The sequence below is a fragment of the Enterococcus sp. DIV2379 genome (assembly GCF_050542965.1).
Taxonomy (GTDB): Bacteria; Bacillota; Bacilli; order Lactobacillales; family Enterococcaceae; genus Enterococcus_D; species Enterococcus_D entomosocium.
The window spans coordinates 3182131-3270000 of record NZ_CP172938.1; the positions used below are offsets into that span (position 1 = coordinate 3182131).

General features: G+C 45.1%; 81 protein-coding genes, 19 tRNA genes, 1 other RNA gene, 1 riboswitch and 1 other annotated feature (1 of these 103 only partly in view). Of the genes, 19 read left to right on the forward strand and 82 right to left on the reverse strand.

Translation table 11 applies throughout. The features are described from left to right. Positions 1-951, reverse strand: the 5' portion of a protein-coding gene (locus IGI92_RS14560) for a ribose-phosphate diphosphokinase (RefSeq protein ID WP_005233536.1). The gene continues 15 nt to the left of window position 1, outside the view; the window shows 951 of its 966 coding nt (coding positions 1-951); it begins with the start codon at positions 949-951; the stop codon falls past the left edge of the window. Between the two features lie 71 nt (positions 952-1022). Continuing rightward, a complete protein-coding gene (locus IGI92_RS14565) occupies positions 1023-1562 on the reverse strand; it encodes a C39 family peptidase (RefSeq protein WP_005233534.1) in 540 nt (179 codons plus the stop codon). Positions 1563-1702: 140 nt separating this feature from the next. Between IGI92_RS14565 and IGI92_RS14570 the strand changes: the two genes are divergently transcribed. Further along, a complete protein-coding gene (locus IGI92_RS14570; RefSeq protein WP_074536170.1) occupies positions 1703-3595 on the forward strand; it encodes a M13 family metallopeptidase in 1893 nt (630 codons plus the stop codon). 50 nt (positions 3596-3645) lie between these two features. Here the strand turns inward: IGI92_RS14570 and IGI92_RS14575 are convergent, their stop codons facing one another. Genes IGI92_RS14575 through IGI92_RS14585 form a run of 3 tightly spaced genes read right to left on the reverse strand, consistent with a single transcriptional unit; the run spans position 3646 to position 5248 of the window. Next, on the reverse strand, positions 3646-3945 hold the full coding sequence (locus tag IGI92_RS14575; protein ID WP_008379310.1) for a hypothetical protein: 300 nt from the start codon (positions 3943-3945) through the stop codon (positions 3646-3648). Continuing rightward, positions 3946-4509 (reverse strand): cysteine hydrolase family protein, encoded by a 564-nt coding sequence (locus IGI92_RS14580; protein WP_008379309.1) that lies wholly within the window; start codon positions 4507-4509, stop codon positions 3946-3948. 43 nt (positions 4510-4552) lie between these two features. Then, positions 4553-5248 (reverse strand): 5'-methylthioadenosine/adenosylhomocysteine nucleosidase, encoded by a 696-nt coding sequence (locus IGI92_RS14585; protein ID WP_005227823.1) that lies wholly within the window; start codon positions 5246-5248, stop codon positions 4553-4555. A 152-nt stretch (positions 5249-5400) separates the two neighbouring features. Between IGI92_RS14585 and IGI92_RS14590 the strand changes: the two genes are divergently transcribed. Next, positions 5401-6003 (forward strand): class I SAM-dependent methyltransferase, encoded by a 603-nt coding sequence (locus IGI92_RS14590; protein WP_008379308.1) that lies wholly within the window; start codon positions 5401-5403, stop codon positions 6001-6003. A 57-nt stretch (positions 6004-6060) separates the two neighbouring features. Here the strand turns inward: IGI92_RS14590 and macP are convergent, their stop codons facing one another. Together macP and IGI92_RS14600 are read right to left on the reverse strand one after the other, a co-directional pair. Then, positions 6061-6357 (reverse strand): cell wall synthase accessory phosphoprotein MacP, encoded by a 297-nt coding sequence (gene macP, locus IGI92_RS14595; RefSeq protein WP_005233519.1) that lies wholly within the window; start codon positions 6355-6357, stop codon positions 6061-6063. Then, positions 6350-6928 (reverse strand): NUDIX hydrolase, encoded by a 579-nt coding sequence (locus IGI92_RS14600; protein ID WP_008379307.1) that lies wholly within the window; start codon positions 6926-6928, stop codon positions 6350-6352. Before IGI92_RS14600 ends, macP begins: the two co-directional genes overlap by 8 nt. Positions 6929-7146: 218 nt before the next feature. Here IGI92_RS14600 and IGI92_RS14605 point away from each other — a divergent pair, with 218 nt between their 5' ends. Continuing rightward, complete coding sequence (locus IGI92_RS14605; RefSeq protein ID WP_008379306.1) at positions 7147-7788, forward strand: 5-bromo-4-chloroindolyl phosphate hydrolysis family protein; 642 nt, start codon at positions 7147-7149, stop codon at positions 7786-7788. Between the two features lie 96 nt (positions 7789-7884). Beyond that, on the forward strand, positions 7885-9078 hold the full coding sequence (locus IGI92_RS14610; RefSeq protein ID WP_005233515.1) for a toxic anion resistance protein: 1194 nt from the start codon (positions 7885-7887) through the stop codon (positions 9076-9078). An 84-nt stretch (positions 9079-9162) separates the two neighbouring features. On the opposite strand, the gene IGI92_RS14615 is transcribed toward IGI92_RS14610, so the two are convergent. From IGI92_RS14615 to IGI92_RS14735, 25 genes are all read right to left on the reverse strand, one after another. Next, a complete protein-coding gene (locus IGI92_RS14615) occupies positions 9163-10494 on the reverse strand; it encodes a sensor histidine kinase (protein WP_301388123.1) in 1332 nt (443 codons plus the stop codon). Beyond that, entirely contained in the window at positions 10488-11174 is a 687-nt protein-coding gene (locus IGI92_RS14620; RefSeq protein WP_140966112.1) for a response regulator transcription factor, read from the reverse strand. Before IGI92_RS14620 ends, IGI92_RS14615 begins: the two co-directional genes overlap by 7 nt. Before the next feature lie 73 nt (positions 11175-11247). Then, positions 11248-11406, reverse strand: a complete 159-nt coding sequence (locus IGI92_RS14625) for a hypothetical protein (RefSeq protein ID WP_301388126.1) — start codon at positions 11404-11406, stop codon at positions 11248-11250. Positions 11407-11447: 41 nt separating this feature from the next. Continuing rightward, entirely contained in the window at positions 11448-12761 is a 1314-nt protein-coding gene (locus IGI92_RS14630) for a PASTA domain-containing protein (RefSeq protein ID WP_194188295.1), read from the reverse strand. Then, positions 12754-13428 (reverse strand): ABC transporter ATP-binding protein, encoded by a 675-nt coding sequence (locus tag IGI92_RS14635; RefSeq protein ID WP_008379303.1) that lies wholly within the window; start codon positions 13426-13428, stop codon positions 12754-12756. The genes IGI92_RS14630 and IGI92_RS14635 overlap by 8 nt, the downstream gene beginning before the upstream one ends. A gap of 12 nt (positions 13429-13440) precedes the next feature. After that, on the reverse strand, positions 13441-14895 hold the full coding sequence (locus IGI92_RS14640) for an ABC transporter permease (protein WP_060792591.1): 1455 nt from the start codon (positions 14893-14895) through the stop codon (positions 13441-13443). Between the two features lie 272 nt (positions 14896-15167). Further along, on the reverse strand, positions 15168-16553 hold the full coding sequence (locus IGI92_RS14645; protein WP_213354811.1) for an APC family permease: 1386 nt from the start codon (positions 16551-16553) through the stop codon (positions 15168-15170). A 23-nt stretch (positions 16554-16576) separates the two neighbouring features. After that, a complete protein-coding gene (locus IGI92_RS14650; RefSeq protein WP_008379298.1) occupies positions 16577-17443 on the reverse strand; it encodes a GRP family sugar transporter in 867 nt (288 codons plus the stop codon). A gap of 115 nt (positions 17444-17558) precedes the next feature. Beyond that, the gene (gene sapS / locus IGI92_RS14655; RefSeq protein ID WP_008379296.1) at positions 17559-18596 is read right to left on the reverse strand and encodes a two-component system sensor histidine kinase SapS; all 1038 of its coding nucleotides are present in this window, start codon (positions 18594-18596) and stop codon (positions 17559-17561) included. Next, entirely contained in the window at positions 18593-19267 is a 675-nt protein-coding gene (gene sapR / locus IGI92_RS14660) for a two-component system response regulator SapR (RefSeq protein ID WP_005227794.1), read from the reverse strand. Before sapR ends, sapS begins: the two co-directional genes overlap by 4 nt. A 159-nt stretch (positions 19268-19426) precedes the next feature. Further along, on the reverse strand, positions 19427-19630 hold the full coding sequence (locus IGI92_RS14665) for a hypothetical protein (RefSeq protein ID WP_005227790.1): 204 nt from the start codon (positions 19628-19630) through the stop codon (positions 19427-19429). A 19-nt stretch (positions 19631-19649) separates the two neighbouring features. Next, positions 19650-21155, reverse strand: a complete 1506-nt coding sequence (locus tag IGI92_RS14670; protein WP_301388138.1) for a phosphomannomutase/phosphoglucomutase — start codon at positions 21153-21155, stop codon at positions 19650-19652. A 103-nt stretch (positions 21156-21258) separates the two neighbouring features. Further along, complete coding sequence (locus IGI92_RS14675) at positions 21259-21753, reverse strand: methylated-DNA--[protein]-cysteine S-methyltransferase (protein ID WP_400449959.1); 495 nt, start codon at positions 21751-21753, stop codon at positions 21259-21261. A gap of 201 nt (positions 21754-21954) precedes the next feature. Beyond that, positions 21955-23877 carry an ABC transporter ATP-binding protein gene (locus IGI92_RS14680; RefSeq protein WP_306425334.1) on the reverse strand — a complete coding sequence of 641 codons (1923 nt, stop codon included), beginning with the start codon at positions 23875-23877 and terminating at the stop codon, positions 21955-21957. After that, positions 23816-25555 carry an ABC transporter ATP-binding protein gene (locus tag IGI92_RS14685; protein WP_034878268.1) on the reverse strand — a complete coding sequence of 580 codons (1740 nt, stop codon included), beginning with the start codon at positions 25553-25555 and terminating at the stop codon, positions 23816-23818. Before IGI92_RS14685 ends, IGI92_RS14680 begins: the two co-directional genes overlap by 62 nt. A gap of 186 nt (positions 25556-25741) precedes the next feature. Beyond that, positions 25742-27289 (reverse strand): PASTA domain-containing protein, encoded by a 1548-nt coding sequence (locus tag IGI92_RS14690; protein WP_301388143.1) that lies wholly within the window; start codon positions 27287-27289, stop codon positions 25742-25744. After that, entirely contained in the window at positions 27282-27956 is a 675-nt protein-coding gene (locus tag IGI92_RS14695) for an ABC transporter ATP-binding protein (RefSeq protein WP_005227776.1), read from the reverse strand. Before IGI92_RS14695 ends, IGI92_RS14690 begins: the two co-directional genes overlap by 8 nt. A 12-nt stretch (positions 27957-27968) precedes the next feature. Continuing rightward, positions 27969-29519 (reverse strand): ABC transporter permease, encoded by a 1551-nt coding sequence (locus IGI92_RS14700; RefSeq protein ID WP_005233475.1) that lies wholly within the window; start codon positions 29517-29519, stop codon positions 27969-27971. A gap of 313 nt (positions 29520-29832) precedes the next feature. Then, on the reverse strand, positions 29833-30279 hold the full coding sequence (dtd, locus tag IGI92_RS14705; protein ID WP_005233473.1) for a D-aminoacyl-tRNA deacylase: 447 nt from the start codon (positions 30277-30279) through the stop codon (positions 29833-29835). Positions 30280-30285: 6 nt separating this feature from the next. After that, positions 30286-32496, reverse strand: coding sequence for a RelA/SpoT family protein (locus tag IGI92_RS14710; RefSeq protein WP_200126774.1), 2211 nt, complete (start codon positions 32494-32496; stop codon positions 30286-30288). A 187-nt stretch (positions 32497-32683) separates the two neighbouring features. Beyond that, entirely contained in the window at positions 32684-33349 is a 666-nt protein-coding gene (locus tag IGI92_RS14715; RefSeq protein WP_005233460.1) for a hypothetical protein, read from the reverse strand. A gap of 4 nt (positions 33350-33353) precedes the next feature. Next, positions 33354-34109: a 16S rRNA (uracil(1498)-N(3))-methyltransferase gene (locus IGI92_RS14720; protein ID WP_005233458.1), complete on the reverse strand. Its 756-nt coding sequence runs from the start codon at positions 34107-34109 to the stop codon at positions 33354-33356. A 1-nt stretch (position 34110) separates the two neighbouring features. Then, positions 34111-35058 carry a 50S ribosomal protein L11 methyltransferase gene (prmA, locus tag IGI92_RS14725; RefSeq protein WP_005233456.1) on the reverse strand — a complete coding sequence of 316 codons (948 nt, stop codon included), beginning with the start codon at positions 35056-35058 and terminating at the stop codon, positions 34111-34113. An 11-nt stretch (positions 35059-35069) separates the two neighbouring features. Continuing rightward, positions 35070-35558: a DUF3013 family protein gene (locus IGI92_RS14730; RefSeq protein ID WP_034872159.1), complete on the reverse strand. Its 489-nt coding sequence runs from the start codon at positions 35556-35558 to the stop codon at positions 35070-35072. Continuing rightward, positions 35494-36192, reverse strand: coding sequence for a DNA-3-methyladenine glycosylase (locus IGI92_RS14735; RefSeq protein ID WP_061053359.1), 699 nt, complete (start codon positions 36190-36192; stop codon positions 35494-35496). Before IGI92_RS14735 ends, IGI92_RS14730 begins: the two co-directional genes overlap by 65 nt. A gap of 216 nt (positions 36193-36408) precedes the next feature. On the opposite strand from IGI92_RS14735, the gene IGI92_RS14740 reads away from it, so the two are divergent. The 4 genes from IGI92_RS14740 to IGI92_RS14755 all read left to right on the forward strand — a co-directional run bounded on the left by IGI92_RS14740 (position 36409) and on the right by IGI92_RS14755 (position 38969). Continuing rightward, on the forward strand, positions 36409-37686 hold the full coding sequence (locus tag IGI92_RS14740; RefSeq protein ID WP_008382049.1) for a replication-associated recombination protein A: 1278 nt from the start codon (positions 36409-36411) through the stop codon (positions 37684-37686). Between the two features lie 85 nt (positions 37687-37771). After that, a non-coding RNA gene (gene ssrS / locus IGI92_RS14745) (6S RNA) lies at positions 37772-37966 on the forward strand. Between the two features lie 168 nt (positions 37967-38134). Beyond that, positions 38135-38425, forward strand: a complete 291-nt coding sequence (locus tag IGI92_RS14750) for a hypothetical protein (protein WP_306425335.1) — start codon at positions 38135-38137, stop codon at positions 38423-38425. A gap of 64 nt (positions 38426-38489) precedes the next feature. After that, a complete protein-coding gene (locus IGI92_RS14755) occupies positions 38490-38969 on the forward strand; it encodes a universal stress protein (RefSeq protein ID WP_005233432.1) in 480 nt (159 codons plus the stop codon). Between the two features lie 284 nt (positions 38970-39253). Here IGI92_RS14755 and IGI92_RS14760 read toward each other — a convergent pair whose 3' ends face one another. Together IGI92_RS14760 and IGI92_RS14765 are read right to left on the reverse strand one after the other, a co-directional pair. Continuing rightward, positions 39254-40834 (reverse strand): ABC transporter, encoded by a 1581-nt coding sequence (locus tag IGI92_RS14760; protein ID WP_430607293.1) that lies wholly within the window; start codon positions 40832-40834, stop codon positions 39254-39256. After that, positions 40835-41590 carry an ABC transporter ATP-binding protein gene (locus tag IGI92_RS14765; RefSeq protein WP_301388154.1) on the reverse strand — a complete coding sequence of 252 codons (756 nt, stop codon included), beginning with the start codon at positions 41588-41590 and terminating at the stop codon, positions 40835-40837. Between the two features lie 270 nt (positions 41591-41860). On the opposite strand from IGI92_RS14765, the gene IGI92_RS14770 reads away from it, so the two are divergent. Together IGI92_RS14770 and abc-f are read left to right on the forward strand one after the other, a co-directional pair. Continuing rightward, on the forward strand, positions 41861-43861 hold the full coding sequence (locus IGI92_RS14770; RefSeq protein ID WP_008382045.1) for a KUP/HAK/KT family potassium transporter: 2001 nt from the start codon (positions 41861-41863) through the stop codon (positions 43859-43861). A gap of 313 nt (positions 43862-44174) precedes the next feature. Next, a complete protein-coding gene (gene abc-f, locus IGI92_RS14775; RefSeq protein WP_301388156.1) occupies positions 44175-45758 on the forward strand; it encodes a ribosomal protection-like ABC-F family protein in 1584 nt (527 codons plus the stop codon). A 95-nt stretch (positions 45759-45853) separates the two neighbouring features. On the opposite strand, the gene IGI92_RS14780 is transcribed toward abc-f, so the two are convergent. From IGI92_RS14780 to IGI92_RS14850, 15 genes are all read right to left on the reverse strand, one after another. Beyond that, entirely contained in the window at positions 45854-47314 is a 1461-nt protein-coding gene (locus IGI92_RS14780; protein ID WP_005227746.1) for a peptide MFS transporter, read from the reverse strand. Positions 47315-47671: 357 nt separating this feature from the next. Next, on the reverse strand, positions 47672-48856 hold the full coding sequence (locus IGI92_RS14785; protein WP_005233419.1) for an acetate/propionate family kinase: 1185 nt from the start codon (positions 48854-48856) through the stop codon (positions 47672-47674). 24 nt (positions 48857-48880) lie between these two features. Next, positions 48881-49885 (reverse strand): class I SAM-dependent methyltransferase, encoded by a 1005-nt coding sequence (locus tag IGI92_RS14790; protein WP_005233418.1) that lies wholly within the window; start codon positions 49883-49885, stop codon positions 48881-48883. 167 nt (positions 49886-50052) lie between these two features. Beyond that, positions 50053-50424, reverse strand: coding sequence for a competence type IV pilus minor pilin ComGG (gene comGG / locus IGI92_RS14795; RefSeq protein WP_008382038.1), 372 nt, complete (start codon positions 50422-50424; stop codon positions 50053-50055). Next, a complete protein-coding gene (comGF, locus tag IGI92_RS14800; protein WP_005233416.1) occupies positions 50387-50812 on the reverse strand; it encodes a competence type IV pilus minor pilin ComGF in 426 nt (141 codons plus the stop codon). Before comGF ends, comGG begins: the two co-directional genes overlap by 38 nt. After that, on the reverse strand, positions 50802-51116 hold the full coding sequence (locus tag IGI92_RS14805; protein ID WP_005233415.1) for a hypothetical protein: 315 nt from the start codon (positions 51114-51116) through the stop codon (positions 50802-50804). The genes comGF and IGI92_RS14805 overlap by 11 nt, the downstream gene beginning before the upstream one ends. Further along, positions 51097-51561, reverse strand: coding sequence for a competence type IV pilus minor pilin ComGD (gene comGD / locus IGI92_RS14810; protein ID WP_005233414.1), 465 nt, complete (start codon positions 51559-51561; stop codon positions 51097-51099). Before comGD ends, IGI92_RS14805 begins: the two co-directional genes overlap by 20 nt. Further along, positions 51545-51850 carry a competence type IV pilus major pilin ComGC gene (gene comGC / locus IGI92_RS14815; protein ID WP_005233413.1) on the reverse strand — a complete coding sequence of 102 codons (306 nt, stop codon included), beginning with the start codon at positions 51848-51850 and terminating at the stop codon, positions 51545-51547. Before comGC ends, comGD begins: the two co-directional genes overlap by 17 nt. Next, positions 51847-52875, reverse strand: coding sequence for a competence type IV pilus assembly protein ComGB (comGB, locus tag IGI92_RS14820; RefSeq protein WP_016612983.1), 1029 nt, complete (start codon positions 52873-52875; stop codon positions 51847-51849). The genes comGC and comGB overlap by 4 nt, the downstream gene beginning before the upstream one ends. After that, complete coding sequence (gene comGA / locus IGI92_RS14825) at positions 52829-53791, reverse strand: competence type IV pilus ATPase ComGA (protein ID WP_061053364.1); 963 nt, start codon at positions 53789-53791, stop codon at positions 52829-52831. The genes comGB and comGA overlap by 47 nt, the downstream gene beginning before the upstream one ends. A gap of 88 nt (positions 53792-53879) precedes the next feature. Then, positions 53880-54536, reverse strand: coding sequence for a tRNA (guanosine(46)-N7)-methyltransferase TrmB (gene trmB, locus IGI92_RS14830; RefSeq protein WP_301388159.1), 657 nt, complete (start codon positions 54534-54536; stop codon positions 53880-53882). 57 nt (positions 54537-54593) lie between these two features. Further along, positions 54594-55373 (reverse strand): phosphotransferase family protein, encoded by a 780-nt coding sequence (locus IGI92_RS14835; protein ID WP_430607296.1) that lies wholly within the window; start codon positions 55371-55373, stop codon positions 54594-54596. A 104-nt stretch (positions 55374-55477) separates the two neighbouring features. After that, positions 55478-56689 carry an ABC transporter permease gene (locus IGI92_RS14840; RefSeq protein ID WP_061053365.1) on the reverse strand — a complete coding sequence of 404 codons (1212 nt, stop codon included), beginning with the start codon at positions 56687-56689 and terminating at the stop codon, positions 55478-55480. Beyond that, the gene (locus IGI92_RS14845; protein ID WP_005233406.1) at positions 56686-57420 is read right to left on the reverse strand and encodes an ABC transporter ATP-binding protein; all 735 of its coding nucleotides are present in this window, start codon (positions 57418-57420) and stop codon (positions 56686-56688) included. Before IGI92_RS14845 ends, IGI92_RS14840 begins: the two co-directional genes overlap by 4 nt. A gap of 84 nt (positions 57421-57504) precedes the next feature. Further along, positions 57505-57984 (reverse strand): hypothetical protein, encoded by a 480-nt coding sequence (locus IGI92_RS14850; RefSeq protein WP_005233404.1) that lies wholly within the window; start codon positions 57982-57984, stop codon positions 57505-57507. Between the two features lie 211 nt (positions 57985-58195). Here IGI92_RS14850 and IGI92_RS14855 point away from each other — a divergent pair, with 211 nt between their 5' ends. The 3 genes from IGI92_RS14855 to IGI92_RS14865 all read left to right on the forward strand — a co-directional run bounded on the left by IGI92_RS14855 (position 58196) and on the right by IGI92_RS14865 (position 60146). Next, the gene (locus IGI92_RS14855) at positions 58196-58621 is read left to right on the forward strand and encodes an HIT family protein (RefSeq protein ID WP_016620009.1); all 426 of its coding nucleotides are present in this window, start codon (positions 58196-58198) and stop codon (positions 58619-58621) included. Beyond that, positions 58622-58996 (forward strand): YtxH domain-containing protein, encoded by a 375-nt coding sequence (locus IGI92_RS14860; RefSeq protein WP_005227717.1) that lies wholly within the window; start codon positions 58622-58624, stop codon positions 58994-58996. It begins immediately after the preceding gene. Positions 58997-59111: 115 nt separating this feature from the next. Beyond that, positions 59112-60146 carry a peptidylprolyl isomerase gene (locus tag IGI92_RS14865; RefSeq protein ID WP_430607299.1) on the forward strand — a complete coding sequence of 345 codons (1035 nt, stop codon included), beginning with the start codon at positions 59112-59114 and terminating at the stop codon, positions 60144-60146. 169 nt (positions 60147-60315) lie between these two features. Here IGI92_RS14865 and IGI92_RS14870 read toward each other — a convergent pair whose 3' ends face one another. From IGI92_RS14870 to IGI92_RS14890, 5 genes are all read right to left on the reverse strand, one after another. Next, positions 60316-61260 (reverse strand): 3'-5' exoribonuclease YhaM family protein, encoded by a 945-nt coding sequence (locus tag IGI92_RS14870; RefSeq protein ID WP_034872173.1) that lies wholly within the window; start codon positions 61258-61260, stop codon positions 60316-60318. A gap of 16 nt (positions 61261-61276) precedes the next feature. Next, positions 61277-63952, reverse strand: a complete 2676-nt coding sequence (locus tag IGI92_RS14875) for an AAA family ATPase (RefSeq protein WP_042890488.1) — start codon at positions 63950-63952, stop codon at positions 61277-61279. Beyond that, on the reverse strand, positions 63949-65139 hold the full coding sequence (locus tag IGI92_RS14880) for a metallophosphoesterase family protein (RefSeq protein WP_301388160.1): 1191 nt from the start codon (positions 65137-65139) through the stop codon (positions 63949-63951). Before IGI92_RS14880 ends, IGI92_RS14875 begins: the two co-directional genes overlap by 4 nt. Before the next feature lie 193 nt (positions 65140-65332). Continuing rightward, complete coding sequence (locus IGI92_RS14885) at positions 65333-65674, reverse strand: YlbF family regulator (protein ID WP_005227708.1); 342 nt, start codon at positions 65672-65674, stop codon at positions 65333-65335. Between the two features lie 70 nt (positions 65675-65744). Continuing rightward, the gene (locus IGI92_RS14890; protein ID WP_008382020.1) at positions 65745-67907 is read right to left on the reverse strand and encodes a PBP1A family penicillin-binding protein; all 2163 of its coding nucleotides are present in this window, start codon (positions 67905-67907) and stop codon (positions 65745-65747) included. A gap of 191 nt (positions 67908-68098) precedes the next feature. Here IGI92_RS14890 and IGI92_RS14895 point away from each other — a divergent pair, with 191 nt between their 5' ends. After that, complete coding sequence (locus IGI92_RS14895) at positions 68099-68953, forward strand: RluA family pseudouridine synthase (protein WP_086332726.1); 855 nt, start codon at positions 68099-68101, stop codon at positions 68951-68953. A gap of 96 nt (positions 68954-69049) precedes the next feature. Here the strand turns inward: IGI92_RS14895 and IGI92_RS14900 are convergent, their stop codons facing one another. The 3 genes from IGI92_RS14900 to IGI92_RS14910 all read right to left on the reverse strand — a co-directional run bounded on the left by IGI92_RS14900 (position 69050) and on the right by IGI92_RS14910 (position 72703). Beyond that, entirely contained in the window at positions 69050-70126 is a 1077-nt protein-coding gene (locus tag IGI92_RS14900) for a M23 family metallopeptidase (RefSeq protein WP_144331053.1), read from the reverse strand. 141 nt (positions 70127-70267) lie between these two features. Then, positions 70268-70987, reverse strand: coding sequence for a pseudouridine synthase (locus IGI92_RS14905; protein ID WP_301388161.1), 720 nt, complete (start codon positions 70985-70987; stop codon positions 70268-70270). Positions 70988-71056: 69 nt separating this feature from the next. Beyond that, positions 71057-72703 (reverse strand): putative polysaccharide biosynthesis protein, encoded by a 1647-nt coding sequence (locus IGI92_RS14910; protein WP_008382016.1) that lies wholly within the window; start codon positions 72701-72703, stop codon positions 71057-71059. Between the two features lie 199 nt (positions 72704-72902). On the opposite strand from IGI92_RS14910, the gene murE reads away from it, so the two are divergent. After that, entirely contained in the window at positions 72903-74423 is a 1521-nt protein-coding gene (gene murE, locus IGI92_RS14915; protein ID WP_301388164.1) for a UDP-N-acetylmuramyl-tripeptide synthetase, read from the forward strand. Between the two features lie 71 nt (positions 74424-74494). Here the strand turns inward: murE and IGI92_RS14920 are convergent, their stop codons facing one another. Next, positions 74495-74794 (reverse strand): DUF5960 family protein, encoded by a 300-nt coding sequence (locus IGI92_RS14920; RefSeq protein WP_008382014.1) that lies wholly within the window; start codon positions 74792-74794, stop codon positions 74495-74497. 220 nt (positions 74795-75014) lie between these two features. On the opposite strand from IGI92_RS14920, the gene IGI92_RS14925 reads away from it, so the two are divergent. After that, positions 75015-75245 carry a hypothetical protein gene (locus IGI92_RS14925; protein WP_005233376.1) on the forward strand — a complete coding sequence of 77 codons (231 nt, stop codon included), beginning with the start codon at positions 75015-75017 and terminating at the stop codon, positions 75243-75245. 106 nt (positions 75246-75351) lie between these two features. Here IGI92_RS14925 and leuS read toward each other — a convergent pair whose 3' ends face one another. Both leuS and IGI92_RS14935 read right to left on the reverse strand, forming a co-directional pair. Continuing rightward, on the reverse strand, positions 75352-77766 hold the full coding sequence (gene leuS / locus IGI92_RS14930; protein ID WP_016620000.1) for a leucine--tRNA ligase: 2415 nt from the start codon (positions 77764-77766) through the stop codon (positions 75352-75354). Positions 77767-77852: 86 nt separating this feature from the next. Beyond that, positions 77853-78072: a binding site (T-box leader), on the reverse strand. 42 nt (positions 78073-78114) lie between these two features. Then, complete coding sequence (locus IGI92_RS14935; protein WP_086372400.1) at positions 78115-79815, reverse strand: muramidase family protein; 1701 nt, start codon at positions 79813-79815, stop codon at positions 78115-78117. A gap of 291 nt (positions 79816-80106) precedes the next feature. Between IGI92_RS14935 and IGI92_RS14940 the strand changes: the two genes are divergently transcribed. Genes IGI92_RS14940 through IGI92_RS14950 form a run of 3 tightly spaced genes read left to right on the forward strand, consistent with a single transcriptional unit; the run spans position 80107 to position 82308 of the window. Further along, the gene (locus IGI92_RS14940) at positions 80107-80757 is read left to right on the forward strand and encodes a phosphatase PAP2 family protein (RefSeq protein WP_016619999.1); all 651 of its coding nucleotides are present in this window, start codon (positions 80107-80109) and stop codon (positions 80755-80757) included. 14 nt (positions 80758-80771) lie between these two features. After that, entirely contained in the window at positions 80772-81755 is a 984-nt protein-coding gene (locus IGI92_RS14945; protein ID WP_005233367.1) for a TIGR01212 family radical SAM protein, read from the forward strand. Continuing rightward, positions 81730-82308, forward strand: a complete 579-nt coding sequence (locus IGI92_RS14950; RefSeq protein WP_185953789.1) for a tRNA (mnm(5)s(2)U34)-methyltransferase — start codon at positions 81730-81732, stop codon at positions 82306-82308. The genes IGI92_RS14945 and IGI92_RS14950 overlap by 26 nt, the downstream gene beginning before the upstream one ends. A gap of 24 nt (positions 82309-82332) precedes the next feature. Here the strand turns inward: IGI92_RS14950 and IGI92_RS14955 are convergent, their stop codons facing one another. The 22 genes from IGI92_RS14955 to IGI92_RS15060 form a co-directional block, all read right to left on the reverse strand. Next, on the reverse strand, positions 82333-83112 hold the full coding sequence (locus tag IGI92_RS14955; RefSeq protein ID WP_005227672.1) for an alpha/beta hydrolase: 780 nt from the start codon (positions 83110-83112) through the stop codon (positions 82333-82335). 22 nt (positions 83113-83134) lie between these two features. Beyond that, complete coding sequence (locus tag IGI92_RS14960; RefSeq protein WP_005233363.1) at positions 83135-84592, reverse strand: MDR family MFS transporter; 1458 nt, start codon at positions 84590-84592, stop codon at positions 83135-83137. A 66-nt stretch (positions 84593-84658) separates the two neighbouring features. Next, positions 84659-85843 (reverse strand): methionine adenosyltransferase, encoded by a 1185-nt coding sequence (gene metK / locus IGI92_RS14965; RefSeq protein ID WP_008382004.1) that lies wholly within the window; start codon positions 85841-85843, stop codon positions 84659-84661. Continuing rightward, positions 85841-85922: riboswitch (SMK box riboswitch) on the reverse strand. Its footprint overlaps the gene before it by 3 nt. A 91-nt stretch (positions 85923-86013) precedes the next feature. Then, positions 86014-86085: transfer RNA gene (locus IGI92_RS14970), tRNA-Glu, on the reverse strand. A gap of 15 nt (positions 86086-86100) precedes the next feature. Beyond that, positions 86101-86174, reverse strand: a tRNA-Ile gene (locus IGI92_RS14975). Between the two features lie 16 nt (positions 86175-86190). Continuing rightward, positions 86191-86261 (reverse strand) — tRNA-Gly (locus IGI92_RS14980). A gap of 7 nt (positions 86262-86268) precedes the next feature. Then, a tRNA-Phe gene (locus IGI92_RS14985) sits at positions 86269-86341 on the reverse strand. An 8-nt stretch (positions 86342-86349) separates the two neighbouring features. Beyond that, positions 86350-86423: transfer RNA gene (locus IGI92_RS14990), tRNA-Asp, on the reverse strand. 39 nt (positions 86424-86462) lie between these two features. Then, a tRNA-Met gene (locus tag IGI92_RS14995) sits at positions 86463-86536 on the reverse strand. A gap of 66 nt (positions 86537-86602) precedes the next feature. Then, positions 86603-86692 (reverse strand) — tRNA-Ser (locus tag IGI92_RS15000). 12 nt (positions 86693-86704) lie between these two features. Continuing rightward, positions 86705-86776 (reverse strand) — tRNA-Glu (locus IGI92_RS15005). Positions 86777-86786: 10 nt separating this feature from the next. Further along, positions 86787-86874: transfer RNA gene (locus IGI92_RS15010), tRNA-Ser, on the reverse strand. 21 nt (positions 86875-86895) lie between these two features. Then, positions 86896-86969 (reverse strand) — tRNA-Ile (locus tag IGI92_RS15015). Positions 86970-86986: 17 nt separating this feature from the next. Beyond that, positions 86987-87057 (reverse strand) — tRNA-Gly (locus IGI92_RS15020). Position 87058: 1 nt separating this feature from the next. Further along, a tRNA-Asp gene (locus tag IGI92_RS15025) sits at positions 87059-87135 on the reverse strand. A 38-nt stretch (positions 87136-87173) separates the two neighbouring features. Next, a tRNA-Met gene (locus IGI92_RS15030) sits at positions 87174-87247 on the reverse strand. A gap of 66 nt (positions 87248-87313) precedes the next feature. After that, positions 87314-87403: transfer RNA gene (locus tag IGI92_RS15035), tRNA-Ser, on the reverse strand. A 26-nt stretch (positions 87404-87429) separates the two neighbouring features. Next, a tRNA-Ile gene (locus IGI92_RS15040) sits at positions 87430-87503 on the reverse strand. Positions 87504-87517: 14 nt separating this feature from the next. Next, a tRNA-Met gene (locus IGI92_RS15045) sits at positions 87518-87591 on the reverse strand. Between the two features lie 28 nt (positions 87592-87619). Next, positions 87620-87692: transfer RNA gene (locus IGI92_RS15050), tRNA-Ala, on the reverse strand. A gap of 13 nt (positions 87693-87705) precedes the next feature. Beyond that, positions 87706-87779 (reverse strand) — tRNA-Pro (locus IGI92_RS15055). Between the two features lie 9 nt (positions 87780-87788). Beyond that, positions 87789-87862 (reverse strand) — tRNA-Arg (locus IGI92_RS15060). Between the last annotated feature and the right edge of the window lie 8 nt (positions 87863-87870).

Consider the following 87870-nt stretch of genomic DNA (forward strand, 5'->3'; position numbering starts at 1 on the left):
GCTTTCCAGGCGGAACAATGGACTCATTGGTGTATTTTCGTGAATGCGGCGAACGGCTTCCCCCATCAATTCAGCACAAGAAATGTAGTGCAGTTTTTCTGGATGGCGTTCTTCGCTGGTCCAACAAGAATCGGTGACACAAATCCTTTCAATCGCTGATTGATCCAAAATTTCTTTAGCTGGCGGCGAAAGTAAGGCGTGAGACACACAAGCATACACTTCGCTGGCACCAGCTTCCTTCAACAAGTCTGCCGCTTTTGCCAATGTATGGCCGGTATTTAAAATGTCATCAACTAAAATACATTTTTTCCCAACGACATCACCAATCACATAGCCGCCATCGGCTTCATCTTGATCGACGATCGCGATCGCTGTATCTAAGTATTCTGCCAAACTACGGGTCCGTTGGACACCGCTGTTTTTTGGTGAAACAACGACATAGTCGTCACCAGTCATTTTTTGTTCGCGATAATAATGAGCAAACAATGGGATCGTAAAGAGATTATCCACTGGGATGTCGAAAAACCCTTGAACTTGGACGGCATGCAGATCAAGCGTCAAGATCCGAGAAGCCCCTGCTTCCACCAGCATATTGGCAATCAATTTTGCAGTAATCGGCTCATGCGGGTTGGCGGTTCGGTCTTGCCGCGCATATGCGTAATAAGGCAAAACGACATTGATGGTCTTCGCACTAGCCCGTTTCATCGCATCGATCATGATCAGCAACTCTAAATAATGATCATTGACGGGTTCATTCGTCGATTGAATGATATAAATATGGTCGCCCCGCACACTTTCTTCAATATTGATGGCAATCTCTCCATCACTAAACTGTGTCACTTTTGACTTCCCTAGTTCTGTACCGAAAACTTTCGCAATGTTTTCTGCTAATGGTAAATTTCCATTTAAACTAAAAATTTTCAACGAACTATCTTTATAACTTTCGCCCATGATTGCCTCCAATGAATGTGGTTGTTTTCTTCTATTCTAGCACAAAGTGACTGTTTTTTTAACCGTCTCGTTCAAGGAAGTGTGACGGTACCGTTTACCCAACTGGCGGGAATTACTTTTTTGTAGTTGCCCCAGTTGTCATGAACTTTAAAATAGCGTTCTCCGCTGGCGGTTTCGGCGTAGGCGTAAGCCACGACCCAATGATTGCCATATGTGCTGCCTAAAGGCTTCAAAATACCGATGATCACCGGTTTGCCTTCGTCGATTCGTTTGCACGCTCGATGCCAACCGCCAACAACGGTCGCACGTCCGCGGTAAGGCAATTGGAATTGATCGAAAAACCGAGTCAAACCATGACTGACTTGCCAAGCGATCGTCGGCAACCCATGAGGCTGAATCAGCACACGCAGCATTTCCGTCACTACTGTCAGATCCCGCTGTTTTTTTCGGCGAAACGCTTTCGGGATGATCGTTTCATCGATGTAATCTTGATAGTAGGCCAAAAAGACGGCTGCCGCATAGGTGCCGCATAAATACCCTGAAGGAGTGACCCACTGCTTATACGGACGAAACCGCTCTTCGGCGATCCCTTTCCACTCTACTTGTTCCATCTCGTTCACCTGCCTTTTTTCTTATTATACCTTAGATTCTCCTCCTACTTGGATCAAAACCCTTTTTCGTCTAGAAAACTTTTCTTTGCGTCCTTACAGATTTTGTTTCATAATAGTAGAAAGCGAGAGGAGCGAAAGACATGACAACCTTGTTAAAAGATGATTTTTATGACTATGTAAATGGCGAGTGGCTGGAGACCGCTGTTATTCCAGCAGATAAACCCGCTACGGGTGGATTCCAAGATCTCGTTGACGGAATCGATTCCTTAATGATCGCAGAATTTGAAAATATGGCACACGATCCCCATGCTACGCCAAAAGGCCGCATGAAGGATGCTGTGGCTTTTTACCGCTTAGCCAGCGATTTTGCCCAACGAGAGGCAGCTGGCGCTACTGAAGCAAATGCACTATTAGCAAAAATCGAAGCGTTGCGTTCTTATGAGGAATTGAATCAGCAACTGGCAAGTTTCGTTTTAGAGGGCATTGCCTTGCCTTTCCAACTGGATGTCGATGCAGACATGAAAAATGCGCAAATGAATACTTTGTCGGTCTATCCGCCTGCTACTATTTTGCCGGATAAAACCTATTACACAGAAAATCCCCAAGCAGGCGAAATGCTGCAAGTCTACTTTGAGATGGCCGTCAACGTTTTAGTTGCTTACGGAAAAGACCAAGCAGAAGCGGAATCGATGGTAGAGCAAGCGATCGCATTTGATAAATTGATCGCCCCTCATGTCCGCAGTGCGGAAGAAAGTGCGGATTATAGTAAAAACTACAATCCTCGCTCCTTGGAGGAATTTGCAAAGCAAGCTAGCAAGATCGATTTTACACAACTCTTGACAGCCCTTTTACCAGGTACACCAGAAGAGCTGATCGTAACGGAACCCGCTTACTTTGAAGCCTTTGACATTATTGTTTCTGATAGCCATTTTGAACTCTTGAAAGGCTGGATGATCGTCAACCAAAGCTTGCGCTATACTAGCTATCTGAGTGAAGAATTGCGTCAGTTAGGCGGAACCTACAGTCGCTACTTATCAGGGATCGATGAAGCGGCTCCCCAACAAAAAGCGGCTTATTACTTAACGATGGGTCATTTTAGTCAAGTGATCGGTGATTATTATGGACGCAAGTACTTTGGGGAAATGGCGAAAAAAGACGTCAAACACATGGTGGAAACAATGATTGCTGTCTACCAAGATCGTTTGCGCAACAACACGTGGTTAAGTGAAGAAACCCGCCAAAAAGCGATTATCAAATTGAATCGTTTAGGCATCCATGTCGGGTACCCTGATCAAGTTCCTGCTATTTATGATCAATTGCATACCGATGAAGAGAAAAGTCTGTTGGCAAATGCCCTTCATTTCAATCGTTTGTTCCGAGAAGATACCTTCAAAAAATGGCAGCAGCCCGTGGATCGCGAGGAATGGGAAATGTCCGCCGCTACCGTGAATGCCTACTATCACCCATTTAAGAACGTGATCGTTTTCCCAGCCGCAATCTTACAAGCGCCCTTTTATAGTTTGGAACAATCCACCAGCGCAAATTATGGGGGGATCGGCGCGGTCATTGCTCATGAGATCTCCCACGCCTTTGACAACAACGGGGCAAAATTTGATGAATATGGTAATTTAAACAATTGGTGGACAGAAGAAGATTTGGCACACTTTGAACGCTTAGCTCAAGCGATGATCGACGAGTTTGATGGCCTGCCATTTGCCGGCGGTACCGTCAACGGAACATTGACTGTTTCTGAAAACATCGCCGATGCAGGCGGACTAAGCTGTGCGCTAGAAGCAGCGCAAAAAGAAAGCGATGTTTCTTTAACAGACTTCTTCACCAATTGGGCGAAGATTTGGCGTACAAAAGCCAAAGAACAATACCAACAGCTCTTACTGGCGATCGATGTCCACGGACCAGCGAAACTACGGGCCAATATCCAAGTCCAAAACATCGATGAATTCTATACCACCTTTGATATCAAACCTGGTGACCCTATGTATCGTGCACCAGAAGATCGTGTGCAGATTTGGTAAACAAAAGCGCAAGCAGATTTTTCTGCTTGCGCTTTTTCTTCGCCAATTGTTTATTTCTGTAAAGCTTTTTTCATCATACTAATCACAGAATCGAATTGAGAATGCTCATTGACGACTTGATCGGCTTTTTGTCGATTGGGGCGGTCTTTTAGAAAGTCGAAGATTTGGTTTTCATTCTGGATTCCTAGTTTAGCCATAAACTCATCCAAGTTCTGAAAATCTGTATACTTTTGTAAGAAGTCATTGTTCAACAACGCCTTCACATCAAGATTCCCTTTTTGATACGCTTGATAAAGGCTAGTCAGTTCACTGAAACTGAAATTTGCTTTTAATTGATCCATCCATCCCATTTATGCTTCCTCCTTCGCAGAAATGATTTTCGCACCAAGGGTATTTTCAAAATGGCGTAGTGCCCATTCATGTCCGACCGCGTCAAAGCTGGCAACGGTATCTGCATCGATCACCAGTTGGTAGCCTAAATTATAGGCATCCACTGCTGTATGCAAGACACAGATGTCGGTACAAACGCCGGTCAGGTACAATTCCGTGATCCCTCTTTCCCGGAGTCGGATGTCCAAGTCGGTACCACTAAACGCTGAGTAATGGCGCTTGTCGATCCAATAGACATTTGGCGCTTCCTGATAGGTTTCATAAAGCGGGGCTAAACGACCATAAAGATGTCGCCCCGCACTGCCCGCAAGATTGTGGGGTGGGAACAAGCGGTTTTCAGGATGATAGTTGTCTGTTTCCTCATGACGATCAATGGCAAAAACGACATACTCACCGGCTTCGATAAAGGCTTGCGTCCGAGCCACTAAGGCAGCTTCAATCGCTTGCCCAGCAGCACCCGTCGTCAATCGTCCCTCATCTGCAACAAAATCAAACGTATAATCAATGGATAGTAATGCTCTCATGCTTCCTTCCTCCTCTTACGGATCGGCTCTCCTGTTTTTTAAGTTACTTTAATGTTTCAACGAATGCCAAGACCATTTCAGCGGAACGCTTGCCAGCTTCTAAGATAAACTCATCAAAAGAGACGGTTGCTGCGTGGTCGGCGGTGTCGCTAATCGCGCGCACGATTAAGAAAGGAATATTGAATTGCTGCGCAGTCTGTGCGATCGCGGCTCCTTCCATCTCACAAGCCAAGGCATCTGGAAAATGTCCTAAAATCTCCTGTACTTTTTGCGGGTCATGAATGAAGCTGTCGCCTGTAACGATCAGTCCCTTTTTCACGGTATGATGGGTCGCTTCTGCGGCTTTTGTCATCTCACTGATCAAATAGCGGCTGGCTTCATAATACAAAGGCATCCCACCAGGCAACTGGCCATATTCATAACCAAAGCCCGTCACATCGACATCAAAATAGGCCACTTTATCTGAGATCACTAAATCCCCTACTTGTAAACCGGCACCGATCCCACCAGCTGATCCAGTATTGATCACCATATTGACCCCGTATTGTTGGATCAGTAAACTAGTGGTGATCGATGCCAGAACTTTACCAATACCTGAACGAACGACGATCACTTCATGATTGCCGATACTTCCTGAAATAAATAGTGCGCCGCCGCGTTCCCAAGAAAGCGGTGAAATCAACTGTTCCCGCAACGCCTTGATTTCTTCCTCCATTGCACCAATAATACCAATTTTCATGTGTTTGCCTCCTGCTTCTCGTTTATTTTTCATCCTTTAAAATGAAAAACAACAGAAATTCCCACGTATCTACTGACGTGTTTTTTCTCCTTTCATGATAAACTAGTTTTGACGAAACGAACAGTTTTTTGTCATTATCAAAGGAGGCACTTATGTCTGAAATTTTCAACGCCATGGCAGCAAAATACGATACCCCTGAACGGATCGCGTTAGCACAATTAGTCACCCAAACCCTTGAACCTTATTTTAAAGACAACCAGCACCAAACTCTGATCGATATCGGCGGCGGTACCGGCCTAGTAAGTCTGCCCTTAGCAGCTTATGTCCAGCACTTAGCCATCTGGGATACTGCCCCTGGCATGATCGAGGTTTCTGAAAAAAAAATCAACCAACTGCAGCTGGCCAATGCTTCTGCAACTGTCCACGATCTGCTGCAAGAATCCTTACAAGCAAAAGCAGACGCTGTGCTGCTATCCCTCGTCTTGCTGCATATTCCTGACACAGCCGCTATGATGGAAAAACTATACGCCTTGCTGCAGCCGGGAGGAACCCTTTATCTAGTGGATTTCCTTAAAAATCCCGCCGTGTCTCACCCGCTGGTTCATAATGGGTTTGACCCTGCCGCATTGACTCAACTGACAGAGGCGATTGGGTTTACCGACACTTCCTTTACCGTTTTTCATGAAGCGGATCATTTGTTCATGAATCAGCCAGCGGCCATGTTTTTAGCTATTTTGAAAAAGCCGACCGAATAACAAAAAAGCCGCACTTGCAGAAGATGCAGGGGCGGCTTTTTCTTAGTACTAGATGAATCACAACAAAAAGATCGCCAAACCGACGACGACTAACAATAAAGTGACGATCACAATGGCTTTCATTAAAAAACGGTTCAGATCCCGAGATTTCTGGTTCTCACCGGCACGGGTCTTCGTGATTTCTTTGTTTTTCTTGCGCACTTTTCGGTAGTGGTTATCAATTTGTTTTTCTTTTTGTTTCCATTCTTTCTTGCTTTGCTTTTCTACGATTTGCTGATTACGTTCAGACGCCGCTTGTTCTTCTTCGCGTCGGCGTCGAAGTTCACTGCGGGTGATCAATGGTTCTTTAGGCAAGTCCGTTCCTCCGTTTCAATTCCAGCAACTCCCAAAATTGGATCGCAAACACGGTCTTCGCATCACAGATCGTTCCATCAGCGATAGCGGCTTGTGCTTGCTCTAAGCTCAATTCATAGACTTCCAGCACTTCGTCTTCGTCTTGCGGTAAGGGATTTGCCACTTTTTCCAGCTCTTTCGCATAATAGACGTGCAAGATTTCATTCGCAAAGCCTGGTGAAAGGTACATAGAAGAAACATGCTCTAGCGTTTTTGCGCGATAGCCAGTCTCTTCTTCCAATTCCCGGGCGCCAGTCAAATCTGGACGTGCGCCTTCTCCTGGATCGATTTTGCCTGCTGGTATCTCTAAAATCACTCGCTCTAATGGCTTTCTGAATTGGCGAACGAACAGCATTTTGTTCTCACTCGTCAAGGCGATCACGGCCACCCCACCTGGGTGGAAGACTAGTTCGCGTTTACTGGTTCCACCATTGGGCAAGGAGACATCATCAACCACCACATCAATGATTTTGCCATGGAAAATTTCATTCCGTTGGATCGTTTTTTCTTCAAAATCTTTAAATTCTAACATCTATCGACACCTAACTTTCCTCATACGTCTTATCTATCAAACACTTTAGCATAATTTAGAAAAAATATCTTCTTAAGAAATAGCAAGAAAGCTTATGAATTTACTAAAAATCGGAAAATCCACCCCAAGTCTGATATTTTTCTTTTAGTGAACATGCTAAAATAAAGATGTCGAATAACCCAATCTACTTGTCCAAGAGATTTTTAGGAGGAGGAAAAATGAAAAAAAACATCTGGCTGATCGTTGGTGCGATCGTCCTCATCAGTATTATTTTTAACGTAGTAGGCGATTCATTTGCGAGCCTATTATTAATCGTCGGTGCGATTTTAGTCTACGTCGGTATCAGAGGACGTAAAGTTCCGGCAGCGGATCCACAAGTTTTGCCTTCTTTAACGAGAGAACGAGAAGCCCATTACTTGAAAAGCGGAATGACTGCTCGTGAGATCGAATTGTTCCGTGAAACGATGAATCAGACGAAACACCAAATCGATAAATACCAAAAAAATATCACTAGCAATAACAAGTTAAAAGCCATTGACTTGCGTCACGATGCCTTGCGTGCCTCAAAAGCTCTTTTCAAAGAACTCGTAAAAGAACCAACTAAACTGCCTTTGGCAAGTCATTTCCTTTATACCCACTTGCCCAATATGGTCGATTTGACCGATAAGTTCATTGAAATCAATAGCCATGAGATCAAAAGTCGTGAGACCTATGATAAAATCGAAGAAAGCACACAAATTATCGAGCAAATGGCTTCCTTGATCGCCAAAGACTACTCCCAATTTGTAGCAGACGATCTTGATGACATGGATATTGAGTTATCCATTGCCAAACAAAGCATAAAACGAGATAATGAATAGGGATAGATTCTGATTGGCAACAAAAAAAGAATCTAAAAAAAATCTAGCCCAGGCTAGATTTTTTTCGAAAGCAGACAATTATTAGGAGGAGTTATTATGAGTGACACACCAAATCAAGTAAAACCCGTAACGGATACGCTTGACGATTTATTGAACAACCCATTTTCAACCCCTGTCGACACTTTGACCACTACTCAACAAGCGGAGATCAGTCAGCTGAAAGAACAGCAAACAGCACCGCGTTTGATTGACAAATTACCGCCAGAGCGTCAAGCACAGGCCCAAGAATTAGCCAGCAAGATCGATGCAACTGACCAGCAAGCAGTCATCACCTATGGTGCAGCTGCCCAAACCAAACTTGGGGAGTTTTCCCAATCTATGTTGAACCATGTCCAAGCAGCTGATATCGGCCCTGTGGGCGACTCATTGACTGAGTTGATGTATCGCTTGCAAGAAGCTAATCCAGATGAACTGCGTGCAGGTGAAGGCAACTTATTCAAGCGGATGTTTGGTAAAGTAAAACAATCCATTTTTGAAATCACCGCTAAATACCAAAAAATCGGTGCCCAAATCGACAAGATCGCCGTCAAATTGGATAAAGAAAAAGACGGTTTGCTAAAAGACAACCTGATGTTGGAACAGTTGTATCAAAAGAACAAAGATTACTTCGATGCATTGAACATCTACATTGCCGCTGGCGAGTTGAAGATGCAAGAATTGCAAACCAAAATCATTCCTGAAGCTATGAAAAAAGCAGAAGAAACGAATGATCAAATGGACGTACAGATCGCCAACGATTACACGCAATTCCTAGATCGTTTAGACAAACGGACTCATGACTTGCGCTTGGCACGTCAAATCACGATCCAACAGGCACCGCAAATTCGCCTGATCCAAAACACGAACCAAGCGCTAGCAGAAAAAATCCAAGCTTCTGTCAATACAGCGATCCCACTATGGAAAAACCAAGTGGTCATTGCCTTGACTTTATTGCGTCAAAAAGATGCAGTTACGGCACAGCGCCAAGTTTCTGAGACCACCAATGATCTATTGAAGAAAAACTCAGAAATGTTGAAAGTTTCTGCTATTGAAACAGCGAAAGAAAACGAGCGCGGCATCGTCGACATCGAAACATTGCAAAAAACACAAAACGACCTTGTGGAAACGATCCAAGAAACATTACGGATCCAAAAAGAAGGAAAAGAAAAACGTCGTGCTGCCGAAGTGGAATTAGGTCATCTAGAAGAAGACTTGAAAGACCGCTTATTGGATTTAACTAGCAACAAGTAAATTTCACCTATCAAAAGAGGACTTCCATTCCCGGAGTCCTCTTTTTTTGAAAAAATTGATTTAAGTGAAGGCAGCAATCAAATCTCAATGAAATGAAACTTCAAAGTGATTGACGCCGTCTTGATCCACCGTCAAACTGATTTGCGCCTCCAGCATTTCTGTGATGGCTTTGGCGATGGCTAAACCTAACCCATAGCCACCGTCTTGATGGTTGCGAGAAGGATCCCCGCGGTAGAAGCGGTCAAAGACATAGGGAATTTTTTCTTCGGGGATCAGACAACCACTGTTGGAGACTTGCAATACTGTCTTTCGTTGCCGTTCGATTAGGGCCACTTTGACTGTTTCTCCAGCGGGCGTGTATTTCAAGGCATTGTCTACCAATATCATGGTCAATTGCCGCAAGGCTTGCTCATTGCTTTCAAGGTGCACCTGTTTAGCGATCTGTTCCTGATAGTGGATCCCTTTTTCCAGCGCAATCGCCTCCATGCTTTGATAAACACTTTGCACGACTTGAACTGCGTCGATCAAAGAACGCACCATTTCTTGTTCGGCACTTTCGAATTTGGTCAACAGCAATAAGCTATTCACTAGCTCATCCATCCGTTCGGAACCTAACTGAATGTTTTTCAGCCATTTCATCTGGCTTTCCAAGGTTTCTTCTGGACTGCCAGCTAATACCTCAGCATTGACTTGAATGATCGCCAGTGGTGTTTTCAACTCATGGGAAGCGTTAGAAACAAACTCTTTTTGTTTGCGCCAAGCCAGTTCCACCGGTCGCAAGGCTCGATTGGCCACATAAAAACTAGCGATATAAATACTGGCTAAAGCTAAAACGCCGATGAGCAAAAGCGTGTTTCTTAGATTTCTCAGACTGGTCTTATAATCGGTGACATCAAAAAACATTACTTGGTAATACGGCTCATAGCTATTGATACTGGTAGAGTACATTCCCATTGACTCATTATTGATGGAATAATGGCTGAAAGAAGCTACCAAAAAGAGGGAATAGCGCCAATAACGATCATTCAACTTCACCTCGTTTGGTACTGCTCCTTGCTTCGTTGCTGTATCGACCAAAGCGGCATACAGTTCGCTCTCATCGACACCCTCATCATCACTTTGGATCTCAACGTCGACTTGATCGCTGACAACTAAGCCAATTTCTCTGACGTCACTCGTACTATTGATGACAGTCAAAATCATTGGATATTCTGGGTCTGCCAGTGATTGACGCACTTCTTCCTCATCTAACGGTGCTGCAGCTAGGAGATTTGATTCTTGCGAGACGAGCGATTGGATCTCGTTTTCAATTTGGGTGGCATTCAAAATATAGATAAAGGTAAAGGCACCTAAGACAATGATCGAGATCAGTGCCATATTGAACCACAGCATTTTATTTCGCAATTTTTTTAACATGGCGGCTCCTTGCTCTGCAAAATGTACCCCGCATTACGGATCGTGCGAATGCCGATATCTGCTTCAAGCAGTGCCAATTTTTTCCGCAGCAAAGACACATAGATTTCAACGCGGTTTTCTTCCACATCGGGATCAAAGCCCCAAATTTTATTGATGATGGTTTCTTTTGATAAGATCACTTTGGGTCTAGATAAGAACAGTTCCATCAGTTTCATTTCTTTGGGTGACAACACCACTTGATTGCTAGGCGTGGCTAACTGCAGCTCATTACGATCTAAGCCCACGTTGCCAAAGGCTAACTGGTCTTCTTGATAATCCAAATCTTTTCTTCTGCCTAGCGAACGAATCCGTGCCAGCAACTCTTTCATTTGAAAGGGTTTCGTCAAGTAATCATCTGCCCCTGCATCCAAGCCGAGTACTTTGTCATCGACTTCGCTTTTGGCCGTCAACATAATGATCGGCGTGCGAATATTTTGCTTGCGTAACGTCTTTAGCAATGTGATTCCATCGATTTTGGGCAGCATGATATCCAAAACGAGAATGTCATATACACCACTCGCTGCATAATCTAATCCGGTTTCGCCGTCAAAGGCCAAATCGACGGAATAATGTTGTTTCTTCAATAAGCTGGCAACAGCTTCTGCGATCGATGGCTCATCTTCTACGAATAAAATCCGCATTGGTCAGTCCCCCTTTTGCACTCATCATTTCTTTTTCAGTCACTTTTCAGTAAGCACAATCATTCCTATAGACTCATTCCAATTGTTCTCCAATAAAACGTTCTGTTGAAACGATCCGCATGTGTACACTTGTTTGATGAATCCACATGTGTAGCAACAATGCTACCATACCGCTTAGTAAAAACACAAACAGCTTTTTCCTAAGGTCTTGAAAATTCTCTTGATGACGCATGGGTTTCCTCCTTCTTGCAGGTCATCGATAAATCCGCTCGACTATTCTGGATCAGTAACCGCTGGGGCTGTCTGATTGCCTAAGCTGATATCGAAGGTAATCGTATCTTCTAACGGTAAAAACTGATTGAACTTGCTCATCCCCACGATTGTCCCGTAGGGTTCTGCTGAATTGACATAACGGACTTGATAGCTGATGTTCGCCCCTTTTGAACGGAATTCATCAAAGAAGAGTTTTTGCAGATCCCCTTCAAGGATCTCGCTTCGACGGTAATCTTTGATATAAGGTTGACCTGCCGAATAGACGACTTCAATGCCTTGGTCATCTTTGCTGGTTAAGACGGTCCCGGCGGTCTCACTTTGCGAGATCAATTGTCCATAGGGCAGACTCTGAGTAAACTGCATCCGCATCCGCACAGTGACACCCTCAACAGCGGCCTGGGCATCATCTGGTAAAATCGTTGAAAAGTCTGGTACGGTGACCCCTTTCCCTAGGGAAATCGTTACTTGAAACGCATCCCGTTTCGCGATTTTTTCTTTTGGTGCCACGCTTTGTTCAATGACTTTGCCTTCTTCCACAGTATCCGAAGCCTGTTCTTTGACTTCAAGCTCCAGCTCATGGGCTTTCCCCCATGTTTCTACCTCTGCACGGGTTTTATCACTAAAGTCTGGTACTTCAATATCTTTTTCAAAGGTTTCTTCGCCTTTGGAATAAAAGACTCGTCCGACATCTCGACGATGATAGTTCTCTCGTGAGACTTCTTTATTGGTAAATTCTACTCGAATCGGTGCTTTTTCCTCGATCTCATCGTGGTATTCATCGACGATCGTCAAATTGCTTGCTTGATTTTTTTCGATCCACTCTGCTGCCTCGTCCCTCGTCATTTCCATAAAGTCTGGCAATGCCAATTTCTCTTCTGGATCAGGTCCTTGGCTCACGGTTAGATGCAGAGTGCTTCTTTTTCTGACTCGACTTCTGGCAGCTTCTGCTTGGGCGATCACTTGATTGGCTGGGGCTTCATCATAGGCTGGTGTGACATCAACCGCAAGATCATGTTCCGCTGCCCATTCTCTGACCTCTGAGATCTCTTTGTCCACAAAGTTATCCAACCGGACATACGCCAATTGGAAAAATAAAAAGCCGCTGAGTATAAAGAGTCCAAGCAAGGCAGCTAACCCTAGCAGTCGTTTTTTTCGCCGCTTCTTTTTGAAGGAGGGATCATGTTCGATCCCCTCTTCTAAAGAAGCTGAACCTTTTTCTTTTCGGGAAGCACGGGAAGAAGGTACTTCGGCTGCTGCTGATTCCTTGTCTGGCTGTTTCGGTTCTTCTTCAAACTTCGATAAAAAATCACTCATAGGCCGTCAACGCACCTTTTTTTAAGTAAAAAGTCTGATCTGACTGCTTGGCGATCTCGGTCGAATGGGTCACTACGATGATGCACTTGTTGTGGATCGCCGCTAGTTCTTTAAAAATATCCACGATTTCTTGTTCCATGCCTTCATCCAAATTCCCGGTAGGTTCATCGGCTAAAATGATATCAACGTTGGTCGCTAAAGCACGAGCGATGGCGACCCGCTGCTGTTCCCCACCGGAAAGCTGATTGACGAAACGATCGGCTTTCGTGGAATTGATGCCGATATAGTCCAGCAAACGATACGCAATTTGATCGTGCTGATCCGGGAGTTTGTTGTCTGAAATCGCCATCGAAACAAGGACGTTTTCTAAAGCCGTCAAATAAGGGATCAAGTTGTAACTTTGAAAAATCAGACTGATTTTGTTGCGGCGATATTCTTCATAACCGATCGTTTTGATATTTTTTTCTTCAAAAAACACTTCCCCATCGGTTGGCTGATCCAATGCACTGATCAAGGAAAGAAAAGTGGTCTTTCCTGAGCCTGATTTTCCTAAGATCGTGTAAAATTTGCCTTTTTCAAAGGAGATATTGGTTTTATCTAAAATTTTCCGGCGATTCTCGCCATCTTGGTAGTAATACGTCATGTCTTTTGTTTCTAAAATTGCCATGTTCATCGCTCCTTACAGCATGATTTTTTTCGGATTCAACCGTAAAATGTACAACAGCGGCACCACTGCCGAAAGCAAGATCGTCACGATCCCAGTCGCTAAAAAGGCGATCACATAAGATAAGGTATATTGAACGCGAAACGCCTCGTTGATCGTCGCTTGGTCGATTTTCGGTGCCCCCACAAAGAATTGTTCCATCCCTGCCTGGTTTGCCTCTAGCATACTGCTGGCTAACAAAGATTCAGAAACCATCTTGCCCAGCATATTCCCTGTAACCAAGGAGATCAGCATTGCACTGACACCAATCAACAGGAGTTCGATCACAATCTGTGCAAACACGTATTTCCGGCGTTCCCCTAACGAAAGGTAGATGCCTAACTCATATTTACGATCACGGGTAAACAACACAATGATCAAGGAGATAATAATCAAGGAAGCAATCACCGCAATCACTACGACATACGAGGAAATTTGTGATAAGCGATTCATACTGGTTCCCACACGGTCATACTCATCCGTAGAAGCATTGACCTTATAGCCATTTGGCAAGAGTGGTGTCACCTCTTGTTTGAATTGTTCTGCATCTTCTGGTTGATTCAAAATAAATTGCGGGGTAAAGAAATCCTCGTCAGATCCGGGGTCTGTAGCTGGAAACGCCGCTTGTCGCCCCGCACGTTCCTCTTCAACAATCGTTTTCACAGCATCATTTGGCATATAGATCCGATTGAAGGGACGATCATCAAAAGCAAACGAGCTGACTCCCCCCTCTTGTCCTTGTTCATTCGCTTTTTCTAAGCTGGTATTTTTAAAGATCCCGACGATTTCGATAGGATAATCATTGCCTTTTTGTTTCTCTGGATCTCCACCAGATGAATAATCGATAAACTGTCCATCTAATACCATGGTGTCACCAACGGTCAAGCCGTTTTCCTGAGCCACCTCTTCAGAAATCAACCCTACACGTTTTCCGGTACGCTGTTCCTCTTCTGTAAAGAAGCGTCCCTGTGTTAAATTCACCGTATCTTCTTCAAAATCCAACGGTTGTAAGAGATTGGTTCCTGTTAAATAGACCCAAGAATCCATACCTCCAGAAACCATGATATTCTCGTTTTCAACTTCTGGTCTAAAACTATAGGGTTTGAATTTATCAACAGCAATCATTGCTTCTCGCAAATAGTCATACTGTTTGACTTCCGAGCGCTCGCCAATTTGTTTGATCAGCTCCTCCGGCAGCGGCTGAATCTCCTCCATACTTGTGCCGCCCTCACTATTTGCCATCAAGGCTTCATAGTCGATATCGATCGTTGCGAGGGAACCTAATTGGTTTTTGATCTGCTTTTCGACATTTTGAGTCGACTGATTGACCGCAATTGCGCCAGCGATTACATTTCCTAAAATTAGAATAACAGCAAACAATATTGCAGATTTTCCTCGCTTTCTCGTCACACTCAGCCATGCCCGTTTCATATAATTCAATTGCCAACATCCTCTCTTTTTTCTCTAACAAAAGCATACTGGATGAACCTTTAGCGAATCTGTCATTTGGAAAATTTCTCAAAAAAAGCAGATTCATAGAGGACTTTTGATCAAGAAAGACTGTCGTTGCAATGATCAGCACCAGAAATGACTACTATTTGAATAACAAAAAAAGCCTCCTAAAACGCTGCTTATAGGAAGCTCGGCTATATTTACATAAAAAAAGACAAAAACCGCATCCGGGTCTTTGCCTTTTCACAATCCTATTCGTCAATTTTCTCATTTAATTCGCTATTACGATAGCCATATACAAAATAGATCGCGATTCCGATCACTAAAGAGATCCCAAAAACGATCCAGGTCGCCGTTTTTAGACGGGTCATCAAGAAGAGACAGCTGGCAACGGACAACAAAGGCAATAAAGGTACCAGAGGTACTTTAAATTCACCTTTAGCAGGTGGCCCCATCATCTTCCTCAGCTTGATGATCCCTAAGGACATTAAGATCATATACGACAATGCCGCAATGTTGGTCAATTCTGCCAAGATATTCAACGGGAAAGCTGCCGCAAAGAAGAAAGCAAAAACACCAGCGATGTAGGTCGCTTTCTTTGGTGTTTTATGCTTAGGATCGATGGCTTGCATGGCTTTTGGCAATAACCCATCTTTACTGATGGCATATAACAGACGCGCCAAGGAGTACATCATAGCGATCGTCACTGTTAATAAGGTCAAGATCGCCCCTACGGAAATGATTGATCCGACCACTCCATGACCGACATAACGCATCGCAAAAGCCACCGGATCATTGACTCCTAATTCAGCAAACGGCACGATTCCCGTCATGATCAGTGTGACAATGATATAAAGGACTGTTGCGATCGCAATGGAACCAATGATCCCCCGAGGGACATTTTTCTTTGCATCTTCAACTTCTTCCGCCGCCATTGCGACGGCATCAAAGCCAAGAAAAGCAAAGAAGACTAACGCTGCACCATTAAAGACGCCTGAAAAACCAAAGGGCATAAAGGGCTGCCAGTTGTCTGGTTCCACGAAAAAGGCACCAAAGACGATAAACAAGAGGATCACGCCGAATTTCACCCATACCATGGCATTATTCAAACGCAACGCTTTTTTCGCTTCTTGGCTGACCCACAAGGTTACGAAAATAATGACTAAACCAGCAATCAGATCAATGTAGGTCCCCTTGCTTGGATCATAACCGCCCGTCAAAGCGGTTGGTAAATGGATATCCGCACTGGCCAAGAAGCCTTGCACATAGCCTGACCAGCCAGATGCCACCGAAGAAACGGCCAATAAGAACTCGCAAATCAAAAACCAGCCTGCCAGCCACGCGGTAAATTCACCAAAAACGACATACAGATACGAATAGGCGCCCCCTAAAACAGGGATCCGAGAAGCAAATTCCGCAAAAGAAAGCCCTGATAACACAACAACGATACCAGCTACAACAAAGGAAAGAATCAATGCCGGTCCGGCATACTCAGCAGAAGCAGTCCCTGTAACAACAAAGATACCTGTGCCAATAATGGCGCCGATCCCCAACATAATCAAATCTTTTAACTTCAACTCTTTTTTTAAATTCGTCACACTTTCCCGTTGTATGACTTTTTTTCGAAATAAATCCATAACTCCTCCTCAAAAATATACGTTTATGTTGCTTTCATATACCCCAGCAAAACACCGCCGATAATCACCAGCAGACAACCAATCACCACATACCGCAGTTCTTTTTTGGTTTTCTTTTCGCCGAGAATAAAAATCCCGCCTAGCGTTGAAATGATGATTCCCATCTGCGACAATGAGAAGCCCACCGCTAGTCCGACTTGCTGAACCGTGATCAGCATGCAGACATTGCCGATGCCCCATAACAATCCTGACAAGGTATTTTTCCCTACAAAACGGTCGACCTTCGTCTTTCTTAAAGCAAATAGGCTGGCACCGATCAGCATCCCGACACTTTGTGGCAAAATGATCGCCAATGGGTCCAATCCTGCCCAAGTAATCAAAATCGTATAGGCGCCGTACCCAATCGTGGATGAGATCAATGCCCGAAATCCTTTAGGAAAATCAAGCATCTTGCTGCCGGCTTCTACCGGACTTTCACCATCTTGGCGAGCGGTCAGATAAGCCCCTATCACCAATAAGATCAATGCGCTAACACCTAATGCATAATCGCGGGTCTGTGTCCATTCTGCAAAAAACAATGCACCGGCGACCGTATTTAAAATTAGCTGCATCCCGGTTGAGAGCGGTAATCCAACAGACACACCTAAATATTTCATGCCATGGAATTGACCGTTTTGACCGACGGACCAAAAGAGACCAGACAAAAGACCGATCAAAATCACCTTTCCATCAATCACTGGCATCGTCACAAAATATACGACCAGAGAAAAGAAAAAGGCACCAATCGTCATTCCTAGCGTTTGCTGGTTCGCATCCCCGCCAAGTTTGGCACTTACTAAACCAATGCTGCCCCACGCAAACATTGGTACTAATGCAACGAGTATCTCCATTTCATTCATCCTTACCATTCAATTTTAAGCACAGGCTTTAGTGTATCAGTGAAAACGTTCTAGGGACAAGTGGTTTTTGTCAAAAAACACAAAAAGATACTCGAAAAAAAGCAGATTAGCGTTTTTCCTCATAATAACTCAACAAGGGAAAGAACAGCGTCATGGTGGTTCCTTTTCCAACTGTCGACGAAGCCGTTAGCTCGATGCCTAATTCCTTCGCTAAACTTTTCGCTAAAAAGAGCCCTAATCCCGTCGAGTGGGTGTCCGTTTGGCGCCCATTTTCGCCCGTAAAGCCTTTATCAAAGATGCGACGCATGTCTTCTTTAGGAATGCCGATCCCACTATCTTGCAAGTGGAGATAGGTTCCTTGGGCATCTTTTTCGATCCGAATTATCAGCTGCCCATTTTGTGGTGTGTACTTAACGGCATTGCTGACCAATTGTCGAAAGATAAAGCCGAGCCATTTTTCATCGGTCAACACTTGCTGATCCTCACCTTCAACGGCATAGTGCAGGTTCTTTTGGATAAAATAATTTGCCTGACTGCGTAAAACCGGCTGGATGACGGCTTTCAATGAAATTTCTTGGACCAGATAATCTTTTGAAAAGCTGTCCAAACGGGCGACGTACAAGACTTGCTCGACATATTCGTTCATGCGGTTCAATTCATTTTCTAGTAAGATGAATTTTTCATCTGGAATATCAAATTCGATCGAATGCAAAAGCAATCGTGATGCGGCTAAAGGTACTTTGATTTCATGGACCCACGAATCGATGTATTCCTTTTGTTCTTCTTGATTGCTGACGACTTGCTGCATCAATTCTTGGTGCTCTCGGATCAACTGATTGATGTAAGATTCGATCCGTTCTTCTTCCGCCGAGCGTGCTCCTTGCAAGTAGTTTTGCAGCAAGCTGTCTCCGGGCTTGGGGGTGATTTTTTGCCAAAAACGCCGCTTAGATAAGTAGCTGATTGCCAAAAAGAACACCATCAAGACACTTTGCATCAAAAAGAGATAGCCGACTGTACCCCAATCCATCGGGGAATGAGGAGTCAGCCAAAAAACTAAGACCGTCAACACGAAAAAGACCAGCCAGCCAATAAACAGCAGCCAACGATCTTTCAAAAAACTGCGCAAAACCCGCCACTTTGTCATGGTACGATATACCCTTGACCAACCTTGGTTTCAATGTAGCCATTCATCCCCGCTTGTTCGATTTTTCGTCGCAAACGATTGATATTGACCGTCAAGGTATTGTCATCTACAAAACGCTCGTCATCCCATAAGGCCCGCAAGAGTTTTTCACGACTTAAAATCTTGCCGTGATTTTTCATCAAAATATACAGCAGGCGGTATTCGTTTTTGCTAAGATCGATGCTTTCGCCATTGATATACATGCTGCTGTTGTCGATATTGAGGGTCAAACCGTTATGCACTAACGTCTCGCTGCTGCTTTCTACATAGTTGTAGGAACGGCGCAATAAGGCATTGATTTTTGCAATCAGAACGTCGATCTCAAAAGGTTTTGTCACAAAATCGTCCGCCCCCATATTCATGGCCATGATCATATCCATATTGGTATTGCGACTGGAAATAAAAATGATTGGTACTTTGGAAGCTTCGCGGATTTTTTGACACCAATAGTAGCCATCAAAAACCGGCAAATTAATATCCAGTAAAATCAGTTGGGGCTCTTGTTCTTCAAAGTCAGTCAACACTTGATGGAAATCCGTCGTGCCAAAGGTCTCAAACTGCCATTTTTCTAGTTCTTCGATAATCAGTTGGCGAATCACCGCTTCATCTTCTACTACCATTATTTTTGCCATATCCGTGAATTCCCTCACTTTGCGTAATTTTCTCCTCTTTACTTTATCAAATATCAAAAACGAATGCGAACATTAATCGCCGTTTTTAGCAAACCCTAAAAAACCTCTTCACTGTCCTGAGGAATCAGTGAAGAGGCAAACAAAAAACGGACGACTAGGTTACTCGATGATCTCAACAGTCTCAATTAGTAGTTTTCCGATAAACAATAAAATCCCATCGAAAAAAAGCACACTCATGTTGACACCTAATAGCATTGATAACCGTTCAACGACATCGATTTTTGGTCGTTTGTTCAAATAACGAAACAAGAAAAAATTCACACCATACGTCACTGCCATGATCAGCAGCATCAAGATCACCATTTTAGTTCCCTGCTTTTCTTCAAATTTTTGGTTGCTGTGCTAAAAACTGTGTCAGTTTACTTTGATCGATGGCTTCATACTGCGATAGGAAGCGACCGATTGCTTGAACGACTGCCGGTAGATGACCCGCTTCATCATTTTCGATCTGCAGCACCAGCAGTGGTTCGTGCAAGCTCATTCGCAGCAAGAACCAGCCTTGGCCATAGGGCGCTGTCAAGTTGATGCGAATGCCTTCCTCATTTTCTGGATCGATCTGCCAGCCTGGCAGCAAATGATCGGCTAAATCCGCGATCACTTGGCGACCATAGTCTTGATAGTCGGCTTTTTGGATCGCAAAGCGCAATTCTTGGGTCTCGGCGGGTTGTTGCAACGCCGCGATCAGCTCATCCAGTGTCGTGCCTTGCTGTTGCAATTGTGGCAGCATCATCAAGAGCTTGGCGATCACGTACGCCCCGTCATCTAAAAAGAAATTTTCTTTAAACGCGGCATGCCCGCTGGTTTCGATGGCTAACTGTGTGTCCAGTCCTGCTTCATTCAATTCAATCGCTTTGTTGATCACATTGCGGTAGCCAGAAATATAGCGTACTTGCTGCCCTCCCAGTGCTTCGATAAAGGTTTTTAAATGATTAGAGGTTGGTGAATTAGTGACGATACGCGTGCCAGGGTGTTCCGCTAAGATGATCTTGCTTAATACAGCAATCATATTGTTGCGGTTCAAGGGCTCACCGCTTTTGGTCACGACAGCCGAGCGGTCGACATCGGTATCGAAAATAATGCCTAGATCGGCTTGTTCTCGTAAGACGGCTTCACGAATACTTGCCATCGCCTCTTTATTGTCTGGATTAGGGATATGATTGGGAAAATGCCCATCCGGTTCTAAAAATTGCGAGCCATTCGTATCTGCCCCTAGCGGCAGCAACACTTTTTCAGCAAAAAAGCCGCCGGCACCATTGCCTGCATCAACAATGATCTTTAATCCAGCCAAAGGTTTTTCCTCATTGGTTCCCATCCCTTGGCGAATTTTTTGCAGTAGATCTTGGGCATAAGGCGTCAGCAGGTCTTTTTGCTGATAGCTTCCTTTTTCCGCTGCCTCATGAACGGTAGTGTGGGTCAAAATATAGTGGATATCCATTTTTTCGGCACCGCCTTGGCGGCTGAAAATTTTTATTCCATTAAAGTAATAAGGCAAATGACTCGCTGTCAGCATCACACCAGCATCACAGTCGAAATCCGCAAACTGTGTGCTCATAAACATGGCTGGTGTCGTTGCCAAGCCACAATCGATCACTGCCACGCCTTCTTGCTGCAGCTGTGCCATCAACACTTCTTGCAGTGCTTCGCCACTCAAGCGACTGTCACGACCGACTGCCACGCGAAAAGGTCCGCTGCCCTTTGTTTCCAACCAGTTGCACAAGCCCGAAGCAACTTGCCGAACCGCTTGCTCCGTCAGCGTCACCTGTTCTTTTTCTGTTGCGATCGCAATCCCTCGAATATCAGAACCATTTTGCAAATCAACGATGTTCATTTCCTCCACCCCTTCTTGTAACCGGAATCAATTTTATTATACCAGAGAAAAAAGGAAATGAAATTGCTTTTTAGTATTTTTTACTATAAATAGTTTACTTTCCTTATTCTTTAAACGGAATCCCTTCCAGTTGCAGTAGTCGGCGTTTGGTTGCTAACCCGCCCCGATACCCCGTCAAGCGGCCGTTTTTTCCTAACACCCGATGACAAGGAACCACGATCATCATTGGGTTACGCCCCACTGCGTTGGCGACAGCTCGGACAGCGGTCGGACGTTGAATGCGCAGCGCCAAGTCACTGTACGTAGTGGTTTCACCATAAGGAATTTGGGTCAGTGCTTGCCAAACGGTTTGTTGAAACGGTGTCCCTACAAAATCAAACGCAAAAGTAAACGTCACTGGTTCCCCTGCAAAATAAGCTTGCAGCTGCGTTTCAATTACTGGATTAAGGTCAGCTATACTACTGATTTCAGCCAATGGAAAGAATTTGAGTAATTCATGATGATCCTGCTGCCGACCAAAATACACTAGCCCTTTTTCCGATTGGACCACCTCATACCATTCTTCGTCTAAAACGATCTTTGCCAATGCTAGTTTCATATTTTCACCTCATGGAATCCATTTTCCGCAGCACAACTGCTTACGTGCTGCCGCCGTTCTACGGCTGTCTCAGTGACAGTATACCATTTTTTCGAGCTGCGCAAAAAAACCGACTGGCTTACTGCCAATCGGTCGTTGCAAACAAGGGGAAAATAGGCAGATCGCCAGTCGCTGCAGCTTCAAGCCGTAGCAATGGCAGAATCAATCCAATTCGATTTTCCCAGTATATAGCTGATAATAGGTGCCTTTTTCTTCCAACAGCGTTTCATGGGTCCCCCGCTCAATGATACGGCCATGATCCATCACCATGATGGCATCGGAGTTTTGGATTGTAGACAATCGATGGGCGATCACAAACACGGTCCGTCCAGACATCAAACGATCCATCCCTGATTGGACGATACGCTCTGTACGGGTATCGATGCTTGAGGTGGCTTCGTCTAAGATCATCACTGGCGGATCAGCGATCGCTGCGCGAGCAATTGCCAACAGCTGCCGTTGACCTTGGGAAAGCCCTTCGCCATCGCCCGTGATCACGGTGTCGTATTTTTCTGGCAAATGGTTGATAAACATGTCGGCATTGGCTAGTTTCGCTGCTGCCAGCACTTCTTCATCACTAGCATCCAGTTTTCCGAAGCGAATATTCTCGCGAATCGTTCCAGTAAACAAATGGGTGTCTTGCAAAACGATTCCTAATGAGCGACGGAGGGATTCCAGATGGATTTTTTCAATATTGATACCATCATAGCGAATCTTCCCGTCTTGGATGTTGTAGAACCGATTGATCAGATTGGTAATCGTTGTCTTACCAGCACCTGTTGCACCAACAAAGGCAACTTTTTGCCCAGGCTCTGCATACAGATTGATCTCATGTAAGACCAGTTGATTATCGACATAGCCGAAATCAACATCTTCAAACCGCACGTCTCCCGTCACTTCCGTATAGGTAATGGTTCCATCCTCGTGGGGATGTTTCCACGCCCACGTGCCTGTTCGTTCTTTGGTTTCAACTAGTTGACCTTGCGACCATTTGGCATTGACCAGTGTGACGTAGCCATGATCGATTTCTGGCGTTTCATCTAATAGGTTGAAAATTCGCTCAGCACCGGCTAATGCCATGATCACAAAGTTGATTTGTTGTGATACTTGGCTGATAGGGCCATTCAATGAACGGCTCAGTTGCAAGAAAGAAGCGATCATCCCGACCGTCAGTCCAGAAACACCATTGATGGCAAACAGGCCACCAATGATGGCGATCAAGACATATTGGACATTTAGTAAGTTCATCATGATCGGCATCAAGGTATTGGCATTGACATTGGCTTTAGTGGCACTTTCTTGCAGTTGATCATTTAAGGCATCAAATTCTTCCATGACGATTTTTTCATGATTGAAGATTTTGACGACTTTTTGTCCGTGCATCATTTCTTCGATATACCCGTTGACAGCGCCTAAATCTCGTTGCTGTGCGCCAAAGAAGCGGCCGCTGCGGCGAGAAATGATGCGGATCACATTCAGCATCAAAATAACCGACAGCATCACGAACAGAGTCAATGGAACACTGATGGAGAACATGGCGATAAAGACAGAACAAAAGGTTACCGCCGCCATCATCAAGTTTGGAATACTTTGGGAGATCATTTGACGCAACGTGTCCGTATCGTTGGTAAAGTGACTCATGATGTCGCCATCTGAGCGGGCATCAAAGTAGCCGACTGGTAGAGACTGCATATGTGTAAACATTTGGTCACGGATTTTTTTCTGCGTGCCCTCACTGATCTTGACCATCATAAAGTTATAGATCAGTGCGGCCAAGATTCCAATCAGGTAGATGATCGCCATTTGGACGATCGCCCGAAACAAGCCGCCAAAATCAGGATTGGCTTGCCCTAAAAGCGGTGTGATATGATCGTCGATCACGACTTGTAAAAACAACGAACCACGAACGTTGGCAAAAGCACTTAACAAGATCATAACAACGACGAATAGGAGTTGTCCTTTGTAGTCGCCAAACATCGTTCGCAATAAACGTTTTAATGTGCGCTTGGGATTTGCTGCTTGTCTATTCTTCACCTTCACCAAATCCTTTCTGCTGCGAATGGTACACTTCTTGATAGATGGCATTGTTTGCCAACAATTCTTCGTGGGTACCGATGCCATTGATTTTGCCATCATCCATTACGATGATCCGGTCGGCGTCTTCGATCGAATTGATCCGTTGGGAAATAATGATCGTCGTCGTTCCCGGAATTTCTCGTTTCAAGCCTTCGCGGATACTGCGATCGGTTTTGGTGTCGACGGCACTAGTAGAATCATCGAGAATCAAGATTTTCGGTTTCTTTAATAAGGCGCGAGCAATCGTCAACCGTTGTTTTTGCCCACCGGAAACATTGTTCCCTCCTTGTGAGATCTGCGTTTCATATTTATCAGGAAACTCTTGAATGAAGGGATCGGCTTGTGCAATCGTCGCCACGCGCTGGATCTCTTCATCCGACGCCTCTTCATTGCCCCAACGTAAATTGTCGTTGATGGTGCCGCTAAAGAGTACATTGTTTTGCAAGACCATACTTACTTGGTCCCGCAATGCTTCTAAATCATAGTCGCGAACATCATGACCGCCGACGATGACACGCCCTTCAATCACATCATATAAGCGCGGGATCAGCTGGACGAGGGTGGATTTCCCGCTCCCGGTTCCACCAATGATCCCAATGACTTCACCGGATTCGATGCGTAGATTCGCATCGGTCAGCGCCAACTTGTTTTTGTCATTGGCGTAACTAAAGCCGACATTTTCAAAAATGATGGAGCCGTCTTTGATTTCTTTGACTGGCTCGGCGGGATTTTTCAAGTCACTTTCTTCATCTAATACTTCCACGACCCGTTCTGCCGACGTTCGTGCGATCAAAATCTGCACGAAAGCCATCGACATCATCATCAAGCTCATCAAAATCTGCATCGTGTAGTTGAACATGCTGACTAATTCACCAGTCGTCAGGCTACTTTGTTCCACGATCAACTGGGCACCAAACCATGACAAGAGCAACATACATGTATAGACTGCAAATTGCATCAATGGCATGTTAAAAGAGACGATTCGTTGCGCAAGAGTGAAATTCCGATAAACATCGGTGGACACTTCGCCAAACAGTTCTTCTTGTTGTTCTTCCCGGACATACGATTTCACGACGCGAACCCCTTGTAGATTCTCTTGCACCACATTATTCAAGCGGTCATAAATGCGGAATACTTTTAGAAATAGCGGGTGGGCAAAACGAATCACTAAGGCAAGGCCAATCGCTAAGATCGGTAAAACAACTAAGTAGATCGTCATAAGTTCTGGGCTGATGGTGCTAACCATTGCAAGTGAGAAAATCAGAACTAACGGACTGCGGACCAGAATACGAATAATCATTTGATACGCATTTTGGACGTTGGTCACGTCAGTGGTCAAGCGGGTGATCAAACTGGAGGAAGAAAAGCGGTCAATGTTTGAAAAGGAAAAATCTTGGATTCGGCGAAACAGATTGTGCCGCAGGTTGCGGGCAAAACCAGCCGAAGCGATCGCTGCCGTTCGTCCGCCAAGCGTTCCTAAAAGTAATGCGATCAAGGAACATAAAAAAAGCAAGCCGCCATCTCTTAGAATCACACCGGCGTCTCCTTTTTCGATCCCTTGGTCGATCATCATGGCCATGATCAGGGGCATAATGACATCTAAGGCAACCTCTCCTGCTACATACACAGGGGTCAGCAAGCTGTCCTTCTTATAGCTGCCAACATTCGCGAGTAATTTTTTTATCATTTGTTTCGTCCCTTCTATAGATGGCACTGCGGAGCCATTTTTTCTCGTTACCATCAAGTTTACTTTATCGATCCAGCGATTTCAAGCGGCTCGCTCGTGTTTTTTTTACAATTAGTAAGTAAAAACACCCTTCCAAGGAAGGGTGCTTACCTTTTGATGCTGTGTGAAAAAGTGTCGGTTGCGAGATTATTCGGCAGCAGATGAACTAGCGGTACTGACCGGTTCATCCGCCTCCCCGCCATCCTCTGCCGGCAGTGTTTGGGTACTGCCTTGCAGATTGCCGCGGCTGATACCGATGGTGATCCACGTTTCTAGGGGAATGAACTCGCCGTAGCGGCTCATTTCAACGACGGTTCCTTTTGGTTCCGCCGAATCGACATAGTAGATTTCGTAATAGACATTGGCGCCTTTTGATTTGTATTCATCAAAGAATAGTTTTGGCAAGTCGCCTTCCGTTGCTTGGAAACGGATGTCTTTCAAATACGGTCTACCTAATGAGTAGACGACTTTGACAGTTGGCAAAGTATCGCTTTCGCTGTACTCTTTGCCCGCTTCCTCCGACTGACTCAAGAAACAACCATACGCCACTTGATCGGAATAGACCGTGCTGACTTGCAGCGGGATTTTTGATTCTAGTCCTTGGGCTTCTTCGATCGTGTATTGTGAAAAATCTGGAACGGTCAAAGCTTGGCCTTTTGAGACCTTCACCACAAATTCTTCTTTTTTCGCAAGTTTGCTGCCTTTGACTGGTTCTTGTGAAACGACCAGATCCAGGGCGACACTGTCAGAAAAGACGGTTTCTTCTTTGTATTTCAAGTCATTCTTTTTCGCCCATTCAGAAGCTTCACTTTTGGCTTTGCCTGTAAAATCAGGTACTTCAATATTTTTTTCAAAGACTTCTTTGCCCTTTGAATAGTAGACACTCAAACGGTCTTTGCGTTTGTATTCGGCTAAATCAAGCTCTTTGTTGGCCGCCTCTTGTTTGATAAAAGCTTCTGCTGCTACATTGTCGTCAAATTGTTCGATCAAAGAGAGGTTTTCGGCTTTATTGCTAGCGATCCAATCTTTTGCTTCGGTCACTTGCATCGCTGAAAAATCCGGTAGCTCTAAGCGTTCTTCAGGATCAGGCCCGAGACTCGCCGTCAGTGTCAGTGTGGCACCCTTCTTGATTTTTTTCTCAGGGTCGACACTTTGGTCGATTACTTGGTTGACGTCTTTGTCAAAGTCATATTCTTGCTCCACTTTGATAGCGACGCCTTCTTCCATGCCCCACGTCCGCGCTTCTGACAGATCTTGGGCAGTGAAATCCGGCACCTTCACATGGGTCATCTGATAATAGACGATCCCGATCACGGCAACCGCCAAGGCGGTCAGTAAAGCAATCAGCAAGATTTTTTTCTGCTGACGCTTTTTGTAGGTCGGATCAAATTCCGTTTCTTCTTTACCAAAACGGCTGACTGGTTCCTTTGAGGCTACCTTCTCAGTCCCAGAACTCGCCGCTTTTGCTTCAGTCGTCTGTGTTTGTTGACGGGCTGCCGAGCGACTCATCGGCTCACTAGCTGTCGGCTCTTCTGATTGGTGAACCGTCGTTGGCTCCGCTGGTTTGCTCGCTTGCTCCGCGCCTCTTGCATTTTGATCTCCGACAGGTTCGCTAGTTTTTTTCTCGCTATTGCCAGCGGATTTCTTTTTGCCATCATAGTTGTCCGGGCTAAAATTTGATAAAAAATCACTCATGTTTACTCAACACACCTTTACGTAAATACAAGACTTCATCCGCTTGTTGAGCGATCTCGTTAGCGTGGGTCACGACGATCACACATTTGTTGTGGACGTGTGCCAGCTCCTTAAAGATATCGATGATCTCTTGTTCCATTTCTTCATCCAAATTCCCGGTTGGTTCGTCCGCTAAAATGATATCGACATTGGTGGCTAACGCCCGGGCGATCGCTACCCGCTGTTGTTCTCCACCAGATAATTGATTGACGAGCCGATCGGCTTTTTCTTTGGTGATGCCTATATAATCCAGTAAATTGTATGCCACTTCTCGCTGATTGTCTGGCAGCTGATTTTTCGTGATCGCCATCGGCACTAAGACATTTTCAACTGCACTTAAATAGGGAATCAGATTATAGCTTTGGAAAATGATACTGATGTCGTCGCGGCGATAATTTTCATGCCCAATTTTTTCGATATCGGTGCCTTCATAAAGTACTTGACCGCTTTTCGGACTATCCAACGCACTGATCAAGGATAAAAACGTCGTTTTTCCCGAACCAGATTGCCCTAAGATGGCATAGAAAGTCCCTTTTTCAAAAGAAACAGAGGTCTCTTTCAGTATATAGCGGCGCTGATCGCCGTCTTGGTAATAGTAATCGACTGCTTTGGTTTCTAATAAAGTCATCGTTGGTTCCTCCTACATCATGATTTTCTTTGGATTCAAGCGTAAAATATACAATAGCGGTAAAATAGCTGAGAACAAGACGGTTCCTAAACCTAACAGCAGATACGTAATGATGTAGCCTGCTGAGAAGGACACTTGATAGGCATTCTTGATATCCATGTAATCAATATCAGCTGCCATCAAACCGCCAGAATAAACACCGCCCATATCATTTTGATTGCTCATCCAATCGTTTTGCATCAAGGTATTTGAAACGGCACCACCTAATAAGTTCCCGGTCACTAAGGACAATAGCAGTGCGGCTAAACTAACCAGCAAGACTTCAATCACGATCTGTCCAATGACTTTCCCACGGCTTTCCCCTAAGGAGAGATAGATGCCCAATTCTTGTTTCCGATCTCGTAAGAAAAGCAAGACCACTAAGGAAATAATAAAGATGGTTGCGATCGACGCAATGATCACGATGTAATTTGCGATCACCCCTAACCGAGTAAAGCCACCGGCGATCTGCTCGTATTGATCCGTATTAGCAATGACACGATAATATTGGGGCAATAAGGCACCGGCTTCTTGTTTAAAGGCTTCGACGTCATCCGTTGAATTTAGGACAAAGATCGGTTGATAATAGGCGTCTGACTCTTCTTCGATCACTTCTTGACCCCAAAGTTTTTCAGACTGCAATTTGTTAAAATCTTGCACTAAATTATTGCTAGCATAAAAGGTATTGATTTGTTCCATCACTTGCCATACCTGATCACTATTTTGTGAATCACTTTGATCTGATGAACTACTTTGATTGCTTTGATCCTTTTTAATTACAGAAAAGATCCCTGCAATGGTCACGGGATAATCAAAGGTCGCGACACGATTGCCACTCTCAGCCGTTTCGTCCGTCGCATCCTCACTATCATCACTTACTCCCTCGCTTGAACCACCTTCCATCATGACTTCTGCTCGTGTATCCCATACCAATTGATCACCGACACTCAGGTTATTCAATTCTGCGATCTCTTTACTGATCAATACCGCGTTCGTCAACTCACTGACATCTTTTTCTGTCAATCCCTCGCCTTCCTCCAAGCGAATCAAGCCTTCTTGCATGTCTAATGGCTCAACCAAATTTCCGCCCTTCAAAGAGAAATAGTTGCCACCCATGCCGACCGAGCCATCCTCCGGCGTATAGGCTTTCAATTTTGTTGTTTCTAACCACGCTTGATTTTGGTAATCAAAATATTTCACATAGCTTAATTGACCGATTTGCTCATAAAGATCCAGCGCTGGTGGTTTCGGATAAAAATCTTCTTGAGACCGCTCTTCGTCCGAAGCATCCGCATGGTCTTTTTCAAAACCTTCCCAATCCATTTCCACCGTAGCTACGTTCCCCATTTTGCGTTTCGTCTCTCGCTCCACGTTGGCAGTGGATTGTTGAATTGCTACAGCACCAGCGATCACATTGCCTAAAATAAATAGAACTAAAAATAAAATAAATGATTTCCCTTTTCTTCTGGTGATACTCTTTAATGCACGCTGCCAAAAGTTCATTGTTATTTCCTCCAGTGACATTATTTTTTAACAATTATTCCATACTTCTCCCTCAAGAACAATCGCAATAAAGGATCGTTTTTCGAATTTAAAATATTAAAAAACGGGTGAAAAAGATATTTCCATTTAATAACCCTTATAAAAGAACAAGAAAAAGATGTTAAATAACAAATAAAAGAATGGAATTTTTGCTAACAGTTTTGTAAGATTTCCCGATTTCAACTTAGATTTCACTTGGATTCCATCAAAAATGCTTAGCGCTTTCGAGAGTATAAAAAAAACGAAGGAATTCTCCCACTCTTTTCCAGCGAGAAAATCCTTCGTTTTGTATTCCCTATTTTTCTTTCGTATCGATCACGATCGTCACCGGGCCATCATTGACCAAGGCGACTTGCATATCTGCGCCAAATTTTCCAGTAGCAACAGTGATGCCTTCGGCTTGTAAACCTTCATTAAAGGCTTCGTAAAGCGGGATCGCAATACTTGGCGGTGCCGCTTGAATGAAACTAGGGCGATTGCCTTTCTTGGTCTCCCCATAAAGGGTGAACTGTGAAATACTCAAGACGGCGCCGTTTATGCTTTCCAGTGACCGATTCATTTTGCCCTCTTCGTCTTCAAAAACCCGCAGATTTTTGATTTTTCTTACGAGATAAGCCACATCGTCGCCTGTATCCTCATGGGTGATCCCCAACAAAACCATGAACCCTTGTTGGATCGCACCGACGATATTGTCCTCAATCGACACGCTTGCTTGACTGACTCGCTGGATCACTGCCCGCATTCTTTCTCACCCCTTCGTACGTCTGACGCTGTAAACATCTGGAATCTGCTTGATTTTATCAACGATCGATTTCAAATGAGTCAAATTCTGAATCGCCACCGTGATACGGATCGTTGCCATTTTGTCTTTATTGGTTTTGGCTTCGACACTTACCAAACGCTTGGTGACAGTGTTGACTGTCTGTAAGACATCGTTGAGCAACCCAGAACGATCATAGCCGTAGATCTCAAGATCGGCATCGTATTCTTTGTTGATGTCGGTGGCATCTTCCCACTCAACGTCAATCAAACGGTTCGCGGCGTCTTTGTTTTGAACATTGGGACAATCGCTGCGGTGGATCGAGATTCCTCGACCTTTGGTAATGTAGCCGACGATCGAATCCCCAGGAACCGGATTGCAGCAGCGGGAGATGCGGATCAACAAGTTATCGACCCCTTCAATGACAATGCCGCCTTCGTGACGAACCTTCATTTTTTCTGGTTCTTTTTTCGCCGGTTGATTGATCATCTCTTGGACTTGCTGCTTTTGCTTCTCGATTTGTTTCTCGCGCCGTTCTTCTTCGGTCAAACGGTTGGCTAAGGTCGTGGGACTGACTTCCCCATAGCCGACAGAGGCAAATAGATCATCTTCTGTTTGGTAGTTGAACCGTTCGCAAGCTTCCGCCATTTTGCTTTTCGTCAAGAATTCTTTTGGCACAAAGCCCATATCTTGTAAAGTACGAACCACTGCCTCATGCCCTTTGATGATATTTTCATCACGATCTTGGGCTTTAAAGAATCGTTTGATTTTGTTCTTCGCTTTGCTGGTAGCCACTAGTTTGACCCAGTCGCGGCTTGGCCCAAAGGAATTCGGTGATGTCAGAATCTCAATAATGTCGCCATTTTTCAGCTTATAGTCTAATTGGACCATTTTGCCGTTGACCTTGGCACCAGTAGTTTTGTTGCCGATGTCGGTATGGATGCTATAGGCAAAATCCAGTGGACTGGAGCCTTGAGGCAACTCCGTCACATCACCTTTTGGCGTAAATACATAGACTTTGTCGCTGAAAATATCGCCTTTGACACCTTCCATAAATTCAGAAGCATCATAGCTTTCATCTTGTAGTTCCAAGATTTCGCGGAACCAGCCAACTTGTTGGGTCATCTTGTCGGCTTTGACTTTTTCCGTCTTACCTTCTTTATAGGCCCAGTGCGCAGCAACCCCAAATTCAGCGATCTCATGCATTTCATGGGTCCGAATTTGGATCTCGACAGGATTGCCTTTGGGACCAATGACCGTCGTATGCAGCGATTGGTACATGTTGGCTTTTGGCATAGCGATATAGTCCTTGAACCGCCCAGGCATTGGTTTCCATTTTGTATGGATCGTTCCCAAAACCGCATAACAATCTTTGATGGAGTCAACGATCACTCGGATCGCCAACAAATCATAAATTTCATTGAACTGTTTCTTTTGGTCTTTCATTTTGCGATAGATCGAGTAAATATGCTTTGGTCGACCATAGATCTCAGCATAGATATCTAGTTCCTCCGTAGCGATCCGAATCTCTTCCACGGTTTCGGAAACGTAGGATTCCCGTTCTTCTCGTTTGGTCTGCATCAAATGCACGATTCGGTAATATTGCTGTGGATTCAAGTAACGCAAAGAAATATCTTCTAGTTCCCATTTGATTCGGCTGATCCCTAAACGATGAGCTAATGGGGCATAGATTTCCATCGTTTCTTGGGCGATGCGGCGTTGTTTGTCTTCCCGCAGATGTTTCAACGTACGCATATTATGTAAACGGTCAGCCAGTTTGACCATGATGACCCGTAAATCTTGCGCCATGGCGATCAACATTTTTCGATGATTTTCTGCTAATTGTTCTTCATGAGATTTGTACTTGATCTTACCCAGCTTGGTCACGCCATCCACTAGCATCGCTACATCGGCACCGAATTCTTCTTTCAGATCGGCTAACGTCACATCGGTATCTTCGACGACATCATGCAAAAAACCAGTTGCAACGGTATGAGGGTCCATCTGCAATTCTGCCAAGATCCCCGCAACTTGGATTGGATGAATAATGTAAGGCTCGCCGGATTTACGGAATTGTTCTTTGTGGGCTTCTGTCGCGTAGTCTAATGCTTTTTGGACAAAGGCAACGTGTTCTTCACTCATATAATGAGCGACCAATTTGATGACATTGGGCCCGGTCAATATAACTTCTTTTGCCATTCATTCCGCCTCCTGCTCTTCTTTTTTGTGCTATCAAAAAGGCAGACAGAAGTCGCTGTTAACGTTTCGTCACGCACCCAAAGCCTTGCGGACAAACGTTCTAAGCATGGGACTCCTGTCTAACCTGCAGTTCTTATTTAGTAGTATTATTATACAAATTTTTCAGCTATTTTTCAATCGCTGTTGTTCAAAGCACATCGGGTGCCGGCTTGTCCTTAAGCAATTCTTCAAAAACATGATACGAGAGCCCGATTTTCTCGGCGCCGGCAGCCTGTAGTGATTGCATAGCTTGTTCATCTATTGTGTCAGGATTGATCTGGATCGACAGTTGACTGCCACCATCTAAGGAAAACAAGCTCACGTCGTGCAATGCTTCTGCTAGTGGTTGTTTTTGTCCTAACACGATCTTTGGCCATGCTTCTTCTTTCAAGCGTTGTGCCACTTGGATCTTCGTCAATTCATTCATGATCTCGGTTTGCACAGCTAAGCGGATCTCCCCTCCTGTCAAGGTCAAGGAGCGAATCGTTTCGGTCAATTCCGCAAAGCCACGATCATTTTCCATGAAGGAAGAAGCCGGTAGCCAGACTTCCAAAAAATCGGCACCTTCCATAAACGCCCGACCGATTTCAAACGCTACCTTTGCCAGTGTTCCTTGGGCAAGGGGGTAATCGATCACTGCGCCGATTTGTAAGGAAGAGCCTTGTGCCAAGATTTTCGCCCGCCGAATGGCACTAGGCAAAACGACGACTTCCTTTAAAGCCGTTTTATATTGATTGATAAAATCCTTCAAGACCCAGTCGGTCAGATCGGCCGTCAACAAACGGACACTGATTGCTTCTTGGTTCTTATTCATCAACTCACATCCTCTTTAATTCCGTTAGCACACTGACAGCACTTAAAAAATAAAACGGCGCTGTTTCTGTTCGTAAAATCCGAGGGCCTAACCCGCATAATTTAGCGTTGTTTTCCTGGGCTCCTTCGATTTCGGAGGGGGCCAGACCGCCTTCTGGGCCAAAGATCGCTAAAACTTTGCTACCAACGGGCAATTCGGTGATCACTTGCAGCAGCATCGCTGCTTCTCCTTGCTTGGCTGATTCTTCATAAGCCACTAGGACCGCATCGTACTGACTGAGGCTTTGCCAAAATGCTTTGGCGTTATCCAGCAGTGTGATGGCTGGTGCGATCTGCCGTTGGGATTGCTCCGCCGCTTCTTGGGCGATTTTTTGCAGCCGCTGCTGCTTTTTCTGTAACTTCTTTTGATCCCATTTCACGACCGAAGTTTGCGCAGGAAAACCGATAAATGCTGCCGCCCCAAGTTCCGTGCCTTTTTGAACGATCAAGTCCAGCTTGTCGCCTTTCGGGTAGCCGCTAGCGATCGTGACCTGCAGCGGCAATTCCTTGTCCTGCTGTTCTTTTTCGACTTCCTCTAAGTAAACCGTTTCTTCATCGGCCTCTTTGATCTTGGCGATGATCGCCAAATGATCCTCAAAAACTAAACCGACTTTCGTGCCGGGAGTCATGCGCATCACTCGGATCATATGGTGGAAGGGTTCTCCCGAAACGGCAAACACCGCTTTTGCTTCATAAGGCTCCTGTAAAAAATATCGCTGCATCTTACTCTACCTCTGGTTTTTTAAAGGCGATCGCATACCAGTCTTTTTGATTGAACAATTGATCGATCTCAAAGCCTTGTGCGATCATGGCATCGATCACTAATTGTTTTTTCGTCTCAATGATCCCAGAAACGATCAAGGTGCCCTCTTGCTTCAATAAACGCCATGCATCAGGGATCATCAATAAAATGATATCCGCTAAAATATTGGCAACGATAAGATCAGCAGGGACCGTCACCCCTTGCAAAAGGTCATTGGCTTGCACGGTCACATCGTGAGCAATGGGGTTCATCGCCATATTTTCTTGGGCGGACCTCACAGCGACTTCATCTAGATCATAAGCAAACACGTCTTTGGCACCTAAATATTTGCTGGCGATACTTAACACCCCTGAGCCCGTCCCGACATCTAAGACGGTTTCACCGCCCCGCAAGTAGACTTCTAGGGCTTGTAATGTCAAGCGTGTCGTAGGATGCGTGCCGGTCCCAAAAGCCATTCCCGGATCAAGGGTGATGATCTTTTCATCTTCTTGCAGCGGTTGATAGTTTTCCCAGCTCGGCACGATCGTCAGATAGCGGGAGATACGGACTGGATGGTAATATTTTTTCCAGGCCGTTGCCCATGCTTCTTCCACGACCTCGCTCGTTGTGATGGTGTTTTTGCCGATTGCCAAACCATACTCCGGCAGACGGTCGATGGCTGCTTTGATAGTCGGCAGCACTTCTGGCAAAAAAATCGTCTCTGGGAAATAGGCACTGACTTGCGCACCTTCTTCTAAGGTCGTATAGGTTTCTTTATCCAAAATTTCGCCATACGCATCGCTTTTAAAATTTTCGACATCTAAAACGTCCTCGATCGCTACCCCACTTGCTCCGTGTTCCATTAAAATATTGGCGACTGCTTCCACTGCTTCGCTAGCTGTCGCTACGGTTACTTCATTCCATTTCATGTTCGTTCTCCTTAGTAACTAGGGTACGGGATCATGGTTTCCCCAGCCCCGGCTTGATAGTTCGTCATTTTCTCCACAAATGCTTCTTCGTTGAATCGCAATTCAAAGATCGCTTCTTCACTGTCATCGTTCAAGAAATCAAGCAGATCGCTTTGGCCTTCTTCTAAGATTTCTTGAATGTAATCAACCAATCCGTCTAACAACGCTTTTTGGATCCCTTTTTTTCCTGCATAAGGAATCGTCGCTAAATAATCTTCTTCATCAAACGTTGATTTTTGTGGATCATACAACAAAATCCCATCTTCAAATTCAATGATCGCTTCCTCTGATGCCACACCTTGCGCATCGTCGATTTGGACTTGTTGAGGATTTTCGGCAAACAAGCGCAACACCAATTCGATGGTATGATTTTTGGCATCCCAATCGATCGCCACATCATAATCGGAGATTTTTTTCGTTAATCGCTGATCTAAGTAAGTCAATATCGTTTCTTTCGCCATCACTATTCCTTCTTTCTAGCCAGCCATGATCTTGCTGAACAGCGGCTTTTCGTATATTTGTTAAATAAGGATTACCAGCTACCGCAAATCGAAGCGGCATCTGAGTCCACTCCCCTTTGTTCGGGATACCAATTCGAGGCAATGCCAAAATTTCTTTTGGGGTACGTCGGCGCTCAGGAACCAAATGCAGCGGACTCGTAAAAACCGATTCTCCGTAAAGCTCAGCTGGGATCTGTAGTGCCTGTACTAGTTTCCCGGGGCCATTGGCTACATCCGGTCCCGTTTTTTGTCGCTGTTGTTCCATCAAGTCAATCCCATCCACCGGTTCTAGCCCGCGAATCATGATTCCTTGTGGGATGCCTTTTGGTTGCGTAATAAAGTTGACGATTCGATGCGTATGCATCGTATATAAATAAATCGTGCCGGGTTCCTGATACATCGCCCGAACCCTAGGTGTGTTTCGCATGCCCACACTATGAGCCGCCAGATCATCGGGACCTAGATATGCTTCACAATCCACGATATACCCACCTAATTTTCCGTTTGGGGTCTCATGTTCCAAATACATCCCTAATAAGGCACGCGCGATGGTCGTTGTCGGCTGTGTCGCAAATAGTGCCATTAATTCATCCATTCTCATCACCCTCTTTATTCTACACAATTCTCGGTCAACTTACTATCTTTGACTACAGAGTTGCGGTGATCTCAACGATTTCTTTTCAACGAACCTGTTTTTTGCTGACTGAGTGGAAAATACGCGCCCTTTTGTTTTCGTAAGGACGCAAATCAGCTTGTTTATGAGAATGTACGTTCTTATGTTATACTTACAGGAAAAGGAGAGGATCGTTTTATGCAGCAGCCACTTGCTTATCGAATGCGGCCACGGAACTTAGATGAAGTCGTCGGACAGCAGCATTTGGTTGGCCCGGGGAAAATCATTCGCCGAATGGTCGAAGCCAAAATGCTTTCTTCGATGATTCTATACGGACCGCCGGGAACCGGAAAAACCAGCATTGCCAGTGCGATCGCCGGCTCGACACGCTATGCGTTTCGCATGCTGAACGCCGCCACAGATACAAAAAAAGACCTGCAAATCGTGGCAGAGGAAGCCAAAATGAGCGGTACTGTCATTTTATTGCTTGATGAAGTCCATCGACTAGACAAGACAAAACAAGACTTTTTACTGCCCCATTTAGAAAGCGGCAAGATTATTATGATCGGTGCCACGACGGAAAATCCCTACATTACGATCAATCCAGCGATTCGCAGTCGGACACAGATTTTTGAAGTCAAACCGCTCCAAGAAGAAGATATTTTGACCGCCATTGATCAAGCTTTAGCAGATGAAACTCGCGGACTTGGATCAGAAACCATCGTATTGACCGATGATGCCCGCTTGCATCTTTCGCGAGCGACCAACGGTGATTTACGAAGCGCCCTCAATGGCTTAGAACTCGCTGCCCGTTCCACACCAAAAGGACCAGACGGCATTATTCATTTGACCTTAGCGATCATCGAAGAGTGCGTACAGCGCAAAGCATTGACCCATGATAAAGATGGGGATGCCCACTATGATGTGATCTCTGCTTTTCAAAAATCGATTCGCGGCAGCGATGTGGATGGTGCGCTGCATTACTTAGGTCGTTTAGTAGAGGCAGGCGATTTGGCGATCATTTGTCGGCGCTTGATGGTCATCGGTTATGAAGACATCGGTTTAGCTAACCCAGCAGCCGCTGCTCGAACCGTCAATGCTGTGTTAGCCGCTGAACGTTTGGGCTTGCCGGAAGCTCGGATCCCTTTGGCCGATACGGTGGTCGATCTATGTTTGTCACCAAAATCCAACTCGGCCTACATGGCATTGGATGCAGCGATCGCAGATATTCGTAGCGGTAAAGCTGGCGATGTCCCGGATCATTTACGAGACAGTCATTACAAAGGCGCCGAAAGCTTGAATCGAGGAGTTGGCTATCAATACCCACATAATTTTGATGATGCATGGGTCGATCAGCAATATTTACCTGATAAGCTAAAAGGTACCCACTATTATCAACCGAAAGCCACCGGTAAATATGAGCAAGCGTTGGGCCAACGGTACCAACAATTGCAGCAACGAAAGAAAAAAAACTAGGTGCTTAGAAAAAATAGTGACTTTTTGGTATCGTTTTCAAACAACTTTATTGCACCTTCGTCATTCCTATGCTACTATAAGGGTGGGAATTCTGTGATGTACGAGTTGTCCCTTTTGTGTGTTGACCGAACATTTTTATTGATATCTTGGGATCCGTCTTGTGTCAATGCTGGTAACATGCCTTTTCCTTTGGTAGTTCGAAGCTTAGACCGTGGAACCCACCTGCTAGAATTTGCGGGATCAATACTATGGGAAAAAGAACGGCATCAACGGATATTACCCATTCTTTTTAGAATGTGCCATCTGTTTTTAACAGATGGCTTTTTTGCGTTTTCTAGCCGTTAGAAACCGTGCAACGTCCTCCATCTGATATCAAAGTAAGGGTGGCTTTTGCTATTCTTTCTAGGGTTCGCTATACTAAATCTATCAACTTAGAATAGGATGGCGTATGTTTATGATTCTTCTATTATTTACGATCGTGGCACTCGTATTATTCGGCACCAGTTATTTGCTTTATGCCAAACAAGCGATTTTTTTCACTTTGATCCCTACTACTGAGGCGAATAAAGTCTTCTTAAAAACCTATAGCCTCATTCATTTCCTTTTAGGCGTAGTGGCATTGGTTGTGGGCTTTGTCGATAGAGAGCTGATTGCCTTGTTTTATTTGGCGTTGTTGCTGCTCTCTTCCGCTTCATTCAGCATCTTGCTGGCACAAAAAATGAAAAAAAAGGAAAATTAGGTTTTCTTTTTCCAGAAAAAAGCATTACAATAAAAGTAGAAGATAACAGATGGGAGTGTTTCTTATGTTACAACAATATCAACGAATCATGGTAGCCGTCGATGGGTCTAGCGAGTCAGAATTAGCCTTCAAAAAAGCCGTGAATGTGGCACAGCGGAATGATTCTGAATTAGTTTTAGCACATGTGATCGACACTCGGGCCTTTCAAACCGTTTCTTCTTTTGACGGCATGCTTGCTGAGCAAGCAACCGAAATGGCCAAACAAACTTTGAAAGACTATGAGGATTATGCCCGCAAACACCAAGTAACTGCAGTCAAAACAGTGATTGAATACGGCTCGCCAAAACCAATCATTGCCAAACAATTGCCCGAAGATCACAACATCGATTTGATTATGATCGGTGCCACTGGTTTAAATGCCGTGGAACGAATCTTTATCGGTTCCGTGTCTGAGTATGTCATTCGCCATGCTGGCTGTGATGTGTTAGTTGTGCGGACAGACCTAGAAAACAAAGTCCCAGCAAAAGACCACACGAAAGCTTAATAGTGAGACGACCTGCCGCTGCTTGGCAGGTTTTTTTGTGCAAAAAAAACCGTGACAAAAGCAAAAGAGTTAACGAGCACTTAGGTCTCATTGGTCTTTTTGCCTTTGGTCACAGCTCTTTGACAAGTCGGTTATCCAAACTTGTACAGCAAAAAATGAAAGCAAAGTAATAGGTACTCCTATCTAACCATGTTTCCTTTTGATTGTAAATAGTTTTTCTGAATTTTCTGAATAAATAGTTAATTTACCCATCCTTAAATAAAAAAAGCAAAGCGTCGCTTCCCTTAGGAAAAACGACGCCAAAATCTATGGTGATCATGGGTTATCCAAAGGACGTTGGTCAAGAGGATCACAAAGAAAACCGGACCATTCAATAACCAAAAATCAACCGAAGTCGCAGCAAAGCCATAAAGGATGATAACAATGACGGAAAGAAATAGCGTTGCGACTGTTCCAATGGCTAACCCAAGACTCCCCGCCCCTCTCGTAAACAATTGACTGATATTGGTCCAATCCAAAAGCAGCAATCGATAATCCCGAGCAAAATATTTCAAGCACAAAAGAAAACTGCTCCAAAGTGCTCCTACTAGGAAAGAGATAGCCAAAATCAGCGGCATTTTGAATAAAAGCACTGCTGCCAGCACGATGACTGCCGTTAAGCTCAGCTGCAAAACGACGCCAAAGCGGAATTTTTCCCGCAAGTAGCGCTTCATCGATAGCGGCAAGGAGCGGACAAACAAGAAATTCTCCTGATCCAATGAAATCAAATTACTGATAAAAGAAGTCGGGTTGACCATCAGTGCCGCCAAGGCGATCCCCGCCACGAAAACAACACCGATAAACCGCTCATCCAATTCACTTAACTGAATCGCTCCTGTAAACACAAAAGACACTAAGAAAATGATGGGCATCAGCAACGAAGAAGAAAAGACTTGCATGATCAAATTCGGATCACGGATCAACTGCGAATTGTAATTAAACAACAGCTGGCCCAAGCCTTGATTGGGCTTATGTTTCCGACGAACACTCCCTTGGTTAGGCGCCGCGGCTGCCACTTGCTCATAAAACTTCGGTAAGATCAATCGATAGAGGGCAAAAAGCAGCACGCCTGCTGTGGCGATGATCCCTAGCAAGCTAAGCAAACCGGTCGTTTGAAACGGTGCCACCATCACATAATAAAAAGGCAATAAAAAGCTGATCGCTCCCCGGTCTACCACGTCTGTCTCATAAGTATTCACCTGATTCATCATTAAGACCCCGATCACAACAACCAGCATCGTCACGCCTAGCAATAAACTAGTGACCAATTTTTTATGCTTCAAGAAAAACTTGGTGCGGGTCAGGCTGAAGACGATCAAGCTGCAAATGCTGAAGATCAAGACTAAAAACAAGCCGAACAGCAAGAACGCCCATAAGATCGTCAGCAAGAAAAAGACGTTTGCCCGAATCCCTGTCAGGAGAAATAAGACCAACAAAGGAAAAATAAACGGCGCAACGGTAAGAAATACCACCACGATCTTTGCCAGAAAAATTTCACTCTGTCGAAAGGGCAGCGGCAAATACGCTGGCAGATCTTGACTTTCGAAGAAGACATTGTAAATGGACGAAATCCCTTGGGAAAAGCCTAAGATTCCGAACAAAGCGACATAATAGGTAAAAAAGCCCGGCATCTGACTAAAATCCAATGTGATCATCGTCAAGCCATAGATTAGGAGAAACACTACCCCAGAAAGCGCATATTGAAACAACAGATAACTGGTCAAGGTCGAACCAGCCTTGCCTTTTTTGCGGGCTTTGTCTGTTAGTTGGGGATTGGCATACCGCAAATTAACGGAAGTCAGCGTCAGAAATTGTTGTTTTCGCATCTACGCTTCCTCCGCTTCTGCAAGAATCGCTTCTTCTTGACTTCTCCCAGTCATTTGCAGATAGATTGTTTCCAAAGAAAGCGACGGATGCTGTGCCAGCAAATCTGCCACTGAGCCATTGTACAGCAGCTCACCTTTTTTCAAAATCGCCAATTGATCGCACAACTGCTGGGCGGTGTCCAAGACGTGGGTGGAAAAAATCACGGTCTTACCCTTGGCAGCGTGCTGTTTCATCATTTCTTTTAAATCATACGCCGCTTGAGGATCTAAGCCTTGCAATGGTTCATCCAAGATCCAAATGTCCGGATCGGGAATCAATGCCCCAATCAGCAGCGTTTTTTGCCTCATTCCATGGGAAAAGCTGGCGATGGTCTCTTCTTCATGAGACAGCATATCAAACAAGCGCCCTAATTTTTGCAAACGCTCGGCCTTTTCCGCTGCTGGCACCTCATACGCTGCGGCAATCAAGTCCCAATACTCCCCTGCTGTTAGCTGTAAAAACAAATCTGGCGTGTCCGGCACATAGGCAATTTGTTTTTTTATCGCTTCCCGATGTTCCGCGAGGGATTGACCGTCAAAAAAGATTTCCCCACTCGTCGGTTGCAAAATACTCACTAAGCTTTTGATTGTTGTCGACTTCCCTGCCCCGTTGTGTCCCAGAAAGCCAAAGATCTCCCCTTGACGAATCGTCAGGGAAAGATCAGACAATGCTTTTTTGGGTCCATACTGTTTCGTCAGATTCTTGATCTCAATCATTTTCCTGCCTCCTTATTCCATACCTATTGTTATCTTACGCTGAAAAGCAGTAAAAGAAAAATGTTTATTGCCATTTTTATCAAATCAATTGACAGGAGCTGCAAAAACAAAGATAATAAGAGCACTTTAGGGGAGTAGCACATGGATCGTTCCATGATCTTAGATCAACAGCAAGCGGGAATCCGCTGGTTTAAGATGTTTCTTGCAAGACCTAAGTGGCAAGGGGCCGCTTAGGTCTTTTTGCAGTTTAAAATGGAGGGAAAACAGTCAATGAGTTCAAGTAAAATGAAAAAAGTGACCGCCGGCGGACTTTTAGTCGCCATGGGGGTGGTCTACGGTGATATCGGTACGAGCCCACTTTACGTAATGAAAGCCCTGGTGGAGGATAATGGCGGACTCCGCACCTTAACGCCCGATTTTATCTTAGGCAGCGTCTCGCTCGTCTTTTGGACGCTGACCTTGTTAACGACGATCAAGTACGTCTTGATCGCATTAAACGCGGATAACCATGGAGAAGGCGGGATTTTTTCCCTTTATACCTTAGTTCGTAAAAACAGCCGCTACTTGATTATTCCAGCGATCATCGGGGGCGCAGCCCTGCTAGCAGATGGGGTATTGACGCCTGCCGTGACCGTGACCACTGCCATCGAAGGATTACGGGGAATTCCAGCCTTTTTTGATCGCTTCGGCAATGACCAATCGATCATCGTCGGCATAACCTTAGCAATCTTATTGGTCCTCTTTGCCCTGCAGCGCTTTGGGACTGAGTTTGTCGGCAAAGCCTTCGGACCGATCATGCTAGGCTGGTTCACCTTCTTGGGCATCGTCGGTGTGATGAACTTTGCCGGTGACCTTTCGGTGATTCGGGCCCTTGATCCCCGGTATGCGATCAATCTGCTCTTTAGTCCCGATAACAGCGCTGGTCTCTTTATTCTCGGCAATATCTTTTTGGCGACTACTGGTGCGGAAGCCCTCTACTCGGACTTAGGTCATGTGGGTAAGAAAAACATTTATGCTAGCTGGCCCTATATCAAAATCTGCTTGATGCTGAATTACTTTGGTCAAGCGGCGTGGCTGCTGCAAGTCTATCAAAACCCGACTTATCAAGAAATCGAAAACTTGAATCCATTTTTCCAAGCGTTGCCGCAAGGGTGGACAGTCTTTGGTGTCAGCTTCGCCACACTCGCTGCCATCATTGCTTCGCAAGCTCTGCTGTCTGGCTCCTTTACCTTGGTTTCTGAAGCCATCAAGTTGAAACTATTGCCGCGGATGCAAATCATCTATCCGGGGGCGTCTATCGGGCAAATGTATATTCCTGCCTTGAACACCTTGCTGTGGATCGCCTGTTCCGGCGTAGTCTTATTCTTCCAGACCTCTACTCGGATGGAAGCCGCTTATGGGTTGGCCATTACGGTAACGATGTTGATGACCACTATTTTGCTGTATTTCTACTTGCACCAAAACAAGAAGACCCGTTTCTTGGCACCGTTCATCACGCTCTTTTTTGCAGCGATCGAAGGCATTTTCTTTATCTCTAGTGCGACGAAATTTTTCCATGGCGGTTACGTTGCCATCTTGTTAGCCAGCGTGATCATCGGCGTGATGCTGATTTGGGAATGGGGCAATCGTATTCAAGAAAATGCTGCCGAAGAAGTTGCACTTTCTACCTATATCCCTCAATTGAAACAGTTGCGGGAAGATGATTCTTTGCCGTTATCTCAGACGAACGTCGTCTTCATGGTTCCTAAACTGCAAGACGATCAGATCGGTCAGCAGTTCATCTATTCCATTTTAGACAAACGGCCGAAGCGTGCCAAAGTGTATTGGTTCGTCAATGTGGAAGTCACCGATGAACCTTATACGAAAAAATATGAAGTTTCGATGGCAGATACCGATTTTATCGTTAAACTAAAGCTTTATCTCGGCTTTCGGGTGCCGCAAGAAGTCAATCTCTACATTCGCCAAATCATTCAAGAATTGATGAAAGATGGTCGCTTGCCGCTGCAGCCGCAACGCTATTCCTTAACGCCTGGACGCAATGTGGGTGATTTCCAATTCGTGATGATCGAAGAAGAGCTGTCGAATGCAACTGCATTAAGCAAATGGCAGAAGCAAGTCATGCAGACGAAGCTTTTTATCAAACGCCATACTATTTCACCTGAACGCTGGTTCGGCTTAGAATACAGCGATGTGGTTCATGAGACCGTTCCTTTGGTCATCGGTCAGATGAAAGAAAGCTCTCTGACAGAATTACGCATCGAGGAACGCTAAGAAACCGCCAGTCCTGGTTGAACTTTCTGATACTTTCAGGTACACTGAAAAGACAAAGACACAAAGGAGGGAAAACGACCATGATGCGCATGACTAAAATAACAAGTAATGAAAATTACCAACGATACCATATCGCATTTAGCCATGCAATTGGTTTTACAGTTGCTGTTGACGGGACGAGTCTGTCCAAAACAGTTAAATTTACGTAAAATCAATGGCCATCTCAAGGTATTTTTCTCAAAAAAATCTGAGTTTAAATAACACTGGCCATGGATATCCATGGCCTTTTTGAGTGGTCTCAAGGAGAGAGATCATGATCATACAAGCAATTGCTATTAAAAAAACCATCGGCGGGAATCCGTTATTTGAGGAGTTATCCTGCCAAATCGACGCTGGGGAAAAAATTGCCTTAGTCGGCATCAACGGAACGGGCAAATCAACCTTTTTACAAATCTTGACTGGCAGTGAAGGCGTCGATAGCGGCGTTATCAGCCGCCAAAAAGGCTTGAGGATCGGGACGGTCGAGCAAGAGCTGACAGTTTCTGAAGCAACCGTTACCCACTACCTGCTCCATTCTGCAGCTAACATTCAAGAACTCAAACAGCAAATGAGCCATTACGAAGCCTTGATGGCAGAACCCGATACTGATTTAGAGAAGTGTCTGATCCGTTATGGCGAGCTGCAGCAGCGCTTTGAAGAGCTGGGCGGTTATGGATTAGAAGACCGAATTTCCGCGATCTTACAAGGGTTAGGAATTCCCCATCGGCAGGACGCACGGTTAACAGACCTTAGCGGGGGTGAACGGGTCAAAGTCGCTTTAGCCAAAGTGTTAGTCACCGATGCTGACTTGCTGTTACTGGATGAACCAACCAATCACTTGGATCTTTCAAGTATCCGCTGGTTGGAAAATTATTTACAGAATACGAAAAAAGCGGTTCTAGTCGTTTCTCACGATCGACACTTTCTCGATCAAGTCACCACCAAGACCTGGGAACTGGAAGAAGGCGCCCTGATTGAGTATCCTGGGAACTATAGCCGATTTCGTGTCTTGAAAGAAGCTCGCTTGGCGGAGCTGACCAAAAATTACGAACTGCAGCAAAAAGAAGTCCAGCGACTGAAAGTCATGATTCGTCGATTTCGTCAGTGGGGCCATGAAGGAGACAATGAATCCTTCTTCAAAAAAGCCAAAGAATTGGAACGCCGCCTAGCGAAACTTACACTGGTCAAACCGCCAGCGCCCCCGAAAAATCGGCTGCAAGGCTTGGCAAATGGCGGAAAATCAGGCAAAGAGGTGTTCATCGTTCACGATTTGCACCAGCAATACGCCGGCCAAGTCTTATTCAAAGACAGCAGTTTTGCGGTCTACCGTGGGGAGCATCTAGCCATCATCGGCGACAATGGTACCGGAAAATCAACCTTACTCACATTACTTCTCGGTGAGGAGCTTCCTAGCGGCGGCACTATCAAGCGCGGCAGCAACTTACAGATCGGCTATTTGCCCCAGCAGCTGCAGTTTTCCGATCCCGAGAGCCGCCTATTAGCCTACGTCCATACATTGACAGGAAACGAAGAAACGGCTCGTCGGCAATTAGCCAAAAGTGGTTTTTATCAAGGTGATGTGGCCAAACGAATCAAAGATCTATCCGGTGGTGAAAAAATCCGGTTGGCATTACTGAAACTCTTTTTAGAAAAAATCAACGTCCTGATTTTGGATGAACCAACCAATCACCTCGACAGCTATGCCCGAGAAGAAATTGAAGAAATGCTGCAAGATTATCAAGGAACCCTGCTGGCAGTCAGCCATGACCGCTACTTTTTGCAGCAGCACTTCCAAGAAGCCCTGGTCATTGCACAGCAGCAGATCACACGCCAGCCACTAAGCCCATTGATTGACTAAGACATTGATTCGCAACAAAAAAACTTGATTTTCCTACAGTAAGCATGGGTTGTTCAATCCATGCATAGGCGGAAAATCAAGTTTTTATTTTTTGATCAATGAATGTTGCCGATCAAGTTGCGGATCGGTTTTCTAGCTAAATACAAGATGATGCCGACAACAACGGCTACTCCGCCGACGATGCCATAGTACATCCCTTCTGTTTGTGGTGTATAGAACCGAGCGATTTGCGCATTGATGGCTTGTGAAGAAGCGTCTGCTAACAACCAAATCGCCAAGGTTTGTGCTTCGAAAGCTTTCGGCGCTAGTTTGGTCGTCACCGACAAGCCCACAGGTGAAAGACACATTTCCCCCGCAATCATAATGAAGAAGCTCAATACCAACCATAATGGGCTGACCCGTTCTTCTACTCCAAACAAGAGGCTTGGCAGCATTAGCAATAGAAAGGACAAACCGGCTAAGACTAAACCGATGGCAAACTTCACTTCTGTCCGTGGCTGACGAGAGCCTAGTTTGGTCCACAACCAGACAAAGACAGGTGTCAGTAAGACGACAAAAAGTGGATTTAAGGTTTGATACAAACTTGCTGGAATATTGATGCCGAATAACGTTGATTGCGTACGGTCAGCAGCAAACAATGCCAAGATCGATGAGCCTTGTTCTTCTAAGGACCAAAAGACGATCGCTGACAAGAACAGCGGAATGTAGGCCAACACTTTTTTCTTTTCATCTGGTGTGACATCTTTCGAACGCAGCATTTTGGTAAAGTAGTAGATCGGCAAGAAAATACCTAAAACACTGATGAAGTTGATGAAGAAATCAACCGTCAGATGGCCCGTTGCAGCAGCTGCGCCAAACAACACTGCCAATGCGAGAAGAACCAGAACGACTGCTCGGAAGAAGGTTTTCTTTTCGGCTGCCGATAAGGGATTCGTTGGCGCGATCGCTACACTTTTCAACGTGGTTTTTCCTTGCACATAATACTGCACCAAACCGATAAACATCCCGATAGCAGCAATCGAAAAGCCTAAGTGGTAGTTGACCTCTTGTCCTAAGATCCCGACGATGATCGGTGCTAACAAGCCACCGATATTGATCCCCATGTAGAAAATTGAGAAACCAGCATCCCGACGGATATCGTCTTTGCTGTATAAATGCCCCACCATACCCGACACGTTGGATTTCAAGAGTCCGGTTCCGATGACGATCAGCATCATGGACACAAACAACGCTGGAATCCCTAAAGGTGTTGCCAAGACGATGTGTCCTAACATGATCAAGATCCCACCATAAAAGACGGATTTATTTGATCCTAAAAGACGGTCCGAGATCCAACCGCCAACAATACTTGACATATACACTAAGGAACCGTAAATCGACATGATCGCCACAGCCGTTCCTTTTGGCAACCCTAAGCCGCCGTTGGCAACTGCATCGTACATGAAGTACACCAAAATCGCCCGCATACCATAATAACTGAATCGTTCCCACATTTCCGTGAAGAATAACGTCGACAGCCCTCGCGGCTGACCTAAGAATGTTTTTTCTTTTTCCATATGTAATGGCCCCTTATAAAAATTAATGAAAATAAAATAGCGGAATTTTTCTGAAAATTCACAAATGCCAGTTTATTCCCATTTGGCAACTTTTACAAGGGTATTTCCCTGAGAACATCTTGTAAAAAAGGAAGGAAATTTAAATTAAAATGAAAGCAAAATGAGAAGCCATCCACCTAGGTGCAGTATGAGCCAATTTTCATATGTATAATTATTAAATTTTCTGTTTAAAAAATTAGAAAATGGTCTTCACCAATTTTTCTCTCTAGTCCCGTTTTGCGGACTTTCCTACAAAAAAACACATGCAAGCATTTCTCTTGCATGTGTTTCAGCTTCTATTCTAAGAAATGTTTTCGCTTAGCCGCGTAAACGTTCCACATCACGAGCGATCATTAATTCTTCATCTGTTGGGATCAAAAGTACTTTGACTTTTGACTCTTCAGTTGAGATCACTAATTCTTCGCCGCGTTTTGCATTTTGATCGGCATCTAATTCGCAACCAAACCAAGTCATGCCTTTGATAACTTCGCTGCGGACGTGGGCATCATTTTCACCGATACCAGCAGTAAAGACGATCGCATCGACACCGTTCATGGTCGTTACATAGCCACCGATGTATTTACGGATGCGGTCAGTAAAGACGTCATAAGCAACTTTGACTTCTTCTTTGTCGTAGTTTGCTTCTAGATCGCGCATGTCGCTGGAAATACCAGTTAAGCCTAATAAACCAGATTTTTTGTTTAAAACATCCACCATTTCATCGATGTTCAAATCTAATTTTTCCATTAAGTAAGGCAAAACAGCAGGATCGATGTCACCAGAACGTGTTCCCATCGTTACACCAGCTAACGGCGTGAAGCCCATTGATGTATCTACTGATTTTCCGCCGTCAACTGCAGTGATCGACGCACCGTTCCCTAGATGGCAAGTGATGATTTTTAATTCTTCGATTGGTTTGCCTAACATTTCTGCCGCACGCTCAGAAACATAACGGTGGCTTGTACCGTGGAAGCCGTATTTACGTACTTTAAACTCGTTATAGTACTCTAATGGCAAGCTGTATAGGTAATTGTGTTTTGGCATCGTTGCATGGAAAGAAGTATCAAAAACAGCGACACTGATGATTTCAGGCAAGATTTTTTTGAAAGCAGTGATCCCCATCAAGTTTGCTGGGTTGTGTAATGGCGCAAATTCAGCCAATGCTTGGATGCGTTCCATCACTTCGTCTGTGATCACAACTGAATCAGGGAAATCTTCTCCGCCGTGAACGACGCGGTGACCGACGCCAGTGATTTCATCATAAGCACCTAAAATGTTTAATTCGATCAGTTGATCCAATAACATTTTTACAGCTACTTCGTGATCGTTGATATCGATGATTTGTTCGAATTTTTGATCTTCCCCATATTTGATGGTAAAGATAGAATCTTTCAAACCGATTCGTTCAACGATTCCTTTAGCGACAACTGTTTCCTCTGGCATTTGATATAATTGCCATTTTAAACTTGAACTTCCAGCATTGATTGCGATTGTTTTTGACATGATGATCTCCTTATCCGAATTATATTACAGATTTGCTGCTTTCCAAGCCGCAAATTGTTCAAAAAGTTTTGTGATGTTCTTTGGTTCTTTCAGTGAGGCTAGCTTGACCAGCAAGACTTCTTCTGCTTGTTTGCTTGTCCCTCCGTGGTTTTGTAAAAGCAATATACTTTTACGTGAATGTTCATTTTTAAAGAGTTCTTCAGGAAGCTGAATCATTCCTTGCAAATAAACCTTTTCTTTCAGCCATTTTTTCAAAAATTCACTCTGTTCCGTTTCCAAGAAATTGCTTGGTAGTAAGAACAAACCGTAACCGCCAGCTTTGACATAGTTCATCGCTTGTTCCATCAACAAATGATGGGCGTAACTGTGTCCTTCTGGAGCCGCCGTAATAAAGCTGCGGGCTTTGTCATCTTGTGGGTAATAGCCCACCGGTAGATCGCTGATCGCCAGATCCATCGGTTCGATCAAAAGCTCTTGCAAGCCATCTTGATGGAACAAATGCAAGGGCGCTTTGGTCCATTCGCCAGTTGCAGCTGCGATCGCCAACAAGGTTTCGTCAATATCCACACCGGTTCCTTCTACTGGACGCTTGGCTAATTGCAGATTCAGCAAGACTGTCAATAAGAGATTCCCCATGCCTACCGATAAATCAAGAAGTTTCACTGGTTGATCGGCACTACTCAACTGCTCGATCAAATAGACGAATAAAAACCCAAGACTATCTGGTGTCAGTTGGTGATTGGCCTGCAGGCGCTCCGTTTGGCTGCCTTTCAACAAAACCAACTGCGCAAGCTTGCGTTTTTCTTCTGCCGATAGTTCCATTGCTCGAATTTCTTGATAGATGGTTTCTAAACGAGCAGCAGTTGCTTCATCTGGTACCCCATCGATCACGCGAACTTGGTATTGATCAACAAAATTTTCGATCGTCTCTACGTAAGCATCAAAAAAAGACGTTTCCAATGCGTTTTGAAGCAGTTGGATCGCTTCAACGGTCAAATGAAAAGACGTTTCCATTTTTTCTGCGGACATCTTGCACCTCTTTTCAAAACTATAACAACATATATACCTGTTTAATTTTAGCCGATTCATCCAAAATAATCAATCGCTTTCGTTTAGAATAATTTGTGAAGCTGTAAACATTCTTTTTCTATTTCTGTATGAAAAAGGATGGTCGAAACAACCATCCTTTTCCTGTACTATTCTTCTTGGTCATCTGTGTCTATTTCAGGCTGCTCTTCAGGCAACAAAAAGGTAAAAGTAAATCGCCGACTTTTGACATAGCATTCGATCTGTAAGCTCTGTCCTTGCCGTTCATAAGTCAACTTTCCTACATTATAAAACCGTGTCCCTCGATCTTCCAACTCGTTTTGCAAGAATTCCGCATGGAAAAGTTCACTCATAATACGGGCTTCATAGGTTTCAATGGTTTTTGTATAAAAAAGGGCTGTTGTGCGGCTGTTTTCTAACACCAGCAATAACATCAAGCTCAACAGCTGCACAAACAACAATGCTGTGAGTAAAATACCGCCTTTATGCCGCCTCTTGTGAGTGTATTTTCCATTGTCCAATTTTCTGGTCTCCATTCTCAAAGGAAACGGTAAAGCGGATCGCTGCGCCAATTTTCTCAAAAGACACATCTGCCACTTCTGTCAACAACGGTTGATAGCCATTGTTGTCCCGTTTCCGCAACACGCGGTTGATGCGATCGATCGTTACCGAATTGTTTTGACTGCTTCGCAAATATAGCGTGTTCTCGCTGACTGATAGATAGACACAGGTACTTAATTCCCGTTCCAACTGAAACAAAAAAACATGCCATTCTTGATCTTTGCGAGCCATGATCTGCTGATTGACCGGTGCGAGGTGCTTGACGATCCCGCTGATCATCAATAAGCAGATCGCCAATACCCATAAAGACAACAGACACTCCAACAAAGTAAAGCCTTTACTCTTCATACACAATCTCCCAGAGCTGTTCGCCACTTTGGATGCGTGCCTGTTGATGCTGCGCTGCTTGCCAAAAGCGAACTTGATAGACCGTCTGACGCTGCGTCGTGTAGGTAATGGTTGACGCATCAAAGGAGTGGTTCTGGACTTCTTCATACAGCACCCGCAGCATTTGGGCTTTTTCCTGCAATGCCGCACTTTGCGTCAGTGAAGCGGTCTGCATCGCTAAAAACAATAACACACAGGTTGCCAACACCCCAAAGCCAATCAGGCTTTCTGCTAAGATGAACCCGCTATTCAACGATTTTTTCATAGCGTCCGCTCCCAAATAAAAACTTATAGCTGATGGTTTGCTTTTTCTCCTGCCAATAGAAAACGATCCTTCGCAGACTGCTATTGTTGCCGGACTGACTACTAAAAAGAATATCGGGAAACGCCTGCATCGCTAGTTGAGGAGGGACTTCGATCTTGGTGACCGGCTCAGTTGCAGCGCCATAAAATGAAACAGTTGGCGTTGGCGCTGCTTGATAAACGGCTCGGGTTTGTGTGTTATCGATGATGGCCGATTGCTGTATGGTATAGAGGCCTTTTTCTAAGCGTGCACAAAAGCCTAAGACTTCAGCAGATCGTTGATAGTACTCGATGGCCACGACGGGAAAAAAGAGAAACATACTACTGACCATGAGAACCAAAAGGCTTTCTATTAAAGTAAAACCAGCAAAAGAGCAACGTCGACAGCCCTTAGTCCCCTTGCTCATAAATCGCATATTGCTCCTCAGATACATACCCTTCAGCGATCAATTCTTCTCTCGAGGGCTCCCGATTTTCATTCAGACGAAAGAGTTCGATCTGGGTTTCCACCACTTTCACGATGGCCGCATTTCCTTTCTCATCAATGATTCCTCTTTGCTTGGCAAGATTTGGGACAAACAACAAAACCAAAATACTGATCACTAATAAAACAACCAACATTTCAACCAATGTAAAGCCTTTTTTGACACGCCAAATCCCCTGCTTGCGAGAAGATGCGACTTTCTTTTCTATCATTCGATCACTCCTTGGATATTTCCATAGATTGGTAAAAACATAGCGGCATAGATCCCAACGATCATTAAAGCAACCAACAAAAAAATCAGAGGCTGAACCCAGTGAATAGCTTTTTCGATTCGTTGAAACAAGCGATCCATCAATAATTGACTGTATAAAAAAAGCTCTTCTCCTAACTTTCCCCGTACTTCTCCTTGAAAGACGATCAAAGAAAATTCTGGTGTGAGAAACGAGAAATGACGAAGTTTTTCTGGGAGTTCTCCGCCAAGTGTCAAGGTCACTCGCAACTCTCGCGCTAATTCTTGGATCAAGGTAGCTTTATTGGTGTGCTCCATACACTCAATGATCTGTTGGATATCTAACCCTTGCTGAAACAACTTGCCCCATTCCAATGCGAAAAAACTCGTGTGATAACTCGTGTACAATGCTCCGAACAATGGCAGGTGGCTGAAGAATACAGCTTTTTGCAAGGCAGTGCGGCGGGCAAATACCCAGCGGCTGATCACAAAAAGCAGCACACTTACCAACAAGAAGAGGATAAGTACTGCTGGTGCCCAAGTGATGGCGCGAATGCCCCAATGACCTTCGTCGATCATGCCAGAGGCTAACAATTGAGGCATTAAAAAGCGATGCATGCCAAAGAGAGCCGCCACTAAAAAGACCAGTAGCAAAAGCGGATAGGCCGCTACTTTGTACAGCAGCTGTTTTTGCTTGTTGACCAATTTGTGGTAGTCGACCATCCGCCGCAAGGTCGTCGTGAGATTCCCATGACTTTCTGCTAAATAAAGCTGATTTTTTTCGGTAGCCGATAAAGACAACGGCGCTACTGCAGCTGCCAAGCTTTGCCCTTGGGCAAGATGGGCAATCAGCTGTTCGATCACAGGTTCAGAAAACTGGCGACTGCGCAGCAACACTTGGAGGCTTTCTTGTAGGGAAAAGCCACTCTCCAATAACACCGTGAAGGTGACCAAGAGGGCTTCAGTTGCACGGCGTGGTAGCTGGGGCTTCTTTTTCATAAACTTCATCGGTGATCCACCCACTTTCTTTCACTCGTTTTAATACGTGCTGCCACTGTTTTTCCACTTGCCCCTCATAAAAGTGATACGCCAGCAATCCATGGGGTTCGTTGACTTCATTCGGCAACAATCGCTGATAAACGATCCCTTGCAACGCGTGCGCCAGAAGATCGTCTGCCCCTAGCAATTCCAGCAGCCGTGTCTTGGTTTCTGCTACGCCTCGTGCATGGATCGTGGCAAATACTCGATGACCTGTCAGAGCGGCTCGTACAGCGGCTTGCGCCGTCTCTTTGTTACGGATCTCGCCAATCAAAAGCAGGTCCGGACGATGCCGTAAAGACAAGCGAATCAATTCATCATAGTCTTGTCCGATTTTCAAATTGGTCTGCAGCTGTAAAAAATGCGGCTCTTCAATCTCCACAGGATCTTCGATGGTAATGACTTGTCCCTTGGTTGCCCGTGCTAATTGATACATGAGGGTCGATTTTCCTGAGCCAGTGGGACCAGAAAATAAATATAGGCCTCTTTGTTTGGTTGTCTGTTGGATCTGCTGGACGTCTTCTGCAAAAAAATAGCGCAGATGCTCCTTGTTCAAAGGATAAAGAAACCGCATCACGAGACTTTCACGCCCTTGATAATCACCCACCGTTGAGACGCGCAACCGCTGTAGCTGATCGCCTAACAGATAGCTGACTGCGCCTAACTGAGCTTTGCGCCGTTCTCCCACCTCCATTCCTCCTAAAAATTTGAAGCGGGTGATCAGCTGCTGAGCTTCTTCGTTGGTCAGTACTTGATAGGTCTTTCTGAGATAGCTTTTACTGAAAATCACCTCCATCTGTGTACCGCTAGGCAAAATGGTCAGATCCTGCATGCGTTCTTGTCTTCCATAAAGAATCAACTCGTCTGAGAATGCTCGAATATCCACGACTTATCCCTCCTAAAAAGAAATACGCAAACGCTTTGAGAATAGAAAAAAAAGATGAAGCAAATTTGCTTCATCTTTCATCATTCGTTTATTTCTGTGGTTCTTTTGCCACAAATTGGGCTTCCACCCGATAGATCCGCTGCCCGCGGCTTGAGAATTTTTCTTCATATTCCGTCATGATATTGTTCTCAAAGGAACTGTTATGCAAGTCCAACCAAACTTGTTTGATAATCATGCCGTATTGAGAAAAGCTCGCTAAGGAATACTCAAACAATCCTTGGTTATCCGTTTTGATATGGATCTCGCCGTTGGGACGTAAAATCTGCTCGTCGACTGCTAAAAAGGCTTTGGAAGTCAAACGGCGCTTCTCATGCTTCTTCTTAGGCCATGGATCAGAAAAATTCAAATAGATCTGGTCTACTTCATTGTCTGCAAAATAGTTGGTCAATGCGGAACCATCGACATGCAGCAGTTGCAAGTTCGGGATCTCCTGCTCGATCATTTTATCTAATGCGATCGAAACGACACTAATCTGCATTTCCACACCAATATAATTGATCTCGGGATGAGCTTTCGCCATTTCCGTAATAAATTGGCCTTTTCCCATTCCAATTTCGATATGCAGCGGGTGATCATTGCCAAAGCGTTCATGCCAACGCCCTTTCCATTCAGTAGGCTCTGCCACGACGTATTCTGGATGAGCGTCAATCAGCTCTTTTGCACCTGCACGTTTTCTTACTCTCATGTTTCTTCCTTTCCGAAAAAACAAGATGGAACCAAATTGCCTCGCTCCATCTTCTCTTCATTCGCTATAAATTCGTTTTAATTGTAAAATCTCTGCATTCATGGCTTTGTAATCGCCTCGCAGATAATATTTTTTGACCTCTTGCAGCATACTCAACAATGCGTACCAATAAATCTTTTCGATCACTTCGCTGCTGCTGTGGATACCATAGCGCACGAGCCAATGAGACCAGCCAGATAATGGCACATAGTGACCTAAAATAGTGCCGATATCGATTGCCGGATCTGCAAACATCACGGAATCCCAATCGACTAAATACAAATAGTTTTGACAAACTAGCCAATTTCGATAATTGACATCGCCATGGACGACCGCGGCTTTCTGCTCGTCAAAAGCTGGAATATTGGTTTTTAAATACTCGGTGACCAAATTAATAAAACGGTTTTGGGCGACCGCAGAAGGCAGCTGATCCTGATAATCCATCAGCATCTGTTCAGGCGATCTGACTTGTCCGCCGATTTTGCTTAGCATCTGTGCCAACGTTTTTGAATGATGCAAGTGATACAACACATCAATGACATCATTTCTTTGGCCGATTTCATCGGGATCTAAGACCCGTCCATCCAGCCATTCTTGTGCGGAGAGCGTATCCCCATTTCCCGTCCGTTTCGTCCAGACGAGTTTGGGTGCAATGCCCTCTTTAGAGAGTGCCGCAAGCATCGGGGTCGTATTTCGTTTGATAAAGACTTTGTCGTTGTCCTTGAGCCCGATATAGGCTTTCCCGGTGTCGCCTTTGATTGGCCGCATACGCCAATCTTGATCCAAGCGAATATCCATCCTAGCTTCTCTCCTTATTTCGCAGTACCTCTTATTCTAGCTTCCTAATGGGTCGCCGTCAAGCGCATATGCGTTCGCTTTTTGTAAGAGAGGCCACTTGTGGATCAGGCGTGCATTTTCTTTAATCGCCCTGGCAAGTAGATGCCTAAAAAAAGACCCGCAAACCCTAAGAAGCCAAGAAACGCGATACCGCCTTGCCAAACAAAAGGCAAGCGCAAGCAACAGATCACACCGAAAAGAACTGCGGTCACCAGTAAGAGTGCCCCAAGAATTTTTTTGATCGCTGCGGCTTTTTGTTTTTCTGGCACGGGATACAGATGTGTCAAAACCATGTATTGAAACTCATTGATCAAAGGAATCAGTTGGAAACCGATCAGATAAAGAAACAAGCAGCCGATCAGCAGACTGATCCAAAGCTCATCGACAAAGAATAAGACGAACCCACCAATCAAAGTCAAACGGACATAAAGCCCGCCATATTGCCCCCCACGGATCACTCGGCGCAAGTAAAGATAGAGGTACGTATTGCTGTGCACTGGTTTGATCTTTGCCAGCAGCCAGTCGAGGTATTTGCGCCGTTTGGCTTCCGTCGTGATTTGGGGAACATCTGTAAATAAGTTGATAAAACGATAGATACGCATTAAGCGCGACTGTTCGGCTTGGATCATATAGTCCCAATCCAAAAGCTGGCTATTGGCTTTCAGTCCAAAGAGGAACCAGATTGCTTGGAGGATGCTGATCCCCAATCCTAGCCAAGGTGCTACATAAATACTGGCAAGTGTGGCAGCAAACGTACTTGCGAACCAGATGCCTCGCTGCTGTTTGACTTGCTGCTGAGTTTCTTGATACAAACGAATCCGTTGTAGTGAAAGATCCCCCAGTTTTAAGAGCCACATCATCCCTAAAAAGTATGGGAATGAGGCAAAGGTGCTGTTTGCTGTGACCACGACCAAAGGCATCGTTGCCCCTACGGCTAAAAATAAAACCCCAAAGGGCAGCCAGAGGGAATAACGTAACGCTTGGCTGAGATAACTTGTCATTTGTCCTTCTTTGGCTAACAGAAAAATCAAATCTGCCGGTTTCGTCAGTGTCGCTAAGCGTCCCAGCGGTAAAACAAAGAGCCAAACAGCGACCACGATGATGCCGCCTAATGGAAACGGCCGCGGCAATGTTTTTAGCAATTCAGAATAATAGAGCCCCAGACCTCCGACTAAGAAGGTGCTGATCAAAGCAAAATGATCATTGAAGACATAGCGCAAATAGCGTGTCATCTGTTTTTGATGCCGCTGTAAGCGTTGCGAGAAAAACTGCTTCATGCTTGACTCTCCTTTGTCAGTGCGAGGTACAGATCATCAAGGGAGGCTTCTGGTGCTTGAAATTGGCTTCTTAGTTCCGCCAATGTCCCTTGTGCGCGGATCTCACCGTTATGCAAGAGGATGAATTTGTCACAATACTTCTCTGCGGTTGCTAAAATGTGGGTGGACATCAAAATAGATGCCCCGGTTTGTTTCATCTCATTCATCAGTTCCAATAACGCATTGATCGCTAAAGGATCTAATCCTAGAAAGGGTTCATCAATGATGTAGACACTCGGCTCAATCAAAAAGGCACACAGTACCATGACTTTTTGTTTCATCCCTTTTGAAAAGTTTGCCGGGAACCAATCGAGTTTGTTTTCTAAGCGAAAGGTTTTTAGCAGGCGTTCTGCTCGCTTCATGGCTTCTTCTTGTGGAAGATCGTAGGCCATCGCCGTCACTTCAATGTGCTCTCTTAAGGTCAATTCTTCATATAAAGAAGGGGTTTCGGGGATATACCCGATTTGTTTGCGGTATTGCTCTGGGTTTTCTTTAAGGGTCAAGCCGTCGATCGTGATGGTGCCGCTGTGAGGTTGCAGTAAACCGATGATTTCTTTGATCGTCGTACTCTTCCCTGCCCCGTTCAAGCCGATCAAGCCAACGAGCTCCCCATCGCCGATCGTAAAATCAATATTTTTTAAGACTGGCAGCTGATTATAGCCGCCTGTCACGTTTGCTACTTGTAAAGTCATTTTTTCCCTCCGATTCGCCTGATTATGGCTCTTTGTCAACGTAGGCTCTTTTTGTTCAATTCAGTCAGCTGGCAAAACAGTTGTTTATTTTTCTTTATTCGTGACTTGCAGGATAAATTCATTTTCTCCCACTGTAATGATTTCTTGCGCTAGTTCTTGGCTGCCAAAGCGCTCTTGCCACGTTTGTGCTTCGCTGGCTGGAAAAACGACCATTTGGATCGCACCAGCGGCAAGACGGGTGGTAAAGGCTTGGACAGCGGCTGGTTCGGCATAAGAAACCAGGCTGATCCTCAGCTCTTCTTTTTGATACCCTTGGTCTATTGCCCATGCTTCAACGGCTGCTTCCAATTCACTTTGCACCGCAGGGTCCATTGCTGTTTCAGTGACAATGGCGGCATTGACTACTTCTTCTTGCGGACGTGTCAGAGAATAAGTGATTGAACCAGCAAACACCACAAACAGCGTGATCGCGATCAACCACTCTTTATAGGCATAGGCTAAGTAGCGAAGCTTCGCTGAAGTCGTTGTTTTTTTCTGTAAGGTTTCTTTAATGATCGGTTTCATAGGTTCCTTCTTTCCAAATGATTTCTGATATTAAGTCTAGGGTTGTTGGAATCTAAATGCAAGCGTTTCTCGCTTGCTTTTCGCATTTCTTTAAAAAAGCGCCTTTGTTGAAGGAACAGTTGCCTTGTTCCGACTTTTTCAAAGAGGAAACCAGACGAAAAAAAGCAAAATATGGTAAAGTAGAGGTAATAGATCAAGGAGGTTTTTTACAATGGAAAATTGTATTTTTTGTAAAATCAATAATCGTGAGATTCCTAGCTACAAAGTCTACGAGGATGAGCAAGTCTATGCCTTTTTAGATATTTCCCAAGTCACCCCTGGTCATACATTGGTCATTCCCAAAACGCATGTGACGGATATTTTCGAGTACGATGAAACGTTGGCAGCAGCGGTTTTTGCCCGTATCCCTAAGATTGCTCGGGCGATCGAAAAAGCATTCCCTGAGATCGAAGGCTTAAATATCATCAACAACAATAAAGAATTGGCGTACCAATCCGTCTTCCATTCCCATGTCCATTTGATTCCTCGCTACAGCAAAGACGATGATTTCAAGATCCATTTTGGCAATCACGCAGACAATTACACGGGGGAAGAGCTAGCGGCAATCGCCGAAAAAATTGGAAAGCAGGTGAACTAAATGATCGGTAATTTTCTTAAAGGACTTTTGTTCGGTTCCATTGCCGGCGGCTTAGGCGGTTTGCTTTTTGCACCAAAAAGCGGCAATGAAACCCGTGAAGAATTGATTCGCTATTTAGATGACACGACAGAAGCGACCTTAGAATTCAATGACAGCGTCAAACAGCTCAAAGATGCTGTGATGGTAACCCGCAAAACGATCGACGAAACGATCCCAGTTGTGACCGAATCTTTCACGAAAGATTTGGAAGCCTTCAAATTCCAAGCACAACCGCGCCTTGCTCGGATCAAAACCCAAATGGAACAATTGAATCAGCACATCACGACGATTCAAGCCCAAAGCGCAGAGGACGACAAACAAATCGAAAATTTGTAGTTTTTATGAATTTTGTTTGAAACATCCGCTGTTTTCTTTCCAACCATTTCTAGAAGTGGTATAGTAAGTGCAGTGATTATTATGAAACTTTTTAGAATTAGGAGTGCTTAAACGAATGAAGAAAAAATTAATTTTAGTAGCAGTCAGTGCAATGAGTCTTTTTGCATTAGCGGCTTGTGGTAACTCAAGTGAGGAAATCGCAACAATGAAGGGCGGTAAAATCACTGTTCAAGATTTTTATGACAAAGCAAAAACAAGTACAGAAAATCAACAAGCGTTGCGTGAAATGATCGTCTTGAAAGTCTTTAATGAAAAATACGGCGATGACGTAACGGAAGAAATGATCGACGAACAATTCAACAACGTGGCTGAGCAATACGGCGGCAGTGATTCCTTTGAATCAACATTGACTGCCTCTGGTTATACGGTAAAATCTTACCGTGCAGAATTGAAACAACAACTTGCGTTACGTGAAGGCTTAAAAGCCAACATGGATATCACTGATGAAGACATGAAAACTGCTTGGGATTCTTTCCACCCTGAAGTAGAAGCACAAATCATCAAAGTAGCAAGTGAAGATGATGCCAAAGACGTCTTAGAAGAAGCGAAAAAAGATGATGCAGACTTTGGCGAAATCGCTAAAGAAAAATCAACGGATGCGGCAACAAAAGAAGATGGCGGAACGATCAAATTCGATTCTACTTCATCAGCTGTACCAAGTGAAGTAAAAACAGCCGCTTTTGACTTAAAAGATGGTGAAATCTCTGAAGTGATCTCTGCAACCAACACGTCAACTTACACGACGGAATACTATATTGTGAAAATGGTGAAAAACCAAGACAAAGGCAACGATATGGATAAATACAAAGATGAATTGACTGAAATTGCTCAAAACACTTTGTTGAATGATTCAACCTTTATGGCAGCAACGATCGGTCAAGAATTGCAAGCAGCTAATGTGAAAATGAAAGACTCTGACTTAGCAGACTTGCTTGCTGATTACATCACAGCGGCCGAAACAGAAGATTCAACTGCTGACTCTTCTGCTACCGATGCAACGGACAGCTCAGCGGCAGATTCTTCTGCTACTGATGCAACCGATGATTCTACTGCAACGAGTGAGAGTGCTACAGATTCTTCTGCTGAATAAACGAAAAAAGAAGTGCCGTCGTAGCGGCGCTTCTTTTTTTATGCTAATTAGGTTAATATTGCCGATTCAGCTACTTTTTCCAACATCTGAAAAACCACGCTAAGCAAGCCTAGCGTGGTTTTTGTTCTTTCCGTCATTCACTTTAGTTGATCGTGCTACAAGGTCACCGCTACACTTCTTTCGGTACATAAAAACTCCGATTGTCCATGCCAAAAATTCGGTCTGTGTATTGACCAGGTTCCGTTAAACGAATCGACGTCAGCATCATTTGCATGGAAGCATCCAAATTATCGATCTGATGGAGGATCTCCGCTTCCATTATGCGGGGGCGAACAGGTGACCCATATTCTAATAAGCCATGGTGGGCTAAAACCATATGCCGCAAAACAACGATATCTTCTTCTTTGTCATCAAATTTCAAAGCCATACAGGCTTGCGTGATTTCTTCATCCACTAAGACCAAATGCCCTACTAGATTCCCCGCCAAGGTATACTCTGTCGTCATCGGACCTGTCAACTCGATCACTTTTCCTAAATCATGCAAAATGATACCCGCATACAGTAGTGAAGCATTCAATTCAGGGTACTCTTTGACGATTGCTTTTCCTAACCGCAGCATAGTGGTCGTATGATACGCCAATCCACTGGCGAAGGCATGGTGATTGCGCTTCGCAGCTGGAAAGTCAAAGAATTCCTTTTTATACTTGTTCAGTAAGAAACGGACGATTCGATTCCAGTGAGGATTCGTGATCTCAAACAAGGTTTGACTGATTTCTTCTTCCATCTCTTCTTTTCGCAAGGGTGCTTTTTCCATGTATTGGCTTGGTTCATGGGGCTCTTCCGGTTTCGCTAAACGCAAATGCATGATTTTGACTTGCGGATTGCCTTGGTAGACCTCCCGTTTTCCATCTAGCAGTACTACTTTCCCGGGTTCAAAACGGGCGATTTCTTCATCTGATGCATCCCAGAACTTTCCGTCGATCGTGCCGGATGTATCTTGAAAGGTGAAGGCAATAAATTTTTTGCCGTTTTTCGCGATCCGCACATCGGCATTCTTGATCAGCAAGAAAAGTTGAAACGTTTCATCAACAGTTAATTCACGAATTTTTTTCATGGGCTTATTTGGCCGATCAGCCAAATCTTTCACTTCCTTTACTCAGATCCTGGATAGGCTGCTGGTACTTCTGATAATAGCTTACCATTTCTTGGTCAGAAGACAAACAAATTACTTGATAACTTTGCCCAAACTCTTTTAACATTGCGGCAAACCGTTCCTTACGAACACTATCATAATGCAGCCAACCATCATCAATAATGATTGGACACAATGGGTGATTTTTTTGCAGTGCTAGATAACCGAAGCGTAACGCCATGATTAACTGATCCTTCGTGCCTGTGGACAGGTCGATGATCGAAAACGTCTCGCTGGCATTTGCCGCTACCAACAAGCCATTTTCCAAAAGAATCTTTTGATAACGTCCGTTTGATAGCTGTTCAAAATAGGTTGAAGCAGCCGACAATAGCTGCGGCAATTGCTGTTCTGACAACTCGGTCGTGACATCCGTTAAAATCGAAGCCGCCAACTGACGACTCCCCCATGCCACAGCAAGTTCTTCAATGACCGCCTTTAGCTCACTTTCTTCTTGATAAAGCTGATTCAAGGTGCCATTTTTTTGACTAGCTGCTGCTTCTAATTCCAAACGCTGTTTTTGCTCCGTCAACTGCTGTATTTGTGCCTGAAGCTGTGTTTGCTGCTGCTTGATCTGGTCTTTTTGCTGCAGCAATTCTGCTTGCGTCACTGGTTTAGGATAAATCGGTGTTAACATCACCGCCAATTCTTCTGCTCGCTGCTGCGTGCGTTGCGCCGCTTCCCATTGCTTCAACCAGAGGCTGATTTCTGCAGGGTGATCTAAGCCTTGTTGCTGTAAGAGATCACTGGCCTGGGAAAGTAGCTGGTCGCGTTCATTGCGGGTGCGGGTCAACTGTTGGGCCAGCAGCGTGCTAGGTTGTTGCAGTCGTGAAAGCTTGATTGTTTGCATCTCTTCATGAAATTTCTGCAAGATCGCTGCTTTTTCTAACAAGGTTTTGTTTTGCAACGGCAGCCACTCAGCATAAGGTCGGAACTGCTCGTCAAAGGGTGCCAGTTCTTCTGCGACGGCTTGCCGTTCTTGATAGGCTTGTTTGCGCTGCTGTGAGTAGGCTTGATAGCTAGCAACATCTTCATCATAGGCTAATAAATACGACTGCCAGCTTTCCACCGGCAAATTACCAAAAAAGGGTGTCAGGGCTTGGTGGGCACGATCGATCTGCTGCTGCTTTTGCTGCTGTTCATTTCCCAGCTGCGCCAACTCTTCTCCCAGCAGATCCAGCTGCATGAGAACCGTCTGCCATTCCTGTTTGATGCCTTGCTGTTTGTTTGGCGCTGCTTTCATCAACGGCAAAACACTGCCAATGATCGCTGCGATCCCTACACCTAGAGCAAGCCAGCGCCACGGACTCGGCAAAAAGATACCGATCACTACTAGCAGCCCACCGACGATCCCTAGCGGCCATAGCGGGCGAGAAACCGGCTTGCGGCCAATCAATTGAGGATGCTGCTGTTCTAAGCGAGCTGCGGTGGCTTGCAAAGGCTGCGCTTTTTCTTCTAAACGCATCATGCGCTTTTCGAGCTCTTCTAACTGCACACGTTCTTGTAGTAAACGTGTGGTTTGTTCATGGATCGAAGCCGTTACTAGCGGCGGCGATTCTCTACTCCATTGGCGCTTTTCGACCAAGCGATTCAGCTCCGTGATGGCGACGGCTTCTTGTTGATTGGCCGCTGCTTCACGATCTGCCAAACGCGCCATCGTCACTTGCTGCTGCAGCAAGTGATTGATTTGGTGCTCGTGATCAAGGTAAAAGAAATACTTATCTGATTCTTTTCCTTGCTCCAACTGATCTAATTCAGCTTCTTTTTTGCGAATTTCTTCCGTCAGCTGCTGATACTGCTGATAAAACTGTTTGATGGCTTGGACTTGCTGAGGATCGGCTAACGTATCTGCTGGTGCCATTTGCTGCCACTCTTCATAAAGCCCCCAATGACTCAGCTGCTGCTGATTTTCCTGATAGGCTTCATTCAATGCTTGAAACTGGTATCGCAAGTCTTGGATCTGTTCTTGCAACTGGGCGATCTGCTGATACTGCTGTTGGATGCGGCTTTCTTCGCTTTCCTTTTCCGCAATCGTTTTTTGCAGTTTTTCTAATTGTTTTAACGCCTGATTCAAAGGCAGCTTTTGCCCCCGTGGCTTGTATTGCTGCTGATTGATGGTTTCATATTGTGCCACTTGCTGCAGCATTTTTTGACTGCCGCTGATTCCCAGAGAAATCAACGCTTGGTGCAGCTCATTTTCTTCTAGCTTATCGATCTGGGTCAATTGCTCTTGCTGAAAGGTAAAGACATCGAAGAACAATGCTCGATTGAGGGGCTGCAGGTGTTGTGCCAGCCATTGCTCATCGACCGTCTGACCAGCGACATGGACTTTGGCACGACCGCGGTCTACATGCCGATAGCGTTCCACGATCACTTCGCCGAAGGGTTCCAGAGCCAACCATAACTTGCCACCGTAAGCTGCACCGTTTTTGGGGGTATAGTCTTTTTTCTTGGCTGTCTTTTTCGGAAAGCCAAATAAGATGGCGGCAATAAATTGATACAACGTCGATTTTCCGATCTCGTTGTGCCCAAAGAGCAGCTGATTTTGCGGATGAAAGGCAAAGCTTTGTTCATGGTATTTCCCAAAACCGGTAATCTCTGCTTTTAAAATTCTCATGACTGCTCCTCCCATTGAAAGTCGTCTTTCAACAATTGCTTGGCTTGCTGCAAGACTTCTTCTTGAAATAATTCATGGGTGATCCCCCGCTGGATCAGCGGATGCTGCAATAGATCGGACAGTCGGTCCGCAAAGATCTCTGGTGACTCATACATCGCTAAAAACTGCAGCATATAGTCTTGTGGTACCGCCAATGCGATCTTGTCTTCATTGGCTTGCTCGACTTCAAGGGCATAGATTACTTGCAGCGGCTCTGTTTGTGCCAACCGTTCATTGAGGTAGGTCAGCCATTCATTTTTTTCCGCAGCTGGAAACCAATCTGGCGGCAGCTGCTGCACATCGGTCAACACCAGATGCAGCAAGCGCGAACGAGGACTTTTTAAGCGCTCGATGATCGCTAGCAATACGGCATTCGAGGCGGTCACATCCGCTAAGGAGACCACTTGCTTTTGCCAAGCGATTTCCGCGATCTCCAAGCGCTCGATTGTTGGTCCTTGTGGCGATAATTCTGCCAAAATCACCCCAGTCGCCTGCTCTTTCTTGGTCTTTCCTTGAGGCGTACCGGGATAGAGGATCGGTGGTTGCTCTGAGAGCGTCTTAGGTACATGGATGTGCCCCAAGCCCCAATAATCATAGCCTTTTTGCTTCATTTCACTGATTGAAAAGGGGGCATACCGTTCACCGGCTTGATCCCCGTGGTAAAGCCCAATATGGTAATCCACCGCTGCTCTTGCGGGAAATTCTGTTACTTTATTTTCAGCGATCCAAGGATGTTGGTAGCTAAATCCACTGATTGCATAGGTTTCACCGTTTTTCGTTGTTCCTTGTACCGTTTGAACTTCTTCCGATGAAAAGAGAATGACGTTTTCTGGAAAAGCAAACCAATACCGTTGCGGATCATAATAATCATGGTTGCCGAAAATCATATAGACTGGGATCTCTGCTTCTCCCAGTCGTTGCAGTTGGGCAAAAAAGTCATGCTGCACTTTTAGACTCGGCCGTGCTTGATGGAATGTATCCCCAGCCAGCAAAACAAAATCGACCGCTTTTTCTAAAGCAACATCCACCAAATTACGGATGATTTTTTGATTGATAGCAGGGAGTTGGGTCTTCACTTTTTCAGATAACAGATGGACCCCTTCAAATGACCGGTCGATATGCAGGTCTGCACTATGTAAAAATCGCATTTCTTTCTCCCTCCTTAATGCTTCTATCATAACATTTATCAGTCATTTCGTCAGCAAAATACGAAAATTTGTTCGCCTTTTTCATAAAAAAAACCAAAGAAGCGCTTTTGAAACTTCTTTGGAAACGACTCTTGCAGTTGCAGCCAATTTCTCTGAAGTTTCACTTGCTTCTTTGGTCTTTGTTTGTTGGCGATTACGCTTCGTATAGATCTCTTACAGGACCCATGATGATGCGGTTCAAGTCATTGGCCACTAAACTGAAGGCTTGCTCTTTTTGCATCAAGTCAGAAACGATGCCGTCTTGTTGAATTTTTTGCGATAATTCTTGGGCTTTTTGCGCTTCTTCTTCCGTCATTTCTTCGCCAGCCATCATTTTTTGTTGCAGGCTTTGTTGCAACTCTTGAAACTCTTTGAATAACGCGTACGCTTCTTCATTTGCTTTCAAACGGTCGAAAGAACCTTTCAGATCTTGAAATTGTTCTGACTCCCGTAATTCACGTTCTAATTGGTTTGCTGTATCATAAATATTTGCCATTTTGACGCCTCCTCTTTTTTTCTAGTATACCATTCTTCTCAGGTTCTAGACTAGCAGTTGCCTAATTCCTTTAATTTCCACTAATGGAATTCCACAAGCCGCCAAACAATTCTTTCGTTCCTTCTTTGATCTTGCTGCCGAATTCCTTCATACCTTCTTTGGCGCTTTCGGCAAAGTCATCGATGGTTTGTTGCCAATCATTGCTATTTTGTGACGTACTGCTATCAGGATCTGGTACCTCATCGGCTGCCATTAATTTTCCGCCTGTCCAATAAGCGTCTGCAACTTGGAATTGGGTGCCTTGACTATAAGGCAGTAAGCTTTCGGCCTCTGCTTTAAATATTTTCCCAACAACTTGTCCGCTAGTTCCCGTTAAGTAATGATCTTCACTCACATGTTCAAATCCTAGCCAGGTTGACAGAACCATATCAGGAGTATAGCCGACGATCCATTGGTCATTGACCTTAGAAGCATCAAAGTTGGTCTCTGTCGTACCCGTCTTACCGGCGATCGTAAAGCCGTACGGACTAGCACTAACCCCCGTCCCGTTAGAGAAGGTTCCTAGCATCATGCTCGTCATTTTATCAGCGGTCTCTTTAGAAATCACGCGTTTGCCTTGCACAGACGTATTGTCAACGATCACGGCACCAGTTGAATCAACGATTTTGGTGATCAAATGCGGTTTGTAGTAATACCCGCCATTAGCGAAAACGCCATACGCTGCTGCCATCGTCATTGGAGATTCCCCTTTTTCCAAACCACCTAATGCTAAGCCATAATATTTGTCGGATTCGGTCAAGGAAAGACCGAATTCTTGTGCTTTGCTATACCCGCGATCTAAGCCGATCTCATGCAGCAGCCAAACTGCTGGCAGATTCAAACTTTGGGCGAGGGCTTGGTACATGACTGCTTCGCCAGCATAGGTCCCGTCAAAGTTTTGAGCATCATAAAAATCAAGGGGCTCGTCTTTCAGGACACTGTCCGGTTCAAACCCAGCTTCTAGGGCAGGGGCGAAGACGCTGATCGGTTTGATCGTGGAACCTGGTGAACGTTTCATTTGCGTGGCAAAATTAAATCCTCTAAAGACGTGCTCACCACGACGACCCACCACCGCTTGCACCCCACCGGTATTCGGATCAAGTGCAACAGAGCCAGATTGCACCATCGTGCCATCAGCGGCATTTTCAGGGAACAAGGCATCGTTTTTATAGGCAGCTTCCATTTGTGCTTGGTAGTTTTGATCCAGGGCTGTATAGATCTTGTAGCCGCGATTCATGACATCATCGGCGTCCAACCCATAGGATTCGGCTTCGTCGATGACCGCATCGAAATAATAAGGATACTTATAGCCAGATTCTGAATTGCCAAATCCATCATAAAGTAAATTGGCTAAGGCAACTTGTGATTCTTGGTCAGCAACGGACTGGTCCAACTTGCCGTTATCCACCATCAAACTCAAGACGGTGTCGCGACGGTTCGTGGCGTTTTCCAGATTGTCGATCGGGTTATAGATCGAAGGACCTTTGAGCATCCCCACCAACGTCGCAGCTTCTCCCACGCTTAGTTCAGAAGCATTGACACCGAAATATTTTAGCGAGGCATCTTGAATGCCCCAAACCCCGTTACCGAAATAGGAACTGTTCAAATACATTTCTAAAATCTCATCTTTAGAATATTTCTTCTCGATCTCGATCGCTAAGAAAAGCTCCTTGGCTTTTCGACTAAAGGTTTGATCCAAGGACAGATAGGCATTTTTAGCAAGCTGCTGGGTGATGGTACTTCCCCCACCGCCTTCGGCACTGCGGTTGACCAGCATACGTAGGGCTGCCCGAGCGATCCCTTTGATATCAAACCCGTGGTGATTATAGAAGTTGCGGTCTTCAGTTGAGATCAAGGCGTTGACCACATCACTGGAGATGGCATCAAGAGAAACGTACGTGCCTTTTTGCGAGTACAACTGCCCTGCTTCATCACCATTGGCATCAAAAATCACCGTCGATTCTTTCAGACCTGACTCTAATTCACTGACTTTCGTATTTTTGGCGATATAAAATAAATACCCGCTCATGATTAAGATAGCAACTAAACTAAGTAAAATAAAAATTTTATTTACGTGGTATTTTTTCCAAACCCGCTTGCGCCATTGATGAAATTGCTGCAAATACGGTTTTAACCAGCGCCAAAAGGTCAGCCAACCGGTCTTTATTTTGTGAAGGATGTGTTTCCAATCCATTACTTCACGCTCCTTTGGTTAAGTGTAGCATAAATGACTTTCTTTGTTATACGGCTCTAGACGTAATTTCATTCGAAAAGAATGCTTTATTATTCTAGCATTGAATACTCTGTTTTTTATTGTTTTTTTTATAAGAAAAGCTTAAAGATGCTATAATAGTCGGTAGCGAATAGCAAAGAAAGGACGTTATTATGGAATACACCATGACTTTACCCGAAAATCACCCGCCCATGCCGCTTCGCGATTTGTTGGAACAGGAGTGGCTCGTTCCACGAAAAGTGCGCCATTTTCTGCGCACACGGAAAAATGTGGCCGTCAATCAGCAGCCCGCGATGTTTCATCAAGAAGTTCGTGGCGGCGATCAAATCACTTTGATCATTGAAGACAGTGATTACAGCTACCAGCCGATCCAGTTAGGCCAAGCGGACAAAGTCGACGTACTTTTTGAAGATGAACACTTATTGGTGCTGAACAAGCCTGCCGGGGTCAAGACGCACCCAAATCAGCCATTAGAAGCCGATACTCTGTTGAATGATGCAGCTGCTTACCTTGCGCCGAAACAGCAGCAGCCTTATGTGGTCCATCGTCTAGACAAAGAAACCAGCGGTGTGGTTTTATTTGCAAAAAATCCTTTGGTGTTGCCGATCTTGGGCCGAATGCTGGAAAACAAACAGATTTTCCGTCGCTATCAAGCCACTGTTTGGGGGAAACTTACGCAAGATCAAACGATCGCCAAAAAAATCGGTCGTGACCGTCACGATCGTCGCAAGCGGATCATTGACTCCCGCAACGGTCAGTCAGCCGTCACCCATGTAACCATCGCCCACGCCCAACAAAAGACAACCAATGTGTATTGTGTGTTAGAAACTGGTAGGACCCACCAAATTCGCGTCCACCTTGCCAGCATCGGTCATCCAGTCGTTGGCGACCCGCTTTACCAAAACAAATCAGCGCCACGTTTGCTGCTGCATGGCTACGAATTGCATCTAGAGCATCCTTTTACCAAAGAACAGTTAGTGATCATCGCTCAACCGGGCTTGTGGTAAGCAACCAAAAAGCATGACGACTTGAGGAATCCCTCTTGTCAGTCATGCTTTTTGGTTTCAGATGATTTTCTCCATGCTTCTACTTGGTATTTTGGTTTATAGCGGTAAGTAAGCTGCTGGATCAACGAAATCTGACCACAACGTCTTACTCAGTCCAAAGTGCAGATGGACGCCTGTCGAATTTCCAGTCGTCCCCATCGTACCGACTTGGTCGCCGACTGCAACGGTCGCCCCCTTTGAGACACTGACAGCTGTTAAATGAAAATAATACGAGTAAAAGCCATTATCGTGAGCCAAAATCACGTAATTTCCAGTGCTTGGGCCATAGCCAGCATCTTCTACCTGTCCATCACGAGCGGCGACGATCTTCTCCCCCGCTTGACCTGTGAAGTCGATCCCGTCATGCTGCGTCCCTGAAAAACCAGTCGGGTCTGCTCGAGTACCAAAACCGCTGGAGATCGACACGGAGCCAGTGATTGGCAGTGAAAATTCACTGGCTGCCGCTTTCTCCGCTGCTTCTTTGGCTTTTTGTTTCGCTTCTTCAGCTGCTTTTGCTTCTTGCTCCACTTTTTCTTGTAGGTCTTGCACTTGGGCTTGCGTCTGCTGCAGCTGCTCTTGTTGGGACTGCAATTCTTTTTTGGCTGTTGCTAATTGTTCTTCGCTATGTACTAATTGGGCTTGCGTCAAGGTTTGGTACGAAGTGATTCGTTGTTGTTCGGCTTCTTTTTCCGCCAATTGTTGGTTCACTTCCCGTAAAGCCGCTTGTTGTTCACTAAACTTGCGTAGTTGCTGGATCGTGGCTTGCGGTCCATCGACTACCAGACTGCTTTGCGCTTGGCTTCCTTGGTGCTGGGCTTTTTGATCATTTAGTGCAGTGATCTGCGTTTGAACTTCCTTGCTTTCTTCTGCCAATTGGCTTAATTCTTCCTGATAATCCGCTAATTGACTTTCCAACGCTGTGACTTTCTGTTGGCTGATGGTGACTTCGTCTTCATAAGAGGCTAGTTCTGTGGTCAAAACCGTCAGTTCCTCGCTGCTCTTGGTTTCAGCAGCATAACTGATAGCTGGCTGGAAAAGAGGCAACGTAAGGGCGAGCAATAAAAAAATCTTTTTCTTCAATGAGGTAACTCCTTCTTTTTTTAGTAGCTTGGCTACTTTAACATGCTTATTCATGAAAAAAAAGAGGGTTTTTCCAACAGTTTAAAGTCTATTGTTGCAAACTTTCATGTAAATCACCTATAAAACGGGCTTTTTTTACAAATATTGCAGCCGAATAACAACTTTCATAAGAATTTCTTTAGCTCGCCGATCGTCTTATCCTCGCTCTTGCAGCTTCGCCAATTCCTCAGGAGTCAATTCCCGATACTCGCCTAATGCCAAATCATCTGGCAGGGACAGGCCTCCCATGCGAATCCGTTTCAAATAAACGACTTCTTTTCCTACTGCATGGACCATCCGTTTGACTTGATGAAACTTGCCTTCATGGAGGATCAGTCTGATTTCGCTGCGCGTTTCGTCTTCATCGACGTTGAGGATCTGCAGTTCAGCCGGCAAGGTCCACTCGCCGTCTAATTTGATGCCTTTGCCAAAGGTTTTTTGATCCTCCGCTGTCATGATTCCCTCGACTTGGGCATAATATTCTTTTTCCACATGCTTCTTAGGCGACAATAATTGATGCGCCAATCCGCCATCGTTCGTAATCAGCAAAAAGCCTTCGGTGTCTTTATCCAACCGTCCTACTGGAAACAAATCTTCGCGAAACGCTTCTTCAGAAAACAAATCTAAGACCGTCTCTTCATAGGAATCGACGGTTGCCGAAATCACTCCAGCGGGTTTATTCAGCAAATAATAAAACTGGCTTTGATAGACGATGGGTTCCCCCTCAAAACAAACGGTATCTTGTGTTTCTAGTACTTGCGCTTTGTCACTCTTGATGACTTGTCCATTGACGGTCACGAGACCTTTTTTGATCAACTGTTTCACTTCTTTGCGGGAGCCATAACCCATATCCGCTAAAAACTTGTCTAAACGCATCGGTTTCTTCCTTTCATATAAAACAGCCGCCAAGGTCTCACAAAGGAGGCTCAGCGGCTGCTTCTAGTTTTATTTGATGTGTAATTTCTGGCGTAAACGAACCATTGATGAGCCGAGTAGTTTTTCAGCTAAACGCAATTTCAGCGCAATGTAGATGTACACACTGCCACCGACTCCTGCTACTAGCAAGCTCAAGATAAATGCTTGGACTTTTCTTTCAGAGCTAAAGATGAGACCAAAGAGTTGGCGGGCGATCAACGCTGCGATCACCATAATGATCGTCATCGCGCCAATCAATAACGTCCGTCGCAACGTTAAGTTTACATTGAAATGGCCTTTGCGAATCATCTTGCGAATGTTCAGCCAGCAGACGATCCCTAAAGCAATCGTCGTGGAAACTAATGGGCCATAAACTTGGAACAACCGAATCGCTGGATACTGCAAGATCAACTTCACCAGCAACCCTACAAAGAAGAAAACAACGGCTTCTTTGTTGTGGTACATTCCTTGCAGCATACTAGAACTAAGCATAAACAAGCCCAAGACCAGACCAGACAGACAGGCAGCGACTAAAACGCTCGCTCCTAACGCATCTGGACGATAAAACAAGGTGTATAAGGGATAAGACAGCACGATCATCCCAAAGGTCGCTGGGAACATTACAAAGGAATACAATTGTAAGTTGTTGCTGATCAATTTAGCTAAGTTCTTTTTGTCTTTTTTGGCGACTGCTTCACTGATCAAAGGCAAGCCTGTTGAAGCCATGGAAGTAGCTAATCCGATAACCACCATCGTCAACTTATCAGGGTTGCTACCGAAAATCGCCATTAATTCTAAGAGCTGATCATTTGAAAATTCAGTAAAACTACTCATGATCCGCACAAAGGTGTATTGATCCACCAATTTTAAAATCGTGATCCCAGAACCAACGATAATAAAAGGGATCGCTTCTTTGATGGTCGCTAAAACCAATTCTTTGGTTTGCAACACGGTTTCTTCTTTGCTCATATCGACTAAGACGTCCATCCGCACCCGTTGCTTTTGGAAGTAATAGCCTAAAACCAAAATACTGGCTAAGACACCGATAAAGGCGGCAAAGGTCGATTGCGTCACAGCCGCCGTGTATTCGCCTTCGATAACCCGCATAATGATGAAGGTCGCCAAAAGCATATAGCAGACGCGGGCGATTTGTTCGACAACTTGCGAGATCGCAAAAGGTTTCATGTCTTGGTTTCCTTGGAAGTATCCTCGCATAACACTCATACAAGGAAAGACCAATAGTGCAATGCTCAATGAGCGCATTGCAGGAATCAATTCTTCCCCGCCACCTGAAGCCGTTGCCAACCATGGGGCTGCCAAATACATGATTCCGGCGGTCACCACGCCAAAGCCTGCCATCAATTGGAAGGCCCTTAAAAAGAGCTTCTGGCTGGTGCGGTATTCTTGGCGAGAATTATAAAAAGAAATCTGCTTGGCAATTGCCGATGGGATCCCAGCAGTTGAGATCATTAAAAATAAGGCGTAAACATTATAGCCCATCCCAAATAACGCATTTGCTTTATCGGCATTTGCCCCCATCCAATAATACCAAGGTAAAATGTAAATGGCGCCAAGCAAACGTGAACCGATATTGCCCATTGTCATCCAAGCAGATCCTTGAGCCATTTTTTCTTGTGTAGTTAATTCTTTTGACACTGAACGCATGTGATTATCCATCGCCATTATCTCCAACTTTCTACAAACATATCCCTTCCATTTTAATTCGAAAAAGAGTTGGTCGCAATCTATTTTTGCAACATCTTAAAGTTTCTTCAAAATAAGAAGAAAAAAAAGAAAACTTTTCCCTCCTAAACGGCGGTTTTTAGGAGTTATGCTATAATAAGAGAAATCTTTAGAGGAATGAAGGAGAACAACGATGCAAAAGGAACTCATTACCGTGCCACAGATCCGCAAACTCTTATTGCAGGAAAACCTACTAAAAGAAATCATCACCCCCACTGATTGGGTTTATACCGTGCCGCAAGAAATGACTGATATTGCCTTTACCTCCTTAAGTTACGACTCGCGAACGGCCAATGCGGCAACGCTTTTTTTCTGTAAAGGGGCTTCTTTTAAAGAAAGCTACCTAGCCGCCGCCATTGATCAAGGCATTCAGTGCTACATTTCAGAAACACCTTATGACAACTTCGCAACCTACGGGATCATTGTTACGGACATTCGAGAAACGATGGCAGTGATCGCTCAAGCATTTTATAGCAACCCGCAAGAACAGCTAGTGACCATCGGCATCACTGGCACCAAAGGCAAAACCAGTTGCGCCTATTTTGCTCGGGCGATTTTAGCAGAATCGACGGGTCAAAAAGTAGCATTCTTTTCATCGGAGGAAAACTCAGTCGATGGAAAAACCTTTAATGAAGCAGTGTTGACGACTCCCGAAACACTGGATCTTTATAAAATGATGGCTGAGGCTGTTGCAAACGGCATGACCCATCTTGTAATGGAAGTTTCTTCTCAAGCGTATAAAACCAAACGGGTAGCCGGCATTACCTTTGATATTGGCGCGTTCTTGAATATTTCGCCTGATCACATTGGACCGGTGGAACACCCGACTTATGATGATTACCTTTACTGCAAACGGGAACTGATCCGCAACAGCAAACAAATGATTTTAAATCGTCAAAGCGATCACTACCACTTGCTGCGAGAAACTTGTGAAGTCCATCAAGTTCCTTATATCACCTACGGACGTTCAGATGCCGATTATGTCGTTCAAGAAGGAATGGACCTAAAGAGTTTCGCCCTGACAGCTGCTTCTGATGTCTTGCAAGTCTCTGGTGAATATCAACTGGGGATCTTAGGTTCTTTCAACCATGAGAACGCCGCAGCGGCGATTTTGGCTGCCTGCTTAGCGGGTGCCTCTCGTGAGGACGCTCAGAAAGTCCTGCCGACAGTGATCATCCCTGGACGAATGATCGTTTTAGAAAAAGAAAATGGCGCCGTCATGATCGTTGACTATGCCCACAATTACCTGAGCTTCCAATCATTAAGTGAACTTGCCCGTCAATTACGACCAGATGGCCGCCTGCTTTTTGTCACTGGCAGTGCTGGCGGAAAAGCCCAATCTCGCCGAGCAGATATGGGACGAGCGCTAGGAGAATATGCGGACAAAGTCTACCTGACCAGCGATGATCCTGATTTTGAAGAAGCAGCTGCGATCGCAAAAGAAATTGCAGATGCTATCACCAATCCTGAAGTTGCCATCATTCATGAGATGGATCGGGCTCAAGCCGTCAAATTGGCGATCGCTGAAGCAGACGGTCGTGATATCGTGATTATTGCGGGCAAAGGCGCCGAACAATACTTGAAAGTCGCTGGAAAAAAAGTCCCTTACATCGGTGACTTGACCTTAGCGCAGCAGCAAGCCAAGCACCAATAGCAACAAGTTGTCTCAACAAAAAAGCTTTCAGATGATCCATTAAATCATCTGAAAGCTTTTTTCCTGTGTGATTAAGGTTGTTCATCTTCGTAAGTCTCATAGACATAGGGTGCGCCATCATAACGGAATTCTGTTGAAATGGCAGCGTCAAGGTCTTCGGTAAACATTCGCTTGCTGAAAGGAAACAAAAAGACTTGCCCTTCTTTGGCATCTTCGGCTGCTAAACGGTAAAACAGCTCTTCTTCTGTTAATTGTTGATTCAACTGTTCCAAGACATCGGCAGTGACTGCCTCTTCTTCATAGCCAGGTTTGGCAATCCGTGCATAATCTTCAAAAAAAGCCGTTTGGCCTTCAAATGATTGATACTCCATGTAAGTCCCCTCTTTCTTTTCTCTTTCTTTATTATACGAGAGTCTGTGAGGATCAGCGAATAATATGATCGCTAACAAGCGGAAATTTGGCTTTTTTAGCGCTTAAATATGTCAGAAACATTTCAAGTGTATTACGAATCAATTATTTGACAAAATCAGATTGAACACGTATCCAAATTTTGTATAATGATACATAGAGACTATAAAAGGGGCAAATGTAATGAACAACGCAAAGAAAAAATTATTCGTCGGTACTGGTGCTGCAATTGGTTTTGTCGCAATCGTTGCTATGATGGCTCAGTTCATGATTTCCAATCATCTATTTGGCGGAAGTGATGCTTCATCAGAAATTTTCACTCGCGCTACGTATCCAAACGGCTTTCTACTAGTGATCTTGATTCCATTGGTCGCAACAGCCGCTTTGTTCTATGGGATCATTCGCAAAAAATAACAAAAAAGTGTTGCTGAGAACCACTCAGTAACACTTTTTTTCTTTGTCGCTACCAAAAAGCTGCCTAACAGACCATTGTCCTGTTAGGCAGCTACTTTTTTAGCGTTTAGTTTGCAACGATATTAACCAATTTATTGGGTACGACGATCACTTTGCGGATCGTTTTTCCTTGGAGCTGTTCTTGGACAAGTTCGTTTTCTTGGGCCAATTGTTCAAGCACTGCTTTTTCTGCGTCTGCTGGAACCATTGCTTTGGCACGAACTTTGCCGTTGACTTGAAAGACGACTTCGATCTCATCTTCCACTAGGGCACTTTCGTCATAGGTTGGCCAAGGCACATAAGAGATCCCATGGTCATTCCCGAGGATCGACCAGAGCTCTTCACCGATATGCGGTGCGATTGGAGCCAATAGCTGCACAAATCCTTCGACATACTCGTAAGGTAAGGCATCAGCTTTATACGCTTCATTGACGAAGACCATCAATTGGGAAATCGCCGTATTGAAATGCAGCTGTTCATAATCTTCCGTCACTTTTTTAACCGTTTGGTTATACACCTTCGACAATTTTCCATCGTTGAATGTCGTGATGCGGTCGCGCATTTTGCCATTTTCATCGACGATCAAGCGCCACACGCGATCCAAGAATTTGCGACTGCCTTCAAGGCCATTCTCATTCCAGGCGATCGATGCATCCAATGGTCCCATAAACATTTCATATAGACGCAAAGTATCTGCACCGTATTGATTGATGACATCATCTGGATTGACGACGTTGCCGCGGGATTTCGACATTTTTTCATTGTTTTCCCCAAGGATCATCCCTTGGTTGAACAATTTTTCAAATGGTTCTTTCGTTGGTACGACACCGATATCATACAAGAATTTATGCCAGAAGCGAGCATAAAGCAAATGCAAGACAGCGTGTTCCGCCCCACCGATATAAATATCGACTGGCATCCAGCGTTTCAATTTATCATAGTCTGCCAAAACAGACTTATTATGAGGATCGATAAAGCGTAAGAAATACCATGAGCTTCCTGCCCATTGTGGCATCGTATTGGTTTCGCGACGTCCTTTTTTCCCAGTTTCTGGATCGGTGACATTGACCCAATCCGTGACATTAGCTAATGGCGATTCCCCGGTACCGCTTGGTTTGATATTGTCGGTTTTTGGCAAACGCAATGGCAGCTGATCTTCAGCAAGCGCTGTGGTCGTCCCATCTTCCCAATGGATGATTGGGATTGGTTCACCCCAATACCGTTGGCGAGAGAACAACCAATCGCGAAGACGATAGCTGACTTCTTTTTTCCCAACATGGTTTTCTTCCAACCATGCGACCATTTTTTCAATGGCGGTCTCTTTGTCTAGCCCATCCAAAAAGTCTGAATTGATATGCAGTCCATCTTCGGTATAGGCAGATTCTTCCACGTTGCCCCCTGCCAATACAGGAATGATCTCTAAACCGAATGTTTTGGCAAATTCGTGGTCACGTTCGTCATGGGCAGGAACCGCCATGATCGCACCTGTTCCATAAGAAGCCAAAACGTAATCGGCGATCCAAATCGGGATCTCTTTGCCATTCACGGGATTGATGGCATAGGCACCAGTGAAGACACCGGTTTTTTCTTTGGCCAAATCTGTTCGGTTCAAATCAGATTTTTTCGATGCTTCTTCTACATAGGCATCAATGGCTGCTTTTTGTTCTGGGGTAGTGATTTGGGCCACTAGCTCATGTTCTGGTGCCAATACAGCGTAGGTCGCACCAAACAAGGTATCTGGGCGAGTCGTAAAGACGGTAAAGTCTTTTTCCATCCCTGCCACTTTAAACGTTACGTTGGCTCCGACAGAACGTCCGATCCAATTGCGTTGCATTTCTTTGATGCTTTCTGGCCAATCAACTTCTTCTAAATCGTCCAACAAACGATCAGCATATGCCGTGATTTTTAGCATCCATTGGCGCATCGGTTTGCGGATCACATCATAGCCGCCCCGTTCGCTCTTGCCGTCAATGACTTCTTCATTGGCGATCACAGTTCCAAGCTCTGGTACCCAATTTACCGGAACTTCGGCTTCATAAGCTAACCCTTTTTCATAAAGCTTGGTAAAGATCCATTGCGTCCACTTGTAATATTCAGGATCTGTCGTATTGATTTCACGATTCCAGTCATAGCTGAACCCTAGCGCATTGATTTGACGGCGGAAGGTCTCAATGTTTTTCTTCGTAAATTCCGCTGGATCATTTCCTGTATCTAGTGCATATTGTTCGGCAGGCAGACCAAAGGCATCCCAGCCCATTGGGTGCAGTACATTGTACCCTTGGCTGCGTTTGAAGCGGCTCAAGATATCCGTAGCCGTATAGCCTTCTGGATGTCCGACATGTAATCCTTGTCCGGATGGATATGGGAACATATCTAGCGCATAAAATTTTGGTTTGTCCGGCTCATCATGGGTGTTGAACTCATTTTTCTTTGCCCAATATTTTTGCCATTTTTTTTCGATTTCTTTGTGATTGTAATTCACGATGGACTCCTCCTAAAAATTGGTGCTTTGCTCGTCAAATCAACCAGCAAAACTTAAAAAAAGTCCTATAAAAATCGCTATGATTTTTATAGGACGTTATCAACGTGGTACCACCTAAGTTTATCTGCTCCTCAAAAAAGCAGACCTCGATGTTTTAACGGCCATCGCCGTATCTGCCTAGCCAAATCAGGTTCAGTCAGATATCACTCGAAGACGAGTTCGAAAGGTGTGCTGTGCATTTCCACCAACCATGCACTCTCTAAAAGTCCCACCGTACTTCTACTATTCCTTCTCAAACGTGAAAGTTTCTTTGCACTTATCCTAACAAAAATCATTAGGAATAGCAATCTATTTTACCCTAACTGTTTGTCCTGGGTAAATAAAGTTATTTTGAATATTGTTCCATTGAATAAATTGATCCGTCGTGATGCCAAACTTATCTGCGATCCCCCAAACGGAATCACCCGATGCGACCTTGTAAGTACCATTTGTCGCTGAAGTGCTGGTAGTAGCTGTTGTGCCGCCTTGCTTGACGACCACCTTTTGTCCTGGATAGATAAAATCATTTTTGATGTTGTTCCAGTTGCGGAATTGGTCCATCGAAATCCCGTGTTTATTGGCAACTGACCAGACTGAATCACCCGCTGCCACCGTATAGGTGTTGCCTGCAGCACTGCTACTGGTTTGGCTGCTGACGGTCGTGCTCGTTGTTGTACTTGTCCTCGTTGCGGAACTACCACTGACGACAACTTTTTGTCCTGGGTAGACAAAATCATTTTTGATATTGTTCAAACTGCGAAATTGATCCATGGAGATCCCATGTTTGTTGGCGATCGACCAGACTGAATCACCCGCTGCAACTGTATAGGTACCGCCACTGCTTTGGCTAGCAGTTGATGCAGTGCTGACGGTCGTGGTACTGCTGGTATTCGTAGACGAACCACCGCTGACGACAACTTTTTGTCCTGGGTAGACAAAGTCATTTTTGATATTGTTCAAACTGCGGAATTGATCCATTGAGATCCCATGTTTATTGGCGATCGACCAGACTGAATCACCAGAAACTACGGTATAGGTGTTGCCTGATGTAGTTGCTGAAGTATTACGATTGACGATCGATACCGTAGAAGTTGCCGAAGTGCTTTGGGTGCTGCCGTTGACTTTCAACGTTTGCCCTGGATAAACAAAATCATTTTTGATGTTGTTCAAGCTGCGCAACTGGTCCATGGAGATGCCATGTTTGTTAGCGATCGACCATACAGAGTCGCCCGAAGCGACTGTATAGGTTTGACTGCCGCTCGTGCTGACAGCCGCCGTTGTAGTCGTAGTATTGGTTGATGCGCTAGCTGTGGCACCACCACCGGCATTGCCAGAAGCAGGTGTGTCGTATTGCGTCAAACCAAATTGTTGGATCACTGCATTCAGGGAAGAAGCATAATTGGGTGCAGTCGCATAGCGGCCTGCTAGCCATGCGGTTGCATCAAGATATGAAGTCGTATTGCTCTTCCAAGCGCCAGAATAATATGAAACGCCGCTTTGTAAAGAGGTTGAGCGTAAAGTACGTGCGTTATCTTCGAATGATTGCGTGTATGATGGGTAGCGCTTAAAGGGTTCATTCATAGTCAACCATTGATTGTTCAAGTACTCCAAAGTACTCATATAAACGGTTTGACCGTTGTAGCTGCCTTTGATCCCGAATAGATTATAATTCGGTGCTTTTGATAAACTGCTTCGGCCCCAACCACTTTCTAAAATGGCTTGTGCGATCATCACAGAAGCATATAAATCGTTGGCTTGTGCCACGGGCTGAGCGTAAGTAGCGATTTCGGCAATAAATGCGGAAGTATTCGGCGCGGCAAAATTGCTAGTAGAAACTTGGGCGATCGAGGTCTCTACGGCTTCTGCTTGAACCGATGACACCAATGGAGCTACAACAGAGCAAGCAGTCAGTGTCGTTCCTAAAACGACTGCACTTTTTTTGATCACTCGATACTTATCGCCCGATTGGTCTGCTTGACGATGTACTTTTCTTGATTGACTCGTGTTCATGTCCGTTATTCCTCCGTTTTTTCCTTATAGTGAACGTAGGTTTAGTATACAATTTCTTAAGAATTTATAAAAGGTATTTGAGCCGATTTCAGAAACTGTAAACTCTTTGTAATCAAACGAACATTTATTGAAATGAAGAGTTTGTATTTAACCCAACGAAAAATATTCCTTGGCAGTGGGATGCTCCCTGAATGGTTCCCTGCTTTTTCCGTCTTGCGATAAATGCTATAATACCTTCTAGATGTCTCTTTGCTTGAAGGGACAGAAATTCTCTAGAAACGAGGCTTTTCCATGCATAAAAAACTTTATTTTCAATTTGCCGGCAGCTGCTTTTTACTGCTGTTCGTTTTTCTCGGCTATCTCGTGAAATTTTATCCTACTTGGTTGGTCTCCTTTGACGAAACCTTGACTCGCATCATCCGCACCGGCTATCCGTTTTGGACACCGTTTTTTCTATGGGTCACAAAATTTGCGAATCCTACCACGATCATCTTGCTCTTTCTTGCTGTTTTAGCCGTTTTAGTGATCAATAAATATTATGCAGAAGCACTATGGCTCTGTATCGGCACCATCGGGATTGCCGGGCTCTTTAATCCATTGATCAAACTGGTCTTTTTACGGGAGCGACCAACCCTTGAACACTTAGTCACGGAATCAAGTTTTAGTTTCCCCAGCGGACACTCGACAGGCAGTATGGTTTTTTATGGGACATTGCTCTTCTTGGTCCCAGTTTTCTTCAAGCAGCCTTTTTGGCAATGGGGACTCCGTATTCTGCTAGGCCTATTGATCAGTTGTATCGGCATCAGCCGCATCTATGTTGGCGTGCATTTTCCCAGTGATGTGTTAGGCGGTTTTTGTGTCGGCCTGTCTTGGCTACTGTTGACCTACCCTTACTACTTGCAAAAACGTTTTGTCTGGCGCTTCACGCGTAAACAATTATAAAAGAAGGTAAAAAAATGAATCCATTTCCTTATGCAGAAGATAAAAACAAACGATACCATTCATGGAACTTTGCTTTGCGGCAAGAATTTGGCGAAAAAATCTTTAAAGTTCCCATCGATGCGGGCTTCGACTGCCCCAATCGTGACGGCACCGTTGCCAAAGGCGGCTGTACATTTTGCAGTGTGTCCGGCTCTGGCGATATGATCGTAGCACCTGAAGCCCCGTTACCAGAGCAGTTTGAAAAAGAGATCGCCATGATGCACAAAAAGTGGCCGCAAGTGGACAAATACATTGTCTATTTTCAAAATTTTACGAACACCCACGCACCGGTGGCAGTGATCCGCGAGCGCTTCGAGCAAGTACTGACACTACCTGGTGTTGTCGGGATCTCCATTGGGACCCGACCAGACTGCTTACCAGCAGATGTCGTTGACTATCTGGCAGAGCTCAATCAACGCTTTTATTTATGGGTCGAATTAGGACTGCAAACGACTTTTGAAACCACGAGCAATGCCATCAACCGCGCCCATGATTATCAAACCTACTTAGACGGCGTCGCCAGCCTGCGCAAACACAATATTCGTGTCTGTACCCATTTGATCAATGGCCTGCCAGGCGAGACGATCGAGATGATGCAAGAAAACGTCCGCCGCACCATTCAAGATTCTGATATCCAAGGCATCAAACTGCACCTGTTGCATTTGATGCGCAATACTCGGATGCTGCGGGATTATCATGAGGGACGTTTGCAATTGATGCGGCGCGATACCTATGTGTCATTGATCTGCGATCAGTTAGAAATGATCCCCCCAGAGATCATCATTCATCGCTTGACAGGCGATGCACCATGGGATTCTCTGGTAGGTCCAATGTGGAGTTTGAAAAAATGGGAAGTCTTGAATGAGATCGATCAAGAAATGCTACGCCGCAACTCCTATCAAGGGAAATTCAACGTGCGAAAGGAGCTTGTCAATGCTGCCGACCGCCATGCATTATAGCCACACCCTTTTAAAAGAAGTTCTGCAACCGGGACAAACCGCCGTTGATGCCACGATGGGCAACGGCTTCGACACGGAATTACTGGCTTCCTTAGTTGGACCGACTGGTCAGGTGTTTGCTTTTGATATTCAAGAACAAGCCCTCCAAGCCACCAAAAAACGTTTGACTGAAAAAGAGCTGTTGGCGCAAGTCCAGCTGATCCATCAAGGCCATGAGACGTTGGCAGATGTTGTGAGCGGTCCGGTTCACGCCGCCATTTTCAATTTAGGCTACTTGCCGAAAGGGGACAAAGCGATCATCACGCTGCCTGATACAACGAAAACGGCTTTAGAAGCTTTACTGACACGTTTAGCCCCGAAAGGTAGAATCATCCTCGTCTGCTATTATGGACACGCTGGCGGCGAAGCAGAGCTGAAAGAAGTCCACTCCTTTTGTCAGCAGCTGCCGCAAGAGGAATATAATGTCCTTTCCTATCAATTTATCAATCAGCGCAACCAGCCGCCGATCTTATTTTGTATCGAACGAAAAAACCATCAGTCCTCGGCACGTTAAGGTGTCGATCGACTGATGGTTTTTTTATTCACTAAAAAGCCATTGCAGGACTCGTTGGATCCATTGATCCCAAAAATTCCAATCATGATCCCCAGTTCCCGATTCAAACGTTACGGCTAGTTTGCGTTTTTGCAGCTTATCCACCGCATATTCACTTGCCGGATACAGCTGATCCTCGGTTCCACAGCTAATAAAAAAGCGCGGCGCGGTGCTTGGATCGATGGTCTCAATCAGATGGATCAAATCATTTTCTGACCCTTTGAATTGCTCTAAAGGGCCAAAGATTCCTTCCCAATAAGCTTGGCTTCGCAGCTGCAGCAAGGAATCCATGCTTTCAGCCAGCGCTAATGCGCCAGACAAAGACGCTACCGCCGCAAACTGGTCAGGCTTGCGCAGCCCAAGTTTTACTGCCCCATAGCCCCCCATCGAGAGACCTGCTGCAAAAGTTTTTTCTCGTTTTTGCGTCAGTTGAGGAAACAGTTCATGACAAATTTGTGGTAATTCTTCGGCGATAAACGTCCAATACTTCATTTCGTAGGTCGTATCGGTATACCAGCCCAGATCAGTAGACGGCATGATGACCGCTAGTTGATACTCTGCGGCATATCGCTCGATCGACGTCCGTCGCTGCCAGACACTATGATTTCCGTTCATCCCATGCAATAAATAAAGCACCGGGAGATCTGTGCCCGTCGATTGGCTTTGCGTACCGATTTTTTTCTTGGTACTTTGAGGCAAGATCACATCGATCATTACCTCCATTTCAAGAACATTTGAATAGATATTTGCTTGTAAAAAAGCCATACAATCACCTGCGATCCTTTTTTTATATTGTACCAGATTCTCGCGAAATCGTGCGGGTCAAACCAATCGCTAGCACAATGAGTAAAACACCGATCCCAAAAACCCAGTGTAGACCGCTATAAAGAATCTCCCGTAATTGCCCTAATAAGGCTGTTGGCAGCTGACGCGCGGCGGCTGGATCAACCAGCTGATTCATGACACTGCTGTCAGTGACTTGCGCCTGTGCCAAGCCCACGCTATTGCTGGTGTTTAAAACGATACCGAAGACCGCCACCATAATGGTTTGCCCAATCGTTCGCAGCAGCGTATTGAAAGAAGTCGCCACGCCGACTTGGGTGGGTGCAACGCTGGTTTGGGCAGTAACGGTACAAACCACCATCGTTGCCCCTAATCCGACGCCCGTAATAGAAGAAATCACCAAGAACAACCAGAATGATGTCTGTGCCGGTGTCAAAAACAACCACAAGGCACCGGTAGCCGTGATCACTAAGCTAACCGTCAAGACCCAACTGACACTGTGTTGTGTCAACCAACGGCTGGCTAAGAAGGAACCAATCATCCATAAAATCGACAACGGTGCCAACACAAGCCCGCCAATCCCCGCACTCATGCCTAAGACCCCTTGCATCCACATTGGGATATAAACATCGATCCCCATCAGGAAGCCGCTAGCCAAAGCTGCTACGATGTTGACCACCACAAATAGTTTTGAGTGGAACAGCTTCAGATCAATAATCGGATCTGCTGCTTTTTTCTCCACACGAATGAAGCCGATAAACGTGAGGACAGAAAAAACGAACAGACCGATAACAGGCAGACTTACACCATAATCTCCTAGCAATTGGAAGCCTAGCAGGAGCCCTACTAACGTCAACATCAACAAGAGACTGCCTGCATAATCAATGTTGACTGCAGCAAAGGCCTTTTTTTCTTCATGAAAATAAAACCAAATTAAGGCGATCAACCCTAATCCGATGGGCACGTTGATAAAGAAGATCCAATGCCACCCGATCGTATCTACGATCAATCCACCGGCTAAGGGACCAACGACACTGGCGATCCCCCAAGCAGTACTATTGAGCCCTAAGACTTTCGCCCGCTTTTCAACAGGATACAGGTCCGCAATGATCGTTAGGGCAACGGGCATCATGGCCCCTGCGCCTAATCCTTGCAACGCTCTGGCAATGATCAACGTCAACATTGTGTTGGCCATCCCACAAAACGCCGACCCGATAATAAACAGCAGCGTACCAAATAGAAAGACTGGTTTGCGGCCGATGTTATCGGCAAACTTGCCGTAGATCGGGGTCAACATCGCACTGGTCAAAAGATAGATCGAGAAGACCCAGTTCATGATCTCGATCCCTTTCAATGAACTAACGATGGTAGGCATCGCTGTCGTAATGATCGTTCCTTCGATCGCGGTCATAAACGTTGCGACAAAGACCGCAATAGTGACTAATTTTACATTGGTTCGCATGTAACTCCTCCTTTTACTCCAAAAAAAAGAACCCCTATTGATAGTCATCAATAGAGGTCGCCTCTTTTAATCCTTCACACTTGCCAAAAGTGCCGCCACCTTGTCGGTGCGTTCCCATGGCAAATCGATATCTGTACGACCGAAATGTCCGTAAGCGGCAGTCTGACGATAAATCGGACGGCGCAAATCTAACATTTCAATAATTCCTGCTGGTCGCAAATCAAAGTTTTCCCGCACCGCTTGAATCAAGCGATCGTTACTGACGGTTCCTGTACCAAAAGTGTTGATGCTGATCGACACGGGTTGTGCCACACCGATCGCATAGGCTAATTGGACTTCCACTTTTTTGGCTAGCTTTGCTGCTACGATGTTTTTGGCAATGTAGCGAGCCGCATAGCTGGCTGAACGGTCAACTTTGGTTGCGTCTTTTCCAGAAAACGCACCGCCACCATGACGAGCATAGCCGCCATAAGTATCAACGATGATTTTTCTGCCTGTCAAACCGGCATCCCCTTGAGGACCGCCGATCACAAAACGACCAGTAGGATTAATATAATATTTTGTCTGCTCGTCTAAAAGATCGGCAGGGATCACTTCTTTGATCACTTTTTCAATGACATCACGGTGGATCGTTTCATTATCAGCCGCATCATCATGCTGGGTGCTAATAACGACGGTGTCCACTCTTTGTGGTTGATCGTTATCATCATATTCAACAGTTACTTGCGATTTTGCATCTGGACGCAAGTAGCTTAGTTCATTGTTTTTACGCAACTCTGCTAAACGACGGACTAACCGATGACTCAATGCGATTGGTAAAGGCATCAATTCAGGTGTTTCATCAACGGCAAAACCAAACATCAAGCCTTGGTCACCGGCACCGATATCTTCTTTATCCGTTTCTCCGCGACTTTCTAAAGCATCGTCAACGCCTTGAGCGATATCTGGTGATTGCTCATCGATCGCTACTAAAACAGCAACCGTATCGCCGTCAAAGCCGAATTTTGCTCGTGTATAGCCGATTTCTTTGATGGTTTCACGGACGACTTTTTGGATATCTACGTAAGCAGAAGTAGAAATTTCTCCAAAAACTAAAACCAATCCGGTGGTAACTGACGTTTCACAAGCAACCCGAGCCATTGGATCTTCGGCAAGCAACGCATCTAAGATGGCATCACTGATTTGGTCAGCTACTTTGTCTGGGTGTCCTTCTGAAACGGACTCTGATGTAAATAAGTGTTTCTCTGTCATTTTTGTATTCCCCCTAATATATGTTTCGGTTACAAGGCATCTTCGCAGCTGCGAATCCTTTCGGGAACTTGCAACGGACTGATTATAACAAATTTTGACCCTTCGTAGTTGAAAAATGATAAAAAAGATCATTTTTGGGTAATAAAAAAACACTCTCAAGAGTGTTTGCATGATCCGTACGGGATTCGAACCCGTGTTACCGCCGTGAAAGGGCGGTGTCTTAACCGCTTGACCAACGGACCAGTTTGAAAATGTAATGGGCCTAAATGGACTCGAACCATCGACCTCACGCTTATCAGGCGTGCGCTCTAACCAGCTGAGCTATAGGCCCCAAATAAAAAATGCAAAGCGGGTGACGAGAATCGAACTCGCGACAACAGCTTGGAAGGCTGTAGTTTTACCACTAAACTACACCCGCATTCCTATGGCGCGGGACAGAATCGAACTGCCGACACATGGAGCTTCAATCCATTGCTCTACCAACTGAGCTACCGAGCCAAAAACAACGGTCTGGACGGGACTCGAACCCGCGACCTCCTGCGTGACAGGCAGGCATTCTAACCAACTGAACTACCAAACCAGAAGCTTTGTATTGCTGCTTTGCCGTTAAACAAAGCGATTGCGGGAGCAGGATTTGAACCTACGACCTTCGGGTTATGAGCCCGACGAGCTACCAGACTGCTCCATCCCGCGATAAGTAATTACTTTTCAGTAATTAAAGGACTGTGATTCTTTTGCTCACAACAAAAGAGACAGTTAAGGAGGATAAGGGATTCGAACCCTTGCACGGTTTTACCCGCCTGACGGTTTTCAAGACCGTTCCCTTCAGCCGGACTTGGGTAATCCTCCAAAAGTAAAAAATGATCCGTACGGGATTCGAACCCGTGTTACCGCCGTGAAAGGGCGGTGTCTTAACCACTTGACCAACGGACCAATAAAAAAACGGAGAAGGAGGGATTTGAACCCTCGCGCCGGTTTCCCGACCTACACCCTTAGCAGGGGCGCCTCTTCAGCCACTTGAGTACTTCCCCAAATGTATGACTACATTTTGATGGGCCTAAATGGACTCGAACCATCGACCTCACGCTTATCAGGCGTGCGCTCTAACCAGCTGAGCTATAGGCCCCAAAAAATAAAAGCTAAAGCGGGTGACGAGAATCGAACTCGCGACAACAGCTTGGAAGGCTGTGGTTTTACCACTAAACTACACCCGCATGGCGGTCTGGACGGGACTCGAACCCGCGACCTCCTGCGTGACAGGCAGGCATTCTAACCAACTGAACTACCAAACCATATTTAGCTTTTATTGCGCTTTTGAAAACAAAAGCAATTGCGGGAGCAGGATTTGAACCTACGACCTTCGGGTTATGAGCCCGACGAGCTACCAGACTGCTCCATCCCGCGATAAGTAATTACTTTAGAGTAATTAAAAGACTGTAATTCTTTTGCTCGCAACAAAAGAGACAGTTAAGGAGGATAAGGGATTCGAACCCTTGCACGGTTTTACCCGCCTGACGGTTTTCAAGACCGTTCCCTTCAGCCGGACTTGGGTAATCCTCCATAATAAAACAGATACAATGCCACAATGGACCTTGTAGGACTCGAACCTACGACCGGACGGTTATGAGCCGTCTGCTCTAACCAACTGAGCTAAAGGTCCAGGCTCTTAAAAAATCGCGGCGGAGGGGATCGAACCCCCGACCTCCCGGGTATGAACCGGACGCTCTAGCCAGCTGAGCTACACCGCGTAAAAAAGAATCATTTATTCAAATGATATGGAGCCTAGCGGGATCGAACCGCTGACCTCCTGCGTGCAAAGCAGGCGCTCTCCCAGCTGAGCTAAGGCCCCTTTTGTAAAAGTATCGGGAAGACAGGATTCGAACCTGCGACCCCTTGGTCCCAAACCAAGTGCTCTACCAAGCTGAGCTACTTCCCGTTATTAAAGCGCGCCCAAGAGGAGTCGAACCCCTAACCTTTTGATCCGTAGTCAAACACTCTATCCAATTGAGCTATGGGCGCATATTAAG

Bases quoted from the DNA above. Each gene is read 5' to 3' on its own strand.
- murE (WP_301388164.1), top strand. From the start codon at position 72,903: ATGCAAAAGGAACTCATTACCGTGCCACAGATCCGCAAACTCTTATTG.
- IGI92_RS14955 (WP_005227672.1), bottom strand. From the start codon at position 83,112: ATGGCTTTTTTACAAGCAAATATCTATTCAAATGTTCTTGAAATGGAG.
- IGI92_RS14770 (WP_008382045.1), top strand. From the start codon at position 41,861: ATGAGTTCAAGTAAAATGAAAAAAGTGACCGCCGGCGGACTTTTAGTC.
- abc-f (WP_301388156.1), top strand. From the start codon at position 44,175: ATGATCATACAAGCAATTGCTATTAAAAAAACCATCGGCGGGAATCCG.
- IGI92_RS14860 (WP_005227717.1), top strand. From the start codon at position 58,622: ATGATCGGTAATTTTCTTAAAGGACTTTTGTTCGGTTCCATTGCCGGC.
- comGF (WP_005233416.1), bottom strand. From the start codon at position 50,812: ATGAAGAGTAAAGGCTTTACTTTGTTGGAGTGTCTGTTGTCTTTATGG.
- IGI92_RS14640 (WP_060792591.1), bottom strand. From the start codon at position 14,895: ATGAAACGGGCATGGCTGAGTGTGACGAGAAAGCGAGGAAAATCTGCA.
- IGI92_RS14645 (WP_213354811.1), bottom strand. From the start codon at position 16,553: ATGGATTTATTTCGAAAAAAAGTCATACAACGGGAAAGTGTGACGAAT.
- IGI92_RS14590 (WP_008379308.1), top strand. From the start codon at position 5,401: ATGTCTGAAATTTTCAACGCCATGGCAGCAAAATACGATACCCCTGAA.
- IGI92_RS14710 (WP_200126774.1), bottom strand. From the start codon at position 32,496: ATGGCAAAAGAAGTTATATTGACCGGGCCCAATGTCATCAAATTGGTC.
- IGI92_RS14875 (WP_042890488.1), bottom strand. From the start codon at position 63,952: ATGAGAATTTTAAAAGCAGAGATTACCGGTTTTGGGAAATACCATGAA.
- IGI92_RS14960 (WP_005233363.1), bottom strand. From the start codon at position 84,592: ATGCGAACCAATGTAAAATTAGTCACTATTGCGGTCTTTGTCGCAACG.
- IGI92_RS14850 (WP_005233404.1), bottom strand. From the start codon at position 57,984: ATGAAACCGATCATTAAAGAAACCTTACAGAAAAAAACAACGACTTCA.
- IGI92_RS14565 (WP_005233534.1), bottom strand. From the start codon at position 1,562: ATGGAACAAGTAGAGTGGAAAGGGATCGCCGAAGAGCGGTTTCGTCCG.
- IGI92_RS14950 (WP_185953789.1), top strand. From the start codon at position 81,730: ATGCTGCCGACCGCCATGCATTATAGCCACACCCTTTTAAAAGAAGTT.
- IGI92_RS14680 (WP_306425334.1), bottom strand. From the start codon at position 23,877: ATGCCATCTATCAAGAAGTGTACCATTCGCAGCAGAAAGGATTTGGTG.
- comGD (WP_005233414.1), bottom strand. From the start codon at position 51,561: ATGAGCAAGGGGACTAAGGGCTGTCGACGTTGCTCTTTTGCTGGTTTT.
- IGI92_RS14895 (WP_086332726.1), top strand. From the start codon at position 68,099: ATGGAATACACCATGACTTTACCCGAAAATCACCCGCCCATGCCGCTT.
- IGI92_RS14865 (WP_430607299.1), top strand. From the start codon at position 59,112: ATGAAGAAAAAATTAATTTTAGTAGCAGTCAGTGCAATGAGTCTTTTT.
- IGI92_RS14570 (WP_074536170.1), top strand. From the start codon at position 1,703: ATGACAACCTTGTTAAAAGATGATTTTTATGACTATGTAAATGGCGAG.
- IGI92_RS14650 (WP_008379298.1), bottom strand. From the start codon at position 17,443: ATGGAGATACTCGTTGCATTAGTACCAATGTTTGCGTGGGGCAGCATT.
- IGI92_RS14695 (WP_005227776.1), bottom strand. From the start codon at position 27,956: ATGACTTTATTAGAAACCAAAGCAGTCGATTACTATTACCAAGACGGC.
- prmA (WP_005233456.1), bottom strand. From the start codon at position 35,058: ATGAAATGGAATGAAGTAACCGTAGCGACAGCTAGCGAAGCAGTGGAA.
- IGI92_RS14670 (WP_301388138.1), bottom strand. From the start codon at position 21,155: ATGAACATCGTTGATTTGCAAAATGGTTCTGATATTCGAGGGATTGCG.
- IGI92_RS14665 (WP_005227790.1), bottom strand. From the start codon at position 19,630: ATGGTGATCTTGATGCTGCTGATCATGGCAGTGACGTATGGTGTGAAT.
- IGI92_RS14870 (WP_034872173.1), bottom strand. From the start codon at position 61,260: ATGAAAAAAATTCGTGAATTAACTGTTGATGAAACGTTTCAACTTTTC.
- IGI92_RS14855 (WP_016620009.1), top strand. From the start codon at position 58,196: ATGGAAAATTGTATTTTTTGTAAAATCAATAATCGTGAGATTCCTAGC.
- IGI92_RS14575 (WP_008379310.1), bottom strand. From the start codon at position 3,945: ATGGGATGGATGGATCAATTAAAAGCAAATTTCAGTTTCAGTGAACTG.
- IGI92_RS14765 (WP_301388154.1), bottom strand. From the start codon at position 41,590: ATGATTGAGATCAAGAATCTGACGAAACAGTATGGACCCAAAAAAGCA.
- IGI92_RS14945 (WP_005233367.1), top strand. From the start codon at position 80,772: ATGAATCCATTTCCTTATGCAGAAGATAAAAACAAACGATACCATTCA.
- sapR (WP_005227794.1), bottom strand. From the start codon at position 19,267: ATGGCAAAAATAATGGTAGTAGAAGATGAAGCGGTGATTCGCCAACTG.
- IGI92_RS14605 (WP_008379306.1), top strand. From the start codon at position 7,147: ATGAAAAAAAACATCTGGCTGATCGTTGGTGCGATCGTCCTCATCAGT.
- IGI92_RS14610 (WP_005233515.1), top strand. From the start codon at position 7,885: ATGAGTGACACACCAAATCAAGTAAAACCCGTAACGGATACGCTTGAC.
- IGI92_RS14685 (WP_034878268.1), bottom strand. From the start codon at position 25,555: ATGATAAAAAAATTACTCGCGAATGTTGGCAGCTATAAGAAGGACAGC.
- IGI92_RS14880 (WP_301388160.1), bottom strand. From the start codon at position 65,139: ATGCGATTTTTACATAGTGCAGACCTGCATATCGACCGGTCATTTGAA.
- IGI92_RS14900 (WP_144331053.1), bottom strand. From the start codon at position 70,126: ATGAATAAGCATGTTAAAGTAGCCAAGCTACTAAAAAAAGAAGGAGTT.
- IGI92_RS14790 (WP_005233418.1), bottom strand. From the start codon at position 49,885: ATGTCCGCAGAAAAAATGGAAACGTCTTTTCATTTGACCGTTGAAGCG.
- IGI92_RS14615 (WP_301388123.1), bottom strand. From the start codon at position 10,494: ATGTTAAAAAAATTGCGAAATAAAATGCTGTGGTTCAATATGGCACTG.
- IGI92_RS14625 (WP_301388126.1), bottom strand. From the start codon at position 11,406: ATGCGTCATCAAGAGAATTTTCAAGACCTTAGGAAAAAGCTGTTTGTG.
- comGC (WP_005233413.1), bottom strand. From the start codon at position 51,850: ATGATAGAAAAGAAAGTCGCATCTTCTCGCAAGCAGGGGATTTGGCGT.
- IGI92_RS14835 (WP_430607296.1), bottom strand. From the start codon at position 55,373: ATGGATATTCGCTTGGATCAAGATTGGCGTATGCGGCCAATCAAAGGC.
- IGI92_RS14755 (WP_005233432.1), top strand. From the start codon at position 38,490: ATGTTACAACAATATCAACGAATCATGGTAGCCGTCGATGGGTCTAGC.
- IGI92_RS14840 (WP_061053365.1), bottom strand. From the start codon at position 56,689: ATGAAGCAGTTTTTCTCGCAACGCTTACAGCGGCATCAAAAACAGATG.
- IGI92_RS14730 (WP_034872159.1), bottom strand. From the start codon at position 35,558: ATGGCGAAAGAAACGATATTGACTTACTTAGATCAGCGATTAACGAAA.
- IGI92_RS14925 (WP_005233376.1), top strand. From the start codon at position 75,015: ATGAACAACGCAAAGAAAAAATTATTCGTCGGTACTGGTGCTGCAATT.
- sapS (WP_008379296.1), bottom strand. From the start codon at position 18,596: ATGACAAAGTGGCGGGTTTTGCGCAGTTTTTTGAAAGATCGTTGGCTG.
- trmB (WP_301388159.1), bottom strand. From the start codon at position 54,536: ATGAGAGTAAGAAAACGTGCAGGTGCAAAAGAGCTGATTGACGCTCAT.
- IGI92_RS14690 (WP_301388143.1), bottom strand. From the start codon at position 27,289: ATGAGTGATTTTTTATCAAATTTTAGCCCGGACAACTATGATGGCAAA.
- dtd (WP_005233473.1), bottom strand. From the start codon at position 30,279: ATGCGGGCAGTGATCCAGCGAGTCAGTCAAGCAAGCGTGTCGATTGAG.
- IGI92_RS14620 (WP_140966112.1), bottom strand. From the start codon at position 11,174: ATGCGGATTTTATTCGTAGAAGATGAGCCATCGATCGCAGAAGCTGTT.
- IGI92_RS14585 (WP_005227823.1), bottom strand. From the start codon at position 5,248: ATGAAAATTGGTATTATTGGTGCAATGGAGGAAGAAATCAAGGCGTTG.
- IGI92_RS14720 (WP_005233458.1), bottom strand. From the start codon at position 34,109: ATGCAGCGATATTTTTTACAGGAGCCTTATGAAGCAAAAGCGGTGTTT.
- comGB (WP_016612983.1), bottom strand. From the start codon at position 52,875: ATGAAGTTTATGAAAAAGAAGCCCCAGCTACCACGCCGTGCAACTGAA.
- IGI92_RS14785 (WP_005233419.1), bottom strand. From the start codon at position 48,856: ATGTCAAAAACAATCGCAATCAATGCTGGAAGTTCAAGTTTAAAATGG.
- IGI92_RS14630 (WP_194188295.1), bottom strand. From the start codon at position 12,761: ATGAGTGATTTTTTATCGAAGTTTGAAGAAGAACCGAAACAGCCAGAC.
- IGI92_RS14780 (WP_005227746.1), bottom strand. From the start codon at position 47,314: ATGGAAAAAGAAAAAACATTCTTAGGTCAGCCGCGAGGGCTGTCGACG.
- IGI92_RS14735 (WP_061053359.1), bottom strand. From the start codon at position 36,192: ATGGATGAATTAATGGCACTATTTGCGACACAGCCGACAACGACCATC.
- IGI92_RS14635 (WP_008379303.1), bottom strand. From the start codon at position 13,428: ATGGCAATTTTAGAAACAAAAGACATGACGTATTACTACCAAGATGGC.
- IGI92_RS14580 (WP_008379309.1), bottom strand. From the start codon at position 4,509: ATGAGAGCATTACTATCCATTGATTATACGTTTGATTTTGTTGCAGAT.
- IGI92_RS14845 (WP_005233406.1), bottom strand. From the start codon at position 57,420: ATGACTTTACAAGTAGCAAACGTGACAGGCGGCTATAATCAGCTGCCA.
- IGI92_RS14700 (WP_005233475.1), bottom strand. From the start codon at position 29,519: ATGTCACTGGAGGAAATAACAATGAACTTTTGGCAGCGTGCATTAAAG.
- IGI92_RS14740 (WP_008382049.1), top strand. From the start codon at position 36,409: ATGCAGCAGCCACTTGCTTATCGAATGCGGCCACGGAACTTAGATGAA.
- IGI92_RS14760 (WP_430607293.1), bottom strand. From the start codon at position 40,834: ATGCGAAAACAACAATTTCTGACGCTGACTTCCGTTAATTTGCGGTAT.
- IGI92_RS14890 (WP_008382020.1), bottom strand. From the start codon at position 67,907: ATGGATTGGAAACACATCCTTCACAAAATAAAGACCGGTTGGCTGACC.
- IGI92_RS14805 (WP_005233415.1), bottom strand. From the start codon at position 51,116: ATGAAAAAATCGTTGAATAGCGGGTTCATCTTAGCAGAAAGCCTGATT.
- IGI92_RS14910 (WP_008382016.1), bottom strand. From the start codon at position 72,703: ATGGATAATCACATGCGTTCAGTGTCAAAAGAATTAACTACACAAGAA.
- IGI92_RS14750 (WP_306425335.1), top strand. From the start codon at position 38,135: ATGTTTATGATTCTTCTATTATTTACGATCGTGGCACTCGTATTATTC.
- IGI92_RS14715 (WP_005233460.1), bottom strand. From the start codon at position 33,349: ATGAATAAGAACCAAGAAGCAATCAGTGTCCGTTTGTTGACGGCCGAT.
- IGI92_RS14920 (WP_008382014.1), bottom strand. From the start codon at position 74,794: ATGGAGTATCAATCATTTGAAGGCCAAACGGCTTTTTTTGAAGATTAT.
- IGI92_RS14940 (WP_016619999.1), top strand. From the start codon at position 80,107: ATGCATAAAAAACTTTATTTTCAATTTGCCGGCAGCTGCTTTTTACTG.
- IGI92_RS14905 (WP_301388161.1), bottom strand. From the start codon at position 70,987: ATGCGTTTAGACAAGTTTTTAGCGGATATGGGTTATGGCTCCCGCAAA.
- IGI92_RS14935 (WP_086372400.1), bottom strand. From the start codon at position 79,815: ATGAACACGAGTCAATCAAGAAAAGTACATCGTCAAGCAGACCAATCG.
- IGI92_RS14885 (WP_005227708.1), bottom strand. From the start codon at position 65,674: ATGGCAAATATTTATGATACAGCAAACCAATTAGAACGTGAATTACGG.
- IGI92_RS14675 (WP_400449959.1), bottom strand. From the start codon at position 21,753: ATGAAACTAGCATTGGCAAAGATCGTTTTAGACGAAGAATGGTATGAG.
- metK (WP_008382004.1), bottom strand. From the start codon at position 85,843: ATGACAGAGAAACACTTATTTACATCAGAGTCCGTTTCAGAAGGACAC.
- IGI92_RS14600 (WP_008379307.1), bottom strand. From the start codon at position 6,928: ATGTTAGAATTTAAAGATTTTGAAGAAAAAACGATCCAACGGAATGAA.